The sequence below is a fragment of the Fusibacter sp. QWL-12 genome, assembly GCF_058683495.1.
Window position 1 is genome coordinate 3,802,545 of the sequence record NZ_CM178745.1, and the last position, 115,343, is coordinate 3,917,887.

A 115,343-nucleotide genomic window follows, 5' to 3' on the forward strand; every position below is an offset into this window, starting at 1 on the left:
TTGTTTTTAAGTAGAATTCCGCCTAGTTTTCCTATGGTATTTTTCATTATCTGTGTTTTTAAACCACCGACTAACGATAAAGCTACCCCTTCTGTTAGCTTAAGAATGATGTTTCCAGTAAAACCGTCTGCTACAATAACATCTACGTTACCACTAGGTACATCTCTACCTTCTACGTTGCCAACAAAGTTAAGATCGGTTTCCTTTAAAAGCTGATGCGTTTCAATATAAAGAGGTGTTCCCTTTGTCTCCTCTGCACCAATATTAACTAAAGCAACCTTTGGATTTTGAATACCAATAACTTTTTCAGCATACATACTTCCCATATAGGCAAACTCAATTAAATTTCTAGATTTACATTCTGCATTTGCACCTGCGTCAACAAGTACAGAAGCCCCGTTCATCGTCGGATAAATCGTACATAAAGCAGGACGACTAATGCCTTTGATTCTACCTACTTTAAGAAGACCACCTGCCAAAAGTGCACCTGTATTACCTGCAGATACAAAAGCATCTATCTCACCTTTTCTAAGTGCTTTTAAGCCGACCACCATCGATGAATCCCCTTTGGTCTTTATGGCTTTAACTGGTTTGTCATCATTTTCTATTACTTCTGTTGTATGGACGATTTCAATACGATTTTTATCATATTTGTATTTACTAAGTTCATTATTAAGTTTTGTTTCATCACCGTAAATCACGATAGTGCTTTGAACTATATTCAGTGCATCTATTGCACCTTTTACAGTTTCCAAAGGTCCGTGATCGCCACCCATACCATCAAAACCAATTTTCATGCTACACCTCAATATTTAAAAGAATAATTTATTTCCTTTAATGATAAATAAAAATAGTAAAAAAGGCAATAGCCTAACGACTATTGCCTTTTGCAAGAAGCTCATGCCTCTTATTATTTCGCGTCTCTGCTGTGGTAATATCCACACTCAGCACATTCTCTGTGTGATACATTTGCCGCTTTACATTTTGGACATTCGATAATGTTTGGAGCAGTCATTTTAATGTTAGATGCTCTTCTCTTATCTCTTCTCGCTTTACCTATTTTACGCTTAGGTACTGCCATATCTTAACACCTCCTTAATCTAAGTGAATAAATTCTTAAGTGCCTCAAGTCTCGGGTCAATTTTCTTTTCATCACACTCACACATACCATTGTTAAGATCTTTTCCACAATGAGGACAAAGTCCTGCACAATCTTCATTACAAAGTATTTGTAGTGGCAAATTTAAAGTTATATCTTCTTCCAATACAGGGACCAAATCTAGTTTGCCATCTTGAATCAAAATCAGATCTTCCTCTTCATCTGTCTCAAGTGACGTAGCTAAGAGTCGCTCTACTGTATTCTGAAGGTTAACATTAACGTCTTTTAAGCATCTGTGGCATTCGAAAACCAATTCTCCAGAATAAGAGAGGGTTAATTCATAGCGTTTATCCAGTTTTCTGACACTTCCTGAAAATTGAATAGCCGATGCGTTCACACACTCAATTGACTCTAAAAAAGACTTGTCAAGTTCTAAACTTGACTCAAAATCCGATTGATTCTGAAGTCCTTTAATAACCTTTGAAAGTTCAAGGATCATAATTTCACCTCTTCAATGCAACATTAACATTATAATTATATCGAAGAGGTTTGTCAAGTAAAACTACTTAACTAATTCTAAAGTATCTCTAGCAATGGTTAATTCTTCGTTTGTAGGAACAACCATAATTTTTACTTTTGAATCGTCAGTGCTTACGACAGTTTCTTTACCTCTTACTTTGTTTTTAGCAGGATCAAGAACTGCACCCATAAATTCAAGGTTCTTACAGATCTCTTCTCTACTTTCTACCCCATTTTCACCTAAACCTGCAGTAAATACGATTGCATCTACACCACCTAATACAGCAGCATATGCAGCAATGTATTTTCTAACGTTGCTATGGTAGATATCAAGTGCTAGGATAGCTCTTTCATTACCTGCAGCTGCAGCATCTTCAATATCTCTGAAGTCACTGCTTACGCCTGAAATACCAAGAACACCAGATTTTTTATTCATGATGTCATTCATTTGGTCTAATGTTAAGCCTTCTTTACCCATGATATAAGTTACGATTTGTGGATCGATATCACCACATCTTGTACCCATTACTAGACCTTCAAGTGGTGTAAAGCCCATTGATGTATCAACTGATTTACCGCCGTCGATAGCAGCAAGTGATGCACCATTACCTAAATGGCAAGTGATGATTTTTGTATCTTTAAGATCTTTGCCAAGTAATTCAGCAGTTCTTGCAGATACATATCTGTGGCTTGTTCCGTGGAAACCATATCTTCTTACGTGATCTCTTTCGTAGTATTCGTAAGGAAGGGCATATACATATGCGCTTTTTGGCATCGTTTGGTGGAATGCTGTATCGAAAACAGCAACGTTTGGAACACCTGGTAACAATTCTTCGATTGCTCTGATACCGATAATGTTTGGCGGATTGTGAAGTGGTGCAAGTTCGATACACTCTTCTAGTGCTGCCATTACTGAGTCGTTTACAACTACAGATGCACTATATTTTTCGCCAGCATGTACAACACGATGACCTACGGCATTGATTTCTTGAAGTGATGCGATAGCGCCATGCTCAGCATGTACAATTGCATCTAGCACTTGAGAAAGCGCTTCTTTGTGATCCTTCATAGAAACTTCGATTGTTTTTTTATCTTTTCCCTCTACTTCATGTTTTAATCTAGAGCCTTCAATACCTATTCTCTCTACAAGGCCTTTCGCTAAAACACTCTCATCTTTCATATCAAATAATTGATATTTAAGTGATGAGCTCCCACAGTTGATAACTAAAACATTCATTAATTGCCCTCCTTGAATATATATATCATATGATATAGTAAATATAGTGATTTCGGTCATACATATATATTATAATGTAATTGAATGAATTTTCAACACTAATAAGAATTATTCGTGAAAAAAACAAACAGCCCTTGGAGGTCATATGAAGATTGTTGGCATCGTTTCGGAATATAATCCCTTTCACAACGGTCATGCCTATCAAATAGAACACACAAAAGAATGTCTAAATGCAGATGGTGTTATTGCTATCATGAGTGGTCAGTTCGTCCAAAGAGGCGCTCCGGCAATATATGATAAGTGGACACGTGCAGAAATGGCAGTCGCATCCGGTGCTAACCTAGTATTGGAACTCCCCACCTACTATGCAACCTCTAGTGCCGAAGCATTTGCCTATGGTGCAGTGAAGCTATTAGATGCCACTGGCGTTGTGACACACATCTCTTTTGGATCTGAAAATGATGATCTTGAGCGTCTGAAAGCTATTGCAACCATCCTTACAGATGAATCAGAAGCATTAAAAGCCGAATTATCGACCTATATGGAACAGGGTAATACCTTTCCTAAGGCGCGAGAACTGGCTCTAAAGTCACTCCATCCTGATCTTCTCAAGGACTTTGATATGAATCAATCCAATGCCATCTTAGTCCTAGAATATCTTAAGGCCCTCAATCGACTTGGGTCAAGTATAAAACCCTTTGTTGTCAAAAGAAAAGGTCGTGGTTATCACGATACTGCTCTAGACGATCGTTTTGCAAGCGCAACAGGGATACGTGAAGGGGTAAAAACGGGCAAAGCTGTCGATCGATATATGCCCGACTCAGCTTATCAGATTCTTTCAGCGACAAAATACAGTCCCGTATTTATGGAACAATTAGAAATACCTTTACTTTATAAGATTAAGTCATCTTCATTAGAAGACCTCGCTCAGATTAAAGAAATGACAGAAGGGCTAGAGCACAAAATTCATAAACTTGCACCTGCTCTAACCTCTTATGAATCTCTTTTAGAAGCTCTAAAGTCCAAGCGTTATACGCATACTAAAATCAGCCGACTGCTACTTAATCTGCTTTTGGATATTAAAGCGCCTTTCCAGTTTAATGACGAGGATCATTACTTTAGAGTTTTAGCTTTTGATGAAGTAGGGCAAAAAATCATACGTCAAATCAAGAAAAATGGGTATTATCCTTTAATAACAAATATCAATACCTACAAAAGAGATAATCCTTTGCTTGAACTAGATCTTAAAGCAACCGATATTTATTATCTCTCTCAAAAAGATGTGACACATCGAAAAGGTGGACTAGATTATTTGAAAAAACCCTATATACACAGGAGGCATGATGAAGAAAATATTTAATAATGGTTATGTAAGGTTAGTCGATACCATGGGCAGCGATCTTTCTGTCGTCAACTCAGCCAGAGTTAGCTTTAATAGAGCGACAGAGACACTTAGACCAGAGGATGAAAAACTCATAACCTATCTCGCTAAGAACGATCATACTAGCCCATTTAGACACGCAACCTTACAGTTTGAAGTCTATGCCCCACTCATGGTAGCCCGTCAGTGGTGGAAATATATTATTGGCTCATCACACCAAGACCCATTTACAGCATGGAATGAATCCAGTAGACGTTACGTCACTGAGGAGATAGAATTTTATCTGCCTGAAGCGACTGACTGGCGTAGCAAACCAGAAAACTCAAAACAAGGTAGCGGACCCAATTTAGATGAAAAAATCGGCGGTGAAGCTTTGGAACGTTTACTCGCGCAGATCCAATCTGGCATGGCCAATTATGATTGGGCAATCGAATCCGGTATAGCGACTGAGCAAGCGCGTCTCTTCATCCCTAGTGCGTATGGATTAATGGTTAGATGGTATTGGACAGTTTCACTTCAAGGTGTCGCACATTTTTTAATACAAAGAACCGATGACCATGCACAATTTGAAATCAGACAGTATGCAGAAGCAGTTAAAGAACTTGCTTTGGAAAGGTTTCCAGTTTCACTTGATGCCTTACTGAAATATCTATAAAAAATTAAGGCTGTTGTAAATCCAATAAGATTTGCAACAGCCCTTTTTTGTGTGATTGATACTATTCATCTAAAAACTTATTTATACTCTTCAAGCTCTTCTATATTTTCACGTACAGTGTGAAGGATTTTAGAAAGATTGACTTCAACACGTCTCATGATGTCTTCAGCATAATCATAAGAACCGGTTCTAATACCCTCTGCCTTTTCTTCAGCATCTGTTAAAATTTCTTGTGCTTTCATTCTAGCTTGTCTTACGATTTCATGCTCATTAATCAACTCTTTAGCTCGATTGGTTGCATTGATTAAAATTTCTGTTTCTTGAGCTTTTGCAGTTTCAACTATTCTAAGCTCCTCATGGCGTGCATTATTGACGAGTTCGTCAGCAATTTGCGTCGCTTCTTCAATAATTTGCGACTTTTGTGATTTGATGAATCTAACTTGTTGATATTCATCTGGTAACATCATATTGATGTCCTTGATAATGCTTAAAAATTCTTGACGATCAACGAGAATTTTACCTGTAAGAGGCACAGTAGGCGAAGCCTCAAGCTTATCTTCAAATTCTTCGAGCAATTCTAATACTCTTAATTCTAATTCCTGAATTTTACTTGTGCTCATTTGAACCTCCCAACTTTATATTGATAGCCGCTTTAACTTCTTCATTGACGAAATTAGTGATATCGCCACCAAAGCTTGCGACTTCTTTTACGATACTAGAGCTTAAATACATGTATTCAGTTCGTGTCATGATAAATACGGTTTCTATCTCACGGCACAGCTTTTGATTAACACTTGCCATTTGGAATTCAGCTTCAAAATCTGAAATAGCTCTAAGCCCTTTTACCAACACGCGAACGTCATTGTTTCTTAAGTAATCTACTAAGAGCCCCTCATGTCGATCAATCTCTACATTGGGTAAATGCTGAGTCGATTTCTTAAGCAACTCAACGCGTTCATCTACATTAAACATAGGTTTCTTATTGCGATTATACATAACTGCAACGATTACTTTGTCAAAAATTTTACACGATCTTTCAATTATATCTATATGACCTAATGTAACTGGATCAAAACTCCCTGGATAAACTGCAACTTTCATTAGAGCCTCCTAAATACAGTAACGCCAATTTTACCATATTTTTTTTCTTTAATCACTTCAAGATTCTCATACTCTATATCTAGATCCGAATCTCCAATCGCATGTTCAACAACGACTAAGCCATTTTCACACAAAAGATTATTTATTGCGATTTTTTCAAGAGATCGCTTAACGTGACCCTTGTTGTATGGCGGGTCCATCATTATAATTTGATATTGATGGGTGGTTTCTTTATCTAAGAAGCCATATACTTCAGACAAGACAGTAACTGCATTTGTAGTTAACTTCGTCTTAGTTAAATTTTTCTCTATAATTGACATAGCGGATTTACTTTGCTCAACCAAATAAACACGACTTGCACCTCTGCTTAACAGTTCAATGCCAAGAGCCCCTGAGCCAGAAAACAAATCTAAGCAAACAGAACCATAAATATACGGCTGTAGCATGCTAAAAACGGCTTCCTTTACTCGATCAGTCGTCGGTCTAGTATCAAGGCCTTCTAAAGCATCCAAAACTATACCTCTTGCACTTCCTGAAATGACACGCATTTTTACATCCTTTAATATATAGTAACACTTCATTATAACACTTTATAGATAGGTTTCAAAACCAAAAATTTGAAATCTATCGCCTTATTTCAATAGGTATAAGGCACTAAAGTGTAAACCATTTTTCAAGATTGTTATTCTGCTTTTGGATGAGCTCTTTAAACTCAACATTTCCCATTTGATATTCATCAATAACAATTCTAATATGCTTTTGAACCTCTGATAATATGTCTTGGTGTTTGATCAAGTTCGCCAGCTTTAACTCTGGAATACCATGCTGTCTCAATCCAAAAACCTCTCCAGGACCACGCAATTCTAAATCTTTTTCAGCGACTACAAATCCATCACCAGAATTAACTAAAGTTTCAACCCGTTCCTTTGAAGTGGCAGACAACTTGTCACTCAAAAGGAAACAGTACGATTGTTCATCACCTCTACCAACGCGACCTCTGAGCTGATGTAACTGTGAAAGTCCAAATCTTTCAGTATTTAGGATTACCATCATTGTAGCATTAGAAACATGTATACCAACTTCTATAACCGTTGTTGATACTAAAGCAGCTATTTCTCCTGACTTAAACTGATGCATGATTTCATCTTTCTCTATCGCCTTCATTTTGCCATGAATTAGGCCAACCTTGTGTGGTGTAAGTTTTAACTTTAACTCCTCATATAGCTCTTCTGCGGACTTCAAATCCATTGTTTCTGAAGCTTCGATTAGTGGACAGACAAAATAAGCCTGTCTACCCTCTTTCAATTTTGCACCTATAAAATCATACATCTCTGCTTGCTTTGACTTACCAACAAAATGTGTCTTGATCGGTTTACGACCACTTGGCATTTGGGCTATAACAGACACATCCATATCCCCATATAAAATAAGTGAGAGCGTTCTTGGAATCGGTGTCGCTGACATGATCAACGCATGCGGTCTTAAAGATTTTTGTAGTGCTGATAATCTTTGTCTAATGCCAAATCGATGCTGTTCATCAGTCACGACAACACCCAGTTGTTTAAAACTCACATCTTCTTGTAAGACAGCGTGTGTACCAATAATCACACCTAATTCACCCTCAGCGATTTGTACTTTGATCCGCTTTTTTTCAGAATTTGAAATGTTGGATGTTAATAGACAACTTGGTACCTCTGGATATAGCTTGATAAAATTCTCATAGTGCTGCTCGGCAAGTAGAGTTGTTGGTGCCAACAAAATACTTTGATAACCGTTATCATGAGCGGCTAATAAGGTCAAAAATGCTATAACTGTCTTGCCAGAACCGACATCTCCTTGAACCAATCGATTCATACTATAACCGCTTTTTAAATCCTCACAGATTTCAAGCATTACTTTTTCCTGTGCTTCCGTTAATTGGAAAGGCAATCTCATTTTATAGTCATTTAGCCGGTTCAATGAAAATGAAGGCAAGTTAGGCTTATGATAATTGAGTTTTAACAACATCAAACGCAATTGCAAGAAAAATAGTTCCTCATAAATCAGTCTTTTCTTCGCTGACTTATATGTTTCTCGCGATGTTGGAAAATGAATCTCTTTGAGTGCAAATTTTAAAGAAGGCAAATTAGCAAGTTTTATTAGCCCTTCTGGCAGTGTCTCATCTAACTGATTTAAACAATATGACAACACCTGTCTGTGAATGGCTATTAACTCCGATTGAGTTATACCGTTAGTCGAATTATATACGGGTACAACACTTAAGAAATCTCTATTTGTAAGAGGTGCATATTCCGGTTGCATCATTTTAAAATTAGGTCCATTTTTCTCAATTTTTCCATAAAAAAAATAACGAGAGCCCTCTTCAAAATGGCTTAAAATATATTGCGCATTAAAAAAAACAACCTCACCCGTGTAGTAATCCGATCGCACATCTAACAGTAGCATTTCTTTTCTAGTTTTAGGGATATACTTCGTTCTTTTACGAACAACGATGCCTTCTATTACTTGAATATCACCAGAAACAACATCAGATATCTTTTTAACGGTTCTTCTGTCTACATATCTAAAGGGATAATCAAACAAGACATCACTATATGTTTCAAGTCCAAGTTTTCTAAGTCGTTGCGCTTTTTTTTCACCGACGCCTTTTAAAAGCGTTAAAGGTTGTTTAAACAAATGCCACCTCATTATTAAAAAAACAGCAAGGCTAAGCAAATAAGCTTATTTGCAAGTCTTGCTGTTTGACTCAATTACTTTATTTTCTTACTCAATTGAAAAAACATAATAGTAAACAGGTTGACCACCTGCATACATGTCCACTTCTAACTCAGGATATTTTTCTTCAATTAGTGCAACTACCTTCTCAGCATCTGCTTCAGTAACATCAGAACCATAATATACGGATAAGATTTCAGAATCTGCATTGATGGTATTACCAATCGCTTCTAATATAACATCCTCAATTGACTTGCCAACACCTTTGATATCACCATCAGAAACTGCAAGATAATCGTCTTTCTCAATCGTTAAATCGTTAAAAGTCGTATTTCTCACAGAATATGTGATTTGGATGGTTTTCACAGTGCTTAAGCTTGCCAGCATTGCCTCATAGTTTTCTTCAGCAGTAGCATCTCTATCAAAAGCTAACATAGCTGTGATACACTGTGGCATCGTCTTTGAAGGAATCACGTAAACATCTTTATCAGATAAATCTTTTGCTTGATTAGCTGCCATAATGATGTTGCTATTATTCGGGAATAAAAACACGTGATTCGAACCACATTTTTCTATTTCCTTCATAAAATCTTCAGTACTTGGATTCATCGTTTGACCACCCGTTATACTACCGTGGATACCCAAATCCTTAAAGATATTAGTAAAGCCTTCGCCCATAGCTACTGCAATAAAACCGTAATCCTCTTCATGCTCAGTATTTTGAACAGCGGCTTCTTCTTCTACCTTTATCGTTTCATCTAAAGGAGCATGTGCACCTTCAATAATTGTACTATGTTGATCCTTCATGTTTTCAATTTTCACTTTTTTAAGAGAACCATGCTTTAAGGCTTCTTCCAAAGCAACACCAGGGTTATTGGTATGCACATGAACCTTAATTAAATCGTCATCTTGTACAAAGACCATGCTGTCACCAAGTTTCTCAATTTCAGCTCTTAAAATTGAGCCATTCATTTGATCACCTTCGATTATAAACTCTGTACAATATGCAAAATGAATGTCCTCTGTAGACATAAAGTTTTGTGCTGGTTCATGAGTTGCTTCAGTCATTTTAAGTGAAGAGAAATCAGTTTCAATACCTTGCATCGCATCAAGACATCCTTTTAAAATGAATATTAAGCCTTTACCACCTGCATCAACAACGCCAGCTTGCTTTAAAACCGGCAAATATTCAGGCGTCAAATCTAAGGTTTCTTCACCTTTTTTAATTAATAGTTCCATAAGTTCGATCAAATCAAGCTCTTCATGTGAATATTCAACTGCTTTTTCTGCAATTTTTTTAATAACGGTAAGAATTGTACCTTCAACTGGCTTTAAAACCGCACTGTAGGCAGTATCCGCTGCATCTTTAAATGCTATACACAAATCAGCTGAATTTAAAGTTGTCTTACCTTTACATCCTTTTGCAAAGCCTCTGAAAATCTGCGAAAGTATAACGCCAGAGTTACCTCTAGCGCCCATTAATGAGCCTTTAGATATTGCTTTTGATACTTCTTCTACAGACTCATATGACATCTTATTTAAACTTTCAATTGCTGAATTCATTGTCAATGACATGTTTGTTCCAGTATCACCATCTGGTACTGGAAAAACATTTAAAGCATCAACCAACCCTTTATTTTTATTTAATTCTACTGTTCCTTGCTTAAACATTTTGGCAAGCAACTCGGCATTTATGGTATTAAGTTCCACTTTACTTCCTCCCTGCTACTCTTGTACTTTTACGCCTTCAATGTTTAAGTTAACCTCAATTACATTCAAGCCAGTCTGAGTTTCTACGTTGTATTTTACTTTTTCAATAATATTCTCTGCAACGACTGAGAGCTTCGTACCATATTGTACGATCACGTAAAGTTCAATTCGAATACCATCTTCTTCAATTCCAATTTCAACACCTTTAGACAAGTGCTCACCCTTAAGGATTTTTGCCAGTCCCGTCTTAGCTGATTTATATGTCATTCCGACGAGTCCATAGCATTCCATAGCAGATACAGCTGCTATTGTCGCTACGACATCACTCTTAATGGTAATTTCGCCAACTTCATTATTTATTTTTATGGACATTACTTTCCTCCTTTTTGACATAACTCAACCATGTTATACTTATTTTAATGGAATATCTACTCAATATCAAGTTAATAAGCTATGAACAGCCAACAAATTACAAAAAATACGCTTTTAAATGCATTTTTTACTTGAACTTGACGGGCTCCTCTGATACAATAAGTTTGTTATGTTGCGAGTCAATCACTCGAAGGAGGTGTAATAAATGGGAAGATCGTGTGAAATTTGTGGTAAAGGTAAAGTAGCTGGTAACAACGTGAGCCATGCTAATAACCATACTAGAAGAACTTGGTCGCCAAACTTAAGAAGCGTTAAAGCATCTGTAAACGGTGGCACTAAGAGAATTAAAGTTTGTAGCAGATGTTTACGTTCTGGTAAAGTAGAAAGAGCGGTATAATATAAAAATGATAGCTACAAAGTAGGTCATGCATCTTGCATGGCCTTTTTAATTTTTTGATATTTACAATCCTATATTACATATTTTCATCATCCTATTTTTAACTTGCTATACTCTATAACTGCTAGTAAAACGAAAAAAACCACTTCTGATGGAAACGACGGGTGCATCAGAAGTGGTTTCATTTTATGATTGAAGTTGATATTTTATTTATAACATATGATGTAACTAATTGCATTTATAAGAAGACATAAGTAAATGAATATAGAATCACTTAATCCTATTAATCAAATAAGACTCAATTTGAATCAGGCTTCAAATGCAAATAAGGAATTAATGTTGCAAAAATTATGATTCCAGCACCAATTAGCCCTTGAATACCAATTGCTTCTGAAAGAAGCCACCAGCCAAAAAAAGCACCGAAAATGGGTTCAAACACATAGAGTAATGCTGTACGTGTTGAGGAAACAATGCTTTGAGCATAGTTAGCTGCAATGTAAGCAGTACTTGTGCAACCAGCACCTAGTATCGTTAAATTTATAATCACATTTGGTGTCATATAACGCATTGTTAATGCTTCCAGAGGAGATTCTAAAAATAGCGAACAAAAAAAACTCAATAAACCGACTGTTAGAACTTGAATTGTGGCGATATTAATTGGATTCCCTACTTTAACATATCGCTCAACACTAAGAATATAAAAGGATACAATCAGTGTTCCTAAAAGAGTTAAAAAATCACCAATGTTCAAAGCACCACTTGTATCATCAAGTGTAAGCAGAGCAAGACCAATTATTGCAAGTAAAGTAGATGTCCAAACGCTCTTTACTTGCTTTTTCTTATAAATAAGGGTGAGTACAATGGGCACAAAAATAACATTGCTACCAACTATAAATGCGTTTTTAGCTACACTTGTGTACTTTAACCCGTAGGTATGGCATACAAAAGCTAAAAAAAGTAACACACCAGTAATTATGCCACCTTGTATTTGCAATTTATCTGGTTTGAATTTTTTGAAAGGAATTAAAACCACTAGCATTATAAGGCCACCATATAGAAATCTTGCAGCCATAAAGGTAAAAACACCCATAAAGTCAAGAAGGGGTTTGGTTAGAGCAAAAGATGAACCCCAAAGTGCAACAGAAAAAAGTAAAAGTAATTCACCTACAAATGATTTCATAGTAGCCTCACATTAAATAAATTTGGATTAAATGTGAAAGGAACAGAATGTTATGGATTCACTAACTATCTTTACTAAAGATCAGGTAACCTCTACCCGACTCTATTAAGATTTTTCCACAATCTTCAATCAGCTCATTGCTGATTCCTAATGTGCTAGCAAATGGAATAACCGCCTGTTCCAAAGGATATTTGAAACCCGATAAGGTAACCCCCTTAAGCTCTGTTAAAGGCACTAATGAAATATACGAATGATCTTGATGTAAAACATCATATATAAACGGCGCATTAAAACTCTTAACACAGTTCCACTCATCGATTAAGTCTACATCAGCATACTGGCTTGCCATAAAAAAGACACTTAGCATATGATCGACTCGACCACCAAACGCACCAATTATTACAATTTTATCTATTTCTAGGTCCCTTGTGAGCATAAATGCCAGTTCTGCATCTGTTTCATCCTTCTCTGAATTAAAAGTATGAATTTGAGCTTTCTGCCAAATTTGCTTAAACTCTGACAAATTACCTATGGAGTCAAAATCACCTAAAATATGCGTCGGTTCCAAATCTATCGCCTTTAACAAATGACAACCACTATCCACACCTATGATTTCATCAAAACGAAGATTTTCAGAAATACTATTAAGCTGTTGCCTCACTCGACTAGGATTCGTAAATTTTCCACCAAGAGCAATTAAAGCGGTTCTCATAAGGCTGCTCTGAAAGCTTTAACGGTATCCATGATATTGTCCGTATTAAAAATTGCCGATCCTGCTACGATGACATCCGCACCTGCATCTACTACTTCTTTAACATTTTTCAAATTGATACCACCATCAACTTCGATTTCACAACTAGGATTTCTTTCTATAATCATTTGTTTTAATCTTTTGATTTTATCGGTAGTTGCTTGAATATAAGATTGGCCACCAAAACCTGGATTTACAGACATAAGTAACACCATATCTAACTCAGGAAGTATTTCATCAAGAACATTTAATGGTGTAGCAGGATTTAATGTAACCGCTGCCTTTACACCAAATGACTTAATCAATTGTATCGTTCTATGCAAATGCGTACACGCTTCTACGTGAACATTGATTAAATCTGCACCTGCTTTAACAAAATCTTCAATATAGCGATCTGGTGTTTCAATCATCAAATGTACATCCATAAAAAGACTTGTTTTACCTTTAAGTGCATTTAAAATTGGCGCACCAAAAGAAATGTTTGGAACAAAATGTCCATCCATAACATCAACATGTAGATATTCAACCCCTGCATTTTCAACTTCATTCACATGTTCTAACAGCCTTGAAAAATCAGCTGATAAAATCGAAGGTGCTATCTTTACCATTTGTTTGTTCTCCTTTTCTGTTCTGTGATCTCTTTATAAATGTACAAATAAGCCTCGTATCGCACTGATTCTATCTGATTGCTTTCAATTGCTTCCTTAACGCCACAATCTGGCTCATTGATGTGAGAGCAGTTATCAAACCGACACGACTCTGATGGCATTCTAAACTCTGGAAAATAATCTCCTAAAACTTCTGGTTCAACATCTGATAAAGAAAGAGAAGTAAATCCAGGTGTATCTACAATAATACCACCATTCTGAATCTCAAAGAGTTCAGAATGACGTGTTGTATGTCTGCCTCTTTTAATTTTCTCACTGACCTCACCTGTCTCAACTGAAAAATCTTCGATGGCATTTAGTAGTGAAGATTTACCAACACCAGATGGCCCAGAAAATACACTGATTTTATCCTTTAATATTTCCAATAAATCATCAATACCTAGCTTTTTAATGGCACAAGTATTTACGACACGATAACCTGCCTGTCGATAAATTCTAGAAAATTTATCAAAATCATAATCCACGTCTAAATCAGATTTATTAAAACACAATATGACATCAAGACCCGCATGCTCAGCTAAAACGATCATTTTATCCAACAACATGAGATTTGGATCTGGATTTTTAATCGAAAAAACAATGATTGCCTGATCGACATTTGAAACAGCAGGTCGTATTAAGCTGTTCTTTCGATCATAGATTTCTTCGATTACACCCAGATGTTTTTCATCATCATATATGGATATACCTACATGATCACCAACCATTGGCGTGATTTTATCATTTTTAAACTTTCCTCTTGCTTTACACTCGTAAAGAATACCGGAGGATTTTACATAATAAAAACCACCGATTCCTTTAAAAATAATGCCTTGATGCATCTGCACACTCCTTAAAATTGAATGTCTTGTTGTAATTGAAGGACATCGCCATAATAAACAAGTAACTTGGCAGTACCAGTACCTTTGACCGTCGTTTGAATTAAGAATTCTGGACCTTCAGACTTTGAATGTACATTTTCATATATAGTTGTTCTTTCATTTCCCTGTAGCATTTCAATCTTGATTGTTTCAGTATCGTTAACAAACTTATCCGTTTCAATGATTACTTTTACATTTAGCTCACTTGAATAGCCTTCTGTTGTCTCTTCCGTCGCCTCAGTTGTCGTTTCATTGCCTAAGCTTACAACGATACTTACATAGGTTCCCAAATCGACTTCTGTTCCTATTTTACTATTTGATATTACTTTGTCTTTTTCTATGGTTTCACTTGCTTCGTAAGTGATTTCGCCTAACTTAAGCCCTATCGAATTTAACGTACTCTCAGCTTCTCTAATGGTCTTCGTTTCTAGTGAAGGCACGATAACGGTGTTGGTTTCTGGACCTTGACTTACAACGATATCTATCACTGTGCCCTGTGGCATTTTTATACCTGATTTTGGTGTTTGACTTAAAATCATCCCCTCAGGAAGTTCATTGAACTCATAAGTCACTTCGCCTAAAGTGAATCCTTCATTTTCTATCATTACCTTAGCCTCAGTTAAGGTTTGTTGCTTTACGTTTGGAATGATAGACTGAATACCGCCACTACTGATTACCAGTTTTACAGTATAGCCAACTTTGACTTTTTCACCTTCAATAACTGATTGAGAAATAACATGATCCACTTCAATATCATTATGAACCCTATATTCAGTTGTATCGGTTTTTAATCCAAGATCATTTAAGACCGTTACAGCTTCTGCAACAGGCATGTCTACGACATTTGGCACTTCAACGGAGTCAATTTTAAAGATATCCTGAAATTTACCAATAGCGACGACACCAAATACGATCATAGCAAGAACCAAAGCAGCAAGAATTGCAAGCGTCGTATTAACTTTCTTTTCACTTAAACCAAACCACTTCTTTTTAGAAGGTTGATTGGTTGCATTTGCATTTGTATTTGTAGTTACAGGCGCACGCTTTTTAGTCTGGTATGCCATTAACTCTTCCTCCGTTATCTTTGGTAAAACTGCTGTTTCGTGATTATCATACGTTTGAAAAGGAACAACAAAAGTTTTATCGCCTTTTAAAGTCTTCAAATCCTGAATTACCTCTTCGATATTTTGATATCTGTCATTTGGCATTTTTTCTGTCATTTTATGAACGATAGAAGCGAGTCCTTCTGAAATTTCAGGATTAATCATCATCGGGCTAGGCATCTCATCCTTAATCTGCTTAAGCGCTATCGTAACAGGTGAATCCCCTTCAAATGGCAACGTTTTTGTTGCAAGTTCATAAAGAAGAATCCCTAAAGAATAAATATCACTTCTAGCATCAACAAATCCGCCTCTCGCCTGCTCAGGTGATGCATAATGAACAGAACCGATAACTTCTTTTGTGTTGACGATCGTTGCAGTTGTAGCAGCTCTTGCAATACCAAAATCAGCAACCTTTACACTACCCTGCTCATTAATCAAAATATTTTGTGACTTAATATCTCTGTGCACAATTTCATTTTGATGTGCTTGAGCAAGTGCAGAACTTATTTGAAGCGCGATATTAATGATTGCATCTTCTTTCATAAAGCCTTGCATTTTGTTTAGGTAATCTCTCAAGGTATTACCTGTAACCAGTTCCATGACGATGTAATGTACGTCACTACTGTAACCGACATCGAACACATTGACAATATTAGGATGTGACAAGCTCGCAGCTGCTTGCGATTCCTTTTGAAACTTCTTTACAAACTCTTCATCTGCGTTAAATTCCGGTTTAAGTATTTTCACAGCAACCAATCTATTGAGTACATTGTCTCTTCCCTTATAGACGACTGCCATGCCTCCTACACCTATAATCTCTAACAACTCGTATCTATTTCCTAAATTAACACCTATCAACTGCTTCATTTATGCCTCCTTATAGTTCGATACAAATCACGGTTATGTTATCTTTTCCACCATTGTGATTTGCAAGATCTACCATCGCTTGTGGAACTGAGTTCAAATCAGTATTCTGAATAAGTTCCAGAAGTTCAAGAGACGACACCATATTGGATAGGCCATCTGAACACAACACGATATGGGTAAACTCATTTATATTATATTCTTTGATACAAATATCAAATTGTCGATCTACACCAAGAGCACTTGTTATGATATTTCTATCCGGGTGCTTCTCCGCTTCTTCAACACTTATACTACCAATCTTAACAAGCTCAGCTACTAAAGAATGATCTTCAGATAGCTGAATTATTTCATTGGCCTTAACGCCATAGCATCTACTGTCACCTACATTTACCACCCACAAGCTATCACCTTCAAAGTGAGCTAGAACCGAAGTTGTTCCCATGCCACGACATTCCGGGTGTTCTTTAACATAACTGATTATTGCATCATTTGCTTTCTCAAGTATGACTTTAAATTTTTCTTCTATGGAAGAGGCTGTTTGTACTTTGAAATTCTCTACAATATGCCTTGCAGCAATTTCAGCAGCAACTTCACCTGCTTGATAACCACCCATACCATCCGTTATCACGTATAATGCAGATTCATTACAGACAATGTAATAATCTTCATTGTTTTCTCTCATTTTGCCCACATCAGTTAATGCGACCGCTTTCATCGTTTACCTCTCTCTTAGTGTACAACTAAGACCTTCTTTTTAATCTTGCTATGAAAAAACCATCAGAACCATGTTGATTTGGAAAGAATGTTTCTGGTGTAGATTCTAATATAAATCTGTCATCATTTTTTATGAATGCCTCTACAATAGCTTCGTTTTCGCCTCTATTGAGTGTACATGTACTATAAATTAATTTTCCACCTGGTTTGACGTATCTTGATGAAACTTCAAGTATATTCGCTTGGATCAATTCTAAATCCTTTAAACTTTCAAGGGATTTATTATATTTGATGTCTGGTTTTCGTCTAATAATCCCCAGACCTGAGCAAGGTGCATCTACGACTACGGTATCGGCTTGTTCGATCAAGGTTTCATCTAAGACCGACGCATCATAGCTTTCTATTCTACCATTTGTCAGTCCAAGTCTTTCGAAGTTTTCTTTGATTAATTCAAGCTTGCTTTCTTGTAAATCTCTCGAAATGACACACCCAGTATTTTCTAACTTTTGAGCAAAGTGCGTGGATTTACCACCAGGTGCAGCACAGACATCTATGATTAAATCGCCTTTATGGACTTCAGTATAAGCAGCCACTGCCATTGAGCTTAAGTCCTGTATCATAAAATCACCTGTTTCGTAGCCATCTAACTGTTTTATACTGTTACCGTTCATATTTATTATAATAATGCCTTCTTCAATCTTTTCTGAAGCAATGGCAGTGACACCTTGATTTTCCAAATTACGAAGAACTTTCTCACGAGAAGTTTTAAAAGTGTTCACTCTAAGCGTCAATTCAGGAATTTTATGATTTGCAATTAAAAGTGCCTCAGTAAATGGTATCCCATATTGATCAATCCAAAGAGATACCAACCACTCAGGGTATGAATAGGCGATGCTAAGGTATGTGACAATATGTTTGCTCTTATTTGGCAGTTCAACTTGTTTGCCCATTCGAATAAACTGCCTCAAAATGCCATTGACAAAACCGCCATATTTGGGGGAAATTCCTTTTGCAAGTTTGACGGCTTCATTTACCGCTGCAGACTCAGGGATTTTATCCATATCACTCAATTGATACAGACCCATTCTAAGTATATTAATAATGGATTGATCTATTCTACCAAATCTCAAGGATGACAACTTGCGTATATAGTAATCCAAACGTATTTGATTTTCTAAGACCCCTAATACGATCTGTGAAATAAATCTTCGATCAATTGACTCAATCTCAAACGAATCAAAGGTTCTATTTAGTATCACATGTGAAAATTCACCAGTTTCACTGATTTCATCTAATATTCTTAAAGCCAATTTTCTTGCATTTATCTTCATTATTTATCCTCGCTTATCTGAACTATTATACCAAAGATAAGCAATTAATTTAAGTGTATCATATGATTTATCAAAATATTTTAATATCCATACATAAAAATCCTGCCTTCTAGTTGTATACTAAGATACAATTGAGGGCAGGATCATAATCAAAAATGATGTGTAATAATTACACTTACGGTTAATCTCTACCTCTATTAAGTAGAAGCAGTCTAACCAATTGGCCAATGGCCATAGCTGCCGCTGCAACATAAGTCATAGCCGCTGCTCTAAGAACACGTCTTGCATCACTATTTTCTTCAGTGCTAAGAATGCCGTAACTTTCCATCAATTTGATGGCTCTTGAACTTGCATCAAACTCTACAGGCAAAGTAAGTAGCTGGAAAACAACCGAGAACGAAAAGAACAATATGCCAATATTAATAAGCTGCGGCATAGAAAAAATCATCCCTGCAATGAACAATGGCCACAACGCTTGAGAGCCTAATTGAGCTGCAGGTAAAATAGCTGTTCTTAAAGATAAGGGTGCATAGCCATTTGCATGCTGTAATGCATGACCTACTTCATGGCATGCAACACTTACAGAAGCGATTGATGGATTATCATAGACTGGTTCCGATAATCTAACGGTTTTTGATCTTGGATCATAATGATCCGTCAAATAACCTGAAACTCTTTCGATTTTAACATCGTATAATCCGTTGTTTCTCAATATCAGATCTGCAGCCTGAGCACCTGTCAACCCCCTCATATTTCTAACTTTATGAAACTTATTGAAGGTTGATTTTACGCCCATGCTGGCAAATGATGCAACTATAAACAATACTAAAATGAGTAAATAACTTGATCCGAAATACATATTAAACCTCCTGTTGACCTAAAATCATTCCTAGTTCAATTTCGTTACCTAATAAAAATGCTTGAGTAGACATTCGTTTATTACTGCCCAACTGTAATTCAAGAATACTTAAAATGCCATCTCCTGTTTTAACCCAAATGCTTTTTTTATCAAACTGTATGATCTCACCTTCAGCGGCTTTATCATAGACATCATCTTGAATGACTTCAGCAGAAAATATTTTAAGTGTTTCATCATTGTATTTAGTATGTGCTACAGGCCATGGATTGAATCCTCTTATCTTCATTTCAATCTTACTTGCACTCTCTGTCCAATCAATTAACGCTAAATTTTTATTTAACATCTTAGCATAAGTACTGAGCGAATCATCCTGTACTTCTGGAACAATTTCATTATTAACAATTTTATCTAACGTCTCTATCAGTAGTTCCGCACCCACAGCAGCAAGCTCAGTGGTTAGTTCACCTGCATTTTTTCTTTCCACTGGCACTTCTTTTTTGAGAAGCATATCACCAGTGTCAATCCCCATAGCCATCTGCATAGTGGTTACACCGGTTATAGTTTCTCCCTCTACAATTGCCCAGTTAATCGGTGCTGCACCACGATACTTCGGCAAAAGCGATGCATGAACATTGATACATCCATATCTTGGAATATCTAAAATCTCTTGAGATAATATTTGTCCATATGCTACAACCACTATAAAATCTGGGTGAAGTGCTTTAATTGTTTCTGGCCATTTACCTAATCGTATCTTATCCGGCTGATAAACAGGTAGATCATACTTCAATGCGCACTCCTTAACTGGCGGAAATGCCATTTTCTTACCCCTGCCTTTTGGTTTGTCCGGCTGTGTAAAAACGCCAATGACTTCGTGATGCTTAACCAATTGTTCAAGTGTATCCACTGCAAAATCAGGTGTTCCCATAAAAATTACTCTCATTGGTAAGACGATCTCCTTATTCAGCTTTTTCTTCCACAATTATTTGTTTGTCGATATATAGAACACCATCTAAATGATCGATTTCATGGCAAAGTACTCTTGCCAACAGTTCTTCACCGACGATTTCATATGATTCTCCATCTAAATCTTCAAACTGCACGGTTACAGAAAGTGGTCTTTTAACAATTCCATGACGTCCTGGAAGACTTAAGCAACCTTCTTCTTCCATTTGAATGCCACTTTGATCTACGATTCTTGGATTAATTAAAGCCATTGGTCCTTCATCATCGTATAAATCAAATACAATCACTCTCTTTAAAATGCCGATTTGCGGTGCTGCAAGGCCTACCCCATCAGCATCATGCATCGTTTCGATCATATCCTCAACTAAAACTTCTAATTTTTCATCAAAAACCGTTACTTCTCTAGCTACCTTTCGAAGAACTGGATCATTATCTGTACGAATCGTTCGAATTGCCATGTTTTCCTCCTGTTAACTTATCTATAACATTATAATATATGAGTTGCATCTAAATCCATACTTAATTTGCAAGTCTTCACATCATAGAAATGTGTTTCTAGATCTTTTAGAATTTCCTTAATCACTGGTAGGATTTCAGGTTTGACTTTTAAGATGACTTGCCAACGGTATGTGTTATCTATTTTCTTTAATAATGCAGGATTTGCAGGGTAAAGTTCAATATCATTTTGTAAACCTTTTTTTAATATTTTCTTCTTAAGGTACAAATGGCTTCTTTCTGCAAACTCACCAGCCACTTGAGATTGACTCGAAGTAAATAATAAATTAATCAAATTATAATAAGGTGGATACTTCATCAGCTCTCTATAATTGATTTCATTTTGATAAAAGGATTCATAACTTTCTTGATTGAGTGCGTAATGATCGGGAGAATAGGTTTGTAAAATGACTCGACCTTCATGTTCACCTCTACCCGCTCTTCCAGCGACCTGATTAAACAACTGGTAAGCTCTCTCCGAGGCTTGAAAATTAGGTAAATTGAGCATTAGATCTGCCGATAAAATCCCTATTAAAGTAACCTTTTTAAAGTCAAGACCCTTTGCAACCATTTGCGTCCCAATTAATATATCCACGGCTTCAGCTTCAACATCAGAAATAATCTGTTCAACACTTCCCTTTTTACTAGTAGTCGTTCGATCCATTCTTGCAATTTTTGCTTTAGGGAATAAATCTGATAGCTGTTCTTCAACCTTTTCAGTACCAACGCCAAAATACTTAAAATACTGACTTTCGCACTTTGGACATTTTTTTGGCACATAAGTTTCGTAATTACAATAGTTACACTTAACTGACTTTTCACCCTTAAAATAAGTTAAAGTAACATCACAGTTAGGGCAAGCTAAAGTAAAGCCACAGCTTCTACAAGAAACAAATGTACTGTGTCCTTTTCTATTCAGAAAGATGATAATTTGTTGTTTTCTGTCTAGTGTATCCGTCATCGCTTCATATAAAGACCGACTTAAAATCGATTTGTTACCCTCCTTTAGCTCTTGACGCATATCTACAATTTCGATTTCAGGAACAGATTTCTGATTGTGGCGACTATTTAATTTAATTAAATGTCTTTTTCCATCTAAAGCTTCTTTATAACTTCCAACTGTAGGTGTTGCAGATCCAGAAACTAAAATGGCATTGGATGCCTCTGAACGATATTTTGCTACCTCATAGGTTGTATATTTCGGTCTTTTTTCCGAGCGAAATGCAGGCTCATGACATTCATCAATTATGATAATACCGATAGCGTCAAGTGGCGCAAAAATAGCAGACCTAGCGCCTATCACAATATCGAACTCACCACGTTTGATGCCCTTCCATTGATCATATCTTTCCCCTGGCGATAGCTTTGAGTGTAACAACGCTATTCGATCTGCGCCAAACCTAGATGCCAATCGTCCAACCAATTGTGACGTCAAGGTAATCTCAGGTACAACCACAATTGCTTTTTTTCCTTCTTTGATAATGGTTTCAATTAGCTCTGCATAGACTTCCGTTTTTCCACTTCCCGTGACACCGTAAAGTAAAAAATCGTTTGCTTTCTGCGATCTAAAAGTGTCCAAAATTTCATTATATGCAGTATTTTGCTCTGGATTAAGGGTAATGTTTTTCTTGCTATCTCTAACCGACATAAACTCAGGCAAACGAAGGATGTTTCTCGCCTCCAATAACAATGCACCATCATCACAAAAGCGGTCTATGACGGTCTTAGGAACTTTTAGAATTGCTTGAACATCTAAACGTTTTGCCTCTTTATGACTCAACATATACTGAGCTAATTTTTGTCTTGCAATATGATTTGAAGGTATATTTTCTAGATATGCCTTTAAGTATTCCGTTATAATAATCCAATCTTCCGTTGCATCTACAACGCTTTGTTCAAACTCATATCTTAGATCAATAGCCCCAATTGCCAACAGTCGATTGAGGGCATTACGCTTAGTGGCGATTGATGCATCCGGTAAAAGATCCTCTTCAATTATTTCAGAGCTTTGTAACTGATTGAGGATAAGACCTTCAGACTTTTTAAGTTTATGCTTTGTTGCATCAAACTCAACTCTATATGAATAAATTTTCTTTTGATTCACTTGTGTTCCAGAAGGTAAAAAAAGCTGCAAGGCTTCTGAAACGGTGCTAACCGTATCGAGGGCAATAAAGTGAGCGCAATCAATTAAAGCTTCATTTAAATGAACCCCATCAGAAAAAACATAATGAATCGATTTTATTTCAAATGCAACGGCTTCTATTTCAACGTCTAGTGCAACTATGATTCCTTCCAGATAGCCTGATCTGCCAAAAGGTACAAGAACTCTAGCACCTACAAAAACTCTATCTTGAAATAGATCAGGTACAGCATAAGTAAAAGGACGATCTAGTTGACTTGTTGTTTTAAGTATGATTATTTGTGCGTACATGAACTCCCTCAAATCAGCTGACAGACATATGTTAAAATACCCTAGTCTGCAAAGACAGTCTAGGGTATAATTTTTTACAATTTACGAATAACTTTATCAAGTATCAATTTTGCAACTTCAGATTTTTCAAGACAGTCATAAGCCTCTTTTGATCCATCCTTGTCATAAAGTGTGACGATATTTGTGTCGCCATTAAATCCAGCGCCTTCCTTTGACACATCGTTTGCAACAATAAAATCTAAGTTTTTTTCTACGAGCTTCTTTTTTGCATATGCTTCAACATTATTTGTTTCCGCTGCAAACCCTACTAATATTTGATGTGTCTTAAGCTTGCCGACTTCTTTTAAAATATCGGGATTCTTAGCTAAAGTTAACGTCATTTCATCATCGGATTTTTTTATCTTTTCTTCACTATAAGTTGCAATCTTGTAATCCGCTGGGGCTGCAGCTTTAATGACCACATCCACATCCAAATTTTTCATAACAGCATCATACATATCTGCAGTCGATTCCACAGAAATAAACTTTACACCATTTGGAGGTGTTAATCCAGTTGGACCACTTACAAGTATAACTTCTGCACCCAATTTATACGCTTCCGAGGCAATTGCATACCCCATTTTGCCACTGGATTGGTTAGTAATGTACCTTACCGGATCAATTGCTTCTCTCGTTGGTCCTGCTGTAATCAGTATTTTTTTCCCAGCGAATGGCTTAGGTGAATTAAAATAATCCAGCACCGTTTGTACAATCAATTCAGGATCGGCTAATTTACCTGCTCCAACATCACCACACGCCAGTCTACCCGCACCAGGTAAAATCATATGATAGCCAAAATGCTCAAGTCTTTTAACATTGGACTGGAAAATCGGGTTTTCATACATTTTGGTATTCATAGCCAGTGCAAAAAACACCGGAGCGACTGTGGCCATAACGGTTGTCGTTAGCATATCATCAGCGATACCATTTGCGATTTTACCTACGATGTTTGCTGTTGCAGGTACAATTAAAAATAGATCTGCTCTTTTCGCAAGTGATATGTGTTCCACGTCCCAAGTCTTTGGATCTTCGAACATATCCGTTACAACATAGTTTTGTGAGAGTGATTGAAAAGTTAACGCACTAACAAACTGTGTGCTATTTTCAGTCATAATCACATAGACATTTGCACCTTGTTTTTTCAATCGACTGACGACGTCGGCAGCTTTATAAGCTGCAATGCCTCCAGTTACACCTAACACTATATTTTTGCCGGTTAGCATAAGCTGTCCTTTCTAGATTCTATCTTGTGGTGGTTCTGGAATATTGACTTCTACTTCGCCATCCATAATTTCTTCAATCGCTAAAGATAATGGTTTTTCTACTTCAAAATCGATAGAATCATCTTCACCATCTATAATATGTCGTGCTCTCTTAGCTGCGACGATACATAGCGCATAACGATTTCCTACTTTTTCAATTAACTCATCAATCGACGGTTTTAACATTTGTCTCCTCCTTAAATCTACACACAATTTCTTCTATATCAGCATTTACGCGACACTTCTCAGCAGTTATAATCGCTTGAAGTATATCCGTTGCATGGTTAACAGTGTCATTTACAATAAAATAATCATAATTTCTAATGAGTTCAATCTCACTTACAGCACTTGAAAGTCTTGTTTTTAAACTTTCAGGTGTTTCTGATCCCCTACCTTCAATTCTCGTTTTAAGCGTTTTCATTGATGGTGGTAAAATAAATACAAACACACCCTCTGGGTATTTTTTCTTAACCTGAAGTGCACCCTGAATATCGATTTCAAGCAAAACATTTTTGCCACTTGATATCTGCTCTACTACAAAATCCTTAGGCGTACCATAGTAATTGTTATACACACAAGCATGTTCTAAAAACCCATTATTCTGGATCATGTTTTCAAAGCGGTCTCTTGTTAAAAAATGATAACTGATACCGTCCTGTTCACCATTTCTAGGTTGTCTTGTCGTCGCAGATACTGAAACGATTATCGAAGGGTCTCTTTGTAAAAGTTCCTTGCAAATCGTACCTTTTCCTGCTCCAGAAGGTCCTGAGACAATGATGAGTAATCCTTTATGATTCATAAAAGCTCCCTTATCAATTATTCGATATTTTGAATTTGCTCACGAATTTGTTCAATATCGCTCTTAAGTTCGATCACTAAATTCGAAATGTCGATATCAGGTGATTTTGAACCGATAGTATTGACTTCTCTGTTTAATTCTTGTACAAGGAAGTCTAGCTTTCTACCGACTGGCTCATTTGACGCTAATATCTTTCCGATTTGCTCTAAATGTGAATAGATCCGTACGATTTCTTCGTTTATATTGGTTTTATCTGCATAAATAGCGATTTCATTTGCCAAACGGATTTCATCAAGTTCAGCATTTAGCTCACCTAAAAGCTCTGAAATACGCTCTCTCATTTTTGCTTTATAAGCGTCTACAATTCTAGGTGCCTGTTGTTCAATTAATACTAATGTTCTTCTAATATTTTCCACTTTAGAAAGAATATCATTTTTAAGCTGTAACCCTTCTTGTGTCCGCATTTCAAGAATTCTTTCAATCGCTTGGTCAAGAGCTGGTTCTATTGATGTCCAGTACTCATCTTCACCACGTTCCTGATAAGATACGTCAATACCATCTTGTAATCTAGTTAACATAGGCAATGATACATCATCTCTTAACCCATATCTCGCTTGAATGTCTTTATAAATTTTGACATATTTATCTAATACATCATAATTTGCTGTAACTTCATAATTGTCAAAAGCTTTTTCGTCTAGATTAATATATACGTCAATTCGACCTCTTGAAAGCTGTGCCTTAATTTTATTCTTAATGCGGTCTTCAAAAACGTTTAGTTTTTTTGGCATTTTGATGATAATGTCGCAATATCTATTATTCACTGACTTAATCTCAAGTGTCACATCAAAGGCTTCATTGCTAAACTCACCTCTGCCAAACCCCGTCATGCTATATATCATGGCTACCTCCAAAATCTTTACATCATTAAATTATAGCACAGTCTAGATTGGTTATTCAAGTGGAAGTCACCTATGAAAATAAGTTAAAAACTTAATTTGAGACTTTCAGCAAGGCATCTTCCAATCCTATGTCCAATTGAAGTCTAAATCAATTAATGTTATACTTTCTAATGAAACTTACAAAGGAGGCCCATATGTCATTTGATGGTCTACTCATGCAAAAACTAACCGAAGAGTTAAAACGTTCACTTGAAGGTGGACGTATAGATAAAGTATTCCAACCTGAAAAAGATGAACTTTCATTGATGATCAGAGGAAATTTAGGAAACCAACAATTGTTTATATCTGTAGATGCATCCATGCCCTTTTTTGCATTAATAGATGATAAAAAAGAAAACCCCCAAGCACCACCTATGTTCTGTATGCTAATGCGTAAGCATCTTTCAGGTGGAAAAATACAAAGTATAAAACAGCTGGGCTATGAACGTATTTTAATTCTCGAAATAGAATCAAAAAACGAATTAGGTGATTTTGAGCTTAAAAAGCTAATTGTTGAAATCATGGGGAAACATTCGAATATTATTTTAACCAAAGCTGATTTCACGATCATTGACAGCATCAAACGAATAACACCAGATATGAGCCGAGTCAGATCTGTTTTACCTGGATTAAAGTATGAGTTCATACCCTCTGATAAAGTTGATTTTTCCGAAACTAACGATCATTTAATCGAAGCAATTCTCTCGCGTCAACCAGACCAAAAGCTTTCTAAGGCATTATATATGACGATACAAGGGTTTAGCCCTTTAATTTCAAATTATATTTGTTTGAAAATTGGCGTTGATGCTGATTTTATCGTATCAAACTTATCTGAAAATCAAAAACTTGAGCTTAAACGTCAATTTGATCAGATTAAGTCTCAGCCTTCAAATGGATATGTCTATTCTGATGAATTAGGTTTATCAAAATTAATCTACTTTTTGCCAGATATGCGTCCTGATTTAAAACAAGTTAACTACCCGACATTATCAGAGGCACTTGAACGCTTTTACTTAAGGTCAAATAGAGAACATAAAATGCATCAAAGAACGCTTATGCTTAAAAAGACACTTGCACAAAGGATTGAAAGATACCGTGCAAAGCTTGGCAAACAAGAGCTTGAAAAAAACGATGCAGAAAATGCAGATCAATATAAGATTTGTGGTGAGTTACTCTTAGCCAATCTCTACTCTCTTGAAAAAGGAATGAACAAAGCAGTTGTCCTTGATTATTATCAAGATCCACCTGAACAGAAAAGTATTGATTTGGATACACGCCTCGAACCCACTGAAAATGCGCAGGCTTACTTTAAGAAATATAACAAGCTTAAAAAAGCTGCAGTAGAACTTGAGCATCAAATTCAAGAGACAAAGCTTGATGTCAACTATCTAGAAGAAGTTCTAACTCATCTTGAAAACAGTGAAGACAACAAGATCATTGACGATATAAAATCTGAGTTGGTTGAGCAAGGCTATATTAAAGGTAGAGTTCAAAAGAAAAAAGCGAATATAAAAGTGATGTATAAAACCTTTGTGTCAAAGAGTGGCTATCAAATATTGGTTGGTAAAAGCAGCCTTCAAAATGATTATTTGACCACAAAACTTGCATCCAACAAAGATATTTGGCTCCATACAAAGGATATTCCTGGTTCTCATGTCATCATTCGGACTGAGGGAACAACACCAGATGAGCAAACCTTATTCGAAGCCGCGTTAATCGCAGCTTATTACTCAAAAGCGAAAGATTCAAGTAATGTACCTGTGGATTATACTTTGATTAAGCACGTATCAAAACCAAGTGGTGCTAAGCCTGGGATGGTTATTTACACACATCAAAAAACGATTTTTGTTACACCCTCATATGATGCAATTCAACATATTATTGATGAGACCGTAAATTAAGGAGGTCAAATGAACAAAAAGACCCTTTTATTTCTAACGATAATAATTGCAATCGTTTTTTTAGGATCCACTGTAGTCAACCTTTTTTTGATTAAGCTTAATGAAGATACTTTTGATATCGGTATCTTAGATTATGATAAAGATGAGTTTAATTTAAAGGGTACTGATTTTCCTTATGAGGTCAAGCTGGTTACTTTTATCGCAGAAGATGAATTGCTTCAAGCTTACCTCTCAAATGAAGTTGACGCAATAATGATTGATGGCTATTCTTATGTTAAAAGTTATGGTGATTTACTAGGTGGAAGGGCAATATTCACTAAACAAACGCCCTTTATCATCAAAAAATCTGAGACAAGTTCAACTCCGGACAAAATTGGCAGTGCCTACGAATGGTTATTAGTTAACTACAACACGCATGCGAGAATTGTCTACAAAAACACGACATCAGCTCTAAATGCACTTATTGAAAATCATGTGAACGAAGTGCTACTTCCAGCTGACCTGTTGGGTGATTCCATTGATGACCCTACTGTCACAGCGTTTGGAAATATTGACATGTTACTCGTCGTCAATGGCATATGGCTTCACAAAGACCAAGATGAGGAACTTGATTTGGTAAGAACTCTTGATCAAATTACCAGCGATCATTTTGTTATCCCCTCAGAAACCTCACTAAATGCCATCGTCACAAAGTTGTTTTCCACTGAGCTCATAGAAACTAGATATTACTATAAGGATCTTGTTTACACAACTGACACTAGGTAATATTCACTATTCCCTGTTCATTTGTTTATACTTTATTCATAATTATATTTTATACTCTAAATAAACAATTACTAAAGAATAGATAGAGGTTGGTGTTTTATGAAACAAACTTCGCATTTTAACGCGATACAGATCTTAGGTATAATTTTATCCGGTTTGGGATTAATCTGCGTTGCTTTTCCTACATTTGTAGGACTGTTTGCAGTTAGAGCAATTACTTTTTTATTTTTAATGCTTGGATTTTACTCATTGGTTTTTGCTCTGTTTGTAAAAAGCAAATTGACGATTTTGGTTAGTTTTTCTATTCTCGTCGTCGGTCTGTACGCCTTTGTCAATCCACAATATGTTTTATTCATGCTAGGTATAGGGTGTTTTATCCTTGGACTTAATGGCCTTTTTCTCACCTTTTCAAAATTTAGGAAACAAAGTGAGAGTACTTTAATTTCCTCTATTGCACTTATGCTCCTCGGTGTATTTGCAATGTTAAATACAAAAGCCGCATTGTCTTCAGTTATAATGATACTTGGTATCATCATCGTATTCGTAGGAATAATGCTGATCTTTGTAGGAAATACACTACCGATTGGAAATAGAACAAAGCAAAAAACTGGGCCGTTTATTTTTACTTTCAACTCCTCTTTTGCGCATCAAGAGCCAAAGAGCGAACCAAAGCCCAATAATAGAGTCATCATTAACATCGATGAAGATGATGTTGAAGAAATTGAATATAAAGACGTAGAATAGCGATGAGTTACAAAATCGACTGACATTATAAAGCGACGTATAATACGTCGCTTTCTTGATTTTTTGTACGTAACTTTCTTAGTGAATTAATAGAAAAAACATGTTAAACTATAATAAATCTGACGATTTTGAATTATCTATCAATTCATATTAAGGGGTGTAAGCTATGTTTAAAACTTTCTCATTCAAAATATTCTTAGGATTTCTTTTCTTTGCAATAGTCGCTCTAGGCCTAAACTACATTGAGCTAAATCTCCTAGTGACTGCTGGGATCTTAATCGTCTTACTTATTATGATGACGTTCCTATATCAACTGCATCTAAAAAAACAAGTTCAATACGTATCTGAATATCTTGAGCGTCTGGGTAATGGCGATGTAACTGTAAAGGTTAACAAACATCTTTCAAAGGATTTCACCGTTATCACACAAATTGTCTCATCAAGTAATAAAAATACAAAATCCATTATCGGTAAGATGTTGACCACATCAGAACAATTGTTGAATCTTATTGAAACGATCAAACGTTCTGGTGATGAAATGGAAAAGTCCTTTTCGCAAGTCACTGAAAACGTTTCAGAAATCTCGCAATCGGTGGATAACATGTCAAAAGAATCACTTGATATGCAGCACGATGCAGAAGCTATGAGAAATGATATGCGTAGCGTTTCTAACAACTCAGAAACAGCTGAAGAAATCGCAAAACTGATGAAGGCAAATCTTGATATCAATAATAAAAATACCCTTGATCTCATCAATCGAATGAAGGAAAGTGCAAATAGAAACACCCTTATTTCTGAAGAAGTTTCTTTACTTCGATCTGAAATGCATAAAATCATCGAAATCGTCAACGTGATTAGTAACATTTCTTCTCAGACAAATTTACTAGCTTTAAATGCTTCTATCGAAGCTGCTAGAGCTGGAGAAGCTGGAAAAGGCTTTGCCGTTGTTGCTGAAGAAGTCCGTAAGCTTGCTGAGCAATCCAATGAATCTTCAGAGGGCATCAGCAGAATGATTGACGACATTGTAAGAAAAACTGAAGCTATTACTTCAAAAATTTCTGATGAAGTTAAAAATGCTAATGAAAACGTAATATTTGCAGATGAATCTAATGAACTTTTAACCGTAAGCTATGAATCCGTAGATAACACGCTTTCGATAATTCGCGATATTATTCATCAAATTGATCATCAAACCAACTCAACTGAAGACGTCTATAAACTGATAAAAAATATTTCGGAGGAAAGTCAACAAGTTACTGCGAACATCGAAGAAACTGCTGCACTTACAGAAGTTCAGTTGATTAGTTTAAGCACTATCGTCTCTTCACTTGACAATCTATTAGGGATTTCAAATGCCCTTGGTTTGGTTGTAAATGAATATAAAAAGGGATTAAAAATAAACGATGATGTCAAACAAAAAATTAACGCTTCTCTAAAAATGCTTAAGGGTGAAGCCCAATCAATGGGGACAGCGGGAATACAAACGATAACCAAAGGACAATTGGCGAGTCTAAAGGCAAAATCACCAGATTATGAGTTACTTGCGCTACTCGACCGCGAAGGTATGGCTTTCGTTTTCTCTCAGGATACAGGTGCAAGTCGAATTGACGCTTCTCATCGACCTTTCTTTAAACACAGTATCAAGGGCGAAGATTATGTGTCTGAACCTTACATTTCTTCGCTAACAGAAGATTATTGCATCAGCGTTGCAACACCTATTAAAAGCAATTCTGAAATTGTTGGTGTTATCGTACTCGACGTAACCATTTAAATTTTTCAACCATTCCTTAATCACATCATTCATCACGTCTTCGTATACTATTTAAATTTGTTGCAAAATTAAAAAGGTGCAGAATCCATTTCGGATCTGCACCTTTAAATTGTGTCAAAATCTCACTTGCAGTAAAATCTATAGACTTAATGTTCAAAGATTTTTATATAACAAAGATTAATATTATAGCTTCTGATAAATACTAACTTCACTTACCTCATCCATCTCTTCAAGTTTCACCTTAACGACTTCCTTGCTAGAGGTTGGTAGATTTTTACCGACATAATCTGGACGAATTGGTAGCTCTCTATGACCACGGTCTACAAGTACTGCTAGCTGAATCATACTCGGTCTACCAAAATCGATGATTGCATCCATAGCAGCTCTTACCGTTCTCCCAGTATAGATAACATCATCCACTAGGATAACGATCTTGCCATCGATCTTAAAATCAACCTGTAAACCACGTACGTCAGGCTCATAGCTTTTCAAGGATAAGTCATCTCTGTATAGTGTAATATCTAACTCACCAACAGGTAGCGATATGCCTTCAATTTTTTCTATTTTAGAAGATAAGCGATGCGCTAAAGGTACACCTCTCGACTTAATTCCAATTAAGACGATATCCTCAATCCCTTTGTTTTTTTCGATTATTTCATGTGCAAGACGTGTTAATGAACGATCAATCATTTTATCATCTAGTAGTTTCGCTTTAAATTCCATTTTAGACCTCCATTATTTTAAAGATTGACACTTTTTAATTAACTCTTGGAAATACTCTGGAAGCTCAGATTCAAATGTCATTAACTCCCCTGTTGATGGATGAATAAAACCGAGCATTTTTGCGTGCAGCGCTTGTCCATCGTGCTTAACGCGCTCACTTTTTACACCATAGACGGGATCACCTAAAATCGGATAGCCCAGCATTGCCATGTGCACTCTTATCTGATGGGTTCTACCAGTTTCAAGTCTTAATTTAACAAGTGTATGATACTTATATCGCATTATCACTTCATAATGCGTTACAGCCTCTCTTCCACCTTGAAGGATACACATTTTTTTCCTGTCCTGTGGGTGTCTACCGATCGGCGCATTAATCGTTCCGTTGTCGTCTTTTAAAACCCCATTGACGATAGCGACATATTCTCTAAGGGAGCTTTTATCCTTAAGTTGAGCCGCTAAGGACTCATGTGCTTTATCATTTTTTGCGATCATCAGCAAGCCAGATGTATCTTTGTCAATCCGATGTACGATCCCAGGTCGTATCACACCATTGATTGAGGAAAGACGTTCTGAGAAGTACATTAACGCATTGACCAATGTACCTGAATAATTTCCAGGTGCAGGATGTACCACCATTCCCTGAGGCTTATTCACAACAATAACATCATTATCTTCATATACAATATCAAGTGGTATATTTTCAGCCTCAATTTTGAGAATTTCTGGATCTGGTATGATGATTTCAACCTCATCATCCAATTTGACGATTTGCTTTTTTATTTGGCAGATGGAACCGTTTATACTAACGCGGTCCTCTGAAATTAATTTTTGAATATAACTCCTTGATAAATCTGCCATTTCTTGACTCAGAAAAACATCTAGTCGCAAGGGCTCATTTTCATTTATCAAGGTTATTTTATTGGATAATTGTCCCATTTCCTCACCTCAACGTCCTTCTATTATAACTATTATCAAACATTTAATCAATTTATTACAATAAAAATGCATACTTCTTTTTTGTTTTTGGTATAATAAGAAAATCAGTAATAACAGTATAAACAACCTTGGAGGATCCATGGATCAACATAAAATCAAAAAAATTATACACATCGCAACACAGACGGGTAAAATCATGCTTCAAAATGGTGCTGAAACCTATCGTGTAGAAGATACCGTACAAAGAATGGCTGAATCTAGAGGCTTAACAGAAGTAAACGTTTTCGTTATACCGACAGGTATTATTATTAGTGCAGCTTATAATGATACGACAATTAGTCTTTTAGAGCGAGTCAATCCTGAGGGAATCGATCTTGAATGCATCGATAGAGCGAACGCATTTTCAAGAGAATTCACAACGAGCGAAATGAGCCTTGAAGAAGCTGAGAAAAAAATTCAAACCCTTAACGCCCCGCCTCGATTTAAAAAATGGATCAGAGTTCTTTCTAGTGGTATGGGTGGTGGCTTTTTCATTTTGATGTTTGGAGGCACTTACATCGAATTCCTAATTGGGTATCTCGCGTCAGCATTGACCGTTTTATGGATGGAAGCACTGGATAGCAAGCATCTTAACTTCTTTATTAAAAATATTTTAGGTGGATTTGCCGCAGCACTTTTTGGTGTTGTCTTTGTTATATTTCTTGGAAATTTCGGTATTAACGCCTCCATTAATACAGTTATAATTGGACCATTAATGACCTTGGTTCCTGGTGTGTCATTAACCAATGGCATTCGTGATCTGATCTCAGGTGAGCTTCTCGCTGGAAGTGCTAAAATTATGGAAGCACTCTTTATCGCAATTGCTCTTGCGTTTGGTGTGGGTATGGTACTTCAATTTAGTTTAAAATTCATCTCGTAGGAGTTTAATATGATTTATGTTGCACAGGCATTTTACTCTTTTTTAAGTGTGGTAGGATTTTCAGTCCTGTTTAATCTACCTAGACGCTTAATTTTAGCAGCGAGTTTTTCAGGAATGATTGGCTGGTTACTATATTTCTTTTTTCAATCGATTCAGTCCACCAATTTTATCTTACCTGCTTTCGCAGGCTCTATAGCAGTTGGATTAGTTGGTGAAATCCTCGCAGCTGTAAAAAAACATCCTGCTACACTATTTACAATTCCAGGAATCATTCCTTTTGTTCCAGGCTATGGGATTTACTATACGATGCTCCATATTGTAGAAAAGGATTTTGATTCTGCATTAACCACTGGTGCTGAGTCATTATTTATCGCCATCTCAATTGCATGTGGGATCGTATTGGCAACTTCATTTGTAAGAATCATTCGTCCAACCTTAGATAAGTGGTTAATAAAAAAAGCGAAGTAGATGGTTTTCATCCACTTCGCTTTATTATTAGTTTCATTCTGGTAAATTACAGGGTTACACCTTTTTGAGTATTTCGCTATTACGAATGTATTGAGTCGAAATCTACATGGTGTCTATTTTGGAGGCATTACCATTGCCTTACCATCGATAACAAGTTCACCATGTTGGTTCGTACATGTCGTTCTTAAAATCAGTCTATTCTTTTCTACTATTCTTTCGATAACTTCAACCTTAGCTTCGATTGTGTCACCAAATTTTACCGGTTTTTTAAAGCTCAACTCTTGTGATAAATAAATTGTCCCTGGACCTGGTAAATGAACACCTAAAACAGTTGAAATAAAGCTTGCAGTTAACATACCGTGAGCGATTCTCTCTTTAAACATTCCTTTTTCCGCTTCTACTGCATTGATATGCGCAGGATTAAAATCACCACTAATGCCAGCGTACATATAGACGTCGGACTCGGAAATTGTTTTAGTAAAGCTTGCTGTATCTCCAACTTGTATTGTATCTATCGTTTTAAGCATGAAAAGCCTCCTATTTTAAGCGATTATAAGCGTAAACCACCGTTTACAGATAAATTATGTCCTGTAACAAATGAAGATTCATCACTTGCTAAGAATAATACAGCATTTGCGATTTCTTGAGGTTCTCCTAATCTGCCTAACATCGTTTTAGCTCTGATTGGATCTAAAACTTTATCAGGTACAGTTTGCATCATTTCAGTATTTACATAGCCAGGAGCAACTGAGTTAACTCTAATTGCTTCGCCTTTTCTTGAGAATTCTTTTGCCCATGTTTTAGCAAGGCCAATAACGCCAGCTTTAGTTGCAGCGTAGTTTGATTGTCCAATGTTTCCGTATTCACCAACAACTGAAGCGATGTTTACGATTGAACCTTTCTTTTGCTCTAACATAACAGGTGCGATCGCTTGTGTTAAATTGAAAACGCCTTTTAAGTTAACATCGATAACAAGGTCCCACATTTCTTCAGTCATTTTATTAATCAATGCATCTCTAGTAATACCAGCATTGTTAACTAAAACGTCAATGTGTCCATATTTCTTTACAACATCCGCAACAAACTGTTCAATATCTGTACGTTTTGTTACGTTAAGTTTGTATCCTTCAACGTTTTCACAAGTGTAAGCTAAATCGGACATATCCACAGCTACTACTTGTGCGCCTTCTCTGGCAAACGTTTCACAAATACATCTACCAATGCCTTGAGCGCCGCCAGTTACAACAGCAACCTTACCTTCAAGTCTTTTCATTTCAAACCTCCTAAAATCCCATTGAAATATTGTCGGCATAGAATATTGCAATTTTTATGCCAACTCCTCTGAAGAATCGGCCATCAGAACAAAAAAAAATATGTATATCTGTCATTTTTTCCTGTTCATTTGATGGAACAAATTATACAATACTATTATAACACAACGATAATTATTTGGAGGTAAAAATGGCTAATAATATCAATAATGAGAAAATTAACGCATTTTTAGATTATTTTAACAATACAGGACGCTCATCAGTTGAATTTCTAGTGGATGGTATCGGTTGGTTAATTCTACTTAAAGAGAACATCGAAATCGTGTCTGACAACTGGTTTGCTTCAACTAAGTACAGTGCTTCAACGGTAAAAATACTCGAGCCTGAAACATCTAGCTTGATTTGCTTTACAAACATATATCAAAAGAACTTAACTTTTACTGAAAATGCAAACAACGTTAAATACAACATGCTATTCGATGAAATCTGTATTTTTGTCGATAAGATTGTCGCATTTCACTAATGGTTTCAAAATGAATATTGCATATAAAAAGCATGGTTTCAAATAAAACCATGCTTTTATTTTTTTTGACTTTATATTTGTTTTACCTACTACATCGCCATCTCTGCAATCTTAGCAAGTGGACTACGTTCAACTTGCTTCAATGTGACGTGTCCAGAGAGCTCATATGGTTTCATTTTTTCTATCGTATAGACCAAACCATTTGACTTAGCATCTACCAGAACATTATCTATTTGATTGTCACTTGGATCACCAATGAACACAAATTTTGATCCAAATCCTGCACGCGTCAACATGAGCTTAGCCAAATGTGGTGTAATTTCCTGCGCCTCATCAACGATTACTAAGGCATCTGTCAAAGTTCGCCCTCTCATGTAAGTGAAGGTTTTTGTTTCTATAACACCATATTTTCTATATTGCTCGATAAAGTCTTCTACACTAAACTCAGGTTTTTCTGAGTAGACAAGATGTCTGCCTTTTCCCAAATTTTCCTTTTGTTTTTTGATCACTTTTTGATCGACCAAATTTTCAATTGCATCATAGAAGCTACCCATCCATGGACGTAATTTTTCTTCTTCTGTTCCTGGTAAATAACCAATATCATTTCCAGCTGGCACAACAGGTCTCACAAAGACAATTTTTCTATATTGTCCTTGTTCGATTGCCTTTTGCAGTGCTACTGCAGTAGCTAAAATCGTCTTACCAGACCCAGCACCACCTGAAATAGTAACAAAATGAACATCGGGATTCATAAGTAGTTCATAAGCCATTTTTTGCTCTCTATTGATTGGTGTTAATCCCCATGAAATTTCGTTTTGATATTTAAGAGGTACTATTTTTTTTCCATCATATCGCGCCAAAATTTCATGATTTTCTCGATCCAAACTCTTTACATGTACGAACTCATTTGGAAATAAAGGCTCATCGAAAAAACCTTTTGGATCGAGTCCACCGCTGTATATTTGATCAATTTCCTTGCTAAATAAAAGCTTTTCTATATAACCCTTGTAAAGATCATCTGTATCAATCTTATCATTTTGATAATCCTGGATTTCTAAGCCTATCGCATCGCCTTTGATTGCCATATAAAGATCTTTCGTTACCAAAACGGTTTGGGTTGGTTCATAGATTCTTTGAAGTTGCTTTGCTACAGCTAATATCTTTGTATCATTTTTAGTAAAATCCAAACCATCTGGTAGATTAGAAAAGTCCATATGATTGAGTTCAATTCTCAAAGTGCCACCATTATCTAAAACGACACCCTCAGAAAGCGATCCCCTTTGGCGAATATTACTGAGCTCACGTGCAGCCCATCTTGCATGATAACCGACGATACCTTCTCTTTTTTTTAGATGATCCAACTCTTCAATGCAAATAATCGGAATAATCACATGATTGTCTTCAAACTTGTAAAAGCACTCTGGGTCATGAATCATTACGTTAGTATCTAATATAAAATTCTTAACCATATTTGCCTCCTAGATCGTGATAGTTATAATATAGCATACTTGGATTTTTACATTATTTGAAGCATATTAACTTTTTGTTAAGCCCATAAATATAGAGATAAACTCTATTAATTACGCCTTTATAATTACTTGATTAATTTCTCTACTGATTTAGCATAAATTTGTGCACATTTAATCATAGCATTCAAATCAAAATACTCATCGGTTTGATGTGCTACTTTTTCTTGACCGGGAAATGCAGGACCAAATGCCACGATATTTTTCATTGAACGTGCATAAGTCGCACCACCAGAAGCTGTTGGTTCGCCTGATAACCCAGTTTCTTCAACATAAACTTGTGTTAAAGTTTGAATCAGTTCGGAGTCCTTTTCTATATACAAAGGTGCTAAATAATCGAGTTCTTCGTAAACCAACCCGTATTTTTCAGCAACTCTTGTAATGCCATCTACGATATATTTCTTATCAACCGTTACAGGTATCCTTGCATCAATGCCTATGGTTTCACCAAAGCTTGATAAATCGATCTGATTGACTGAAAAAGTTAATTTACCCGAAGGTTCATCTTGGCAATTACCATAGATTAGCTCGCCATTAAACGTGAATGCAATCTTTTCACTTAAAAAAGCAATCATTGACGATTCAGTTCCGATTTCTTTTAAAGCCATTGCCATTCTCACAATTGCATTTATCCCAGCATTAGGTTTAGCAGAATGTGCACTTTTACCGATGACGAAAAGTTCTTCTTCTTCAAGCTCGTGATCAAATCCCATTTTCTTCAATTGTTTTTCAAGACGATAGATATGATCACCATGATAGGAGGCAGATTCAGGAACTGCGTTCATGGCAGTACCGCCTCTTACTCTAAGCTCAGATTTCTGATCTGATTTTAATCTGAACTGTAATAAGCCTTTTTCAGCGAACACAACAGGAAAGTTCGCATCTGGTGTAAAGCCAGCAACTGGGTTTTCTTCTCTTGAAGAATACCTACAGATACCTCTCCAGCCAGTTTCTTCATCAGTACCTATAATAATTCTCACTCTTTTATTAAATTGTGCTCCAGAATCGATAACCGCCTTTACACCATAAATAGCAGCCATAAGAGGTCCTTTGTCATCTATAGCACCCCTGCCATAAATTTTGCCATCTTCAATTTCACCACTATATGGGGCGTGCTTCCAGTTACTTGCATCACCTTCAGATACAACGTCAATATGACCTAGTATGGCAATCATTTCTTCACCTTCACCATACTCGGCATATCCATAGTAGCCTTCAGGATCATAATAAGTTTTAAAACCTAGCCTTTCACAGATTTCTAGAGTCTTTTTTAACGCATCATCAATTTGCTTTCCAAAAGGTCTCACTTCATCTAACTCGTCTAGTACACTTGGAATCGCTAACAATTCCACCAAAGCTGAAATCATTTCCTTTTGATTTTCAACTACCTTATTACGAACCATCATAACAACGCCCCCTTATCCTTGTGTAGCAACTAGCTGTTTTAATAATATATAACCTATCTCGTGGCGGTAAATCAACAATTTGTGTCAATAGTATAATTATTTTTAATTCCAGCCATATGAACTAAAAAAATTCGCAATATTAAATTCTTCAGACGTCGGTCCTCGGCAAAGCCTGCGGAGCGTCCTACGAATTCAATATTGCGAATTTTAAATACATATTATATCAGTTTGTTTATTTGTTAGTTAAATTTGATAGTTAAATTTAGTAGTTAAATTAAGTAGCAAAATTAATTGTCTAAATAATCAACCAAACTCAATTTTTAACATCAAATATATAATTTAAAACTAAAAATAACTTAGTTCTTAGTGACGAATACGCCAACTTCGTGTCCGTTGAGTTGGTGCATTTCGTATGGTTGATCTTGACCAGCGACTAGAGCGGTTGCCAATGTTTCTGATTTGATATACTCAGCATACGCTTCTACTGCATTTGCAAACGCTTCTGGCGCTTGGTAGTAGATTGTAATTTGATCCATCATTTCATAGTCATTTGCTTTTCTCATTTGTTGAACTCTTGAGATCAGTTCTCTTGCATAACCTTCTGCGATGAGTTCATCCGTTAATTGCGTATCTAGGATGATAAAACGGTTGTTTTCCATTTTAACGGTGAAGCCTTCCTTCGCATTGATGTTAATGAGAACGTGCTCAGCAGTGACTTCAAACGGTTTGCCTTCAAGCTCGATCGTAACACTCTCACCACCGTCGAGTTTCATCGCATAAACTTGCGGGTCGAGTTTGTTTAGCTCAGCTGTGAACGCACCCATACCTTTACCGATAATTGGTCCAAGTACTTTAAAGTTCGGTTTAAGTTGGAAATTCATATAGTTTGGAAGATTATTTGTAAACTCAACGTGTTTTACATTAAGCTCTTCCATTAAAAGTTCCACTAAATCGCCGATTAATTCTTCGTACTTACCATCTACGATAATTTCGTTGATTGGTTGTCTAACTTTAATTTTAACCGATTCACGAGCTGATCTACCTAACGTTGTTAGATCTCTTACAAGGTCCATTCTAGACTCTACGCGTAGGTCGATTAAAGACTCAACGACCTCAGGGTATTGACTAACGTGTACCGAAGCCTCTCCAGTTAAATTTCTATAGATTTCTTCAGTGATGAACGGTGCAAAAGGTGCAGCCAATTGACAGACTGTGATGAGTACTTCATTTGTCGTATTGTAAACTGATTTTTTATCCTCTGTTAATTCAGAATCCCAAAATCTTCTTCTCGATCTTCTGATGTACCAGTTTGATAAATCTTCACTTACAAACTCTTGAATCTTTCTTACTGCTTTAGTCATATCAAACACATTTACGTCTTCACGCACTGCTTTGATTAATGAGTTCAACTTAGATAAAATCCATCGGTCTAGCTCTGGACGATCTTCTGGTTTTACATAGAAGCTGTTAACATCGATTTTATCTGTATTGGCATACAATGTGAAGAAGTTATAAACGTTCTTAATTGTACCAAAGAACTTAGAATTAACTTCAATCAAACCATCTTCGTCAAATTTGGTTGGCGTCCATGCTGGTGATACATAATACAAGTACCATCTCACGACGTCTGCACCGTATTTGTTTAAGAGTTCAAAGGCATCTACACCATTGCCTCTTGATTTAGACATTTTCTTACCAAACTTATCTAAGATCAGATCGTTTACAAGAACATTTTTATATGGTGATTTGCCCATTACAAACGTACTGATTGCGATCAGTGAGTAGAACCAGCCTCTCGTTTGATCGATGCCTTCACAGATAAAATCTGCAGGATATAGCGAATCAAAAATTTCTTTATTTTCAAATGGATAGTGATGTTGTGCAAATGGCATAGAACCACTGTCGAACCAACAGTCGATAACATCTGGCACCCTGTTCATTGTGCCGCCACACTTATCACATTTTAAGTGTACATCATCCACATAAGGTCTGTGTAGCTCAATATCAGATGTAATCGTCTCAACCGCACGATCAACAAGCTCTTGTCTAGAACCAACTGAAGTGGTATGGCCACAGTCACAACGCCAAATATTAAGCGGTGTTCCCCAATATCTACTTCTTGAAATCGCCCAGTCATTTAGGTTTTCAAGCCAGTTACCAAATCTTTTTTCACCAACATAGTCAGGGTACCAATTAACTGAATTATTGTTCTCGATTAATTGATCTTTTAATTTTGTCATCTCGATATACCAGCTTGGTTTTGCATAGTATAAAAGAGGTGTACGACAACGCCAGCAGTGTGGATAGTTGTGATCCATTCTTTGACGTTTGAAAAGCTTGTTGTTCTCAGCTAGCCACGTAACGATTTCTGGGTCTGCATCGATTACAAACGTGCCTTTCCAAGGTGTTTCTGTGTATTTACCTTCTTCATCAACTGGTTGTAGCACTGGTAAATTGTATCTTACACCTGTATTATAGTCATCTTCACCAAATGCAGGTGCAGTATGAACGATACCCGTACCATCTTCTACTGTAACGTAGTCTGCGCAAGTAACAAAGAAAGCTTTTTTCTCAGTGTTAACAAACGGCATGATTTGCTCATACTCAACGTACTCTAAATCTTTACCTTTCATTTCTTCGAGAACTTCAAACTCACCTTCTAATACTTTTGGCGCAAGATTTTTCTCGATGTAATAAACTTCATCGTTGTATCTTACTTTAACATAAGTTTCATTTGGATTTACAGTTAATGCAACGTTTGATGCAAGTGTCCATGGTGTCGTTGTCCAAACAAGGAAGTACTCATCTGCATCTTTACGTTTGAATTTAACATAGACAGTAACGGTTTTGATTTCTTGGTAGCCTTGTGCAACCTCATGTGAAGCAAGACCTGTTCCGCAACGTGGACAGTAAGGTAAGATCTTGTGTCCTTCATAGATTAATCCTTCTTCGAAGAACTTGTTAAGGATCCACCATTCTGTTTCGATATAATCGTTTTCAAGTGTGATATATGGGTGATCAAGATCGATGAGATATGCCATTTTTTTCGTCATTTCTCTCCAAGCATCTTCATACTCAAAAACAGATGAACGACATTGATGGTTAAAGTTCTCAATACCATAAGCTTCAATAGCTGATTTATCATTCAATTTAAGTCTTTTTTCAACTTCAATCTCAACAGGAAGACCATGTGTATCCCATCCTGCTTTACGTTTAACTTGATAGCCTTGCATCGTTTTAACACGGCACACTGAGTCTTTAAGCGCACGTGAAATAACGTGGTGGATTCCCGGTCTACCATTTGCAGTAGGCGGTCCTTCATAAAAAATAAATGCAGGCTTACCCTCTCTGCTATCAACACTTAACTTCAATAAGTCGATGTCTTCCCAATAATCTCTGACGAGTTTTTCGTTGTCTGCCACTGCATTTTTAGCCAATTCTTTGTAGCTCATCTTAGTCATCCTTTCAATCCGTATTTCAAAAAAATAAAATCCCATAGCTTGCGCTATGGGACGAATAAACCGTGGTACCACCCAAATTTCACTCATAGGAGTGCTTCATTCATGATAACGGTATTTAACCGGTTCTCGCTACTGTGAGTTCACAAGAACAACTATGGGTGATATTCATTATAAAGCGCCATGTCAATTTTCACCAGCCATTGACTCTCTGAATGGATTTATAACTACTCGTCCCAATATTAGTTTATGTCTTATTAGTTTTTTATAATTATAGCTGAATAAAGATAAAGCGTCAACAGTAATTGTTACTCAGACATTGTATCATCAAGTGCTTTAAGCTGATTTTCAACTAACATTTTAAAGCGCATTTGGAAGGATTGTAACGCATGCTTCGCTTCTTCGTGTCTTTTAATAACGGTGAGTACTTCGTTATTTGCATCACTGATGATCGATTTCGCTTGATCATCTGCTTTTTGAATGATGAAATCCGCTTTTTCATGTGCTGACTTGATCATCTCTTCTGAAGTGCGTTGCGCAAGTATCATCGCTTCATTGATGGTTCTTTCCATCACTTGATAGCGATCAAGCTGCTTTTCCATCTCACTGATTTTAGCTGTGGTTTCAATGTTGACCTGTATTAACTCTTCCATGCTTCTAACGATCAATGCGAGGTATTCTTCCACTTCCACTTCGTTATAACCACGTAAGCTCTTTGAAAACTGTTTGTTTTGAATATCAAGTGGTGTCAACATACTTCTTCCCCCTATCGCTTATAAAGTGATAAAATCACTCTAATTCTCTCTTTTTTAGTGGTGCCCTCAATTGCATTTAAAACCATTCTTCCAAATCCGCGAACGGATATCATATCATTTTGCTCTAACTGATGATCCGTTTTCACACAGATTTGATGGTTCACTTTAACGCGCTCAGATTCAATGAGCTTTTGCGTTTCTGATCTGGATAAGTTATAGCCTGCTGCAATTACAGCGTCCAGCCTTAGGCTTTTAACTGTGGTCATCGTCTCTTTCGTATCGACATATTTCTCTGTTGCCTGTTCAATTGGTATGCGATTAATCGATATAGATGCACGACCAACCTGTTCAAGATGCATGCAAATGTAATCTTCCAGTTCTTTTGAAACCAATACTTGTGCACTTTTGTCTGTTATGACGATGTCGCCGATTTTTTCGCGTTTGATTCCAAGTGCCATGAGCGCGCCTAAAACGTCCTTGTGTTCAATTTTATTAAACTTAGTATTATAAGTTATCTCGAGCAGGCTAACGCTGTTATGAGGCAACACAGGCTCAGAATACTCAGTCCTAAAGATGAGCTTTGCCCGTTCGGCACCACTAAATCCACTAAGCTTTTCACAAATGATTTCGTCTGCATATTTAGAAGCCATTTGCTCAAAGCAAAAGATCAGATCTGGGGTCAAAAAATCGCTGATATTGGTTTCAAAATATGCTTCAGTATCGACCAGATTGTCTAAAGTTTTTAGAAACAATCCATCAGCATCGATAAATGAAGCATATTGTTTGAGTATTGCATTTTTATTTATCACAACGTTAAGGCGAACCTTGAGACCATACCCATTAGAACCTGTATTAAAATCAAAGCGACCAATGGACTAAAATCTACCATATTGCCGCCGATTTTAAGTTTAAATAACAGATTTCTAATTGGACTTAGTATAGGTTCAGTGATTTGAATTAAAAATCTCATAATCGGATTTCTCGGATCGCGAATAAACCAAGATAGTATTGCTCTACCAAAAATGAGGTATAGAACAACTTCTAAAAAATAATAGATTGCAACTACTAGCTCTTTCATACTTCCCCTTTCAATTACTCACGAAGCCAATTGTTAATTGGTGCTTCGGTTTTATTTATGACGTCTCCTGTTATGTCTACATTTTGAGGTGCTAATATGAAGATGCCCTTAGCAACTTGCTGGATATGACCATCTAATGCATATAGTGCACCAGAGCAAAAGTCAAAAATCTTACGACCTAGATCTTTATCTAAATCAGAAATATTCATGACAACTGGTCTTCTGCTCTTTAATGTATCGACGATATTAGTTGATTCTTCAAAACTCTTAGGATTAAACAGCACCACATTCATTTGTGCATTTGAGTGGATGTTTAAGATTTTATTAGACGTTTTAATCGTGTTCATCGATTTGTTCGATGCGTCTGAAATAGCATTTAAAGTCATGTTCGTTTCTTCAGTTTCAAGGTCTGTTCTCTTCATATCTTGATAGAAGTCTTCGGTTCTATCTTCAGCTTCTTCATGTGAGTCAACACCCCAGAAAAACTTAATCTTGTCAATAAAGCGATCCGCCATTTATATGCCTCCTCTTAGGATTTAATAATTTCTGTTACCATAAATTCTAGTACCCACACGAATCATGTTAGCGCCTTCTTCAATCGCTACACCAAAATCACCCGACATACCCATTGATAGATATTTTGCTGCCACATTATCGATTTTAATATCATCAAGGCGATCAAAGAGCCCTTTCATCACCTTAAAGTCACCCCTTAAAGTTTCTGGATCATCGACAAAAGGTGCGATGTTCATAAGTCCACAAACTTTGATGTTTTTAAGATTGCCAATTTCTTTTATAAGATCGATTACATTTTCAGGTGACACGCCAAACTTCTGAGTTTCATCAGCGACATTGACTTGAATCAGAACCTCTTGAACTTTTCCAATCTTTTGTGCACGAGATGATATTTCCTCAGCCAATTTGAGACTGTCTACCGAATGAATTAAATCAACCTTATCAATTATATATTTTACTTTATTTGTTTGTAAATGTCCAATCAGATGCCATTTTACACCCTTTGTCACTTGATCGTATTTTCGAGTAATCTCTTGTACCTTATTTTCACCGATATCGGTTATCCCATATGCGATAGAAGCGTTCATAACATCTGCTTCATATGTCTTTGTAACACCTATGAGTGTTATTTCATCTCTATTTCTCGAAGCTCTTTTACAAGCTTCATTAATTTCTAATTCTAGTGCTTCCAGTTGAGTTTTTAAATAACTTAACGCCACTGCTTGCCTCCACAATTATTTAATTCTATCGCCTGCCTTATATTGACTTGCGCCTCGGACAACCTCTTGATTTTGTTTGATGCTCCTAACGATTCCTTTGGTTTGATCAAAGTATTGCTCGTTATAAACGATTGCAGACTCATCGTCGTAGCCAAGTATTTTAACCGGTGTGAAAACCAGTTTTCGTTCTTTATCCACGACATATACACCAATTTGACCATCGATATTGACGATTGAATCCATCTCTATCTTCAGTCCTCTATAGTTTTCTCTTACAATACTACAGTTGATGATTCTGCGATTAAAGAAGCCATCAAAACCTTCTCTAAGTTGAATGACAGCTACCGCGTTTTGGTCGTTTGTAAAAACGTCGTAGACATCGCCTTCAAGACTTTTCCCATCGATAACAACCGTTATCTTTTGAACGTTTTTATAGGTCTCAATTTCTTCATTTGAAACGATGGCAGCAATAAAATAATTGACATTATCAACGATCTTAAACAATTTATCCTTCGGTTTTACCGAAGCATGTACCAATGAGGTTTCATTTAGTACCAAAGAACTAATCTCATCATAGTTGATGTTATACAAGTTATCAATAGTCAGAAAGTCCTCATATCCATCCGTTTTATAGGTTAAGATACCACTTGCAGGTGCGTAGATTGCTTGTTTTTGACCTTCTAATAGAATGCCTTCACCGATTGTCTTTTCAGCATATGATGCCGTTCTATTAGACAAGAACTTGTTTTCAGTTTGCAACTTTTCCAAACGATCTAGCTTCTGAATTAACTGTTGCTTTAAAACGGGAATTTCATCAAACTGTTTTGCATTCATACTAAAGATAATCTGATTTTTTAATGTAGTGATATCGTATTCAAGGGAGTTGTAATCGAACTCAATTTTTTTACGATTTTCTTCACGTTCATCGGCAGCAGCTTCTTCTGATGTTGTGCCATCATTATATATTTCAGCGATTTGATGGTTTTTAGTAACAATTTCACCCTCATTTGCAAAGTAAGTGATTTTCCCCGTTAAATTTGTATCGACAATCAGCTCATTTCTCAATACCAAAGCTGAATATTGATTCTCAATATTAAGGTTACCTACCTCTACCAAATAGGTTGATTGTTCATTATAAAACAAGTCTAAACCTAACCTTATGACAAAATAGAAAAAAATACCGACAACTGCTAGGCTTACCACTATTCTGCCATATTTTGGCCGTCGCTTTTTACGTTTCTTTATCGCCATAAATTACCTCATCAAGCGTATTATTTCCAACCGTCTAAGTTAGTAGCATAATCATCGAGTTCGTGTTTTCTCTGACGTGTCATCAGATGACCAACTGCATCTCTAGCGTTTTTACCTTCGTATAGAACACGATAAAGCTCTGTCGTAATTGGCATCTCAATATTGTAGCGTTCCTTTAAAAGATAAGCTGCCTTAATCGTAAAAGCGCCTTCCACTACCATACCGATTTCCTTTGTTGCTTCTTCAAGTGGTTTGCCTTGTCCAAGTAAAATACCACAGCGTCTATTTCTACTGTGCATACTGGTACAAGTTACGATCAAGTCTCCCACACCCGTTAAACCTTTAAAGGTCTCCATATTGGCACCCATCTCATTACCTAATGTTGCAATTTCCTTTATACCTCTTGTAATGAGTGCTGCCTTTGCATTGTCACCATATCCTAAACCATCACTTACGCCAGCACCAAGTGCAATGATGTTCTTTAGTGCACCACTGATTTCAACACCTATGACATCAGGGTTTGTATAAACGCGCATGTAGTCATTTGAAAACAAGTCTTGAACCAGCTCCGCAGCCACTCTAGACTTTGACGCTGATACCAACGCTGTCGGTAGCTTCAATGCCACTTCTTCAGCATGTGATGGACCAGATAAAACCACAAATGTAGCGCCTGGTAAAAGTCTATCAGTGATTTGTGACATTGTCTCAAGACCATCTAAATCGATCCCCTTAGAAACGTTGACTAAGATGGTGCTTTGATTGATATATTTTTCTTCAATTAAGGATTGAAGTGTTTTACCATATTGTTGTGATGGAACAGAAAATAAAACTAGTTCTGCGTCTTGAAAAGCTTCATCTTTATTATTTGTAAATGCGATTGTCTCAGGAATAATGATTTCAGGGAGATATTTCGCATTTTTATGTGTTCGATTAATTTCATCTATTTGTTCTTTATTTCTTGCCCATACTTTAACCTGGTGACCATTTTCATTTAGTACCATAGAAAGCGCTGTACCCCAGCTTCCGGCAGCAATGACAGTTACTCTCAAATTGTCCTCCTTGCGATGAATCAGTTGTTTCAATCTAACCTACATTATACCACACTATAGTGCTAATCTCCATCTTCCTCATCACTATCGTCATCATCATCATCGTCGTCTTCGTCGTCATAATCATCGTCATCTTCATCATCTTCATCAAAGATATCCCAAGGGTTTTGGCGTATGAGAGGGTTGCCCTCATCATCTTCATCTTCAATTAAATCATCATCCAAATCGTCCTCAGGTCTTGGTCCTTCATCATAAGGTAATTCCATTTTTGCCTCCAACTTTTTGTCGAATTACAATTCTAAAAAAAGGCACAGTCAAACTGCGCCTAAATTGATAAAATTACTCGCCACCTCTTGGTTTTACTTTAAATACAATAGGCGTACCTTCATAATTGAAATTTTTTCTTATTTGGTTTTCCAAATATCTCACATAAGAGAAATGTGCTAACTCTCTTTCATTAACGAAAAGTACAAAAGTTGGCGGCTTAACTGAAGCTTGTGTTGCATAATAAATTTTTAGACGTTTCCCCTTATCAGATGGCACTTGATTAAGCGCAATCGCTTCATTGATAATATCATTTAACACACCCGTCGATATACGAAGTGCATGGTTGTTATTAACATATACAGCTTGCTCAAGTAGTTGCATGAGTCTTTGGCCTGTGAGTGCAGAAACAAACGCCACAGGTGCATACGCCATAAATGGGAACTCTTCTCTAATGCGTTTTTTAAATTCGTTAAAAGTGTGATTGTCCTTCTCAATTGAATCCCATTTATTAACGACAAAGATTGAAGCTTTACCGGCTTCATGCGCATAGCCAGCAACTTTTTTATCCTGTTCTGTAATACCTTCACTGGCATCAATTAAAATAAAACAGACATCTGAACGTTCTATCGCCGCAATCGTTCTAAGTACGCTATATTTTTCAATAGACTCGTTGACCTTCGATTTTCTTCTGAGCCCAGCGGTATCGATTAAAACAAACTTTTGATCTTGATATGTGAAAGGCGTATCGATTGCATCGCGAGTCGTACCTGCTATAGGTGAAACGATAACCCTATTTTCGCCTATAATTTTATTCACCATTGATGATTTACCTACATTTGGTTTACCAATTAAAGCTATTTTAATTGTATCATCGTCCTCTTCAAGTACATCATTTGCTGGGAAAAGTGCAACAATATCGTCTAATAAGTCACCAAGTCCCATGGCATTAACCGATGAAATCATTACTGGTTCACCAAGGCCTAAAGTATAATAATCATAAAAATGATCTGGTTTTTTATATTGATCAATTTTATTCAATACTAATACAACTGGCTTTTTTGACACTCTTAACATATGTGCAATTTCTTCATCTGCCGTTGTATAAGTGTGCTTGCCATCGCAAACGAATACGATAACATCAGCTGTATCGATAGCGATTTGCGCTTGATCTCTCATTTGAGATAATATGATATCGGTTGAAGATGGCTCAATACCACCTGTATCAATCATAATAAATTTGTGTGTTAACCATTCGCAATCAGCATAAACTCTATCTCTTGTTACACCTGGGGTATCCTCAACGATGGATATCCTAGCACCTGCGATTCTATTAAAAAAAGTCGATTTTCCGACATTCGGTCGCCCAACAACAGCAACTATTGGTTTTCTATACATTTTTACCTCCGCCTGTTAAGTTGTCAATTAAAGCATAACCAGTACACTCTACCTTAATGAAAGGTAAGCCAAATGACTGTGACAACTCTTCTAATGTTACATCATCTAATAGTACTTCTTCTGAATCTCGAAACATCGCACTCGGCAGTAAAACCTGATCATAGCGATTCTGATCCAAAAGCAACTTAATTTGCTCTTTAATGTCTTTACCAGTCAGCAGTCCAGCAACCGTGATTCTTTCACCAAAAAACCGGTTGACTATAGTAGCGACATCGACCTTTAGCTCTGGTACATGGTTCATAATTTTTGTACAAAGGGCTTCCACAAAAGGTCCAGCTGCTGTGCCAGTTACAATTAGCGATTTAGGATATGACTTTATTTTAAACTGACTACCAGCTAAAACCTCAGTCACCTCAGTCGTTAATTTTCTTATCATACCGATACCATCCTCAAGCTGGATATAAGACTCATATGCAGCATCTTCAGGGAATGGTTGCTCAGCTAATATATAAAATTCATCTGCTAAAAAAGCAAATCTAGTATCTAATTGATTGAGTGCATGTATTTGAAAACGATGCACGCGTTCGATGGTATCTAATGCGCTTACCTTGTCAAAGCCCCTCATTTCTATAAGGCCCTCTCTAAACTGCGTTAAACCTATAGGTACGATTGCGACGCTATTAAGATTAGGATGAAACACCATTAAATCATTTAAGGTTCGATCTAGTGCGGCTTGATCATTATAGCCAGGACAAAGTACAATTTGTGCATTGACGATGATACCATTATCGATTAATTTTTTCAAACGTTCCATAATATGCCCTGCAAAGCGATTATTGAGCATCACCTTTCTGAGCTCAGGATCTGTCGTATGAACAGAAACATTTATTGGACTGATTCTATATCGAATGATACGATCGATGTCTTCGTCTTTTAGATTGGTAAGTGTCACGAAATTGCCTTGTAAAAATGACAACCTTGAATCGTCATCTTTAAAGTATAAGGATTCTCTCATTCCTTTAGGGAGTTGATCGATAAAGCAAAAAACACAGTTGTTGGTACAGCTACGTGCATGATCAATAATTGGATTATCAAACTCTACACCAAGTGTTTCGTCAAAATCCTTATCGACTTCAATTTCCCAAATTTCACCGTCTTTTTTTTCAATTTCTAATACAACAGACTCATCATTGATTAAAAACATATAATCGATAATGTCGTTTATTGGGTTGCCATTAATAGCAATTAAACGATCGCCAACCTCTATTTCCAACTCTTCAGCAAGAGAATTCGCCTCAACTGATTTTATAAAACTCATTTTTCTACCTTTCTAAAAAACACAGTACAACCAATATTCTATTTTAATATACCGCCCTATGAATTACAACTTTTATTTTTTTGATATAAAAGAACTAAGTGAGCCTCTTGGATAACCAGTCCTTCTATGTGAATGATACAGCTCCGACATACAAATAGTACAATCTTCTATCGTTTCAATATTTGAATTATCTACACCATCAGCAACTAAGATCAAACGATTCGCAAGTTTAAGGTCAAGATCGTATTTATCATCACGCGGATTTAAAAATATTTGTGATAGCTGCTCCTGGCTGTATTTCAATGTAAATCCATCATATACTCTTTGATCTACTTCATAGCAACAAACAGCTGCACACTGACCAATCCCTACATTGATTTTTTCCTTAGGGTAGCCATACTGATGCAACTGATCAATGATTTCAAGTGCCATTAAGTTTGAGGTTCCCTTCCAACCACTGTGAACACTTCCAATCCATTTATGATCATATGATTCATAGACAAGAGGAACGCAATCGGCATAAAAAGTCATCAACACGACATCATCTCGACACGTTAACAAGCCATCTGTTTCTGAGGCTACGTATAACTTATATGAGTCGAGTGCTGATCCTGTGGTATCCATCTTAATTAGGTTATCAAAATCGAAATCATGTGTAATTTCCAAAATGTTATTCGAATGCACCTGTTGCGTCGCAATGATTGTCTTATTTTCAATTTTCAGGTCCGACAACACGCGATATATGTTTTCATAAACTGATATTTTATCATCGTCACCAAAAAAACTAGTATTCAAAGTGCTATAAGGACCTTGACTGACACCGCCAAGACGCGTTGTAATTCCGTTCTTGCTTTTTATAATGTCAAATTGCTTATAGCGGTTTGTGATGTCCTTCATCAGTGACTCCTTTCTAAAAATACATCGAAACAAAATCATAAAAAAAAGCAGTATTCACTGCTTTTAGTATATCGTTTATCAAAATCAAAATGACTCTGAAATGCTTCAACTCTTTGCTTTTTCATGAAGTAATTTGGTTAATTCATTTATAAATGTATTGATATCCTTAAATTGGCGATAAACCGAAGCAAATCTTACATATGCGACTTCATCCAAATCCTTAAGCCCCGACATAACGAGTTCACCAATTAATTCTGACTGAATTTCCTTCTCCATCGAAGTATGCATACGCGTCTCTATTTGGTCGATTAATCTCTCCATTTGCTCCATTGATACAGGTCTTTTTTCGCAAGCTCTGATAATGCCATTTAGCACTTTCATCCTGTTGTATGATTCACGGGTGCCATCTTTTTTGACAATGATAATTGGGATTTCTTCAATTTTTTCATAAGTTGTAAATCTTTGAGCGCAATTGATACATTCTCTTCTACGTCTTATCACATGACCGTCATCTGTGGGCCTTGAATCGATGACTTTGGATTCTAAACTGCTACAATATGGACACTTCATCACTTCACCTCTTTTTCAATGGTTTTTTGATTAAACGATTACGCCATCGGTTTTAAAAAAAAACCTTGCTAGAAGCAAGGTTATCTTTTCTTTCTTAAAAATGTCGGAATGTCAAATGTGTCATCCTCATCAGGGTCAGCTTCTGTAGGTTGAACCCTAACAGTTTCAGTTTTAACTTGTGGCTTATTAACTTTAACTTCCTGTCTTGTTTCAACTTTAGGTAAATCAAAGCCTGTTGCGATTACTGTAACTGTGATTTCATCTTTTAATGACTCATCAATTACAGCACCCATAATGATATTTGCTTCAGGATCAGCTTCTTGGTATACCAAATCAGCAGCTTGTTGAATTTCCATCATTCCAAGCGATTTGCCACCACGAATATTTAAAAGTATGCCTTTAGAACCTTTAATTGAAGTTTCTAATAAAGGACTGTGTATTGCTTGGTTCGTCGCTTCTATAGCGCGATCTTCGCCACTTGAAGATCCAATACCCATATGTGCCAAGCCTTGCTCAAACATAATTGTTTTAACATCGGCAAAGTCCACGTTAATAAGGCCGGTTTCAGTAATTGTATTAGAAATACCTTGAACCCCTTGACGTAAAACATCATCAGCGATGGTAAACGCATCAAGGATTGAAGTTCTTTTTTCTACGATTTCAAGTAAACGATCATTTGGAATTGTAATCAACGTATCAACACGTTTTTTCAACTCTTCGATGCCTTCTTCCGCATGCTTCATTCTTCTCTTACCTTCGAATGAAAACGGCTTTGTAACGACACCAACCGTTAAAATACCCATTTCTTTTGCAATTTCAGCAACGATAGGTGCAGCTCCTGTACCAGTACCACCGCCCATACCAGCTGTGATAAACACCATATCGGCACCTTGAAGTGCTTGAAAAATATCATCGCGACTTTCTTCAGCAGCCTTCTTACCCACTTCTGGGTTTGCGCCTGCGCCAAGTCCTCTTGTTAATTTTTCACCAATTTGCAATTTATATTCAGCTGCCGAGCTGTAAAGGGCTTGTTTATCTGTATTGATTGCGATAAATTGTACGCCTTTTAAATTAGACTTAATCATTCTGTTAACAGCGTTATTACCACCGCCACCAACACCAATTACTTTAAGCTGGGCAAATTCTTCAACAGCAACATCAAATTCTAACATGAAAATCCTCCTTATCCCGCAAAGTAACAATTCTCAGGTGTTTATAATCTCTATCTATTAAAAACAATATACTTTAACTTTTATCTTATTAATTGTCCTTATAAAACGTCCCTGACTCGTAAAAATCTATGAGTGTTTCGCAATATGTATTGCTTAAAATACCTAGATTTCCACTACATATAGTATATACTCTTTTTATATTTTTTGGAATATTTTTTTTTATAAAATCGTGTGATTTAGTCATTTGTACATCAATTTAGGACTTAATGCCTAAAAATTGACATGTATTTCACATACAATAGACTATTTCCCCCTATATCGATCAATGGTATATCGTCTGATACTACCGATATTGTTAAATAAACGCGTTCCAAATACAAAGATCGCTGCATAGTAAATTGGAACGCCTAGTTTATCTCCTAAGAAAGATAACAGGATTGCCATAATAGCATTTACGAAAAAACCAGTGATAAATATGACACCATCAAACTTATTTTCTAAGCTTGCACGGAGTGCACCAATAATTGAATCAATTGCCGCTAAAATACCGACTGAGATATACAGAGATGAAATTGTTGAAAATTCAAATGGTATATAAAGTCCTAGTAAAATACCTAATAAAATACCTACAATAGCTATTAACATATCCATACCTCTCTAATTCAAGTATTCATAGCTTACAAAACCTTCATACGCAGGTATCGTAACGCTTATGGATGTATTTACTTCCACAAATACACCCCAGCTTCTCAAACTTTCGCTAAAGCTGCCAGGTGCATTAATTGCCGATTCTAAAAATTTACGATCGCCAATGGCTTCAATCACATACGGCGGCGCAAATACTTGATCGTTAATTTTAATCGTTGGACCAGTACACTGAATATTAGACTTGTTAAATACAACCCGTTGACCATTGATTGCGATCGCCTCTGCGCCTGCATTTCTCAAATCATCAACCATCGCTCTAATATCAATATCATGTACCAGCACCATGTTGGGATCCTCATTCTCAATTAACTCTCTCGTACCATCAGTTACGATGATTACAACACCTGGTCCTTCTACACGTGTTAGTCCAGCCGTTTCCTTTGTCAATTCGATTTCGGATTTTAGAAAACCTTCATAGTCAATGTCGGTATCATCCTTTGCAGTTTGATAAGCTTCGATTTGGGCTCTAAGTTCTTCAACCTTACTATTCAATTGTATTAACTCAGACTTTTGACTTTCCAGCTCTATACTTTGTGCATACATCTCTTTAATCGAGAGGTATTTAATCCCACTATCTAACGCTTTTATTTGTAGCGCAATCATGAGACCTAAAAGAACTGAAAGCAATAGAAATCTCTGCTTTTTACTCATCTATTTCACCGTTGTTGCATACCTAAATTTTATACTGCCGTTAAAAGCTGGGATTTCCAAGCTTTCAACCTGCTTAACTTCAACATAATATCCAGATTCCTGAAGGTTTTGAACCACGCCAAATCTGATATTAATTGCACTATCCAAAGTTTCTGAACTACCGATTGCCTTGATGACAAACGGTGGCGAAATTGGTATCGTATTGACATTAACCTGACTGCCTGCAAGACGTACCTCAGTACTATTGACCATTCTTTGATCATTAATTGAGATTGCTTCCGCTCCTGCTGAGTTAAGCTCATTGATTAAGTCTAAAAGCATTTTATAGTCAAGCGCAATATTCTTTTCTAAACCCACATTCAAGTCTTTAGGCGGATTATCGATCGTCACTAATATGCCCGTCCCAGAAACCTTTGTCATGCCTGAAAACGCCTTATATCGATTGAGTTCCTCTGTTAAGCTCTTTACAATTGCATTTTCCTCAGAGGCAGAATTCTGAATTTTATCAAGTTGGTCTTCCAACCTTTCAACTTCCTCTACGAGTCTTTCCTTTTCAGCTTTTACTGCAGAAAGCTCATTGAGAATCTCTGTTGTCTTCTGAGTTGGACTTTGCCCATTTAAATATGTGCCCTGAACAAACTTCATTTGAAAAGCGATGAAAACACCTAATACGATACACGCTATTCCAATCCAAATATTATCTTTCTTAAACATATTTACTCTCCAAATGGTCGATACACTGGTAAGCCATCACTGCTTACATCAATCGTTCCAGTAGTCACTTCATCCTGCTTTAAAGAAGCATATATATTGATAAAAGCATTAAACTTGCTTTCAATATTCTCACCAACGCCAAACTTTACCTTTAACTGACCTAAACTTAATATGATATTACGATCTTTAAAGACAATCAGTGGATCACATTCCAGTTCGCTTTCATCTATGAGTTTTAACAAATCCACTATGTTTTCAAGGACGTAAAGCTGTTGAACATCGATTACCTTACCAGCCGAATAACTATCAAAAGCAAAGCCTTCAATAGTGAATCCCTCATTTTCTTTAGCCAAAACCTCTAGAACATGAAGCTGATCGTCTAATGAAAGAACGATATCAGAATATCTAATATTAAAAAAATGCTTTCTATACACGATCTCGAAAGTCACCGCATTGGGAAACTGCTTTGTCGCTGTAGCATATCGTACATATGGATGGGTCATCAACTTCTTAGCGGCCTCATCCGTATTGATTTCAAAATAGGGTGTCCCCTTTTGAATCCCTGAATATCTTAATATATCGTATTCATCCATGTGTTCATTTGGATTGAAATAGACCTCATGAATTCTTAGCAAGTCTGTATTGAAATAAAGATAAACACCACCCGCAATCACTCCGATAATTACTAATGCGATTAAAATTCTCTTTATTGCCTTTAGCAAATTAGCCTCCGTTTAATCACTTACTTTTCTAATTACAGCTGCAATTGCATCCATTGTTTTGGATAAATCAATCTTATTACAATTGGCTCTCATTATTTCCAGCTTAGCTCGATCTTTATAAAAATCAATAATGGTATGACCAATTAATGATTCGTTCATATCTTCTTCTCTCATGACGACACCCATGCCGTATTTATCCATTAGCTGTGCGTTTAACAATTGATGATTATTGGCTACGTTTGGAGAAGGAATAATGACAGACGGTGCTTTGGACGCAATAATTTCATTAATAGTCGATGCTCCTGCTCTAGATATAACCAAATCTGCAGCACTTAAATAAACTGCCATATCCTTAAGATAAGGTAACAAAGTGACATTCTCACCAACCTCATATATCCCTTTTTCTATATCTTCAAGTACATAAGGATAATATCTAGTTCCAGTTTGATGGATAAACTTGATATCCGAAAAATCCTTAAACTGTGCATAGCTTGATAACATAATATGGTTGAGCTTCATTGCACCATTACTACCACCCACTGTAAGAACCATCATCATATCTTTTGGTAAACCGAGCTTCATTCTAGCTTGATCTCTCGGCGTTGTAAAAAACACATCTTGAATTGGCATACCTGTATAGACCGTTTTCTCTGGATGATGAAAGTGCTGTTTACACTCTTCAAAAGATAACATAACAACGTCCACAAAACGACTTAACAATCTATTGGTTAAACCAGGATATGCGTTTTGCTCATGAATAATCGTTGGAACGCCCTTTATAGCACCGACAAACACGGTTGCACCAGCGACGTATCCACCTGTACCTATTATCAGATCCGGTTTAAACCGTTTGATAATGCCGCTTGCTTGCCACATGCCTTTAAATAAAGTACCAATCGATTTGATGGTCTTAAAAGAAAACTTTTTATTAAGTGGTGCAACGTCTATACCGACATAGTTAAATCCTTTTTTAGTAACAATTTCTTTTTCCATGCCGTTTTTTGACCCTATATACATAATTTCAAGAGGTCGAAACTCTTTTTTCATTTTTTCTGCAATTGCGATTGCTGGATAGATGTGTCCACCTGTACCGCCGCCTGTAATTAAAACTCTCATAAAATTCTCCGAATTCTTATTCTTCTTCGTTCTTATCCTGTCGCCGTACAGCATGCTTTGATATGTTCAACATAATGCCGATCGAACCGAGCAGAATGGAAATACTTGTCCCTCCATAGCTAATAAAAGGAAGCGTTACACCCGTTGCAGGCATCGAAGAAGTCGCTACCGCATAATTCATAAGAATCTGCAAACCTAGCATACTTGTAATGCCAGTCGCGATTAACATAGAGAAAATATCCGGCGCATTCATAGCAATTTTAACACAACGATACATCAATATCAAAAATAATATTAACAGTCCAACTGTACCGATTAAGCCAAGTTCTTCACCAACAGTTGCTAGAATAAAGTCATTTTGAGGTTCTGGAATATACAGCTTGTTCTGAGTACTCATCCCGAGTCCAACACCAAAAATACCACCTGTACCAAGAGCGTATAGAGATTGAACAACTTGATAGGATTCATCTTTATCGTATTGAAATGGGTTTAAAAATGCAATTAGCCGATCCCATCGATAGGGAGAAATTTTTACGAAAATCCAACCGATAATCCCTGCTATACTGGTAAATCCAATCACGTAAAACCATCTTAGCCCGGATACAAATAACATGATTGCCATTACCCCTGCAAGTATAACAGCAGTACTCATGTTGGGTTGCTTCATTACCAGCATAAAAACCGTTCCAATGATGATGAGATAGATCAATAAAACCTTAAACTTATTAAGCGATTTATAATTGAGCTCCAAACTAAATGCAAAGAAGATAATCATACCAATTTTGGCGATTTCAGCAGGCTGAAATCGCTGTCCCATTATAGAAATCCATCTTTGTGCATTATTGACAGTGACCCCATTCACAAGTACGTAAACCAGTAAAAAGAGGCTCAACACAAACAAAGGAATTGCAAATTTCCTATAAATCTTATAATCGACAAATGAAGCAATAATCATTGCAACGATGCCTAAAATTATCCAGCCTAAATCGGATGTAAAAAAATGCATTTTATTTTGCATCTTATCGATTGCATAATAATAACTTGAACTAAATACCATTAGAAGTCCAAATGATACGAGTATTAAAGTTATTACCAACAATGGATAATCCATTTTATTTTGCTTCATAATTGCCTCTCATTCAAAGTTACTTTAAATCCAATACACACTTTTTAAAATGATCACCACGTTGTTCGAAATTATCATACATGTCCCAACTTGCACAAGCTGGTGATAACAGAACAACTTCACCACTTCGTGCATGCTCATGTGCAAAGGCAACTGCTTCTTCCATAGAATTAACACTTGTTATTTGCTCAAACCCGTGCTTAATTGCTTCCTGTTTAAGTATGTCTTTGGTTGCTCCAAGTAATATTAGATGCTTAATGGTTGCACCAAACACTTCAAACATTGGGCCAAAGTCACTTTTTTTATCATAACCGCCAGCAATTAAGTAAGTATTAGATGGCATTGCTTGAATGGCTTTAATCGTAGAATCTGGATTCGTTCCCTTTGAATCATTATAATATTTTACGCCATCAATTTCCGCAGTGAACTCAATTCGATGTTCAACACCTGCAAAGGTTCTCAGGCCCATAGCAATAGTTGCAACGTCAATCCCAGCTAAAAAGCATATTAAACTGGCAGCAAGTGCATTCTCTTCGTTGTGACTGCCAAATATCTTCATTTCCTTGATCGCACAGACATCAGTAACAGTGCCATTAAACTTTATTTTAAGCCAACCAGCTTCAATAAATGCACCTTCAATGTCTTGATTCATTCTTGAAAAATATAGTTTTTTACCTTTTGAATTACTTCCCATAGCACGGGTTTCAATATCATCATAATTCAAAACCAGAAAATCATCTGCTGTTTGATTTTCATATATTCTCATTTTTGCTTCACTATATCCTGCCATCGTCTTATGTCTGTTAAGGTGATCAGGTGTAAGATTTAAAATTGCAGCGATATGCGCTCTAAACTCTACTATGGTCTCAAGCTGAAAGCTGCTTAGTTCAGTGACAAAAGTCGTTTGTTCATCTGACTCGAGCGCTCTTGAAGCAACTGGAACGCCAATATTTCCAACTGTAAAAGACTTCTTTCCTGACAGTTCAAAAATCAAACCCGTTAAAGCAGTCGTTGTCGTTTTGCCATTTGTACCTGTGATGCCAACAAACTGACCTTTGCTATAACGATATGCAAGTTCAACTTCTCCAATAATTGGAACATTGTTTTCTTTTAAATTATTGACAAACGGAATATCCAAAGGAACACCTGGACTGATCACAGCTAGATCGAATTTTGAAACCTGCTCTGGATGATACCCATAAAAAGCGTCTGAAACAAACGGCTTTACCTCTTCTACTAATTCGCCTAATTTCTCTTCACTTTTTATATCGGTACAAGTCACAATGGCACCTAATTGATGTAATAACGTAATAGCCGAAACCCCAGATTTTGCTAGTCCTACTACGATTACCTTCTTATCTTTTAGCATATATACTCCTCTATTCCAATTTTATATTAAGAAATCATATAACTGATAAAACATGCAATTGCAGTCGCTACTGAAAATCGAGTTACAATTTTCACTTCACTCCAGCCCATCATTTCATAATGATGATGGATGGGTGCCATTTTAAATACACGCTTCTTTGTCTTTTTATAAACGCCAACTTGAATCATTACAGAAAGGGTTTCAATAAAATATATCAAACCAAATATCGGAATAAATAATGGCATTTTTAATAATACCGCCATCGCTCCTACGTATCCGCCTAAGGCAAGTGATCCAGTATCGCCCATAAAAACTTTTGCTGGATACCAATTGTATTTTAGGTATCCAATTAAACCACCAAGCATTGCAGATGCCAATAATACGACCACCCACTCGTCTTTAATAACACCCATCGCGATGAAAAACACAGAAACAACTGCAGTAACTGTTGAAGCAAGTCCATCTAAGCCATCCGTTAAGTTTACTGCATTATCGGTCGCTAAAAACATAACGAATATTAAGGGTAAATAAAACATTCCAAGAGAGACATAGGTGCGAAGTAGCGGGATATAGGTTTCAGTTCCCCACATCAAAGAGTAGGCTGCAAATGCAATTGATAAAATACTTTGAAGTGCAAATTTATGTTTCGCTCTTAGGCCTAAATTATGTTTCTTCACGACTTTTAAATAGTCATCTAAAAAGCCTACTGAACCGAAACCTAATATTGCAAGCGCTACAAATGCTACCTTCTCTAGCTCAAATGTAAGTGTCAATGCTACAGGTATTAGAAAAGCTATTATAAATATTAGACCACCAATCGTTGGCGTTCCACCCTTTTGAAGATGTGACTGTGGACCTTCTTCTCTAATGGCTTGGCCAAACTTCATGGCATGTAATCTAGGAATTACAATCGGTCCAAGTGCTAAACTTGCAATCAAACTCAAAACAAAAAACATAACAGCATTTAAAGTCATATTATCAAATAAATTCATGTTTACTCCTGTTTATAGCCATTCAGGCTAGTTAAATATTTTATTAAATGGCATAGATTTATATTTACTCATGTCTTATAGATTAATTTCAAATTAAGGATTAACCTCATCAACAGAAATAATTACCATGCTATCTGAATCCACCTTTGTTCCAGCGATCGGATATTGATTGGTTACTGGAAGTGAATGATCTTCGACACCAATAGGCGATATAGAGTAGGCAAGGCCAAGTGCGTCGATCTTTGCTTCAGCCGCTTCTAAGGTCAACCCTATAAGATTTGGAATTTCAATGTTTTGTTTTACTTCAACATCCGGAACGATATTTTTATATCTCAGGATGTCTTGTAAAATGTCCTTTACTACTGGTGCAGCTACTAAACTGCCTAAGAACATATCCTTTGGTTCGTCTACGACGACGAGTACCACATACTGAGGATCATCAATTGGCGCAATCCCAACAAACGAAAGCGTTACCACATCTGCAACATAGCCATTTTCAGTAAACTTTTCGCTGGTTCCTGATTTACCACCTACACGAATTCCCTCGATATAGGCCTTTTTACCACCACCGCTTTGAACTGCCTTTTCAAGTAATATGCGCATATTATCAGAGGTTTCTTCAGATATAACGCGTCTGATAACCTTTGGTTCAAAGGTTTCAACGACACTACCATCGGCGTTTTCTATTGACTTCACTATCATCGGTTCAAGAAGATTTCCACCATTTACGACTGCAGAAATACTTCTTATTAATTGTAGCATGGTAATATTGATGCCGTGACCGTAAGACATAGTTGCTAACTCAACAGGACCAATATTGGATTCAGGTTGATAGATTGAACCACCTTCAGCAGGTAAACTGATATCAGTCTTATCAAATAAACCGTATTTCTCAAGATACGCATACATAGTGCTTAACCCAATTTTTTGACCAATCTCTATGAACGCTGGGTTACAGGAATTTACAAATGCTTGGGTCAATGTTTGTAGCCCGTGACCCACTGGATAACTCACGCATTTTAACAAAGTACCATTTACGAGCTTCGAACCCGTACAATAAAACGTCGTATTGAAATCAATCAATTTTTCTTCTAGTGCGATAGATGCAATTATCGCCTTAAAAGTAGATCCAGGTTCGTAAGTATCACTAATGATTTTATTGCGCCAAATACTGTTCCAATAGTTGTTTTTCTCTTCATCAGTCATTGAATTCCAAGTTGCATCGTCTATGCTATCGTCTGGTTTTCTAGGATCATTCAAGTTGAAATCCGGCTTTGAGGCCATGGCAATAATCTCTCCAGTATTTGGATCCATTACGATTGCAGAGACCGATTTGGCATTGTGTGTTTCCATTGCTGCTTCTATACGGTCTTCAACAAAGAACTGAATGCTGTCATCCAGCGTCAGTCGAACCGTTTTTCCATCCACAGGAGCGTCAAGATTGTCTTCACCATATGCAAGCTGACGACCATAAACATCTGTTGTCACATGAAACAATCCCGGTTCTCCTTTAAGGATACTATTAAAAGCCAACTCAAGCCCTGTAAAGCCGTCGCCGTCTGCATAAACATTTCCAATAACATGCGAAGCAAGTGAGCTATATGGATAAAGCCTCTGTGTATCCTCCGTGATAGAGATACCTCGAATTCCTTTTCCCTTTAAGAGTTCTTCTTCACTTTTAGATATATTACTTACAACTTTAACAAAAGTCGTTTGAGCACCAACGAGTTTATCGATAATCGGAGTTGCATCCATCTCAAGTGTGTCTGCTATCAGTTGAGCAGTTTCAGTAGGTTTAGTAATAATCGACTTCTGGGCCCAAACTGAATAAGTTTTCACGCTAAAGGCTAACTTATCACCATTTCTATCCACTATATTGCCTCTGACAGCAGGGATAACAATGTTTTTATTCTGCTGTGCTTTAGCCATTTCCGTCAGTTCATCACTCCAATACACCTGTATATAAATCAGACGACCAATTAGAGCTAACATTAAGATACTGACGATAAAAAATAAGAAAAAAACCCGCCTTCTAAAGGTTCCCATTTATTGCCTCCATTTAATCGCTAATACTATTATAGCGTAATCAACTAATTAATCAATTTGAACTATTTCTAGAAATTCTTACATTTTATCTATTAATAAATGAAAGAGCCCTAGACTATGGCTAATAGCTAAGACTAGGGCTCATTACTTCTTATTATGATCAAGGATTAAACAGCATGCCTAGAATTTCTTCAAAGAATGGCTTTTGTTCCGTCACGATAACTGGTTCAACTAAAATCTCACCGCTTTCATCCTTGAGTGTAAAATATTGGCTGCCATCAATGTATACCATTTGCTCAGCCGATGGATAAACCATGTTGAGTTCTTCCATTGCAATTTTCTCAATGTTTTTAAGTTCGGTTTGATTTTCAATATCTGCATTCAATTCTTCAATTTGAGCATTTAGTGATTTAATCTCTGCTTTGAGATTGAAAATATCATATTTCGCTTCATTCACCAATGAACTCTTATAGATATAAGTCGACATCAACGTAGCGATAAAGACCACTATCGCAATTGTACTAAGCATGGTTAAGAAGTTATGCTTTGCTTTCTTTTTCGCATTTTCTTTCTCCAAACGCTTTTTACGAATGCTGACGATCTTCGCATTTTGTGTTGAGTTGAATTGTTCATATTCGTGATCATACATTTCAACCATTGCCGACATCTGTTACCCCCGCACATTGTCTTATTTTTTCTCTACGACTCTTAATTTTGCACTTCTTGCTCTAGGATTGCCTTCTATTTCTTCATCAGAAGGTAAAATTGGTTTTCTAGAAATCAATTTTACTTTTGGTTTTCCCCCACAAACACACACTGGAAATTCAGGTGGGCATGTACAACCTTGAGCAAGTCTTCTAAATGCATTTTTTACAATTCTATCTTCTAAAGAATGGAAAGTGATTATCGCTATTCTTCCACCCTTATTCATTCTCTCTACTGCCTGTTCTATAGTTTGTTCTATTATTTTAAGCTCGTTGTTAACCTCGATGCGAATCGCTTGGAAAGTTCTTTTAGCAGGATGTGGTCCATCCTTTCTCGCACCAGCTGGTATCGCTTTCTTGATGACTTCAACGAGTTCAAATGTAGTCTCTATAGGCTTTTCACTTCTCTCAGCGACGATAAACTTTGCAATTCTATTCGCCCAGTTTTCTTCGCCATACTCAGAAATGATTTGAGTTAATTGTGCTTCACTGTAGGTGTTTACGATCTCATAGGCTGTGAATGTATCCGATTGATTCATCCTCATATCGAGTTTGCCATCGTTCATGTAAGAGAAGCCTCTTTCTGCCTCATCTAACTGATAACTGGAAACACCCAAATCTAACAGCAGACCATCAATCTTTTCAACACCCAGTTCATCTAAGACATATGTCAATTTAGAAAAATTACTATGGAAAGGAACAAATCGATCTTCAAAGATTTTAAGACGTCCTGAAGCAGCATTAAGTGCATCTGTGTCCTGATCAATTCCGATTAGCTTGCCACTATCTAGGAGTTGTAAAATTTTAAAAGAATGTCCGCCTCCACCTAAGGTGCCATCTACATAGATGCCATTTGGTTTTACATTTAAAGCTTCGATACATTCTCCAAGCAATACACTAACATGATTAAAACTCATAAAAACTCCTTTAGAATCGTATTCCTAGCGCTTCCATATCTTCGGCTAAATCGTCCATGTTCGCCGTCATGAAGTCATTGTAAGATTCCCAAGTTGCCGCATCCCAAATTTCTATTCGGGAGCCAGCGCCGTTAACATATACCTCTTTATCAATATTTGCATGTGCTCTAAGTGTTTGTGGTACAAGAATTCTACCTTGTTTATCTAACTCGCACTCAGTTGCACCAGCAAAGAACGACCTTGCAAATGCTCTTGCATTTTTGTTCGAAAGTGGTAGTTGTTTTAGCTTTTCTTCGAAAATTTGCCACTCTTCGAGTGAAAAGACGAACAAACAATGGTCAAGACCTTTCGTTATGTAGAAGCTATCGCCCAGCTTCTCACGAAACTTTGATGGGATGCTTAATCTATTTTTTGCGTCGACTGAGTGTTTAAATTCTCCAGTAAACATATTCGCTCCATCAATTGACATTATTTTTTAGAAATTCATGGTCTTTCTACCCACTTTGTGACACTTTCTACCACTAATTAATCTAATTTTAAACTTTTTTAATAAAAATAGCAATAAAAAAAAGCGACTTTTTTTGATAAAAGTCGCTTTTTTCAACATTTTAGTGCCTCAGTCCTACTGTTTATTTTCCTCTTGTATTTCATCATTTTGAGAAACACTATTTGTAGTAGTTTTTGAAGACTCAGTCTCTATTTTCCACCAGCCTTTTTTTCTTGCTACCGCTATAAATATGACGCCACACACGATAAATACGAGGCTGATTAACTGCGCCATACGAATTGGCCCCAACATTAAGCTATCTGTTCTAAGGCCTTCAACGAAAAATCTACCGATTGAATATAAAATCAGATACTTAGCAAAATGCTCACCATAGAATTTTCTCTTTTTAAATGTAAATACCAGTACGGCAAACACAAGAAGGTTCCAGATGGATTCATATAAAAAGGTCGGATGTACTTTCACACCATCCACCATAATGCCCCATGGTAAATCTGTCGGTCCTCCATGTGCTTCCTGGTTTACAAAGTTTCCCCAGCGTCCTATGGCTTGACCTAATATCAATGGCATTGCAACCATGTCCGCCAAATCAGGAAAGTTGAGTTTTTTTACTTTACATACGATATAACCACCTAATAAACCACCGATTATACCACCGTGAATCGCTAACCCACCTTCTCTAAAAGCGAGTATATGACTTGGATTTTGAGCGTAATAATCCCATTCAAATACCACATAATAAAGTCTAGCAAACACAATCGCCATCGGCAAAATCACAAGTACAAGGTCCAACATATCATCTTCCTTGTATCCGTATCTTTTTCCAACCTTCATTAAAATTAAAGAACCAATCAACATAGCACTCGCAATAATAATACCGTACCACGCGATGCCTATACCGAAAATTTCAAATGCGTAACGATCCATAATATCTCCTTGTTTGTCGTATAATGTCTTTTACTAAAGCTTATTCAAGTAGCCTATCGTATAATTGTCCAGATCCATAAAATCATTTATTAATGAAATTGCACATTCAGTGGTTACCAACTGATAAGCTTCTAGTTGAGCAAAGATGTCCACTTGTCGCATCACTGAATGTGTAAAATTATTTGCTATCGACTGTAATGAGTTAAATGAAACGATAGAACGCCCATGCATTTTTCTCTTAAGTCTAGTAAAGCCTTCTTCATCAAAAGTATCTTTCTTTAATCGTCTTAGTTCATTAAAAATCTCATCTTTTAAACAAATGACGTCTTCACTTTCATTACTAATTGCAAAATAAGCGAATCCGTTGCCAATCTGAATATCAAAATCAAAATACTCAGTAACCACACCTAAATCATACATGCGTTTAAAAAAGCTACTACTTCTTCCGAAGTACTGATCCATAATCAATCTAAGTGCAGCCAATTTAACTTCTCTATCCTTCTCAAAGAATTTAGGATCACCTTTAAATCCCACTGTAACAGATGGTCTTGTAACATCCTTTTTCACTTCTACTTCATGACTTACCACTTTATAAGGCTCTTCAGGCACAAAGATTTCTGGTTTAAAGGTACGAGATTTAAACTCCTCTGTCAATGCACTTTCGATAATAGGCAAAACTGCCTCCATCTCTATATCGCCGTACAAAAACACCTTCATGTTTTTAGGTGAATAAAAATGCTTATAGCAAGAAAGGATAATTTCAGGCGTAATCTGCATAATCGATTCTACACTGCCTGCAATTTCATCCTTAACAGGATGATTGTGATAGAAGGCGTTAAAGAAGGTATTATAGAGTTCCCAAGTTGGCTCATCCATGTACATTCTTATTTCCTGCTCAATAATGGATTTTTCCTTCGCAACCGATTTTTCACTAATATCCGTCTTTTGCACCATCTCAAGCAAATTCTTTAAACAAATATCGAAATTATCTATGGTTTCAAAATAATAGACCGTCGATTCAGAGCTTGTATAGGCATTGACATTTGCGCCCAACTTCTCAAACTTCTCGAAAGTACTCTTATCTTGATCTTCAAAGATTTGATGTTCTAGAAAATGTGCCGCACCATGTGGTATGTTATAAGTCTTACCATCTAAAACATAATCATTGTACATACCGCCATACTGTGTTGCAAAAAAAGCGTATTTCTTTGCGAAGTCTTGCTTGCGAAACAAGAATACCTCCAAGCCACAATCTAGCTTCGTATTTAAAACCTCGTCACCCATATATTCAAAACGACTAATTTCCATCTTCTGCCTCCCCTACAAGTCTTGCGATTGTGTCTAACTGAATGCCTTTGAACGCTTCAATAACTGACTCTCTAGAGACAAGCATAGCTTCTTCTATTCTTTTTTCAATATCAAAATCACCCGTCGTTTGTAAAATACCGTAATAATAGTTAATAAACGAATTTGGATAATCAGAAATTGAACGCAGATTAGAAATCAGCGTCGTTCTTGCCGTTTCAAACTCTACATCTGAAAAATTGCCATTTTTAATATCATTAACCTCATTCATAATTAACGCTTCTGCTTCATCGAATCGATTCATATCTATACCTGCATAAATCATCAAAAGAGATTTGAATTTCTCTACGCGTGAGTAGATAGAATAGCACATGCCTGCTTTCTCTCTTATATTTCTAAAGAGTTTTGAGCTGCCACCGCCACCTAACATGATGTTCCCAATCATAAGCGACTGATAAAGCGGTGAATCAAAAGACAGATTCGTTCTTAATCCCAAACAGAGTTTTCCCTGAGTAATATTGTGCTTTTCAACAACTGTTTTAACCGATTCAGGGTTGAAATAGATTTCTTCCCTTGGTACAACAGTCACTTCTCTTCTATTAAACTTAAGATTATTTTTAATTAATTCCGCCATCGGTTCAATTTCAAAGTCACCAATAACACAGATATCGATTTCAGAGGTTGCCACAATTTTTTCAAGATGCGCTGTTAAATCGGCTGCAGTAATTTTCTTTACATCCTCTACATAACCAAACTCATGAATTTTAAAAGGTTCTTCACTACACATATTTTCTACGCACGTGGTGATTACCCATTCATCTTTATGATCTCTTCTCGCTTGAATTTCCGCGATGAGCGCATCTTTTTCAAGGGCGATAATTTCTTCATCAAAAGCACCGTTGATCAATTTTGGACGCGTCAAAAAATCGCCAATCAGTTGAAGGGCAGATTGATAAAGGTCATCCGAATTAACATACTTTTCACTTGGTGTTTGCATTTTAATCTGAAGCATCTGTCTTTCGCCATACTTGTGCACATCTGTTACGATCACACTTCCGTACATCATATCAAGCTCTTTGCTAATTTCTTGCGTATCGTTAAACTTATATGTTGCTTGATCGATGACTCTCGACAACATCGCATTTAAAGATACCTCTTCCCGAACTAAAGGGCGTTTCATGTAAATCCCAAAGAGCACAGTTTTAAATTTGTTCGACTTCACAAGGTGTAATTCAACGCCTGGATATAGCGTCAAATCTTGTATCTGATTAATCATAAGTCACATCCTATTCTTTGATTCATATATGGAATTTTTATTTTCGGCGTCATAAAGACATTATAGCTTATTTACATCTTATTGTTAATACGCTATAATATTTTGATGTGATTGAAATACGGAATTAACAAATGATATAAAGGATGGGTTAATATGAAATTAGGTATAGTAGGTTTACCAAACGTTGGAAAAAGCACGTTGTTCAACGCAATTACAAAAGCAGGTGCTGAAAGTGCAAATTATCCATTTTGTACCATCGAACCAAACGTTGGTGTCGTATCGGTACCGGATAAAAGATTAGATGTCCTAAGAGATATGTACGATTCTAAAAAAATCGTTCATACAGCTATAGAATTTTATGATATTGCAGGTCTTGTAAGAGGCGCATCTAAAGGCGAAGGTCTCGGCAACCAATTCTTAAGCCATATTAGAGAAGTTGCTGCTATCGTACACGTTGTTAGATGTTTTGAAGATGAAAACGTCATTCACGTTGAAGGTAAAATCGGACCATTAAGCGATATCGAAACCATTAATTTAGAACTGATTCTTTCTGACGCAGAAATCTTAGAAAGAAGAATAGCTAAAACGACCAAACAAGCTAAAGGCGATAAAACTTTAGGTGCAGAGCTTGAAATGCTAAATAAAGTAAAAGCAGTATTAGATGAAGGTTTATCAGTAAGAACAATGGATTTAACTGACGATGAAAAAGAATTTGTAAAGTCACTTAATCTTTTATCCTTCAAACCGATTATCTACTGTGCAAACGTTTCTGAAGAGGACGTTGTCGGTGGCGTTGAAAACGATCACGTGAAGGCAGTACGTGCATTCGCTGAAACAGAAAATGCTGAAGTAGTTGTCATTTGCGGAAAAGTTGAACAAGAAGTCGCTGAACTTGACGATGAAGATCGCGCTGCATTCTTAGAAGAGTTAGGACTCAAAGAATCTGGTCTTGATCAGTTAATCCGTTCAAGCTATCACCTACTCGACCTAATCAGCTTCTTAACTGCAGGCCCACAAGAAGTTCGTGCATGGGACATCCGCAGAGGCACAAAAGCACCACAAGCAGGTGGTAAAATCCACTCTGATATCGAAAGAGGCTTTATCCGTGCTGAGACGATTGCTTTTGAAGATTTAAGAGCTTACGGATCAATGGCATCAGCTAAAGAATCCGGCAAGGTAAGACTTGAAGGAAAAGAATACGTGATCAATGATGGCGATGTGATTTTGTTTAGATTCAACGTGTAAATAATCCGTAATAACATAATCAAACTCACCATAAAACAATAAGATAATAAAGCCCAGAGTAAACACTCTGGGCTTTTAGTTTAATTCTCATATTTGCCATTTATATTTCAATATCAAACTCATCTATTATATAAGAAAAATTAAAAGTAATCTTTTTATTTGAAATCATAAAAATAGGATTTCTCTACCCTATTCTCTGAAACAAATCTTACCCCTTCTCTTTTTAAAAGCAGAATCTGCTCCATTTCACCAGAACCACTAAGCGCTATTTCACCCTTAACATTGACGATTCTATGCCAAGGTAGGCCTTCCTTTTTCGATAAAGTATGAAGGACCCTCACCACTAATCTTGCACCCCTTGGATGTCCTGCTGCTGCAGCCACAGCGCCGTAGCTTGCGACCTTGCCACTTGGAACCCTTCTTATGGCTGCAAGAATATCTATTGTAAGTTGACTGTATTCTGTTTCCATTCAGACCTCCAACTGTCACACGTTATCGCTTGATTATCTGATGCGCTTAGCTTCAATTGATGATTAATCTTGACTTATATCAACTTCCACCGACTTGAATAGGCTCAGGAACTTCGACCTCGACAATGCTATGATACACCACTGCACAAACGACGATAACACCGCCAACTAGCGCCAAGATCCCCGGTTTTTCTCCAGTACCAAAGAACACCCAAAGTGGATTTAATAATGGCTCTAAAACTGGAATCAAAATGCCTTCTAGTACAGAAACATGTTCAATTCCCTTAGTGAAAAAGATGTAAGAAAAGCCAAGCTGAAAAATACCTAAAAGTAAAATGCCAATCACATTCGTTCCTGTAAAGCTTAATCCGCCATAAAATGGGATACCTGCAACAAACATCATTGCATTTCCCCAAATAACGATTTCTATTGGTTTACGATTTTGTATTCTCTTGAGACTGATGATCATCAGTGCCATAGAGATCCCAGATAAAACCGCTAAGATATTCCCTAAAATGCCACCGCCATCGATGTCGCCGATAAAAAATAAAATCATACCAACAAATACGATTGCAACGGTTGTATAGTCTTTCTTGCCAAACTTTTCCTTAAGAAAGATACCGCCGATAACCAACGCCCATATCGGTGAGGTAAACTGAAGTAAGATTGCATTGGCTGAAGTCGTTAGCTTATTTGCAGAAACAAATAGCATAACCAAGATCATATAATTAAACGCTGCAAGCCATACAAACTTGTCTGGCTTTTTAGGAAAACGTTTATATACGATTCTGAAAAACAATAGCATTACCAATGCTGAAATGCCACTTCTCATCCCTGAAATTGCCAGCGGATGCCACGATACCATCTTAATCAAAAGACCGCCTGTACTCCATAAAAGAGACGCGGTAACCACAAATAAAATCGCCACAATTCGCTGGTTTTTTAGCATACGACTACTCTCCTGTATGATCCCTGAAATTATTGTTGATACGTTTAAGCAAGCTAAGGAACAATTCTCTCTCTTCGTTTGAAAGTCCTTCGTAAGCAGTTGCAATTACTTTTTTAGAGATATTTCTGTATTTTTGTTCTATCGATCGGCCTCTTTCAGTTAGTCCAATCAGCGAGACCCGCTTGTCATCTGGGTTGATCTTCTTTTCTATATAGCCTTGACTTAACAAGTGATTGATTAAAACCGTTACCGTAGACTTATCCTTACCTATCTTTTCAGCAATCACTTTCATCGTCACAGGTGTTTTAGATTCATATAGAACCGTTAGAATACTCCCATGTGAGGGTATTATATCCGATAGTCCTTCTTTTTTAAGTGCTTCCTCGATGAAGCGATGCATATTTTGTCTGGTTTTACTAATAAAATAAACGATAAATTGTTCTTTCATTTCTTCTACCATTACCTTTCTAGACTCATTATAATCAATACGCACTAGACTGGCAATGAAAATAAATCAACGATTAAATTAGTTTGACATAAAACTAATTTGGTTTTATAATCACCCATATACAGGAGGTAATATTATGAAATTTAAAGCATTAAGAATTTATTTAGATCCAGAGCTAAGTCGTTCTGTAGAAACCATTGATGAAACCTATTTGCCTGATAACGAAGTTTTGATCGAAGTCCATTACTCATCACTTAATTATAAAGATGCCCTTTCTGCTAGCGGCAATAAAGGCGTTTCAAAAAATTACCCGCACACCCCTGGCATTGATGCAGCTGGCATCGTCGTTGAAAGTAAAAATCCAAAATGGCAAGCAGGAGATCGTGTCATCGTCACTGGCTACGATCTAGGGATGAATACTTTTGGTGGCTTTTCTGAATATATTAAAGTACCAAGTGAATGGATTGTTAAATGTCCAGAGAACCTAGAGCTTCGTGATGCAATGTGCTATGGAACTGCTGGATTTACTGCAGCACTCTCTGTAGAGCAAATCGTCTCCAACGTCTCTCCAGATGCTGGAGAAATACTAGTTACAGGTGCAACGGGCGGTGTAGGCAGTGTCGCTATCGCTATTTTGTCAAAGTTAGGCTATAAAGTAGTTGGTGCTTCTGGCAAACCTCAATACGTAGGCTTTTTAAAAGGGATTGGTGCTGAGAGAATGATTTTAAGAGATGAAATTGACGATCACTCTGGCAAACCGCTCCTTAGATCAAGCTGGGCGGGAGTCATCGATACCGTAGGCGGTAACATTCTAGCAACCGCACTAAAATCAACCGGTTATAAAGGTCATGTGACCTGTTGTGGCAATGTTGCCAACCATGAATTTACAACCTCTGTATATCCGTTTATATTAAAGGGCATCACCCTTCATGGTATCGACTCCGTTATGTGCGATGCTGAGAAAAGAGAGAAAATTTGGGGATTAATTTCAAATGAATGGTACATCGAAGGATTTTCAAATGCTGTTTTAGAAATTGGACTCGACGATACATTAGAGCAAATAGAATTGATATTAACAGGAAAGCACTTAGGTAGAACCATCGTCAATCCTAGAAAATAATAAAAAGCCCTTCTAAGCTTGTTTTAAGACAAACTGAGAAGGGCTTTATAATTATTTTAAGAACTTGCACCTGCGGCTGCACCAGCACTTGCTGCAGTTGTTGCCGCAATAATGGCTGCCGTTTGTGCGGCTATTAAAGCATCAATAGAGATACTAATCGCGAGCTTTGTTGCTTCTGATTTTAAAGTTTCATCAATCCATTGACTTGAAACTAATGAAGAAGCAAGCATAACATTCATGCCTTTACCTAACCATTTGAACTTTTTAAGGGTAGACAGATACTTCGCAAGTTCAATCCAGTCATTTACGATAGATTCATCCTCGAAATAGATCAGAGCAATAATCCCCAAGGTTGCATAATAGGTTGTCGGTATATTTAACTTGGCTTCTTTTAGCTGCCACTTCATATTAAAACAAATCTCAACCAACTCATCTATACTTCTATTTGATAGTGCCAATATATGAGAAAGTCTTTGAAGTTCATTTCCTTTATAAAAACCTTTTATATTGAGTTTTTGGTATGCTTCTTCTATACGTTCTAATTCAACCTCTGATGCAGCCAAAAGCACACTCATCGAGTAATCGTCGCCACTCGTTAAAAATGGATGATTTGACTTCATTTGCTTATAAATCAACTGCGCTTTTTGAGCAAGAAGATTAGGCGATTGATCTTTTGAAGTCTTATATAAAGCATAGCTTGCTAGCGGTAGATACATGCCTGACTTAAAGCCATTATCTTTTAAAGCAGTTTCACAGCTTCTGATTTGATGGAATACGCCTTCTGTAGAATCGCTTTCCATATGCATCAATCCTGCGAGCATAAATCGATTTGAACTTCTAAAATTCGAGAAAATTCCCGTCTCTTTATTGATCATATCTAATGTTAATTTAAAAGTATCTTTACTGTATCGTTTATCATGCTCTGTATATAAGAGTGCAACGAAATGTTTGGTTAAATTGTGCTCCCACATAAAATCCTTTTCGATGGTTTTATATAGTTCTAGCATTTGATCTGCTTTGTATTTAAGTTCTGATCTCATATAATCCTCCAATCTACTAATCAGAGCATAACAACCCAACCTTCTATTTTTCTAAAAGAATTATTAAAAAAGTATTATTTCATCTATTTTAACGCTCTTATTTTACTTTTATCGATATCACTCAGCGTTGCACAGCCCGTCATTAACATAACGTTTTCAAGCTCAGACTGTAAAAGATCTACATAAGTCTTAACCCCTTCACGATCGCCGCCATAAACTGCTGTTACAAATGGTCTCGCTATTAAAACCGCATCCGCACCTAAAGCGATCGCTTTAAATACGTCCGTGCCTGAACGAACACCACCGTCTATAAAGATTTTCATTTTCCCTTTTACTGCGTTTGCAATTTCAGGTAAAACATCTAGACTTGCAGGTGTCTCGTCGAGTACACGACCGCCATGATTGGAAACGATAATGCCGTAAGCACCAGCATCTAGCGCTGCAAGAGCCCCCTTCACAGTCATAATACCTTTAACAATAAAAGGTTTATCTGTCGCATCCACAATCGCTTTAAGGGTTTCTGAAGTCATAGGAAATACCGGCTTGCCTTGAGCACCTAGGATTGACAACCCTGCTGCATCAACATCCATTGCAATGGCAACTGCATTTGCAGCTTCAGCAATTCTGATTTTTTCAATCACTTCATCTTTTCGCCACGGTTTGATCGTTGGGATACCAAATCCATCTTGCGCTTTTATAGCAACAGCAGTCCCCTCAAAAACCTCAGATTTTACGCCATCTCCTGTGAATGCAATCGTACCGGCTTGTTTGCAACCCTCTATAAGTGCTGTCGAATAACTTAGATCATCATACAAATCACTATAGTGCATTTGAACGGCACCAACAGGTGCTGCAAATACAGGTAGCTTGAAGGTTTTACCAAAAAAAGAACACTCTGTCGTAGGCTTAGTTACGCCATGAAGCGTATCCATTTCAACGCCATATTTTCTAAATGCATTATAATTTCTAATAAAACCGATACCACTACCTTTACCTCCCGGTCCAGGAATGACACCTTTACATACTATACCGTTGCAGTTTGGACAAACCTTACAATGTGGTCCAATCGTTTCCTTCGCTTTTTTTACGATTTCTTGATAAGTCATTGCATACCCCTCTATTTCTTTATTCTTACTACATTATAAGCAAATCTGCCATCTATGGCAACCTTGTTAAACTTCTATAATCTAGTGGACGAATCACGCAGTTCAAGGTAAAATAGGTTTAGCTAAAAGCATACAAAATACTATTATGGAGTTACTCATGAAAAAAAGCAGAATTGTATTATCTATCGCACTTATTTTAATCGTTTGCCTTGGTGCGTTTTACATTTATAAAATCAATGTATTCGAATCTTCTAACCTAAAATCTGTTGATATTCGTACTGGTAATTTTGATACACCAAGCGTCTATGAACCCGATACAAAGAGCACAACTTTACTCTTTAACAGCATTACAAGTCTCGATGAAACTGAGCTCCTAACCACCGATCTCGATATTAGAATGAAGTTTCAAATGATCTTATTGAACAGCTGGAATTTAGCGAGAACTTATCATGTTTATTTTGATGAATCAGATGAAGTCTTCATAACCATAGATAATAGTAAGACCGTTTATCGCGTAACTGATCCCGCCTTTTTCTATGGCTATGAAGGATTTGACGCGCTTTATACGGCACAATTGCCACCAGAATTATCTTTGACTCTCAATCAGTCTGAACTTTCTTTTGATCAAAATAAAATCAATTGGAAATATAAAAAACTGAATGACGAATGGTATACCTATTCTGTAGATGAAAAAAGCGTTCAAGTTGAAGGCGCTGATATACCAACCATCACATCTAGTGATGATCTACTTGGAGTCAATTTGCCGAAACTACCTACAGAAGCACAACTTCGTATCTTAGATACGACAGATAACAGCTTGGCTTTTGAAGGCATCGTCAATGTGAGACAGCTTCCTTTCCCAGAATACGATGGTGAGTTTAAGTATGAATTAAAGCTGGGTTGGGAAAATTCAGCTCAAGGATTTAGTGGTGATACGGCACTTTCTTTTATTGTTAACATCGATCTTCCTGACGTATTTACAGTTTCTAAGGAAATCGTCAAGCAAGGTGATTTATTAGTTGTTACGGCATATCATGTTAATGATATCGAGAAGATACAAGTGAATCAAAATTTAATGGAAAACTTCACTTGGTTTAAAACTGGTCATACCTATAGAGGTTACTTTCCAACAAACTACTACACAAACTTGATGAACTATACTTTAACCTTCACTGATACAGAATCAGGCGATATTGTCGCTGTTGATATCGAAGTCGTTGGTCGAGATTTTAAAGTTCAAAATTTGACGGTTGATACAAATGTTGAATCAAGTACACGAAATGATGAAGCTTATGCTGAATACCGTAATGTATTTAATCCTTCTAGAGATAATAGTGCTCCAGAAAGATACTACTCAGAATCCTTTGTGCTGCCAGTCAATGGAAGATTAAATACTGAGTTTGGTGAAACTAGAAACGTCAATGGTTCTCCTACGACGTATCGTCACGGCGGTATAGATATTGGTGCACCAAGAGGTAGTGATGTCGTCGCTACCAATACTGGCAAGGTTGTACTCGCACAGCTTTTGATTTTAACAGGCAACACAGTAATCATAGATCACGGCGAAGGCTTGTTCAGTATATACGAGCATTTGGATTCTCTTTCTGTTAATCAAGGTGATATCGTTGAAAGAAGTCAAGTTGTTGGTCAAGTTGGCTCAACTGGCTTTTCTACTGGACCACATTTACACTTTTCTATGTCCTTCTATAGAACTGATTTAGAGCCTGGTTACTTCTTATATGGTGAACCTCTTACAAAAGAAAACTATACAACGATTATGAAATAAAATAAAAAAAGGATCAATTACACTTCTCATTAAGAGAAAGTAATTGATCCTTTTTATTTTAAACATATGGTTTTATCGCTTCTAGAATTTGATTTTTCACTTCTTCCTTAACATTACCATTCTCATCTATTGCAGAATCATTTAAATCAAATCTCACCTTTGGACAAAGGTTAAAATTTTCAAACCAAAGCTCATAATTGCGTCTTAAATCTTCCATATAGTCTCTTGGAATTAGATCCCCTTCAGTTGATCTTGCTCTTCTGTTGATGCGTTCCATGGCCGTATCCACTGAAACATCGATGTATACTAAAACTTGAGGCGGTTTGATATGCGCAAGCATATTGTGAAGCAAATCTCTATAGATGGTAAACTCATCTTTGGTCATTTGCCCTCTTTCGTGAATCGTCTTGGCAAAAATCTCATCACCATAAATAGAACGATCCAGAATCGCGTAATTGCCTTCACTTTCAATTCTCTTCAAATCTTTAAAACGATCATTTAAAAACATAACTTGTATAATAGCACTCCATCTCGTCTGATCAGCATAGAAGAGATCTAGCATTCTTTGTGCCAGTGAATCCTTCCCATCATCCTTTAACTCCTCATATAATGGGATGTTCAAACACTCACTTAAAAAAGTTCCAACTGTACTTTTACCAGCACCTATTATGCCATCTATTACTATAGCCATGTTTCTACTTGCTCCTTTATCATAATAATTTTCAACGTCTGTACAGGTATATGCTATTGCCATTGTCTCTCCTACTATTTTCTTATGATTGTTCCGCCACCTATTAATAATTCACCATTATAGAAGACAACTGCTTGACCAGGTGTGACTGCTCTTTGTGGCTCATCAAAAACGACTTCTACAAGCTCACCATGTCTCGTAATTGTACATGATGCTGGCTTTGCACTGTATCTGATCTTTGCTTCACATTTGAAAGGTGCATCTATATCCTCAAATGGGATAAAATTAATATCTTTAGCCCAGAGTGTCGCTTTAAATACTGCATCCCCTTCGCCTAAAACTACTTTGTTAAAATCAGGATCGATGTCTACAACATACATCGGCTTACCAAAGGTTAAACCAAGTCCTTTTCTCTGACCCACCGTATAATTGACAATTCCTTGATGTTTGCCAAGTGAGTTCCCCTCAGTATCGACAAAATCACCTGGAACGATATCAAAATCGCCATTTCTCTTAAGAAAACCAACATAGTCTTGATCTGGTACAAAACAGATTTCTTGACTGTCTGATTTTCTAGACATTTGAACATCAAACTGCGCTGCGATGGCTCTAACGTCTTCTTTTGAGTTAAACTCAGATAGTGGCATAAGAATATGTTTTAACTGCTCTTGCGTAAGGTTGTAGAGTGCATAGGTTTGATCTTTTGCAACCGCGCTTGCTTTTTCTACGATATATCGATCAAGGCTTTCATCATAACTGATCTTAGCATAATGACCTGTCGCCACATAATACGCGCCTAATTGATGTGCCTTTTCTAAAAGCGCTTCAAACTTCACGTACTTATTACAAGCGATACACGGATTTGGGGTTTCACCATTTTGATATGCATCGATAAAATAATCGACAACGGTTTCTTTAAATACCCCTTTAAAATCTAATGCATAAAAAGGTATGCCAATCTGCTCACATACACGTCTTGCGTCTTCTACAGATGACAAACTACAACAGCCACCATCATTTAAAAGATGTGCATCTTCCAAAAAATCATCCTGCCATAGTCTCATATTTACGCCAATTACTTCATAGCCCATTTGTTTGAGTTGATAAGCTGCAACCGTACTATCTACACCACCACTCATACCAACAACGACTCTATTTTTATTTAACATTTATCTATCCTTTCAACATTGCCTGTGTTTGTTCAATTACATAATCGATGTCTGATTCTGTGGTCAGATCACCAATTGAAAACCGAATGCACTTTTTTGCATCATTTTCACTTAATCCTATCGCTTTAACAACATGTGATGCATTTAATGCGCCAGAGCTACATGCAGAACCACTTGAAATCGCTATACCTTTAAAATCGTAATTAATAACCAAGCTATCGCCATCCATCATTGGAAAGTAAACATTTACAATGCCTGGATGAGAACAATCTAATCTTGGCTCGCCCAACACTTTTAAGCCTAAATCCAAAGCTTCAAGTCCATCGATTAATTTTTCTTTTAATGCTTTTCTGTGAGCCCTACTCGCACTTAAATTAACTGTTGAAAGCTCAAGTGCTTTCTCAAATCCTTTTAGATACGGTAAATTAACGCATCCTGAGCTAAGTAAATCATCATACCAGTCTGCTTCCTTAACATATAATGCACCAATTCCCTTTGGCGCATAAATCTTATGAGCTGAAAAAGAAGCTGCATCCACGCCAAGTAGATTGAGATCGATCTCTGTACTCCCTAACGCCTGAACCGCATCTACATGAAATATAGTCTGTTTACCACTTAATTTCTCTGCGATCTGCTCTATGGGTTGTCGGGTTCCAATTTCATTATTGATCATCATGATACTAACTAACGCAGTATCTGGGGTATAAATCGCATCAAATGCTTCCAAATCTATAATGCCATTGCTTAACACTGGTACAAGATGCACTTCAAACCCTTCTGATGCCAAACGCTCTAAAGTTTTATAAACTGCAGCATGCTCAATTGTGGAAGAAATTATTTTATTGCTCACGCCTCTTGATCTTTGATAATAAGCGGCCTGCATGATAAAGTCGCAGTCGGAAGTCGTTCCACCGCCATTAAAAAAAACACGTCCTTTAGGCGCGTTCAAGACTTTTAGAAAATGTGATTCAGTTTGTTCTATTTGCGTTCGCTCCGGTACCTCATTAAAATAAGGTAGCATCGCTTCGACGACTTCACTTTTGACAGGAGTCGTCGCTGCATAATCCAAATATATCCGTTTCATTTGTTTCTCTTTCCTTTAAAAATTACAGCCTTAAAATACAATTTCTATTATAACATAAACCCCTATTTTTAGACAGAAAAAATGGATGCTGGCGATGCATCCATTTCTTTAGAGGTATTCAATAAAGTTTACGTTTTGGGGTACCTACTACTTTTAAGGGTAATAAGAAGTTAAGGTGTTACGAGTATAAGGAGTTTTTATTGATAATGATTATCAATTTCATGTACTTAATATACCATGCTTTTTTATATCTGTAAATACTTTTTTAAAAAAAATTTTTTTCTTTTTTAGATTATGTTACTATAGAATAAATATAAGTCGTATTTATATCTGGAGAATGCATGAACGAACTCATTTTGACGTTAAAAGCATATATTATATTGTCCTTTCAAGACTTAGTAAGAATCAAGTCTAATATTCAAAATAAATACGCACAACTGGATACAAAAGAGCGTGCAGAAATACTCTCTTTGGCAGTGCATACATTACTTGAAAAACACCTAGAAGGTGTAGATGAAACAAGTCGAGAACTTATTAAAATCAAGATTCTCTCAAACACTTTGGCGAATCATATTTATGATATTTCCAGACATGATATTTTTGAATCAATTTTACAGCTTGATATCGATGCATCTAAACGCATCGATTTGGCGGAAAGTTGGCTGCATGAATCTGTAAAAATTCCCGTTCCAAGATGGGCAATTGCAGATTACCTTATTGATCATTATCATTTTACATCTGACGAAGAGTCAACTGACCGCTTTGAAAATAGTTATGCGTCACCTCTCGAAAAGACTATGAATACGAATTATTCAGAGTTGGAGCTGAAATGGCATGAAAATATTAAGGAGAATATCAAATACAAGTTTAATTACGAAACATTAAACCGCTTTATTGCAAAACACATAGCCCTTTTATTTATTATCCTTCTTTTCACTGTATCGGGTACGATAATTGCCTTATTCCTCAATAGACCACAAGAGCTCGAAACACAGATTCAGATTACTGGTCAAATGGATTACCTAATTTATCATGGCATTTCCTCTTTAGGAGAAGTTTATCTGATTAGCGAATATGACGGCGTCAGTAAAATCCAAACGGATAGCAGTCAAAAACGCAAACTTTTAGAATTAAGTGTTTCAAGAACAGCACTTCCCTTTGGACTGATAACACAACGTCAGTTATTTCAGTACCAAAGAATTAACATATTTGAAGTTAAAAGCTATATCCAAAACTCAAGAAACGGGTTAATCGGTGAGCCTGAGTATTTTAACACCATCATGCGAAAGGCCTATCAAAATAACATTGACCCCCTACTACTTCTTGCAATTATCGGTCAAGAGCAATCCTTCATCCCAACTTCACACGATGCAAAAATGGCGATTATCAACAATCCATTTAACGTTTTTCATAGTTGGACCGAGTATAACACCTCACTTGAGGACAGTACCCAAATCGCTATTAATACAATTATCAATCGCTTGTCTAAAGCATCAAAACAAGTACAACCATTTGAATGGCTAAATCTAACTTATGCTGAAGATACCAATTGGTCCAACGGAGTTCGTTTAATCTATATTCATTTATCTGAACTAGGAAAACTCGAATCCACTGAATAATTTTAATATTATGGGGTATTATATCGACACGCGTTTGAATTAAAAGGAGTGTGATATTTATGCCTTATAGGGGAACGAATTCTAAGAGAAACGTCGTGCATGACAAAGCCCGCAGTACTATTAAAAGTAGTTCTCGAACCCACTACCTTCACGAAAGAAAAGAACATGATCATGAGTTAGAAAATGCTAGACAACAAATCGTTAAACTGCATAACGATGGCTATCGATTTTCTGAAAGAGAGGAAAGAAATCATTCGATTTACGTCACTTTTACAAGAGAGATGGATCATAAGTCTTGTGAAATGGAATTTAAATTCCCAGACAATTTTGACAGACTCAAAGAAGAGTTTGTTTCGGATAGGATGTAGTCATCTTATAGACGCATATTGAATCTAAAAAAAGGTTGCAAGTTATACTTGCAACCTTTTATATTTCTAATCCTCTTGATATAAACTATCAAATCCTATGCCCTCTCCCCATACAGCATTAACTGGAAGAACAGAGACAAACGCCTTTGGATCATTAATTGAAATAAAATCCCGAATTAAAATAGATTCACGCGGTGAACATAAAGTGATGAGTTTGACTCTCTCAAGATTCGTATATCCACCAACGATTTGATATTTTGAAATACCGCGTTTCATCGTTCTAAGAATATAATTTTCTATTTCTTGCTCTTTTTCACTTATAATTTCTAGCTTGACAACTTTAGACGAAAATCCGTATAAAACAACCTCAATGGCTTTCATAGCAACAACTTGAGTTAACAAACCATAAAGTGCAACTCTTGAGTCAAACACAAAAGCCGCTAAAAAGATAATGCCCATATCTAAAAAGGCTATAATCAAAGAAATACTCATAAATCTAAACATTTTAATATTGATGATTTTGGCAATTGTATCTGTTCCACCAGATGAAAATCCACCTTTCAGAATCAAACCTACAGCCCCACCAGCTAAAACCCCATAAAATACAGAACCTAAAAACAAGTCATTTTGAGTGATGTCAAAATTAAACTGACTAAAGACAATTAATACAACTGGAAACAATACTGAAAATACAACGATTTTACCCGCTTCTCGTTTACCGAGTGTCACTCGTGTAAGAACGAGTACGCCTAAGGAGAGCGCATAATACATAATTCTATAATCTATATTAAAAACTCTCTCAAGCACCAGCGAAAATCCTGTTATACCACCTGTAATCATACCGTTAGGTTTTAGTATAGAAGTGATTGCTATCGCTAATATAATTGAACCTAATATAACGTAAAATAAATCTGTTACTTTAATTTTTTTATCCTTTTTCATTTCTACCCTCTTATATTCTTAAGGCTGAAGCCTTGTATTTACTTTAATAACAACGATTATTATAGCACACTTAATTTGGAAAACAAGTGGTGTAACGTTCACAGATTCACGATTTTTATTAAACTTTCGTATCATTCGATTTACACTCTTATTAATTACGTGAATTTCACTTGACATGTCTCTTCTGCGTCTTATAATGACAGAGGAAGACAGTTATTAAACGTCCCGTTGAAAGGTAGAAAATAATGCGTACAGAAAACAAAACAGTTCAAGAAAATGACACTCTAGAGAATGACATTCCATTACAACAGTCAAAGTTAAAAGGTTTTTGGAAATTTATAATGATCATTTGTCTAATCGGTATCGTTGCCTTTGTTGGTGTGGCTATGATGACAAAAGATCGAATCAACATCCTTGTCATGGGAGTTGAAGGTACACGTACTGATACCATGATTTTTATGTCGATAGATCCTGACCGAAACAAGGTTGATGCTATCTCTATTCCAAGAGATACTTATTTTCCAACTGAGGGTAAAAATGGTGCCGGTCAAGCTAAATTGAATGCGATTTATGGCTTTAAAGAAATTGGTGGCGCTGAAGGCGTTAAAAATGCAGTATCTAAGATACTTGGAACTGATATTGATTACTATGTAACGGTTCGATATGATGCAGTTAAAGAAATCGTTGATCTTATCGGTGGCGTCGAGGTCGATGTCCCTTTCAGAATGAAATACGACGATCCATATTCTGACCCACCTCTCCATATAGATTTTCAGCCTGGTGTTCAAGTCATCGATGGCGATCAAGCGATGGCTTACTTGAGATTTAGAAAAAATAATGATGGTTCACACAGTGGTGGGGATATTAAAAGAATGGAGAGACAACAGGATTTCTTGAAATCAGCTGCCAAGTCTGCCATACAGATTAAACTACCTTATATCGCTCTCAGAAGTTTATCCTATGTTGATACAGATATGCCAATGAGCAAAGCACTCCTCATCGCAACGTCAATGATTGGAACAAATATGGATGACATTATCCTACAGACGATTCCTTCAAATGGTACTGGTACTGGAAAAGATGGACTAAGTTACTTCTATTATGATCCTGATGGTACAAAAGCATTGATGGATCTCATCAATAGTGGTCAAACACAAATTGAAACAGAATCCACGGAAGAATAAAAATAAGAGATGTTGCATATCCTAATTCAGATATGTAACATCTCTTTTTCATTAATGCATCATAATCCCTTGCTCAAGTTGTGTTAACTCCGCTGCAATCTCATCTTGATCAAATCCATAAAAAGTCATTTCGTAAAGACACATTGCAATTAGCTCTTCAAGCTTAATGTCTAAGTTTTCTTCCATTACCATAGTGGCATTTGCCCATTCTTCCCATCTGGAAAAACCAAGTGCAAAATGAATATCTTCCTTTTCAGAATAACCAGCAATGCTTAAATAAGCTTCTTCATCAATATCCTCTTCAAAATCCTCATCTTCAGATGGATCTATTAAAGATATTGTAATGATAAAATCTGTAAAAGGGACTTCAGGTGTGTTTTCTATGAAGTTTAATACCTGTTCGTATGCATACTTGTCAGCCAAGCACTCTGGGTATGATAAAAGCAGCTCAGTGATAACTGCCTCTTTGGTAGTCGTTGCTAACATTTTTTTCAGCGTCATATCTTCATCCTCGCAATTTTGTTATTCATTCAAATATATTATAGTATTTACCTTATTATTTCAATTGAAATTATGTTAAAATGATGACATGAATTCAATTTCAGGAGGAATTATGACTAAAACTATTGGTTTTCTAGGTGGAGGCAATATGGCATCGGCACTGATCGGTGGCATAATCAACAATGAACTTTATCAACCAGAAAATATTTATACAAGTGTCGCAACAAAAAAGTCAGTGGATCGATTGACAAAACAATTTGGAATAAAGGCTTCATTGGATAGCCATCAAGTAATAAAAAGTAGCGACATAGTGGTAATCGCGGTAAAACCTTATATGGTTAATGAACTCTTAACTGAGCTAAAAAATGACTTCAGACCTGGACAGGTAATCGTGTCTATCGCCTCTGGTATAACACTAGATCAATTAAAAGCACTATTGCCTGAGCAAAAAATCTATCGTGCTATGCCTAACACACCTGCAGCAGTTGGCAAAGGAATGACGTCATTAACTACAACGCTATCTGAATCTGAAAGCTCTAGAGAGTCCGTTACTGAGCTCTTTAAAGCAGTTGGTGAAGTTGCATGGATTTCAGAGAAATTAATGCACGCTGCAATAGCGGTTCACGGTTCTTCTCCTGCATATGTTTTTATGATGATTGAAGCTATGGCAGATGGCGCAGTACTTGAAGGTATGCCACGGGATAAAGCTTATTTGATGGCGGCACAAAGCTTAATCGGTGCGGCAACGATGGTGCTTGAAAGCGGCTTACATCCTGGCGCTTTAAAAGATCAAGTTACTTCTCCAGGTGGCAATACCATCGCAGCAATATCGGTTCTTGAAGCAACTGGTTTCAGATCGAGTATCATCAGTGCGATTCATGCTGCCGCAGAAAAATCCAGAGAAATGGAAGCTGGTAAGCTTTAATTCCACAAAGTATAAATCTTCAGGCATCGAACCCACAGATTCTACCTCAAGTGAGATAGTCACTTAATAAAAGCCATATATGAGAGAAATCATATATGGCTTATTTAATTCTTATTAATTATATAATTTCTATTTTGTTGCCGATTCACTTTGACTATTTACTTAGCCAATTTAACTTTAATGTCGTAAAACCATTCTCTATCAATTCCATCTAGCCCTAAGGTGGATAATAAATAATCTATCGTCCAACCGACCAGATCACCATTAATTGCAAATTCACTTGAAGCACCTTCAAAATACGCTTTACCATCTAAATTAATTAAGCGATCGTACAGCATTTGTATTGCTTCAGCATCAAGTGTTGCATCCGGTTGATAAGATTCACAAAATGGAATCGTACGATTTACTCTATCGAGATCTAGCAATACACCCTCGTTTACTGCCAATGACTTTGCATACTTTAAATTTTGAATTTTAATTTGCTTTATATTGGCATCATAGGTCGCACGATCCGGCGTTCCAAACAAACGGCATGGTAAAGGACGTGCATCATAAATCAAACAACGTTTATCATCACCTAGGAAAGGACAGTAATTGGTCGTCCCTAGCTCAGATAAATAAAACTTGAAAATTCTATTTACAGTTGCATTATAGTTCGCTTCTGTCAGTTGCAACAATCCATTTATGATAACATTAGCAAACTCAACGTTGGTTAGGTTTACCGATTCAGTACAACAGTTCGCACAGCCTTTACAGGTGCCATTTGGTATCTCTTTATAGACACTATTTAATTGTTCAAAATATGGTTTTAACTTATTTGCTTCTTCTAACTTCATATTACGCCTCTATTCGATCAGATAAACCAATCTTTGTAAAAATATACGGTGCTACAAAAGCAACACTAAACACAGTTAAGAAATATCGGATTCCAATAAATAAGTTTTCATCTGGTAAAATAACCTTTAACCCAATGAAAACACTAGCAGTTATACTCATTCCTAAGATGACTTTTAATAATTGTTTGATATGAGTGGTTTTCGTACTAAAGCCAACCCATTTTTCTTCCATCATCTGACCGATAATAAAAGCTGAAAATGCGGCAACTGCTTTAACATAATTTTCAGATGTAAAGAAAACAAGGCTCACAACAGATACTACTACTAGAAAAAGCGTTAATAGCTGAACTTTCTTTTTATTGTCATTTTTTAGAATCCATGTAACGATTAAAACAGATATAATCCCAATGATCCAACCACCAAGCACATCCTTAGGCCAGTGAACCCCTAAGTAAACTCTAGAAACACCGACTAAAAATGGGATGATAATCCCAACTCCCCAAAGCCATTTCTTCTTAAATAGGCTTGCAACCGCCACATAAAATGCAGTTACGGTCTGAGTATGCCCACTTGGAAACGATGTTCCAGTAGCGGTTTCAATCCTCAGCGCACGTATATCAAGCACTTGAAAAGGTCTTAGTTCATTAAACATCTCTTTTAATGCACTGTTAATCACACTTGAAAAGGTTAAACAGTAAACGATAAACACGGTATGCTTTTTACTAACACACCAATATGTGATCCCTAAGACGAGAATATAAAAATACTCTTCTCCTAATAAAGTAATCAAGATAAATAACTGATCTAAAAGTGGGGTTTGTATGCTTTGAAACCAATTTATAATTGAAGTCTCCATTTTAACTCCTTTGTGATTAAGTTATGGTTTTAGGCGTCGTATCATGATATCCTATACAGAAGTAGCTTTACTAAAAAGGAGTCATAATATGAAAAATCCAATAGAATATTATAAGACTGCGAGTTTATATAAAAAAGCAAGTGATCTATTATTCGCAGTTGCGATACTAATTAGTCTTTACACACTGATCAGCACACAATACTTGAGAAATCAATTGCCACCTGGTGTTTGCCCAATTGACAATCGGTCAGAGCTTTATATGACCTCAATTGTCCTTTTAATAATCTCATTTATCGTATCATTATTTGATCGAAAAAAAAAGAAGCAAGATTAAGGTTAAACAACGAAAGGTGCTAAAGTTATCTCCAATGAGATACATTAGCACCTTTATTATTTGACTCTAAGATCAATTATATGTGTTTGCTTAAAGCAGTTGCAAGCTGTGATGGACAAGAAGTGTTCTTTCCGCCACATTTAACGTCTTTCAGTTTAGAAATAACCGTTTCAACTGATTCGCCAATAATCATGTTACTTAGGCCGATCGCATTACCAGGACAACCACCTATGAATTCTAGTTGTGTGATTTTGCCTGCCTCTATTTCAAACACGATTTCACTTGCACATACGCCAGATGTTTTAACTCTTACCATATACCCCTCCAAAGCTTACTTTTACGTCAAAATCAATTATAAAGCTTTTCGAGGATAAAACAAGTTTTTTTAACAATACTTAAAGATTAATTCTCTTTTCTAGTAAATATCCAGTTCCCATATACATAATTACGGATGAAATTAAGGTTGCAACGATTGCGATATTAAGTGTCGTATCAACTCCCATAAAGTTTAAATAGTCAGCTGATAAATGAATCGTATCAAATGTTTTGTTCATTAAAGTGGACGCCAGATCTGCAACCTTTCCTTTAAGGATATTAATCACAATAAAAATACCAAATGTAATAAGCCCTTTGAATCTATTGTTACTAAATAAGCTTTTAAATAATGCAAATGATAAATAGATCGTAAGTGCAAATTCAATGATCATGAACACCATTAATAAAAGGATTTTAGCAATAATAAAAATTTCAGAAGTACTTAAGTCTAATATCGATAAATTAAAAGTTGCGATATCCATTAATTTTAAATTCATAAACAGGATACCAAGGTATAGGCCAGCAATTACAACCCCTTCTATCAATGCAAAAATCAATTTTCCGCCAAGTAATTTATAGCCACTATTTGGCGTCATAAATAGCATATAACCCTCTTGTTTAAACAAATCATTTCTAAAAAGAAAAATCAAATCGATGAGATAAAGCAAACTCAATCCAACCGCTAATATACCAATGAAAATACCAAAGATTTCTTCGCTGAAATTATCTCGAATCACTTCATCTATACTAAAAAACTTGTAGAGTGCATAAATTTGTCCTAATACGATTAAAGCGCCTGCTAATAAGAAAGTCATTCGCTTTCTTAAAAACTCAAATTTGATAAGCTTAAGCATGTTTGTATACCTCCCTATATATTTCCTCTAAAGATTGCCCTCTCTTCATTCTCATCTCTTCAGTTTCCCCTTGAAGGACAACCTCACCTTTATCTAGGAATATGACCTCGTCTAATATTTGTTCTATTTCATCCACTAAATGCGTTGAAATAACCATTGTACTGCCTTCATCGAACTGATCGATGATACACTCTTTGATTTTAGCTCTAGAAATTGGGTCAAGTCCATTAAGTGGTTCATCGAGCATGTAAATTTTAACCTTTCTAGAGATGGTCAATGTGATTTTAAGTCTCGCTCTCTGTCCAGTTGAAAGACTGCCAACCTTCTGATTTAGATCAATATCCATAAACTCTAAAAGCTCTAAAGCCTTCTTCATATCGAAATCGAGATACATATCTCTGTAGAAATTAACCGCTTCTTTAACCTTCATCCAGCTGTATACAAAGTTTTCAGTTGGCATATAAGCAACCAAAGCTTTCGTTTTGTGTGATGGCATCTCATCACAGATAGTAATCTCCCCGCCAGTTTGCTTATGTAGATCTGCGATTACTTTCATCAGAGTCGTCTTACCACTACCATTTGGCCCAAGTAAGCCATATATTTTGCCTTCTTGAAATTTTAAGTTAATATTGATTAAAGCTCTCTTTTTCAAATAGTTCTTTTGAAGATTAATACAATTAATTAAATAGTTCATTGACTTGCCTCCTCGTAGAATTTAATCTTCTTGATAATGTCATCAACATTAAGGTTCAAAGATTTCATCGCTTCGATGAACATCTTAATTTTCTCATCCGCTAAGCTTTCTTTAAGTTCACCTATCTTAGCTTCATCTTCAGTAACAAAAGTGCCCATGCCTCTCTTAGTAAAGCAAACCTCTTCTTGCTCAAGTTCTCTGTAAACGCGTTGCACCGTATTCGGATTCACTTTAAGTGAAATTGCCAAATCTCTAGTAGACATCATTTTTTCCCCCTTCTGAAGCTTTCCAGTTACGATATCGGTTTTTATCAGCTCCATAATCTGAATATAAATAGGAACGTCCGTTGTAAAATCCATTGAGTCACCTCCTGTAAAAGTGCACACAGTGTTTTCATAACTACAATTAAAAATATCTTTTGAAACAGTGTGTTAGTGTACTATCTGTATAGTACACTAATGCAATATGACTGTCAACCCCTTTTTAAAAAAAAATTCTGCCCATAAAACACAGTCACTATGCTTTAAGGCAGAACACATTCATTAATCTACATCATATACAACGCCAATCCTACGTCTTATTTCATCCATCTTCTCTGCGAGTTTTAAAGTAACCGAGTGCGACGCTATCTCAGATTCATTCCGCTTCTCTCCTATACAACGATTGACATGGTCTATCTCATAATGATAACCCCATAAGCCCTCTGTAGGTTCATTATATAGATCCGTTGTTTCAGTGTTAAGTGAAAACGTCGTCGCCTCCCAGAAATTTGGTATTACACATTTACCCTTATCGCCTAATAGTACTAAAGTGTTCTCTAGATCCTCTAAAATAGAAGCCTTAAGATTGACCTTGACGCCACTCTTTGGTAGATGTCCAGTAATCACCACATGTCCATCTACACCTGTTTCAGTTAAAATGCCATCCACGGTTTCTAACTCAGGTAACTCCCCAAAATAATGCCAGCACATCAGCAAAGTATAAATACCCACATCTAGCAGTGCACCTCCGCCCAGCTTAGGATCCATAAGTCGACTGTCTGAACTAGCATGGCTTTTAAAGCCAAATGAACACGACAAAGTATGCACCTTTCCTATTGCACCTGATTTGATTTTCTCCTTTGTTATATTTAAAGCAGGTAGAAACAAGCTCCATAAGCCTTCCATTAAAAAGAGATTACTACGCCTTGCGTGGTCAATTGCCTCAAGTGCCGTCAGATGATTCAGTGCAAATGGCTTTTCGCAAACCACAGTTTTTCCAGAATCAAGCGCTTTTTTTACCACACCAACATGAAGCGCATGAGGCACCGCCACATAAATGACATCGATCTCCTTATCATTAAAAAAAGCGGATTCAACTGTATAGGCTTTCGCGATACCATACTTATGGCAAAATTCATTTACCTTTTCATTATTTCGACCATAAGCAGCAATTACTTCACCTGATTGGACCGCTTTAAAATCATTCGCAAGCTTATTGGCGATTGTACCAATACCATAAAATCCCCATCTAATCATCTTTACCACCCCACTATCTGTTTAATCTCATCAAACGTATTGAATATCCAATCATAATGTTCACTAGGAATCTGCTCATGCAAACGATCGTAACCATGCCCTATAAATAGTGCGGTCTTCACTTTTGCATTTCTCCCAGCTAAAAGGTCGATTTCACGATCGCCTATCATGATGGTCGTTTCAGGAATCAACGCATGACGTTTCACTAAACTCAATATGGCTTCTGGATTCGGCTTTCGTTCATAACCCATTGAATGGTCTATACTTTCTATCAGTAAGTCATCAAAGCCAAATTTCTCTAAATAAATCTGCGTTGATGTTCCTCGGTGCGTCCAAACGAAATTCTTTCCACCCCTTTCAACGATCCACCTACAAATTTCAAGCGCACCCTCAAACGGTATCAAAGTATCCGCCTCTAATGACAGTCTATTTTCTCGATAGGCATGATTAAACTATTCCGTAGTAATCCCTTTTTCATCTAGCTGTGGTTTTATCCCGTCTATTGCAGTCCCCATAGAAATGCGCATGTCTTTGAATACGCTATGCTCATTTGACGGGATTCCGTATTGCTCAAGTGTATAACAGAAGGACTTCACCATCACTGGATATGAATCAAATAAAGTTCCATCAAAATCCCATATAACATTATAGGCCATCTTGCACCTCTCTATTTTTTTCAATATTATATCACACACTGACCTGCTTTAAAAAAAACTGAACCATTATAAATGTTAGTACTATATGATAAAATTAAAAAAAGAGATAGAACATTGTGGTAATACGCGAATGTCTTGCCAACTTACTCGCACTGCTAAAGCGTGATATGTAGCCTTTATGCGTCACCAGTTTTCGATTGTGACAATATTAATGCCAGGCATAGTATCCAACTTGTAGTCCCGTTGACCTAAAAGTTTACAAGACACTTTTTAAGGTCCTACTTGTACGCACATGAAAATTTAAGAATTTTTCATGCAGGTCTTGCAGGGGTAACCTCTATCTGTATAGATGTTGTTGTTTCGCTAGGCACTGGGTAGCCCGCCAACATATGACTTAATTTGTAAGTAATTTTTCTTTGATTTCCGAAATAAATTCATCCAAATTCTTATATCGTTTATTGTTGAGCGAAACACTATTGCCTTCATATTTGATTACATACAAGATAGAGCCTGTTACTTTACTCATTGCATTTATTTCTGAGATTTTGATTATGTCATTAATATGAATCTTATCCTCTCTTAACAACTTGTGAAAGGTAATTTGTTCATCCTTAAGTGTCAACCCAACCGGAAATCTATCATAGTATTTAGCCATAATAACTCCCGATAGTATAACACTTAAAATGAATGGTAGAACAATTGACATTACTGATATTTCATCATTATTTATATTCATGAAAAATCCAAGAACTGTCGTCATCATTAATGTCATGAAAATATGAATCATTGAATCAATAAATGTACTATATAAATTTCTTTTTATCTCCATTTCCCTATCAACACCTCCGATTCTATTTAATACTGAACTCCCAATTTTTAAAGTCAAACTCTATTAAATAATTTAGTCCAAATATACTTCCGTGATGCTCCCCTTCTAAATCCTTATAATTAAACCTTGTTAACATTTCATTTTCTAACATTCCACCATGAACCTCCGCAGGAGAAATACCCATATTCATATTTAATCCTAAAGAATGAGATGTTACTTCTCCAGTTCCTACAGATATTGAATATTCATAGTTACCCCCTGGTGAGATACCTGGTAAATCACCACCTGCACCACTGACAACAGACCGACCGTTCATCTGTCTTACATCATTAGCGTTAAAGCTTACCTCTACAGTAATTCCTCCAGAAAGCTCCAAATCTGTTGTCGCTGTCAATGATGTAGATTGCATTATTGCGATATTTTCATTCCTATCAAAATACATTGTCTTACCAGAAGTACCTCCACCCATAAGATGTGCAGAACCAGATAAACCTATACCAAGTACACCGTTCTTATTGTCTTCAACATCTTCAGTTTCTACATTCCCCTCAGTAGACAAACTGTTGTTAGTATTGTAACATTATTTTCCATGTGCTGATGACCGAATAATGAGTCTGTAGAGAGTTTTACTTATCCATAACGGAAGAAAGCGATGGAATGACTACAACTTGTCTTTCCACCGCATCTTCTGCTGATTTTTGCTATTTGCATCTTTTATCTTATGCAGCTACTTAATGTTCTCCTTTTTTTCACCTTTGAGTTTTAGTAACTGAACAAAAAATATTTCCCAAAGTTTTAGCCCTAGATGTCCCACAATGGTAATTCCCACAATGCTAGCGAGGTAAAATCCAAAACTATATTCCTCACCGATCATAACGATGTTTACTAATGCAACCACTACTAACATTATATGCATTCCAATTACAATAGGTTTCATGAACTGCTTATATTTCATAAGATCAAATATTTTCTGATGTATTCTTTTAATCAAAATATCACTCCCAATAAAAATCAAGATTTAGTTTTAATCCACCAAAGTACTCTAATACACCCTCGGCATTGAACAAATGTTTTCTACCATCTGAATCATTATAATTTATTCCACCTTTTAGGTATGCTCCATCTCCGCCACCTAAAACATAGCCTCTACCTTTGATACCAAGCTTTCCAATTTTTATCTCAGGAATAACACCACCCTCAAAGTAGGTAGCATAGCCACCACCAGCAGCTTCAAAACCGAGATTATTAATTTCTGCTCCTGCACCACCTTCTGCAACTAGATATTGAGTATCTACACCTACATCAACTTGTATGAAGTCGTTGAACAACTCAAAATCGATGATCTTTAATGTGGATTGTTGACCAGTTGCACGACCTATAGCTCCCAAGTCATACAATGTCGCTGTTGTTTTTCCAACATTCATCGTTAGAAAATCATCATCGTTTTCTGGGTTCATATATGTCCCCAATCCAGTCAACTCTATTGTTTGACTAGTGTCTCGAATCTGTTCTTTTAGATAATCAGCAACTTTATTCTGACCAGGTTGACCCTCCCCCTCAGTAGACAAACTGTTGTTAGTATTGTAACATTATTTTCCATATACTGATGGCAGAATTATTATTCTGCAGTCAGTTTTGTAGGTTCAAAAACGGAATAAAACGATGGAAGAACTTTGTTTTATCTTTCCACCGCTATAATTCAGATTTATGCAATTAGTTTATTCAAAGTTATGCAGCCAGTATTTGCTTAACCGTTCCTTAAATACACGCTATCCGCTAATCGCTTTCTTATTAATTACTATGGTTTTTGAAACTATATCACCTAGTCTCCTGCCTTGACAGTCGAAGAATATTGTCAAACTCCCTATTGCTAGAATTTGATCCGTAATCCTAAAGACGTTCCTAACTATTATTTGCACCAATGATGGTTTTTCATTTGCTACATTAACTACTCTAAGTCCCACTAGTTTCTTTCCAATTGTCTTACTAAAAATTCCTTCTGATATTATGAAATATAACTCTAGGTTTACTAGGAAAGCGTAACTTCTCATTTTATTTGACAGTGTCAAATATTTATATCCAAGTTCACTATTTAGTCCAAACTTCAGGGTCAACAATACAATGGCAACATCTAAAAATCCAATTAGAAGCATATCGATACTTACTGCAATTATTCTCTTAAAAATCAATTTACCTTTCATACTTCATGATCTCCTCATTGACGATGTCCCTTACTTTCACTGGTTGAACTTCAAAGTCGCTCATATTTGCTAGCATTTCTGCTGAGAATCCATATTTCTCTAGTTTGAACGCACCAAAATACGCATCCTTATCTATCTTACCATCACTAACATGATTCGGGAGTATTTGCGTACATAAGCGCCTCCCTCAACAATGTCAATCATTTCAGGAATGCCTCAAGCACCTTCTAGATTTGCTTCACGAAAAACTGCGTAATTCTCTCCACCTTGGAAGTCACCGTTGAAAGTTATCAGCTTAGCAGTAGCTTCTCCAGATGCAACAGCTAAATTTCCTTTAGCACCAAGACCAACTCCAAACTCCCAGTGTATTTCAAGGGCTTCTTCATTGATTCTTGCACCAACACTCTGAACTATAGAGTCAATCTCTTCTGGTGTAAATTGTGATGTACTTTTTCCCTCCCAAACAGTAGACAAACTGTTGTTAGTTATTCAAAACTGGTAGTAACAGTTTTTTCCTGTTACTACCATTCTATCATGTGTGTTCTGTTGTTCCTATACTTCTTCTCTTGAGTTTTTGACCATGTAGATGAGAAACGCTACTGACACTGCTGTCACGCTTGAAGTCCACAACCATTTCTGTCATGATCTTCTTCTCGATTAGGAGTCTGTCGTAGCTTGCGAAGCTGTTGATCTTCTTGTTGATTGTGGTTGGTTCATAGTCTGATTCAAGAAGCATGGTTCTATAGCTGTTTGTTGCAAAACGGTTGAGAACACCACCTAGTTCTATGTCAATTCATGCAGAGAAGCTTCCAGACCTCTGAGGTTTCCTATGTAGCTTTCTATCGTCTTTTCGCTTTTTCAATCTTCTCTGAGATGTTCTTCGAAGTCTTTGATTGTTGACATTGTTTTTTCTCCTTTCAAAAACGACAAAAAGACAAAAGAGGTGTTGTCCTATGGTCTCCTTGCACGCTGTTTCCTGTTGTATTCGATTTTTTTGCTCGATGTTCTGGGGTTCTTCCTAAAATTCAATTTGAGCCTGTCTACGGTGTTTCTGCTTGTGATTTAGTGCTGATTTTGTGTGATTCATGGCAGAATTATTATTCTGCTGTGAGTTTTGCTTGTCCAAAAAAGAAAGAAAGCGACGGAAGGACTTTGTTTTGTCTTTCCACCGCTACTTCTTTAGTTTTAAGTTGCTAGTTTATTCAGTTTTATGTAGTCGCTTACATGATGAACTTCACATAGAAAAGCGAAACTACAATCACAATAATCAAAATCCTTTCAAAAGCATTCCCATCTATGAAGTCTTTTACCAATGGGATTCCAGCGAATTTTATTGCATATATTAGCAGAGCTATGAGAGGTGTCATGATAGCACTACCTACAAGCAGAACTTTGATGTACTCGATTGATTCCATTTGCGATGCTGTTTTCATATTGATTACAATTCCTGCAATCAAAGACAAAAGGAATCCTGTTATTAGATTTTTCATTTTGCACCCCTTTAGTGAAATAAATTTCCAAAGAACTCTTCTATATTATCTTTTGCGTTATTATACATAGAATTCAAATTATTTATTACATCTGCTCCTGCAAATATCTTGGCAAGTATAGTCGGTTTAGGATTCTTAGTCATTGTGTTTCCAATCACATTCGTTGCAAAAGAGACATACTTATCATATTTAGTAGCCATTTTCACAACTCCATCCTTTACACCATTTGCACTTACATTCATATCAGCACCATCTACAACTAATCCTGCTCCATTTGTCCAATTATCAATTGTAGTTTGATCATCACTTACTATGTCTATTGCCCATTCAGTCACATCCTGTATTTCGTCTTTTAGAGGATTTACTTCACCTACTTTTTCAAAATCTCCAAATGTTGCATTCCAGATATCACTTAGTCCTCCTCCAACTGAATTAGCTCCAAAAGTTGTAGTTACAGCCATTGGTCCTGTAAGACTTCCTACTGATTCTATCTCTAAAATATCTGAACCAATCACGGTTAGTGTGCCGAAGCCAACTTTTACAACACCTTCGCCAACTCCTTTGATGCGATCCCAGGCTGAAGGTTCAGGTTGACTCTCCCCCTCAGTAGACAAACTGTTGTTAGTATTGTAACATTATTTTCCATATACTGCTGGCAGAATTATTATTCTGCAGTGAGTTTTGTTGGTTCAAAAATTGAAGAAAGCGATGGAAGGACTTTGTTTTGTCTTTCCACCGCTTTTATTCAGCACTTATGTTGTCAGTTCTTCATTTATTATGCAGTGACTATTTTCAACTTGTTACGTGCAGAGATTTTTTATCAACTACATTTGTACTTGCTACTCGATCACCTAGTCGTTTCTTTGTATCTCCAATGAAAAGAAATACACTTCCGACTAGTAGGAACTGATCTGAAATCCTAAATACGTTTCTCAACAAAATTGCTCCAAATGTTGGTTTATTACCAAGATCATCTACAACCTTAAGCCCAAAGAGCTTTTTACCAATTGTTGTATTGAACAGCCCCTCAAGTATGACATAGTAAATTATCACTAATGAGAAATAGATTATTGAGTGAATATTTTTAGGCAACATGATTATTTTAGGAAAAAGCTCACTGACGTATCCGAATCGTAATATGAGTATCAGCAACCCTGTTTGAGCAAATGATGCAATCATCCAATCAATTGTCATAGCCGCAACTCGTTTTCCCAATATTTTATCTTTCATAGTTCATGTACTCCTCTTGTAAAATTTGTACTGTCTTACCAGGATTGATTCCGCCTCTAACTCCAAAACCAATAAATAAATATACTTCTGCTCCACCATCTATTTCTACACTATTCAGCACATTTGTCAAGATATCCTGTTCCTCTGTACTTAATGCTTCAACTGCTCCCATATCAAAACCACCATGCTTTGACATTGCCTTTTCCAATAGTGTAAGTCTAAACAAATCAGTGTCTTTTTCAACATATCCATCGCTAACATGATTTGGTAGTATATTTCTAATGTAGCCGCCTACTTTCACAACTTCACCAACTCCCGGCACATCAACAGCACCATACAAGCTACCTTCACCGAGAACTGCGTAGTTTTCTCCACCTTGGAAGTCGCCATTAAACGTTAGTAATTTTACACCTACATCGACATTACCAATTGGTGTATCAACAGCTCCAGCTATACCGACACCAAATTCCCAATGCGTGGTGATTGCCTCTTCATTTACCCTAGTAACAACTCGTTCTGTGATAATCGCATAATCTTCAGCAGTTAGTTCAGGTTGACTCTCCCCCTTACCAATTCCCCCATTCTTTCCTACAGAATCAGCGACAGCCGAATTAACTTTCTCAACATCTCCATCATTACCATAGATAACACCATTTTTATTTAGGATACCACTCTCAACTACATAAGATTCACCTTTTTTTATTTTCGTTGTAACTATCTTAGGTTTATTCCATGCTGGATTTGCATTGCCTATATCGGATTCTATTGTTGCTTGATTCCTTGATGATACCTGTGATGCAGATTCAACTTGTGTCATCTGTTCATAAACATATGTTGGCTCATATTTTGTTCCATAGTAATTTTCATAGATTGCTGTATTTGTTGTTGTTCTGGTATAATAATATTCAATCCTATCTGAAAACACTTGGTGATCCAACGGATTCCATGAGGTATAAGAAACTGTAGTTTCCTTATAAACATACACATATCCTGCCAAAGCCTCTCTTATGTTATCTGCATTGGCATGTGCCTGTTCTTGCTGTAATGTCCATTGACCTGTTTCCTCAAATATTTCGTAATCTTCCCACCAATAATCTCCCATTGCACTCAATTCACTGTTTAGTGATGCCTCTGATAACCCGCGGTAATAAGATAAAGAATGTACTGGTATATTCCCCGTTGGATCTACATAATTATAAGGATTGTTGAGAACATAAGCGTATTGGTTCAGCGATTGTGATGAGACTGTTTCACCTCTATAAGTGTCTTTGGACATGAATCGACCCACACTTGGATTATACCATCTAGCATTCATAAACACGAGTGAGGATTTGTCATCGTACAGTTGTCCAGTATAACCTTTTATGTTATAGGGTGAGGTTATCCCAGTTTGTAGGTTTCCGAATGCATCATAGCGATAATCTTCTATCATATCACCATGGCGATTTCTTAGTGCAGTTACAGAGCGAAGACCATCGTATTCGTAGTACATAAGCCCACCATTTGTATTGATGGTCTCTTCTTTTGCTGGACTAATTCTGCCTTTGTTACCAAACATCTTTTGTGCGATGACTTCTTTTCCTGCTTGATAGTATTCATTCATTGGAGAGCCATTTTCACTATAGATTTTATGCAGCGATGTGCTTTGACCAATATAATCATAGTTTTCTACTTCAATATTGAGTTTTGGTAGCTCTTGCCCTTCTGCTATTCTCTTATAAACACCGTAGGCTTTAGCATTTTCATTACCGATCAAGCCTTTAGATAAATTGGTCTTGTCATTCCCTTTTCCGTTATTTGAATTGTTAGATGAAGAGCTTTTGCTATTGCCTTTGTTAGTTTTGTCTGATGTATTTCCAGTTGAAATATTAGCGTTTGCTTTTTCATTAAAAACCTTTATGTCTTCTGGAGAATAATCACCAACTTCTTTACTAAGCATACGACTAAGCGCATCATAACTGTATGCCGCGTAAGTGCCATCATAAGTAAAAGCTCTTTCCCCTGCTTGAAGCATTTGATTTGCAGCATCATAACTATATTCTGTAAGAATCCCATCTGATGTCATTGATAAGCGATTTCCAGATGCGTCATAGGTGTAGGTGACTGTATTATATAGGTTGGACAGATAGTTAGGTGAATGTTCCCTTAAAAGAGCAATTGGTGTGTCAAACATCTCAGATAACGCATCTATAATACTGCTGCTTTTTTTCGCTTGTCCAGGAGGAACAGTGTCTTTTTTATTACCATTATTATTTGAATTGCCATTGTTTTCCTTATCTTTGTCATTTTTATCTGCACCTAATGGAGTTGGTGCATCTAATATGACCACTTCTGAGCTTGGATCTAGATTCATAATCTTATTTACAGGATAGGTGACTTGTAGGATTCTGCCTAATGCATCATATGACATACTTGTTGTTGAGCCGTCTTCTTCTTGTATTTTTGTTTTGTTACCGTTGGCATCATATGTGTAGGCTTGGCTACTAACAACCTGTCCACCTTTATAATTTGATAAGCTATTAAGACTGCCATCTACATTAAAGGTTCTCGTTTCACTCATACCGTTTGGCAGAAATTTTTCCACTTGGCGGTTAAGTGCATCGTACTTAAATGTAGTCATCTGATCGTCTGGATCGATGAAGGTTTTCAAGTTGCCACATTCATCATACGTATAGGTGAAGCTTCGCCCTTCATCATTAACAAGGCTTGTAAGATTAAATTATAATGAAGTTCTGCGTACTTTTATACTTAAGAAATAAAAAAAGTCAACCGATTCAGTTGACTTTATCTTTCGTTCAATATCTAGTTGTATTAAGCAATCATATAATTTTCGATCACCTGAGCGACGCCATCGCGTTCGTTGGTATCTGTGATATGATTCGCTGCATCCTTAAGCGCTTCAATTGCATTGCCCATGGCAACACCTAATCCTGCATAAGTGACCATGGCCATATCATTATCCGCATCGCCGACGCAGATGACGTTTTCTCTATTGATTTTCTTTAGATCAGCAACCGCCGCAACACCCACACCTTTATTAACCGATGGATGTAAAAACTCTAAAAAGATTGGCGCACTTCTAACTATGGTATACTTTTCCTTCACCCAGTCTGGTAACTGATGTAACACGCGATCCAACTTCTCAGGCGCATCAACCATCATCACTTTAATTAGGGTTTCAAACTTTGGAACCTCATGAACTGGACAGACATCCAATTTGATGCCGTTTAAACTCGCTTCTATCTCTGTATACGGATTATAAACTGGCGTGGTCACATAAGATTCTGTGAGCGCTTGAATATGAACATCTAGTACCAAGCTGAGTCGATAAAGCTCTGCATAATCTTCATGCGTAACGTGGCTCTTTAAAATTGCCTCTCCTGTTTTTACATTTTGAACGAGGGCACCGTTAAATGCGATTACAAAATCGTTCTCTGAAGTCATTTCCAGCTCTTCAAGCATATGTCGAATGCCAGCCAGTGGTCTTCCTGTTGCGATAACCACTTGTTTCCCTTGTTCTCTTGCTTTTAGGATCGCTGATTTGTTACGGTCAGAGATTTGTTTCTTCTCATTGAGCAAAGTACCATCCAAATCCAAAGCGATTAATTGATAACTCATAACATTTCCTCATTTCAGTTAACATAATACAAAATAAAATAACACAACTGCACCATAAAATCAATGCAAATTGTGTTAATTTAACAAGTACTCTTTTAATGCCTTCTAAACACGCACTTTCAAGCTATTAAAATAATGATATATTTAGATCATCCGCTCATATATTTCATTTATTTCATTTACTTTATTTACTTTATTTACTTTATTTACTTTATTTACTTTATTTACTTTATTTACTTTATTTACTTTATTTTCTTTATTTTCTTTATTTACTTTATCTACTTTATTTGCCTTTCCACCAATATCGACTCTAAGAGTCCTTTGCAGCCTTTCAAAACATCCTCGTAGGTCAAATCAAAATCTCCAGTGTACCAAGGATCTGCAATATCCGCATCGCTTCCTGCATACTCAAGCAGCAGCTTCACCTTACCCTCCGGATCCTCACCAATGATGCGCATGAGATTTCTAACGTTCTGATGATCCATGCAGACGATGTAATCGTATAACTCATAGTCAGATGCCTTAAACTGAACGGACTGTTTACCCTCAGAAACGATGCCATGCTCTAAAAGCTTCTTTTTAGTCCCTCTATGGACTGGATTACCAATCTCTTCACGACTTGTCGCACTTGAAGCGATAAAAAACAAATCACTCAAGTGTTTTTTATCAACCATATCCTTGAACACAAACTCTGCCATAGGGCTACGACAAATATTGCCATGGCAGACGAACATTACATTAATCATATAAACGCTCTATCCTTTCATAAAAATAACCAACTTCTTCATACTTTACATCTAAAAGCGTAAACTGTTTGGTAAAACGTGCTTCGCCGCCCAGCTTCTCATAAAACCCTCTGTACGGGTTGCGCTCCAGCGCCCATATCAGTAAGGATGCATCTCCCTCTAGTCGCTTCAGCTTTTCAGCTGAATATGAGACGAGTCCTCTTCCTAAACCATAGCCTTGATAGTCATCATAGATATAGAGCGCATAAATTTCACCTACATTTGATAAGCCATATACTTCAACTTCTCTACACGCACCATAGCTGGCATATCCGACTATAGTGCCATTGACTTCAGCCACTACCTTACGTTCGATGCGACCTTCAACCATACGCGTTCCAAAATCTGCGATGGTCGCTTGAATCCGGTCTTGCTTTCGATCTGGTAATGCCTCTAAAAAAGCATCTGGAAAAATGCCCTTGTATGCACTTTGCCAGGTTCTTATGTTGATCTCAACGATTGCAGGAACATCTTCTATTTTTGCATCTCTAAAGACGATATAACGCGCATCTGGTTTCATACTGCCTCCATTGGTGTAAATTCTATTTTAATTAGATTACTGCTCTGCATCAAAACAACTGAAAAAATCCACTTCAAGCATGATTTCTATCGCATAGCCATCCCTTCGATGCTCCAAAACCTTTTTAACTTTTGTTCCATAATTACCATATGCCCAAAGCGGACTTCCGTAAGCACCGACGACTAAATAATCCAGCTGTCGCGTTATATTGGAAACGATCTGACCACCCCTTGCGAGTATAAACAATTCAACATCCGTTTTTTGACCATACTTAAAATCACCTGTTAAGCAAAAAGTTCTCCCCTTCACTTGAACGGTATCGGTTGTAGACTTTAAAGTAATCTTTTCATGCGTCACTTGGTTTGATGGTTTATTGTAGTACTGCCTTTGCTCTGTTAAAGATAACTCCGATCGTCCTCTTAAATGGGGTTTGTAAAAACTATGCGCCCACTGATCCGTATACCCAAAATGTTCGACGATATGATAAAAGATGCCTTGACACCCCTTTGCATCAGAAAGTGCATCGTGATGCCTTTCAAGTAGTACGCCCAGAGTGGCACAGAGATAATCCAAACTGTTACGTCTATAATTTAAAAATCGCTTTGCTAACACTACGGTGCAAATATATTGAAACTCTGGAATTTCAAGACCATAATGTCCCAACACCATGGTTAATACACCTAAATCAAAGGTTGCATTATGGGCGACGATGATCCCTTCTTCAAAATAGTGCTTAATATTGGGCCAAAGCTGATCAAAGGTCGGTGCATCCTTTACCATATAAGGCGTAATTCCTGTTAACTGTATATTAAATGCGTCAAACCTAGTTTCTGGATTGACGAGATAGTTTACCTCGAGTACAGTAACACCATCCTCTACGACGACGATACCTGCAGAGCTGATGCGATCATTAAATCGATTGGGCGTTTCTACATCAAAAAAGACAAACCTTGTCATATTAACTCCTATCTACTTTTGGTACAAACTGTTAATCTCTTTATTATAGCATATGTAATTCGTAATGAAAAAGCCTGCATTCATAGCCTATTATGATAGAGGGATTAAAGCAGGCGTTTGTGCATAACACTGTATTTGTCTTTTATCCATATGCAGAAAACCCGACGATTAAGTCGGGTCTTCTAAGGAACTATTAATAGGGTAAGTCCATAATGCCTATTTCAGTACATCACAGATTGGGCTAATAACATATTAGTTAAGTTAACTATTTTTATACTAATTATAGGTTAACTATTTTTACTCTAATTATTGGTTAAATATTTCAATTTTAATTAAATGTCAACTACAACACTTAATAATGCTTAATTCTCTGCTGTGCAAGCTCTACAGTGACCACACCCTCTTTGACAACAAGTAATCTTGATGGAATATCTAATATGGCGTTTTCATAGGCTTTTGTATCCAGTACCACAACCGTACCTTTGCAGCCCACTTCCATACCGTATTTTCTCAATTTTAATGCCTTTGCTGGCGATGTCGTAATCATTGGTAAAACCGTGTGAATATCATCTGCACCACCAAGGTGTGCGACTGGAATTGCAAGCATTGCAACTTGTAGTAGATCGCCATTGCCATAAGGCGTAAATGGATTTCTAATGTTGTTGGTTGCTAAGCAAACATTGACCCCACCGTCTCTTAGTTTTCTAACAGGGGTTACCGCACGTCTAACGTTGTATTCATCGTTTCTACCACCTAGGTGTAAATCCGTCATTGGTAGACACATTACATTGATTTGAGCCTCTGCCATTTTCGCGATAATCGGCTGTAAAAGTGCATCTGGCATTGCGCCTAAGGTCGTCAAATGTCCGACAGAAACACGCCCTTGATAGCCCTCCGCGATGGTTTTTTCACACAGATATTCGATGGATTGTCCCTCATAGTCGTCTTTAAAGTCTTGGTGCAGGTCGATGTCTCGATCGTATTTCTTTGCGATTTTAAAAACTAAGTCGATGTGCTCCTTTGCATCGAGGTCGTTGTAAGGGATACCACCCACCACATCAGCCCCTAGATCCATCGCCTTATACATCATTTCTTCTGTACCGGGTGATTTGTAGATGCCTTCCTGTGGAAAAGCAACCACCTCGATATCGATCACGTCTTTGTATTTTTCTTTTAAAGCCATGATGGTTTCAAAGCCATGGAAACCACCCAGTGGATCAAATTCAGCATGGGTTCTAACATATGTCGTTCCATTTTTAATCAGCATTTCAATCGCTTCAGAAGCACGTGTTAAAACATCTTCCTTTGTGAAAGTCGATTTTAACTTACCGGTTACTTCTATCGCTTCTTTTAATGTCCCACTTTTATTGGGTAGACGATTGGCAATTAGCGCTTTATCTAAGTGAAGATGAGATTCGACCAATCCCGGAATTACCACTCTACCCCCACAATCGTAAACGCGGTCAGCTTTACCGATAATATTTGGTTCGATTTTTTGAATGATGCCTTTGTCGATGGCGATATCAACGATTTGATTCGACGCATCGACGATAGCGTTTTTTAATATAAGTTCCATAATAGCCTCCTTTTACGACTACGCAAAGAATGATATACCCAATAATACCACTAATGCACCTAGAATCCATTTTGTATTACCTTTTACAACTTGTAAAATAGGAATTTGGAATCCAGAAGATTGTGCCTGCATGGTGATGTTAACAAAACTCATTTGACTACCAAGACCAACGCCCATTGCGATAAATCCAATAGCTTGAAGTGGTAATCCCAAAGTAATCGCAACTGGTAATACAAGTGTTAAGATTGTACCGACGTACGCGCCAGCTGGAACACCGATCGCATAGCCTGCAAGTACGGCAACTGGTACGACTAAGAATTCAGGTGCGCTTTGTGCAACGCTTACGATGGCACTAAATGCACCCGTTTCACCGATGATGTTAATGAAGGTGATGAAGATACCGACTTGGAACAAACGCGTTAAGATGTAAGTTGAACCGTCAATTAAAGCGTCTGCAGATTCTTTAAGGGTGAACTTAGTACAAAGTGCAATTAAGCCAACAGTGATTACCATGTACATTAAAGGTCCAAGGATTGGTAAGCCAACTGCTTTGTTCACATATGGTCCGATTAAAACAGCTGTTAATAAGAAGATGGCTGGCAATGTATTCATCCAAAGCTCGCCAGTTGATTTATTTTTGATTTCCTCTGATTCTTCACTTTGGAAAAGTGTTTTTCTCTTTTTAGCGCCGATGAATCCGATGACAATTGCAATTGCAACAAAGATTAACCAGTAAGGTCTCATGGTTGCAACATATTCTGTAACAGGTGAACCGGTTAATTTAGAAACGATGCCTGATTCAAGCGATGCTGGTGATGTTGTAAATGATACTGCCGCAGCCAAACACATTGCTGCAATCAGTTCAGGAATTGCGCCTACAGCAGCAAAAGCAAGTGGTGCTAATACCATCGCCGTACCGCCACCGATACCTGACATATAAGTTGCAGCCGCCATAAGAAGAACGATAAATGCTGCAAAATACTCTACTTTATCTTTTATACCACGTCTAACCAAAGCCAAAGCAGATGAGTATCCACCTGATTTAAATACCGCCGTAGCGATGGCAGAGTTGATGATTGGTACAGTGATTGATAACATACCCGGTACTGATTCTAAGAAGAGCTTATTCGCCGTAGCGATACTGATGCCCCCGATGAGCATCGCCATAACGCCACCGATTAAGCCTGCAACTAGCATATTGACCTTTTTAAATAATAAAATTAAGATAACTGCAAGTGGAATAACCGTTAATATTGCGTGAAAACCCGTTGGTGTTGCTTTTACTGCTTCTGTTGCCGTATCAGCAAAGCTTGCTGTACCACTCAAAACACCTATAAACATAACGAGTGCCATGAGTCCAATTTGATTAAATCGCTTCATAGATTTAATACGCTCCATAATAATGTCTCCTCCAATTCATATTTCTAAATGCTTCAAAATCCCTCATTTGTCTCAAACCGATCCACTAAAAGTGCGGTGAAGACATCTGATGTGACGTTTAAAATGGTTCTGAGCATCCCGACGAACCATTCCACACCAGCAAAGATGGCGATACTTTCAATTGGTAATCCCAGCTGCGGAATTATAATCGCAAGAGATACCAATCCAGCCCCCGGTACAACTGCATTTGCCAATGAGACAAGCGTTGCGACGATAGCGATAAAAAAGAGTTGCTCTGGTGCATAAATAAGACCATATATTTGTGATACCGTGACGACAGTAATCGCCATATGCATCGAAGAGCCATTGCTGTTGAGCGTCATCCCTAAAGGTAAAACAAATTTCGTTACTTTCTCCTTGATGCCCAATCGAGTTCTTGCTTCCTGCATGGCTAAAGGCAAAGTAATCGCTGAAGAGGTTGTCGCAAGTGCCATCATGGACATTGGTATAAACTGTCCTATGAGCTTCAGTGGGTTGCGCTTACAGGTTAAGCTCACAACCAAGATCCATAACAGCAAGAAAGTTAGCGTTGCGAGTCCATAAACCAAAAGGTACTTGAGTAACGGTAATATTACTGAAACGCCCATTTGACCTATGATTGACGCCACAAGGGCAAATATACCAATTGGTGCTAGCTTCATTACAAGCGTTATCAACCCTAGAATAATTTCATTAAACTCGACTAACATCGGTAAGAGCACCGATTTCATTTCACCTTTTCTATAGAGACTGAACGCCATACCAAACAGGATTGAAAATACAATAATCTGCATGATGTTTCCCGAAGAAAGCGCCTGCATGAAATTTGTAGGCACAAAGCTTCTTATGGTGTCCATCATACTGATGGACTGTGCGCCAATTTCAACGTTCATCGGGTTATCGATTAATACCTGATGTCCCGGTACAAATATAAGGGCAAACATGATTCCCCATACGGATGCTGCAAGGGATGAAACCACAAAGATCAAAACTGTTTTTCTTCCCATAGAGCCTATGTCTTCAGGATTGAGCTTAGCGACAGCTTCGACGATTTGACCGAAGACCAAGAGTGGAATTGACATTTGAATCAACCTTAAGAACAGGTCGCCCACAATTTTTATCTGTGTTGCGCCTTCTTTAAAGAAGACACCAAAGGCAATGCCCAGTCCCATAGCGATCATAATTTTACTGACAAAGCTTATGGATTTCACCTTCATTACAGCACCTCCTTTTAATCTCTATAAACGATTGTACCTACGCCATTTTTCATATGTGCCATGCTCTCAAGTGATGTGATGACCGCTTCCTTGCCTTTACCTGACTTGACAAATGCAAGCGCTGCTTCAACTTTTGGTAACATACTTCCTGGAGCAAAATGACCTTCTTCTACAAGTGCTTCAAGCTCTGATATAGAGACGCGCTCTAATTTTTTCTGATTCGGCTGATTGTAGTTGATATAGACATTTTCTACGCCTGTTAAGATGACCAATTGATCCGCTTCAACCAGTTCTGCAAGCTTAGCAGATGCAAAATCCTTATCGATGACCGCTTCAACCCCTACATAGCCTTCTCTATCACGAATGACCGGAATGCCACCACCGCCTGCACAAACGGTTAGGAAGCTCGCGTCAATCATCGCCTTTACCGCTTCTGCTTCAACGATGTCTATCGGCTTTGGCGATGGCACCACTTTTCTGTAGCCTCTACCGGCATCCTCAACATAAATCCCTTCACCTGACATCTGCTTCTGTTTTGCATCCGCTTCACTGTAAAATGGACCGATTGGTTTCGTTGGTGCTTTAAAAGCAGGATCATCCGACGCCACTACGACTGTGGTCAGCAAGCTTGCAACCTTTACTCCCAACCGATTATTTTTAGATGCATTTGTAAGGGCTTGAGATAACCAATAGCCGATACTGCCTTGTGTCATCGCCACACATGAATCAAGTGGCATCGCTGGATTTTTATCGCTATGACCCGCTTGCTGTTGAAGGAGCAGATTGCCTACTTGTGGTCCGTTTCCATGTGTTACAATTAGCTGATAGCCTTGTGTCGTTAATGATAAGAGCTGCTCAGCTGTCTTTGATAACGCAAGTTGTTGTGCTTTGGCACTTGCATCATCTGTTAAAATTGCATTGCCGCCTAATGCGACGACGATTTTCTTCACTACATTCTCTCCCTTCAGTCATTGGTCTGTGCCTTTAACCATTTCAGTCCGATATAGATGCCATATAGAGTATCTATGCCTGACGTATGACCATAATTTAGTATCTGTGAGACGCAGTCCTGTATGCCTGCGTCATTATTCTGATGCACCTCAGTGAATAAATTGACCATGATGTTACTTACTCTTTGATCAAATAGTGCCTTGTAATAAGCGGTACTGATATCTGTGGTCTGCTCGTATATCATTTGTTCCAGTTGTCTTAGCCAAAGCTTGCCTTTGCCGACTGAGGTAAGACACATGGTAAATCCCATTAACAAATCATCTCCACCAGGCGTTAATCCAAGACCTCTACCCACAAAGTGCCTAATCGCCTCTTGATTCATTTCATAGTCCGATAGTGCACCACTGGATAAATACTGGATGACTTTTTTCGATTTTGGAGAAGGCGGTATGCCGACTTTATCCTCAAATTGCAGCGCTTCTAATATTGTCATTAGACTAGAGCTAAGCAAATTTTCCACACTGCCAATCGGTAAATTTAGACGAACCACTTTAAACTGTCTTGGTAAGAGAACGATTTCTCGCCCTCTCCCATATAGCCATAACTCTCCATTTTTTACCGTTACGCGCGAATTGACCTCACAATAGGTTTTGATCTCTTCAAAGACGGCTTCAGGGACTTGCATGCCAAAGCTTGAAAGAAAATCCGGATTGGAGGTAATGTTGATCAACTGATCAGAAATTACAAGATTGATGCTAGATGAAAAAAGACTGTGCACCCATCCGAATCTTCTATCCTCAAAACGATCAACAATGTAATCGCTGATATTGTAACGTTCGTTAGACTGTGAGACCCAACGACTTAGCATATGCTTCTAGCGCTTTTTCGAAACAAGCCAGAGGCGCTCTTACTGTCCCTGCACCAACTTGTCCAACGCCAGCCTCTCTATGTGCAATTCCCGTATTGATCAACGGTGTGATCCCTGTCTCAACGACTTTTCTAATATCAATCCCTAAACAAGCGCCTTTAAAATCCCAAGTAGGAATACTGAAGTTAGGATTGTTCGAGATACAAATTTGATTCATTTCTTCAGAGATAGCGAGCGCATCTTCAAAGCCACCCGCCCCGACAAATCGAGTCACACCAGGTGCCGCAATCATTGCCATACCACCCACACCGACCGTTTCAGTGATGGCACTATCGCCGATATCCGGGTTGCCATCTGCTTCTGTGTATCCTGTAAAATAAAGACCCTTAGGTGTGTTAACGGGTGCGGTGAACCACTCATCGCCCAAGCCACTGACCCTTACGCCAAAGAGCTTGCCATTCCGAGTCATGGTTGTCACTACAGTCCCTTTTTGATGTTTTCTAGCGACGTCAACCATGGATTTGCTCGTTGCCATCATGATATTTAGGAAGAATTGATCGGTATCCGCTAAAAACTTCGTAACCGCTTGCTTGTCAGTCTCTGACCGATTTAATGAAACGATATATGGTGCAACTTCTTTTAAGAAAATTAAAGAGGCTGCGATATTTCTTTGATGGAACTCATCGCCCATTGTGATAGCTTTAGCGATGAGAACATTGAGATTTAAGCCATTTGGCATTGCCTTTAATACGTCTGACAAAGTCGGTCCAAGAACGTCTTTCATCCATAAAAGACGATCGACAACTTCTTTAGAATAAGCACCAAATCTTAGCACTTTACCAATGCCTTCATTTAAGGTGCAATATGCCTTAGTTCCATCTAACTTGTTTTCTACAACAACGACAGGCATATTCCCTGATGTGATGCCGCCCATTGGTCCAACCGCACCAACGTGATGACAAGGGATGAATCTGATTTCGCCATTTCTTAAAAGCTTAAGTGCTTCAGTTTCATCATTCGCCCAACCTTCAAATAGAGTTGCACCGATACACGATCCTTGCATTGGTCCAGTCATCTCACCAAATTCGATCGGTGGTCCGGCATGAAGCAAGGTTTTTGTTGCCTCATTTAGTTCAGGAATAACTGTTTTTGCGGGTACAACATCCACTAAAAAAGGCTGTGCCATTCTAAGTTTTTCAATAACAATTTGATTATTTTCATCGATCTCAGACTCATAAGCTTCAATTGCATCTAACAATTGAATCATTCTCTTATTACCGCCTGCTCTTGGACGCCAATTGTATTGAACCGATTCGCCACCATAATCCTTTATAGACTGATTAAAACTCTCAAGTCCAATGTTGATGACCTTTGGTTTTTCATTGATGAGTTTCATTATCGCATCACTTGGTACAGTTAAGTTAACCGGTTGAACCTCAACTTCTACATGTGTCTTTTCAGGTTCGTTGATCGTAACGCCTTTTAACGCAAGTGCAAGTTCAACTGCTTTTGCATTACTTTTTGCAACTAAAACACCAGCTGATTCCAGCTTTTCTACTGCAGCATGATAGTCTTGAGGATCGTGCTCAGTTCCCACAACGGTTGCTACGAAGAAAACAGAACTGCCACGACTTGCTTTAACCGCTTCTATCGCTGGAAGTAAAGCACCAACCATATCTGGATGACAGCCATATCCTAAAACCACATCAAAGAGGATGACACCTGTTTCATCTTGCTCTGCCATTTTCTTGATATAATTGATTCGAACTTCTGGATCGATCATTGGATGCGGCTTACCTTGCGTATAAAGATCATCACCTAGGTCAATAACTTCATAACCGTTTGTTTTTAGTAGGTAGCCTTCAGATTTGATTACACCACCAAGTTCTAAAGCTTCTGATATCATCATTGCGGCTTCCGACCCAAGGGTACCGCCTGAATATAAGCCTTTAACTGTCTTGTCTTTTGAAAGCTTTCCAAATGCATCTGTTTGAACCGGTTCTTGATATCGGTTAGCAACGGCTTGATTGTTGGCTAAATCGACTGCAATTCTCGCCGTTTCTTCAAGTGTATGCGCAAAGTAGACGTTGCCCTCGTAAGCCGTTGGTTTTTCGCCTAAGAAAATTGCCACAACAGGTTTTGAAAGATTTTGCAAGAGATTCACGATTTCATCTCTAACCGATTTTGATGGTGGCTTAGAGATAACCGCGATGACATCAGTTGCATCGTGATGCTCAAGCGCCAATATTGCATCGCGCATGGTAATCCCGCCAACGGCTTCATAAAGGTCTCTTCCACCTGTACCAATCGCATGAACACAGCCGCCACCGAGTCGATCGATGATGGTAGACACCTCTTGTATCCCAGTTCCCGACGCACCGACGATACCGATGTTCCCTGGCCTTACCACGTTGGTAAATGCGATGGGAATACTGGAAATGATCCCTGTTCCACAATCTGGTCCCATCATTAAAAGACCTTTTTCATTTGCTAATTTTTTAAGTCTAACTTCATCCGCTACGGAAATATTGTCTGTAAAGGAAAAGACGTGTAAGCCTTTTTTAAGTGCTTTCTCCATTTCAGAAGCACCGTATTCGCCAGGAATTGAAAAAAGTGCTAGATTGGCATCAGGTAATAGTTCAAGTCCCATTTCAAGTGAGGTTGCAGATTGAATCGCTTGTGCATCCTTCTTAACAGAAAGATCACTTAAAAATTGATTGACCTTCTCAACTACCTTTTCAACGATCGATGCATCCATCGATTCAATAGCGATAATCATATCACTAGGTGCCGCATCTTTAGCCTCATCGGATAATAGCCCTGCACCGTTCATAATGTCCTTATTCGCCTCAGTTCCCATCATAATTTGACTTTTTGTTACACCTTCTAAAGTATTTATCTCATTTGTTAACAACATCAAATTAATCGAATCCTGGTAATTATTCTTTTTAATTACCGTAAATAGCATTTATTTGACCTCCCTTTTCTGATATAATCACCTTAATTCTTAACCGGCCCAGATGTGATCTCGGTCGGTATGACTATCAATTTAAAAAGAGTATAAGCAATTTTTGTCCGCTCTACATTGGACAGAATTCTAAACTTAATCCAGTTTATTATCCTCACAGGATAAAAAAGAGGTATATATGGAGCTTAAGAAATTACTTTCTCAGCCGCCTTTTGACGTGGCAAAACTAATCTATGGACATAACCTTTTAGATCGAAAAATCACATCCGCAATGGTGCTTGAAGCGGTGGATATCGAGAACTGGGGCGAACCCAATCAAATGATTTTAACCAGCTATTTTGCGCTAGAATCTTTAAGTGACGATGAACTTGACTACTTTTTTTCAAAAATGTGCACCATCGGCATAGGAGCTTTGGTTTTGAAGCTGGAGCGTTTGCTTTTTGATGTACCTGAAATTCTTATTAGGCTCAGTGAAAAGTATCAACTTCCCCTACTGACCATTCCGAAAACCATTCGATATGAAACCGTCTTATTTGCCGTTTTAAGACCTGTGATAAACCACAATGCCAACTTACTCGAAACCTATTATCAAACGCGGCAAGTGCTCAATAAAATGGCACAAAAAATCCCAACCATCGAAGAAATGTTAAACAATTTCAAGCAACTGTTGGGATTGGATTTTCAATTTACGATGCCTTTAAAACAAAAGACCATTACCACCAACCAGAGTCTCTCTGGATATAAAATTGTTCATACAACGCCTATTTTAACTGAGAACTTTATGACCTTTAGTTATACGCGCTATGAGCTTCGTTATTCCGATGATTCAAGACATTTGGAGCATTCCTCTGAACTTGCTCAGAGCTTTCCAAAGTCTGCGATATGTGTGGATGTTCCCAATCTTGAGAATCAAAAATACCTCCTTGTAATCTTTGAACAAAGAGGCGAACTAGGCGAATTGGATTATATGGTTTTAGAAAATGCGGTCGAATTTTTACAAGCCGAGCTACTTAAAAATTATACAATTAAGCACAGTCAGTTCTTAAAAAAGAACGATCTGATGGTGGATCTTTTAAACAACCGATATTACAGTACCATCGAACAAGACGAACTTTTGTCACTTGTCGGTCTTAATTTATTTGAAAACTATCAAGGTGCTATGGTCTCACTTTATGACAACCATTTACACGATGATGACAGTATTGCACCTATGATTCAAACCATAACCGCACAAATTAGGGAAAGCTACTCCCCGATTGCGTATTATATTAAAGGGAATCGCGTCATTTTCATTAGAAACCTTAAAGAAGGTCAGAATGGATTTAATAAGACTGAACTACAAACCATCGTAGAAAGGTGCTTAAACTCAGAGGCGGCTTTTGAACTTACAAAAGATCAAATATTTGCTCATGTGGCGATCAGTAACATACACAATAAAAATAGCCTAAAAGACATCAACAAAGAGTGTCTCGACACTGCGAAAATGATGCATCACTTTTATCATGGGACACACACGCTCTATTATGATAATCTGGGGGTCTTCAAGTATTTTCTCGAAACCGATGCACTTGGTGAGCTTGAAAAGTTTATCCCTACAGATTTGGCAAAACTGAAATCTGAAGCCCCAGATTTATTTAAAACCCTAAAGGTTTTTTTAATGGAAAATCAAAACTATGTCACCACAGCCAATCGTCTGTTCATTCATCATAAAACCGTTCGATATCGAATTGATAAAATTAGAGCCTTACTTGAGATCGACTTTGCTGATTCTGAGCAAATCCTACTCTATCAAATTGCAATTCGCTTATATGAACTCATGTAAATAAGGAGCAATTATGTCAAAAGCACATTTAAGTAATGAACCAATAAATAATGCACCTAAAAACGAAAAACCTTATGCAATTCAGTCTGTAGACTTTAAAACCATTCAAGTGCCCAAACACCCTGAGCTTTGGTTACATGGTACATTGCATTATCTAGACGATAAACGCTCTGATTATCTAGACGATGAATGCTCTGTTAATTTAGACAATAAAAACTCTGATTATTTAAAAGGTATACCTAAAAAATCAGCCAATAGACCCCTTCTTATCTATTTGCACGGGGGTGGTTTGATTTTTGGTTCGCGTAAAGATTTACCTCAATTTCATATTCAGAATTTTGTATCACAGGGGTATCAAGTGCTGTGTCTCGATTATCCGCTTGCGCCAGAAGCTAGCTTGGATCTTATTTTACAAACGATACAGGCTTATATCGGATGGATTTCTAACCAGCCTGAAGTCCTCTTTCCGTTTGAATACTACGACATATTTGGTAGATCGGCTGGCGCGTATCTCGCTTTAAAGTGGGCTGAATTATGTATAAAAAACAATAGTTTAAAAAATCAAAGTTCAAATGAGAAAAGTGTAAACGCACCGAGAAAACTTATCGCCTTTTATGGCTATCCCACCTTTAATCACGAAGCCTTTAAATCTGCACAAAAAGAAAAGCAGTATCTTTATATTGATAAAGAAGCTGCTGTGTCTGTACTTTCAGATCAAATCGTTACGGATGATCCCTTATTTAGTCGTGGCATCTATTATTTTTATTTGCGTCAAGAAGGTTTATGGACAGATACTGTAACCGGTGGTCAAGTGACGCAGTATGACCTTGATCCCAGTGTCTTATCTAAGTTTCCAAAAACATTTATGACCGCTAGCATCGACGATAAAGATGTGCCTTTTTCTTTAGGCAAACGGTTGAGTCGACAGTTGCCTCATTCTGTATTTCATCAAGTTTATGGCATGCCCCATGACTTTGATCGAGAGGTTGACCATCCAGACGTGATTCAAATCTTTAATCGACTTGCCTCCTGGCTATCTGAATAAAAGTCTTCAGGCGTTGATTCATCAAGCATTGAACCTTCAGGCATCAAGTCTTCACATTTAGTCGCATTCTAGTTTGTAGGGTTAAAATTATTTTCTTACTCATACGAATAGGAGAAGTCTACTGTATAACCCTGATTTGAAAGTGTTTGGTCTGTAAGCAAAATCAAGTCAATTTTATGGATTTTTTGATCAGTATTTCCGATAGTGAAT

Annotated in this window: 119 protein-coding genes, 1 pseudogene and 1 other annotated feature (2 of these 121 cut by a window edge); of the genes and pseudogenes, 20 read left to right on the plus strand and 100 right to left on the minus strand. The window is 37.1% G+C overall.

Features of this window, described 5'->3' with window-relative positions; genetic code table 11:
- From plsX to AC4PID_RS18195, 4 genes are all read right to left on the minus strand, one after another.
- Positions 1–797, minus strand: the 5' portion of a protein-coding gene (gene plsX / locus AC4PID_RS18180; RefSeq protein WP_492133408.1) for a phosphate acyltransferase PlsX. It extends 229 nt beyond the left edge of the window; the window shows 797 of its 1,026 coding nt (coding positions 1–797); its start codon is at positions 795–797; the stop codon falls past the left edge of the window.
- 113 nt (positions 798–910) lie between these two features.
- Positions 911–1,081 (minus strand): 50S ribosomal protein L32, encoded by a 171-nt coding sequence (rpmF, locus tag AC4PID_RS18185; protein WP_492133409.1) that lies wholly within the window; start codon positions 1,079–1,081, stop codon positions 911–913.
- 19 nt (positions 1,082–1,100) lie between these two features.
- Positions 1,101–1,598, minus strand: a complete 498-nt coding sequence (locus AC4PID_RS18190) for a YceD family protein (RefSeq protein ID WP_492133410.1) — start codon at positions 1,596–1,598, stop codon at positions 1,101–1,103.
- A gap of 63 nt (positions 1,599–1,661) precedes the next feature.
- On the minus strand, positions 1,662–2,855 hold the full coding sequence (locus tag AC4PID_RS18195) for an acetate/propionate family kinase (protein ID WP_492133411.1): 1,194 nt from the start codon (positions 2,853–2,855) through the stop codon (positions 1,662–1,664).
- A gap of 145 nt (positions 2,856–3,000) precedes the next feature.
- On the opposite strand from AC4PID_RS18195, the gene AC4PID_RS18200 reads away from it, so the two are divergent.
- Both AC4PID_RS18200 and thyX read left to right on the plus strand, forming a co-directional pair.
- Positions 3,001–4,215 (plus strand): nucleotidyltransferase, encoded by a 1,215-nt coding sequence (locus tag AC4PID_RS18200; protein WP_492133412.1) that lies wholly within the window; start codon positions 3,001–3,003, stop codon positions 4,213–4,215.
- The gene (thyX, locus tag AC4PID_RS18205) at positions 4,199–4,891 is read left to right on the plus strand and encodes an FAD-dependent thymidylate synthase (RefSeq protein WP_492133413.1); all 693 of its coding nucleotides are present in this window, start codon (positions 4,199–4,201) and stop codon (positions 4,889–4,891) included. The genes AC4PID_RS18200 and thyX overlap by 17 nt, the downstream gene beginning before the upstream one ends.
- Positions 4,892–4,968: 77 nt before the next feature.
- On the opposite strand, the gene AC4PID_RS18210 is transcribed toward thyX, so the two are convergent.
- From AC4PID_RS18210 to AC4PID_RS18235, 6 genes are all read right to left on the minus strand, one after another.
- Complete coding sequence (locus AC4PID_RS18210; RefSeq protein ID WP_492133414.1) at positions 4,969–5,511, minus strand: hypothetical protein; 543 nt, start codon at positions 5,509–5,511, stop codon at positions 4,969–4,971.
- The gene (coaD, locus tag AC4PID_RS18215) at positions 5,498–5,992 is read right to left on the minus strand and encodes a pantetheine-phosphate adenylyltransferase (RefSeq protein WP_492133415.1); all 495 of its coding nucleotides are present in this window, start codon (positions 5,990–5,992) and stop codon (positions 5,498–5,500) included. Before coaD ends, AC4PID_RS18210 begins: the two co-directional genes overlap by 14 nt.
- Positions 5,992–6,540 carry a 16S rRNA (guanine(966)-N(2))-methyltransferase RsmD gene (gene rsmD, locus AC4PID_RS18220; protein ID WP_492133416.1) on the minus strand — a complete coding sequence of 183 codons (549 nt, stop codon included), beginning with the start codon at positions 6,538–6,540 and terminating at the stop codon, positions 5,992–5,994. The genes coaD and rsmD overlap by 1 nt, the downstream gene beginning before the upstream one ends.
- 106 nt (positions 6,541–6,646) lie before the next feature.
- Positions 6,647–8,668 carry an ATP-dependent DNA helicase RecG gene (recG, locus tag AC4PID_RS18225; protein ID WP_492133417.1) on the minus strand — a complete coding sequence of 674 codons (2,022 nt, stop codon included), beginning with the start codon at positions 8,666–8,668 and terminating at the stop codon, positions 6,647–6,649.
- An 87-nt stretch (positions 8,669–8,755) separates the two neighbouring features.
- A complete protein-coding gene (locus tag AC4PID_RS18230) occupies positions 8,756–10,417 on the minus strand; it encodes a DAK2 domain-containing protein (protein WP_492133418.1) in 1,662 nt (553 codons plus the stop codon).
- 15 nt (positions 10,418–10,432) lie between these two features.
- Positions 10,433–10,789, minus strand: coding sequence for an Asp23/Gls24 family envelope stress response protein (locus tag AC4PID_RS18235; RefSeq protein WP_492133419.1), 357 nt, complete (start codon positions 10,787–10,789; stop codon positions 10,433–10,435).
- Between the two features lie 205 nt (positions 10,790–10,994).
- Between AC4PID_RS18235 and rpmB the strand changes: the two genes are divergently transcribed.
- A complete protein-coding gene (gene rpmB / locus AC4PID_RS18240) occupies positions 10,995–11,186 on the plus strand; it encodes a 50S ribosomal protein L28 (RefSeq protein WP_492133420.1) in 192 nt (63 codons plus the stop codon).
- Positions 11,187–11,484: 298 nt separating this feature from the next.
- On the opposite strand, the gene AC4PID_RS18245 is transcribed toward rpmB, so the two are convergent.
- The 15 genes from AC4PID_RS18245 to AC4PID_RS18315 all read right to left on the minus strand — a co-directional run bounded on the left by AC4PID_RS18245 (position 11,485) and on the right by AC4PID_RS18315 (position 26,413).
- Positions 11,485–12,366 carry a DMT family transporter gene (locus tag AC4PID_RS18245; RefSeq protein ID WP_492133421.1) on the minus strand — a complete coding sequence of 294 codons (882 nt, stop codon included), beginning with the start codon at positions 12,364–12,366 and terminating at the stop codon, positions 11,485–11,487.
- A 61-nt stretch (positions 12,367–12,427) separates the two neighbouring features.
- Positions 12,428–13,078: a thiamine diphosphokinase gene (locus AC4PID_RS18250; protein ID WP_492133422.1), complete on the minus strand. Its 651-nt coding sequence runs from the start codon at positions 13,076–13,078 to the stop codon at positions 12,428–12,430.
- Positions 13,075–13,725 carry a ribulose-phosphate 3-epimerase gene (gene rpe, locus AC4PID_RS18255; RefSeq protein WP_492133423.1) on the minus strand — a complete coding sequence of 217 codons (651 nt, stop codon included), beginning with the start codon at positions 13,723–13,725 and terminating at the stop codon, positions 13,075–13,077. The genes AC4PID_RS18250 and rpe overlap by 4 nt, the downstream gene beginning before the upstream one ends.
- Positions 13,719–14,606 (minus strand): ribosome small subunit-dependent GTPase A, encoded by an 888-nt coding sequence (gene rsgA, locus AC4PID_RS18260; RefSeq protein WP_492133424.1) that lies wholly within the window; start codon positions 14,604–14,606, stop codon positions 13,719–13,721. The genes rpe and rsgA overlap by 7 nt, the downstream gene beginning before the upstream one ends.
- A gap of 11 nt (positions 14,607–14,617) precedes the next feature.
- Positions 14,618–16,615, minus strand: coding sequence for a Stk1 family PASTA domain-containing Ser/Thr kinase (gene pknB / locus AC4PID_RS18265; RefSeq protein ID WP_492133425.1), 1,998 nt, complete (start codon positions 16,613–16,615; stop codon positions 14,618–14,620).
- Positions 16,616–16,625: 10 nt separating this feature from the next.
- A complete protein-coding gene (locus AC4PID_RS18270) occupies positions 16,626–17,330 on the minus strand; it encodes a Stp1/IreP family PP2C-type Ser/Thr phosphatase (RefSeq protein WP_492133426.1) in 705 nt (234 codons plus the stop codon).
- Between the two features lie 25 nt (positions 17,331–17,355).
- Positions 17,356–18,660, minus strand: a complete 1,305-nt coding sequence (gene rsmB / locus AC4PID_RS18275) for a 16S rRNA (cytosine(967)-C(5))-methyltransferase RsmB (protein ID WP_492133427.1) — start codon at positions 18,658–18,660, stop codon at positions 17,356–17,358.
- A 181-nt stretch (positions 18,661–18,841) separates the two neighbouring features.
- Positions 18,842–19,519 (minus strand): zinc metallopeptidase, encoded by a 678-nt coding sequence (locus AC4PID_RS18280; RefSeq protein ID WP_492133428.1) that lies wholly within the window; start codon positions 19,517–19,519, stop codon positions 18,842–18,844.
- A 1-nt stretch (position 19,520) separates the two neighbouring features.
- A complete protein-coding gene (fmt, locus tag AC4PID_RS18285; RefSeq protein ID WP_492133429.1) occupies positions 19,521–20,462 on the minus strand; it encodes a methionyl-tRNA formyltransferase in 942 nt (313 codons plus the stop codon).
- Between the two features lie 16 nt (positions 20,463–20,478).
- Positions 20,479–20,943, minus strand: a complete 465-nt coding sequence (gene def / locus AC4PID_RS18290; RefSeq protein WP_492133430.1) for a peptide deformylase — start codon at positions 20,941–20,943, stop codon at positions 20,479–20,481.
- A gap of 29 nt (positions 20,944–20,972) precedes the next feature.
- The gene (priA, locus tag AC4PID_RS18295) at positions 20,973–23,411 is read right to left on the minus strand and encodes a replication restart helicase PriA (protein ID WP_492133431.1); all 2,439 of its coding nucleotides are present in this window, start codon (positions 23,409–23,411) and stop codon (positions 20,973–20,975) included.
- 74 nt (positions 23,412–23,485) lie between these two features.
- Positions 23,486–24,673, minus strand: coding sequence for a bifunctional phosphopantothenoylcysteine decarboxylase/phosphopantothenate--cysteine ligase CoaBC (gene coaBC / locus AC4PID_RS18300; protein WP_492133432.1), 1,188 nt, complete (start codon positions 24,671–24,673; stop codon positions 23,486–23,488).
- A gap of 12 nt (positions 24,674–24,685) precedes the next feature.
- On the minus strand, positions 24,686–24,898 hold the full coding sequence (rpoZ, locus tag AC4PID_RS18305) for a DNA-directed RNA polymerase subunit omega (protein WP_492133433.1): 213 nt from the start codon (positions 24,896–24,898) through the stop codon (positions 24,686–24,688).
- Complete coding sequence (gmk, locus tag AC4PID_RS18310) at positions 24,879–25,511, minus strand: guanylate kinase (RefSeq protein ID WP_492133434.1); 633 nt, start codon at positions 25,509–25,511, stop codon at positions 24,879–24,881. Before gmk ends, rpoZ begins: the two co-directional genes overlap by 20 nt.
- Positions 25,512–25,528: 17 nt before the next feature.
- Positions 25,529–26,413, minus strand: coding sequence for a YicC/YloC family endoribonuclease (locus AC4PID_RS18315; RefSeq protein ID WP_492133435.1), 885 nt, complete (start codon positions 26,411–26,413; stop codon positions 25,529–25,531).
- Positions 26,414–26,607: 194 nt separating this feature from the next.
- On the opposite strand from AC4PID_RS18315, the gene AC4PID_RS18320 reads away from it, so the two are divergent.
- The 4 genes from AC4PID_RS18320 to AC4PID_RS18335 all read left to right on the plus strand — a co-directional run bounded on the left by AC4PID_RS18320 (position 26,608) and on the right by AC4PID_RS18335 (position 31,633).
- Complete coding sequence (locus AC4PID_RS18320; RefSeq protein ID WP_492133436.1) at positions 26,608–28,353, plus strand: Rqc2 family fibronectin-binding protein; 1,746 nt, start codon at positions 26,608–26,610, stop codon at positions 28,351–28,353.
- Between the two features lie 9 nt (positions 28,354–28,362).
- Positions 28,363–29,118 carry a hypothetical protein gene (locus AC4PID_RS18325; protein WP_492133437.1) on the plus strand — a complete coding sequence of 252 codons (756 nt, stop codon included), beginning with the start codon at positions 28,363–28,365 and terminating at the stop codon, positions 29,116–29,118.
- A gap of 99 nt (positions 29,119–29,217) precedes the next feature.
- A complete protein-coding gene (locus AC4PID_RS18330; protein WP_492133438.1) occupies positions 29,218–29,862 on the plus strand; it encodes an HdeD family acid-resistance protein in 645 nt (214 codons plus the stop codon).
- 166 nt (positions 29,863–30,028) lie between these two features.
- Positions 30,029–31,633, plus strand: coding sequence for a methyl-accepting chemotaxis protein (locus AC4PID_RS18335; protein ID WP_492133439.1), 1,605 nt, complete (start codon positions 30,029–30,031; stop codon positions 31,631–31,633).
- Positions 31,634–31,816: 183 nt separating this feature from the next.
- Here the strand turns inward: AC4PID_RS18335 and pyrR are convergent, their stop codons facing one another.
- Entirely contained in the window at positions 31,817–32,356 is a 540-nt protein-coding gene (gene pyrR / locus AC4PID_RS18340; RefSeq protein ID WP_492133440.1) for a bifunctional pyr operon transcriptional regulator/uracil phosphoribosyltransferase PyrR, read from the minus strand.
- A gap of 12 nt (positions 32,357–32,368) precedes the next feature.
- Complete coding sequence (locus tag AC4PID_RS18345; RefSeq protein WP_492133441.1) at positions 32,369–33,292, minus strand: RluA family pseudouridine synthase; 924 nt, start codon at positions 33,290–33,292, stop codon at positions 32,369–32,371.
- Between the two features lie 139 nt (positions 33,293–33,431).
- On the opposite strand from AC4PID_RS18345, the gene AC4PID_RS18350 reads away from it, so the two are divergent.
- Together AC4PID_RS18350 and AC4PID_RS18355 are read left to right on the plus strand one after the other, a co-directional pair.
- Positions 33,432–34,211, plus strand: coding sequence for a threonine/serine exporter family protein (locus AC4PID_RS18350; RefSeq protein ID WP_492133442.1), 780 nt, complete (start codon positions 33,432–33,434; stop codon positions 34,209–34,211).
- Positions 34,212–34,220: 9 nt separating this feature from the next.
- The gene (locus tag AC4PID_RS18355) at positions 34,221–34,679 is read left to right on the plus strand and encodes a threonine/serine exporter family protein (RefSeq protein WP_492133443.1); all 459 of its coding nucleotides are present in this window, start codon (positions 34,221–34,223) and stop codon (positions 34,677–34,679) included.
- Between the two features lie 113 nt (positions 34,680–34,792).
- Here AC4PID_RS18355 and AC4PID_RS18360 read toward each other — a convergent pair whose 3' ends face one another.
- Together AC4PID_RS18360 and AC4PID_RS18365 are read right to left on the minus strand one after the other, a co-directional pair.
- A complete protein-coding gene (locus AC4PID_RS18360; protein WP_492133444.1) occupies positions 34,793–35,206 on the minus strand; it encodes a MaoC family dehydratase in 414 nt (137 codons plus the stop codon).
- Positions 35,207–35,229: 23 nt separating this feature from the next.
- Entirely contained in the window at positions 35,230–35,952 is a 723-nt protein-coding gene (locus AC4PID_RS18365) for a beta-ketoacyl-ACP reductase (RefSeq protein WP_492133445.1), read from the minus strand.
- A 188-nt stretch (positions 35,953–36,140) separates the two neighbouring features.
- On the opposite strand from AC4PID_RS18365, the gene AC4PID_RS18370 reads away from it, so the two are divergent.
- Positions 36,141–36,473, plus strand: coding sequence for a hypothetical protein (locus AC4PID_RS18370; RefSeq protein ID WP_492133446.1), 333 nt, complete (start codon positions 36,141–36,143; stop codon positions 36,471–36,473).
- Between the two features lie 89 nt (positions 36,474–36,562).
- Here the strand turns inward: AC4PID_RS18370 and AC4PID_RS18375 are convergent, their stop codons facing one another.
- The 31 genes from AC4PID_RS18375 to yfmF all read right to left on the minus strand — a co-directional run bounded on the left by AC4PID_RS18375 (position 36,563) and on the right by yfmF (position 68,928).
- Positions 36,563–37,942, minus strand: coding sequence for a PhoH family protein (locus AC4PID_RS18375; RefSeq protein WP_492133447.1), 1,380 nt, complete (start codon positions 37,940–37,942; stop codon positions 36,563–36,565).
- Positions 37,943–38,067: 125 nt separating this feature from the next.
- Positions 38,068–39,405 carry a Sapep family Mn(2+)-dependent dipeptidase gene (locus AC4PID_RS18380; protein WP_492133448.1) on the minus strand — a complete coding sequence of 446 codons (1,338 nt, stop codon included), beginning with the start codon at positions 39,403–39,405 and terminating at the stop codon, positions 38,068–38,070.
- A gap of 356 nt (positions 39,406–39,761) precedes the next feature.
- Positions 39,762–42,857 carry an isoleucine--tRNA ligase gene (gene ileS, locus AC4PID_RS18385; RefSeq protein WP_492133449.1) on the minus strand — a complete coding sequence of 1,032 codons (3,096 nt, stop codon included), beginning with the start codon at positions 42,855–42,857 and terminating at the stop codon, positions 39,762–39,764.
- Between the two features lie 53 nt (positions 42,858–42,910).
- Positions 42,911–43,116: a binding site (T-box leader), on the minus strand.
- Between the two features lie 55 nt (positions 43,117–43,171).
- Positions 43,172–43,618 carry a DivIVA domain-containing protein gene (locus tag AC4PID_RS18390; protein WP_492133450.1) on the minus strand — a complete coding sequence of 149 codons (447 nt, stop codon included), beginning with the start codon at positions 43,616–43,618 and terminating at the stop codon, positions 43,172–43,174.
- A gap of 11 nt (positions 43,619–43,629) precedes the next feature.
- Positions 43,630–44,427: a YlmH family RNA-binding protein gene (locus AC4PID_RS18395; protein WP_492133451.1), complete on the minus strand. Its 798-nt coding sequence runs from the start codon at positions 44,425–44,427 to the stop codon at positions 43,630–43,632.
- Entirely contained in the window at positions 44,424–44,696 is a 273-nt protein-coding gene (locus AC4PID_RS18400) for a YggT family protein (protein WP_492133452.1), read from the minus strand. The genes AC4PID_RS18395 and AC4PID_RS18400 overlap by 4 nt, the downstream gene beginning before the upstream one ends.
- 14 nt (positions 44,697–44,710) lie before the next feature.
- Positions 44,711–45,211 carry a cell division protein SepF gene (locus AC4PID_RS18405; RefSeq protein ID WP_492133453.1) on the minus strand — a complete coding sequence of 167 codons (501 nt, stop codon included), beginning with the start codon at positions 45,209–45,211 and terminating at the stop codon, positions 44,711–44,713.
- A gap of 21 nt (positions 45,212–45,232) precedes the next feature.
- Entirely contained in the window at positions 45,233–45,931 is a 699-nt protein-coding gene (locus tag AC4PID_RS18410) for a YggS family pyridoxal phosphate-dependent enzyme (protein WP_492133454.1), read from the minus strand.
- Between the two features lie 15 nt (positions 45,932–45,946).
- On the minus strand, positions 45,947–47,182 hold the full coding sequence (locus AC4PID_RS18415; protein WP_492133455.1) for a biotin/lipoyl attachment domain-containing protein: 1,236 nt from the start codon (positions 47,180–47,182) through the stop codon (positions 45,947–45,949).
- 20 nt (positions 47,183–47,202) lie between these two features.
- Positions 47,203–48,231 carry an NAD(P)H-dependent glycerol-3-phosphate dehydrogenase gene (locus AC4PID_RS18420; RefSeq protein WP_492133456.1) on the minus strand — a complete coding sequence of 343 codons (1,029 nt, stop codon included), beginning with the start codon at positions 48,229–48,231 and terminating at the stop codon, positions 47,203–47,205.
- Positions 48,232–48,293: 62 nt separating this feature from the next.
- Entirely contained in the window at positions 48,294–48,497 is a 204-nt protein-coding gene (locus AC4PID_RS18425) for a hypothetical protein (protein ID WP_492133457.1), read from the minus strand.
- Positions 48,498–48,570: 73 nt separating this feature from the next.
- Positions 48,571–49,893: a ribosome biogenesis GTPase Der gene (der, locus tag AC4PID_RS18430; protein WP_492133458.1), complete on the minus strand. Its 1,323-nt coding sequence runs from the start codon at positions 49,891–49,893 to the stop codon at positions 48,571–48,573.
- The gene (locus tag AC4PID_RS18435) at positions 49,886–51,211 is read right to left on the minus strand and encodes a DUF512 domain-containing protein (protein ID WP_492133459.1); all 1,326 of its coding nucleotides are present in this window, start codon (positions 51,209–51,211) and stop codon (positions 49,886–49,888) included. Before AC4PID_RS18435 ends, der begins: the two co-directional genes overlap by 8 nt.
- Before the next feature lie 72 nt (positions 51,212–51,283).
- Positions 51,284–52,108, minus strand: a complete 825-nt coding sequence (locus tag AC4PID_RS18440) for a purine nucleoside phosphorylase YfiH/LACC1 family protein (protein ID WP_492133460.1) — start codon at positions 52,106–52,108, stop codon at positions 51,284–51,286.
- Between the two features lie 105 nt (positions 52,109–52,213).
- Positions 52,214–52,678 (minus strand): transcriptional regulator NrdR, encoded by a 465-nt coding sequence (gene nrdR, locus AC4PID_RS18445; RefSeq protein ID WP_492133461.1) that lies wholly within the window; start codon positions 52,676–52,678, stop codon positions 52,214–52,216.
- A gap of 80 nt (positions 52,679–52,758) precedes the next feature.
- A complete protein-coding gene (gene ftsZ / locus AC4PID_RS18450; RefSeq protein ID WP_492133462.1) occupies positions 52,759–53,850 on the minus strand; it encodes a cell division protein FtsZ in 1,092 nt (363 codons plus the stop codon).
- Between the two features lie 303 nt (positions 53,851–54,153).
- Positions 54,154–54,495, minus strand: coding sequence for a small basic family protein (locus AC4PID_RS18455; protein ID WP_492133463.1), 342 nt, complete (start codon positions 54,493–54,495; stop codon positions 54,154–54,156).
- Between the two features lie 12 nt (positions 54,496–54,507).
- Complete coding sequence (locus AC4PID_RS18460) at positions 54,508–55,209, minus strand: DUF881 domain-containing protein (protein ID WP_492133464.1); 702 nt, start codon at positions 55,207–55,209, stop codon at positions 54,508–54,510.
- Positions 55,210–55,923, minus strand: a complete 714-nt coding sequence (locus AC4PID_RS18465) for a DUF881 domain-containing protein (RefSeq protein ID WP_492133465.1) — start codon at positions 55,921–55,923, stop codon at positions 55,210–55,212.
- A gap of 2 nt (positions 55,924–55,925) precedes the next feature.
- On the minus strand, positions 55,926–56,645 hold the full coding sequence (locus AC4PID_RS18470; protein WP_492133466.1) for a cell division protein FtsQ/DivIB: 720 nt from the start codon (positions 56,643–56,645) through the stop codon (positions 55,926–55,928).
- A gap of 12 nt (positions 56,646–56,657) precedes the next feature.
- The gene (gene murG / locus AC4PID_RS18475) at positions 56,658–57,761 is read right to left on the minus strand and encodes an undecaprenyldiphospho-muramoylpentapeptide beta-N-acetylglucosaminyltransferase (protein WP_492133467.1); all 1,104 of its coding nucleotides are present in this window, start codon (positions 57,759–57,761) and stop codon (positions 56,658–56,660) included.
- A gap of 16 nt (positions 57,762–57,777) precedes the next feature.
- On the minus strand, positions 57,778–58,887 hold the full coding sequence (gene ftsW, locus AC4PID_RS18480) for a putative lipid II flippase FtsW (RefSeq protein WP_492133468.1): 1,110 nt from the start codon (positions 58,885–58,887) through the stop codon (positions 57,778–57,780).
- Between the two features lie 19 nt (positions 58,888–58,906).
- On the minus strand, positions 58,907–60,256 hold the full coding sequence (murD, locus tag AC4PID_RS18485; RefSeq protein WP_492133469.1) for a UDP-N-acetylmuramoyl-L-alanine--D-glutamate ligase: 1,350 nt from the start codon (positions 60,254–60,256) through the stop codon (positions 58,907–58,909).
- 26 nt (positions 60,257–60,282) lie between these two features.
- Positions 60,283–61,248, minus strand: a complete 966-nt coding sequence (gene mraY, locus AC4PID_RS18490) for a phospho-N-acetylmuramoyl-pentapeptide-transferase (protein WP_492133470.1) — start codon at positions 61,246–61,248, stop codon at positions 60,283–60,285.
- A 93-nt stretch (positions 61,249–61,341) separates the two neighbouring features.
- Positions 61,342–63,294, minus strand: coding sequence for a penicillin-binding transpeptidase domain-containing protein (locus AC4PID_RS18495; RefSeq protein WP_492133471.1), 1,953 nt, complete (start codon positions 63,292–63,294; stop codon positions 61,342–61,344).
- A gap of 160 nt (positions 63,295–63,454) precedes the next feature.
- Positions 63,455–63,943, minus strand: coding sequence for a hypothetical protein (locus AC4PID_RS18500; RefSeq protein ID WP_492133472.1), 489 nt, complete (start codon positions 63,941–63,943; stop codon positions 63,455–63,457).
- A 39-nt stretch (positions 63,944–63,982) separates the two neighbouring features.
- On the minus strand, positions 63,983–64,915 hold the full coding sequence (rsmH, locus tag AC4PID_RS18505; protein ID WP_492133473.1) for a 16S rRNA (cytosine(1402)-N(4))-methyltransferase RsmH: 933 nt from the start codon (positions 64,913–64,915) through the stop codon (positions 63,983–63,985).
- A gap of 10 nt (positions 64,916–64,925) precedes the next feature.
- On the minus strand, positions 64,926–65,363 hold the full coding sequence (gene mraZ / locus AC4PID_RS18510) for a division/cell wall cluster transcriptional repressor MraZ (protein WP_492133474.1): 438 nt from the start codon (positions 65,361–65,363) through the stop codon (positions 64,926–64,928).
- Between the two features lie 174 nt (positions 65,364–65,537).
- Complete coding sequence (gene lgt / locus AC4PID_RS18515) at positions 65,538–66,347, minus strand: prolipoprotein diacylglyceryl transferase (protein ID WP_492133475.1); 810 nt, start codon at positions 66,345–66,347, stop codon at positions 65,538–65,540.
- Positions 66,348–66,380: 33 nt separating this feature from the next.
- Complete coding sequence (yfmH, locus tag AC4PID_RS18520) at positions 66,381–67,655, minus strand: EF-P 5-aminopentanol modification-associated protein YfmH (RefSeq protein WP_492133476.1); 1,275 nt, start codon at positions 67,653–67,655, stop codon at positions 66,381–66,383.
- Positions 67,645–68,928 (minus strand): EF-P 5-aminopentanol modification-associated protein YfmF, encoded by a 1,284-nt coding sequence (gene yfmF / locus AC4PID_RS18525; protein WP_492133477.1) that lies wholly within the window; start codon positions 68,926–68,928, stop codon positions 67,645–67,647. Before yfmF ends, yfmH begins: the two co-directional genes overlap by 11 nt.
- 153 nt (positions 68,929–69,081) lie before the next feature.
- Here yfmF and ychF point away from each other — a divergent pair, with 153 nt between their 5' ends.
- Positions 69,082–70,173, plus strand: coding sequence for a redox-regulated ATPase YchF (gene ychF, locus AC4PID_RS18530; protein WP_492133478.1), 1,092 nt, complete (start codon positions 69,082–69,084; stop codon positions 70,171–70,173).
- Positions 70,174–70,328: 155 nt separating this feature from the next.
- Here the strand turns inward: ychF and AC4PID_RS18535 are convergent, their stop codons facing one another.
- The 3 genes from AC4PID_RS18535 to AC4PID_RS18545 form a co-directional block, all read right to left on the minus strand.
- A complete protein-coding gene (locus tag AC4PID_RS18535; protein WP_492133479.1) occupies positions 70,329–70,643 on the minus strand; it encodes an MGMT family protein in 315 nt (104 codons plus the stop codon).
- 79 nt (positions 70,644–70,722) lie between these two features.
- A complete protein-coding gene (locus tag AC4PID_RS18540) occupies positions 70,723–71,592 on the minus strand; it encodes a DMT family transporter (protein WP_492133480.1) in 870 nt (289 codons plus the stop codon).
- A gap of 4 nt (positions 71,593–71,596) precedes the next feature.
- The gene (locus tag AC4PID_RS18545; protein ID WP_492133481.1) at positions 71,597–72,085 is read right to left on the minus strand and encodes a MarR family winged helix-turn-helix transcriptional regulator; all 489 of its coding nucleotides are present in this window, start codon (positions 72,083–72,085) and stop codon (positions 71,597–71,599) included.
- 91 nt (positions 72,086–72,176) lie between these two features.
- Between AC4PID_RS18545 and AC4PID_RS18550 the strand changes: the two genes are divergently transcribed.
- Positions 72,177–73,160 carry a YhdH/YhfP family quinone oxidoreductase gene (locus AC4PID_RS18550; RefSeq protein ID WP_492133482.1) on the plus strand — a complete coding sequence of 328 codons (984 nt, stop codon included), beginning with the start codon at positions 72,177–72,179 and terminating at the stop codon, positions 73,158–73,160.
- Positions 73,161–73,216: 56 nt separating this feature from the next.
- Here AC4PID_RS18550 and AC4PID_RS18555 read toward each other — a convergent pair whose 3' ends face one another.
- Positions 73,217–74,200 carry a DUF4003 family protein gene (locus AC4PID_RS18555; protein ID WP_492133483.1) on the minus strand — a complete coding sequence of 328 codons (984 nt, stop codon included), beginning with the start codon at positions 74,198–74,200 and terminating at the stop codon, positions 73,217–73,219.
- Positions 74,201–74,283: 83 nt separating this feature from the next.
- Positions 74,284–75,306, minus strand: a complete 1,023-nt coding sequence (locus AC4PID_RS18560) for an alpha-hydroxy-acid oxidizing protein (protein ID WP_492133484.1) — start codon at positions 75,304–75,306, stop codon at positions 74,284–74,286.
- A 157-nt stretch (positions 75,307–75,463) separates the two neighbouring features.
- Here AC4PID_RS18560 and AC4PID_RS18565 point away from each other — a divergent pair, with 157 nt between their 5' ends.
- The gene (locus AC4PID_RS18565) at positions 75,464–77,092 is read left to right on the plus strand and encodes a M23 family metallopeptidase (protein ID WP_492133485.1); all 1,629 of its coding nucleotides are present in this window, start codon (positions 75,464–75,466) and stop codon (positions 77,090–77,092) included.
- 58 nt (positions 77,093–77,150) lie between these two features.
- Here AC4PID_RS18565 and AC4PID_RS18570 read toward each other — a convergent pair whose 3' ends face one another.
- Genes AC4PID_RS18570 through AC4PID_RS18580 form a run of 3 tightly spaced genes read right to left on the minus strand, consistent with a single transcriptional unit; the run spans position 77,151 to position 80,036 of the window.
- Entirely contained in the window at positions 77,151–77,846 is a 696-nt protein-coding gene (locus AC4PID_RS18570; RefSeq protein WP_492133486.1) for a deoxynucleoside kinase, read from the minus strand.
- An 11-nt stretch (positions 77,847–77,857) separates the two neighbouring features.
- Positions 77,858–78,952 carry a tRNA 2-thiouridine(34) synthase MnmA gene (gene mnmA / locus AC4PID_RS18575; protein WP_492133487.1) on the minus strand — a complete coding sequence of 365 codons (1,095 nt, stop codon included), beginning with the start codon at positions 78,950–78,952 and terminating at the stop codon, positions 77,858–77,860.
- A 4-nt stretch (positions 78,953–78,956) separates the two neighbouring features.
- Entirely contained in the window at positions 78,957–80,036 is a 1,080-nt protein-coding gene (locus AC4PID_RS18580; RefSeq protein WP_492133488.1) for a cysteine desulfurase family protein, read from the minus strand.
- 341 nt (positions 80,037–80,377) lie between these two features.
- Between AC4PID_RS18580 and AC4PID_RS18585 the strand changes: the two genes are divergently transcribed.
- Both AC4PID_RS18585 and AC4PID_RS18590 read left to right on the plus strand, forming a co-directional pair.
- The gene (locus AC4PID_RS18585) at positions 80,378–81,655 is read left to right on the plus strand and encodes a hypothetical protein (protein WP_492133489.1); all 1,278 of its coding nucleotides are present in this window, start codon (positions 80,378–80,380) and stop codon (positions 81,653–81,655) included.
- Positions 81,656–81,714: 59 nt separating this feature from the next.
- The gene (locus AC4PID_RS18590) at positions 81,715–82,023 is read left to right on the plus strand and encodes a hypothetical protein (RefSeq protein WP_492133490.1); all 309 of its coding nucleotides are present in this window, start codon (positions 81,715–81,717) and stop codon (positions 82,021–82,023) included.
- A 66-nt stretch (positions 82,024–82,089) separates the two neighbouring features.
- Here AC4PID_RS18590 and AC4PID_RS18595 read toward each other — a convergent pair whose 3' ends face one another.
- Positions 82,090–82,965 carry a YitT family protein gene (locus AC4PID_RS18595; protein ID WP_492133491.1) on the minus strand — a complete coding sequence of 292 codons (876 nt, stop codon included), beginning with the start codon at positions 82,963–82,965 and terminating at the stop codon, positions 82,090–82,092.
- A gap of 245 nt (positions 82,966–83,210) precedes the next feature.
- Between AC4PID_RS18595 and AC4PID_RS18600 the strand changes: the two genes are divergently transcribed.
- A complete protein-coding gene (locus tag AC4PID_RS18600) occupies positions 83,211–84,149 on the plus strand; it encodes an LCP family protein (protein ID WP_492133492.1) in 939 nt (312 codons plus the stop codon).
- 51 nt (positions 84,150–84,200) lie between these two features.
- Here the strand turns inward: AC4PID_RS18600 and AC4PID_RS18605 are convergent, their stop codons facing one another.
- Positions 84,201–84,650: a DUF6557 family protein gene (locus AC4PID_RS18605; RefSeq protein ID WP_492133493.1), complete on the minus strand. Its 450-nt coding sequence runs from the start codon at positions 84,648–84,650 to the stop codon at positions 84,201–84,203.
- Positions 84,651–84,762: 112 nt separating this feature from the next.
- Here AC4PID_RS18605 and proC point away from each other — a divergent pair, with 112 nt between their 5' ends.
- Positions 84,763–85,575 (plus strand): pyrroline-5-carboxylate reductase, encoded by an 813-nt coding sequence (gene proC, locus AC4PID_RS18610; protein WP_492133494.1) that lies wholly within the window; start codon positions 84,763–84,765, stop codon positions 85,573–85,575.
- Between the two features lie 158 nt (positions 85,576–85,733).
- On the opposite strand, the gene AC4PID_RS18615 is transcribed toward proC, so the two are convergent.
- Positions 85,734–86,411 (minus strand): YkgJ family cysteine cluster protein, encoded by a 678-nt coding sequence (locus tag AC4PID_RS18615; RefSeq protein ID WP_492133495.1) that lies wholly within the window; start codon positions 86,409–86,411, stop codon positions 85,734–85,736.
- Between the two features lies 1 nt (position 86,412).
- Positions 86,413–87,267, minus strand: a complete 855-nt coding sequence (locus AC4PID_RS18620; protein WP_492133496.1) for a phosphatase PAP2 family protein — start codon at positions 87,265–87,267, stop codon at positions 86,413–86,415.
- Between the two features lie 88 nt (positions 87,268–87,355).
- Here AC4PID_RS18620 and AC4PID_RS18625 point away from each other — a divergent pair, with 88 nt between their 5' ends.
- On the plus strand, positions 87,356–87,601 hold the full coding sequence (locus AC4PID_RS18625) for a hypothetical protein (protein ID WP_492133497.1): 246 nt from the start codon (positions 87,356–87,358) through the stop codon (positions 87,599–87,601).
- 76 nt (positions 87,602–87,677) lie between these two features.
- Here the strand turns inward: AC4PID_RS18625 and AC4PID_RS18630 are convergent, their stop codons facing one another.
- The 27 genes and pseudogenes from AC4PID_RS18630 to AC4PID_RS18760 form a co-directional block, all read right to left on the minus strand.
- Entirely contained in the window at positions 87,678–87,917 is a 240-nt protein-coding gene (locus AC4PID_RS18630; RefSeq protein WP_492133498.1) for a TIGR03905 family TSCPD domain-containing protein, read from the minus strand.
- A gap of 79 nt (positions 87,918–87,996) precedes the next feature.
- Complete coding sequence (locus AC4PID_RS18635) at positions 87,997–88,770, minus strand: hypothetical protein (protein ID WP_492133499.1); 774 nt, start codon at positions 88,768–88,770, stop codon at positions 87,997–87,999.
- Entirely contained in the window at positions 88,763–89,464 is a 702-nt protein-coding gene (locus AC4PID_RS18640; RefSeq protein WP_492133500.1) for an ABC transporter ATP-binding protein, read from the minus strand. The genes AC4PID_RS18635 and AC4PID_RS18640 overlap by 8 nt, the downstream gene beginning before the upstream one ends.
- Positions 89,461–89,823, minus strand: a complete 363-nt coding sequence (locus tag AC4PID_RS18645; RefSeq protein ID WP_492133501.1) for a GntR family transcriptional regulator — start codon at positions 89,821–89,823, stop codon at positions 89,461–89,463. Before AC4PID_RS18645 ends, AC4PID_RS18640 begins: the two co-directional genes overlap by 4 nt.
- 183 nt (positions 89,824–90,006) lie before the next feature.
- On the minus strand, positions 90,007–90,981 hold the full coding sequence (locus tag AC4PID_RS18650; RefSeq protein WP_492133502.1) for a Gfo/Idh/MocA family protein: 975 nt from the start codon (positions 90,979–90,981) through the stop codon (positions 90,007–90,009).
- Positions 90,982–90,983: 2 nt separating this feature from the next.
- Positions 90,984–91,637 (minus strand): annotated as a pseudogene (locus AC4PID_RS18655) (HAD hydrolase-like protein).
- Positions 91,638–92,031: 394 nt separating this feature from the next.
- Positions 92,032–92,292: a hypothetical protein gene (locus AC4PID_RS18660; protein ID WP_492133503.1), complete on the minus strand. Its 261-nt coding sequence runs from the start codon at positions 92,290–92,292 to the stop codon at positions 92,032–92,034.
- Positions 92,293–92,488: 196 nt separating this feature from the next.
- Positions 92,489–93,025: a hypothetical protein gene (locus tag AC4PID_RS18665; protein ID WP_492133504.1), complete on the minus strand. Its 537-nt coding sequence runs from the start codon at positions 93,023–93,025 to the stop codon at positions 92,489–92,491.
- 168 nt (positions 93,026–93,193) lie between these two features.
- The gene (locus tag AC4PID_RS18670) at positions 93,194–93,457 is read right to left on the minus strand and encodes a hypothetical protein (protein ID WP_492133505.1); all 264 of its coding nucleotides are present in this window, start codon (positions 93,455–93,457) and stop codon (positions 93,194–93,196) included.
- A 4-nt stretch (positions 93,458–93,461) separates the two neighbouring features.
- Complete coding sequence (locus AC4PID_RS18675) at positions 93,462–94,034, minus strand: hypothetical protein (RefSeq protein ID WP_492133506.1); 573 nt, start codon at positions 94,032–94,034, stop codon at positions 93,462–93,464.
- Between the two features lie 201 nt (positions 94,035–94,235).
- Entirely contained in the window at positions 94,236–94,667 is a 432-nt protein-coding gene (locus AC4PID_RS18680; RefSeq protein WP_492133507.1) for an RDD family protein, read from the minus strand.
- Positions 94,668–94,883: 216 nt separating this feature from the next.
- Positions 94,884–95,141 carry a hypothetical protein gene (locus AC4PID_RS18685; protein WP_492133508.1) on the minus strand — a complete coding sequence of 86 codons (258 nt, stop codon included), beginning with the start codon at positions 95,139–95,141 and terminating at the stop codon, positions 94,884–94,886.
- A 58-nt stretch (positions 95,142–95,199) separates the two neighbouring features.
- Positions 95,200–95,403, minus strand: a complete 204-nt coding sequence (locus AC4PID_RS18690) for a hypothetical protein (protein ID WP_492133509.1) — start codon at positions 95,401–95,403, stop codon at positions 95,200–95,202.
- 484 nt (positions 95,404–95,887) lie between these two features.
- The gene (locus tag AC4PID_RS18695; RefSeq protein WP_492133510.1) at positions 95,888–96,157 is read right to left on the minus strand and encodes a hypothetical protein; all 270 of its coding nucleotides are present in this window, start codon (positions 96,155–96,157) and stop codon (positions 95,888–95,890) included.
- Between the two features lie 11 nt (positions 96,158–96,168).
- A complete protein-coding gene (locus AC4PID_RS18700) occupies positions 96,169–96,771 on the minus strand; it encodes a hypothetical protein (RefSeq protein ID WP_492133511.1) in 603 nt (200 codons plus the stop codon).
- A 178-nt stretch (positions 96,772–96,949) separates the two neighbouring features.
- Positions 96,950–97,387, minus strand: a complete 438-nt coding sequence (locus AC4PID_RS18705) for an RDD family protein (RefSeq protein WP_492133512.1) — start codon at positions 97,385–97,387, stop codon at positions 96,950–96,952.
- Positions 97,377–100,037: an RHS repeat-associated core domain-containing protein gene (locus AC4PID_RS18710; protein ID WP_492133513.1), complete on the minus strand. Its 2,661-nt coding sequence runs from the start codon at positions 100,035–100,037 to the stop codon at positions 97,377–97,379. Before AC4PID_RS18710 ends, AC4PID_RS18705 begins: the two co-directional genes overlap by 11 nt.
- Positions 100,038–100,198: 161 nt before the next feature.
- Entirely contained in the window at positions 100,199–101,005 is an 807-nt protein-coding gene (yidA, locus tag AC4PID_RS18715; protein WP_492133514.1) for a sugar-phosphatase, read from the minus strand.
- A gap of 278 nt (positions 101,006–101,283) precedes the next feature.
- Positions 101,284–101,751 (minus strand): low molecular weight protein-tyrosine-phosphatase, encoded by a 468-nt coding sequence (locus AC4PID_RS18720; RefSeq protein WP_492133515.1) that lies wholly within the window; start codon positions 101,749–101,751, stop codon positions 101,284–101,286.
- Positions 101,744–102,310, minus strand: coding sequence for a GNAT family N-acetyltransferase (locus AC4PID_RS18725; protein WP_492133516.1), 567 nt, complete (start codon positions 102,308–102,310; stop codon positions 101,744–101,746). The genes AC4PID_RS18720 and AC4PID_RS18725 overlap by 8 nt, the downstream gene beginning before the upstream one ends.
- Before the next feature lie 36 nt (positions 102,311–102,346).
- Positions 102,347–103,267 (minus strand): exonuclease domain-containing protein, encoded by a 921-nt coding sequence (locus tag AC4PID_RS18730; RefSeq protein ID WP_492133517.1) that lies wholly within the window; start codon positions 103,265–103,267, stop codon positions 102,347–102,349.
- 352 nt (positions 103,268–103,619) lie between these two features.
- Positions 103,620–104,843, minus strand: coding sequence for an amidohydrolase family protein (locus AC4PID_RS18735; RefSeq protein ID WP_492133518.1), 1,224 nt, complete (start codon positions 104,841–104,843; stop codon positions 103,620–103,622).
- An 18-nt stretch (positions 104,844–104,861) separates the two neighbouring features.
- Positions 104,862–106,241: a hypothetical protein gene (locus AC4PID_RS18740; RefSeq protein WP_492133519.1), complete on the minus strand. Its 1,380-nt coding sequence runs from the start codon at positions 106,239–106,241 to the stop codon at positions 104,862–104,864.
- A 35-nt stretch (positions 106,242–106,276) separates the two neighbouring features.
- Positions 106,277–107,479: a dicarboxylate/amino acid:cation symporter gene (locus tag AC4PID_RS18745; protein ID WP_492133520.1), complete on the minus strand. Its 1,203-nt coding sequence runs from the start codon at positions 107,477–107,479 to the stop codon at positions 106,277–106,279.
- Positions 107,480–107,493: 14 nt separating this feature from the next.
- Positions 107,494–108,429 carry a carbamate kinase gene (arcC, locus tag AC4PID_RS18750; protein ID WP_492133521.1) on the minus strand — a complete coding sequence of 312 codons (936 nt, stop codon included), beginning with the start codon at positions 108,427–108,429 and terminating at the stop codon, positions 107,494–107,496.
- Between the two features lie 14 nt (positions 108,430–108,443).
- Entirely contained in the window at positions 108,444–109,298 is an 855-nt protein-coding gene (locus tag AC4PID_RS18755) for an oxamate carbamoyltransferase subunit AllH family protein (RefSeq protein ID WP_492133522.1), read from the minus strand.
- Positions 109,270–112,266, minus strand: a complete 2,997-nt coding sequence (locus AC4PID_RS18760; protein WP_492133523.1) for a bifunctional FdrA/YlbE family protein — start codon at positions 112,264–112,266, stop codon at positions 109,270–109,272. Before AC4PID_RS18760 ends, AC4PID_RS18755 begins: the two co-directional genes overlap by 29 nt.
- 178 nt (positions 112,267–112,444) lie before the next feature.
- Between AC4PID_RS18760 and AC4PID_RS18765 the strand changes: the two genes are divergently transcribed.
- A complete protein-coding gene (locus tag AC4PID_RS18765) occupies positions 112,445–114,088 on the plus strand; it encodes a PucR family transcriptional regulator (protein WP_492133524.1) in 1,644 nt (547 codons plus the stop codon).
- Between the two features lie 13 nt (positions 114,089–114,101).
- A complete protein-coding gene (locus AC4PID_RS18770; protein WP_492133525.1) occupies positions 114,102–115,133 on the plus strand; it encodes an alpha/beta hydrolase in 1,032 nt (343 codons plus the stop codon).
- Positions 115,134–115,228: 95 nt separating this feature from the next.
- On the opposite strand, the gene AC4PID_RS18775 is transcribed toward AC4PID_RS18770, so the two are convergent.
- A protein-coding gene (locus AC4PID_RS18775; RefSeq protein WP_492133526.1) for a hypothetical protein crosses the window boundary here: on the minus strand, positions 115,229–115,343 show its 3' portion. 1,547 nt of this gene lie beyond the right edge of the window; 115 of the gene's 1,662 nt are visible here — the last part of the coding sequence; its start codon lies beyond the right edge, outside the window; its stop codon occupies positions 115,229–115,231.

Excerpts from the sequence above, each read along its gene's own strand:
- AC4PID_RS18620 (WP_492133496.1), bottom strand. The coding sequence starts at position 87,267 with ATGGAGACTTCAATTATAAATTGGTTTCAAAGCATACAAACCCCACTT.
- ileS (WP_492133449.1), bottom strand. The coding sequence starts at position 42,857 with ATGAGCTACAAAGAATTGGCTAAAAATGCAGTGGCAGACAACGAAAAA.
- AC4PID_RS18190 (WP_492133410.1), bottom strand. The coding sequence starts at position 1,598 with ATGATCCTTGAACTTTCAAAGGTTATTAAAGGACTTCAGAATCAATCG.
- mraZ (WP_492133474.1), bottom strand. The coding sequence starts at position 65,363 with ATGTTTACTGGAGAATTTAAACACTCAGTCGACGCAAAAAATAGATTA.
- AC4PID_RS18440 (WP_492133460.1), bottom strand. The coding sequence starts at position 52,108 with ATGAAGGACATCACAAACCGCTATAAGCAATTTGACATTATAAAAAGC.
- proC (WP_492133494.1), top strand. The coding sequence starts at position 84,763 with ATGACTAAAACTATTGGTTTTCTAGGTGGAGGCAATATGGCATCGGCA.
- lgt (WP_492133475.1), bottom strand. The coding sequence starts at position 66,347 with ATGGATCGTTACGCATTTGAAATTTTCGGTATAGGCATCGCGTGGTAC.
- AC4PID_RS18615 (WP_492133495.1), bottom strand. The coding sequence starts at position 86,411 with ATGAAGTTAGAAGAAGCAAATAAGTTAAAACCATATTTTGAACAATTA.
- AC4PID_RS18725 (WP_492133516.1), bottom strand. The coding sequence starts at position 102,310 with ATGAAACCAGATGCGCGTTATATCGTCTTTAGAGATGCAAAAATAGAA.
- AC4PID_RS18345 (WP_492133441.1), bottom strand. The coding sequence starts at position 33,292 with ATGGGACAATTATCCAATAAAATAACCTTGATAAATGAAAATGAGCCC.
- thyX (WP_492133413.1), top strand. The coding sequence starts at position 4,199 with ATGAAGAAAATATTTAATAATGGTTATGTAAGGTTAGTCGATACCATG.
- AC4PID_RS18770 (WP_492133525.1), top strand. The coding sequence starts at position 114,102 with ATGTCAAAAGCACATTTAAGTAATGAACCAATAAATAATGCACCTAAA.
- murG (WP_492133467.1), bottom strand. The coding sequence starts at position 57,761 with ATGAGAGTTTTAATTACAGGCGGCGGTACAGGTGGACACATCTATCCA.
- rpmF (WP_492133409.1), bottom strand. The coding sequence starts at position 1,081 with ATGGCAGTACCTAAGCGTAAAATAGGTAAAGCGAGAAGAGATAAGAGA.
- AC4PID_RS18320 (WP_492133436.1), top strand. The coding sequence starts at position 26,608 with ATGTCATTTGATGGTCTACTCATGCAAAAACTAACCGAAGAGTTAAAA.
- der (WP_492133458.1), bottom strand. The coding sequence starts at position 49,893 with ATGTATAGAAAACCAATAGTTGCTGTTGTTGGGCGACCGAATGTCGGA.
- yidA (WP_492133514.1), bottom strand. The coding sequence starts at position 101,005 with ATGAGTTATCAATTAATCGCTTTGGATTTGGATGGTACTTTGCTCAAT.
- AC4PID_RS18325 (WP_492133437.1), top strand. The coding sequence starts at position 28,363 with ATGAACAAAAAGACCCTTTTATTTCTAACGATAATAATTGCAATCGTT.
- AC4PID_RS18680 (WP_492133507.1), bottom strand. The coding sequence starts at position 94,667 with ATGAAAGGTAAATTGATTTTTAAGAGAATAATTGCAGTAAGTATCGAT.
- pknB (WP_492133425.1), bottom strand. The coding sequence starts at position 16,615 with ATGAAGCAGTTGATAGGTGTTAATTTAGGAAATAGATACGAGTTGTTA.
- pyrR (WP_492133440.1), bottom strand. The coding sequence starts at position 32,356 with ATGGAATTTAAAGCGAAACTACTAGATGATAAAATGATTGATCGTTCA.
- rpe (WP_492133423.1), bottom strand. The coding sequence starts at position 13,725 with ATGGTAAAGATAGCACCTTCGATTTTATCAGCTGATTTTTCAAGGCTG.
- AC4PID_RS18400 (WP_492133452.1), bottom strand. The coding sequence starts at position 44,696 with ATGAAAGAGCTAGTAGTTGCAATCTATTATTTTTTAGAAGTTGTTCTA.
- AC4PID_RS18695 (WP_492133510.1), bottom strand. The coding sequence starts at position 96,157 with ATGAAAAATCTAATAACAGGATTCCTTTTGTCTTTGATTGCAGGAATT.
- AC4PID_RS18210 (WP_492133414.1), bottom strand. The coding sequence starts at position 5,511 with ATGAGCACAAGTAAAATTCAGGAATTAGAATTAAGAGTATTAGAATTG.
- AC4PID_RS18195 (WP_492133411.1), bottom strand. The coding sequence starts at position 2,855 with ATGAATGTTTTAGTTATCAACTGTGGGAGCTCATCACTTAAATATCAA.
- AC4PID_RS18435 (WP_492133459.1), bottom strand. The coding sequence starts at position 51,211 with ATGAGTTTTATAAAATCAGTTGAGGCGAATTCTCTTGCTGAAGAGTTG.
- AC4PID_RS18650 (WP_492133502.1), bottom strand. The coding sequence starts at position 90,981 with ATGATTAGATGGGGATTTTATGGTATTGGTACAATCGCCAATAAGCTT.
- AC4PID_RS18570 (WP_492133486.1), bottom strand. The coding sequence starts at position 77,846 with ATGGCAATAGCATATACCTGTACAGACGTTGAAAATTATTATGATAAA.
- murD (WP_492133469.1), bottom strand. The coding sequence starts at position 60,256 with ATGCTAAAAGATAAGAAGGTAATCGTAGTAGGACTAGCAAAATCTGGG.
- gmk (WP_492133434.1), bottom strand. The coding sequence starts at position 25,511 with ATGAATCATAAAGGATTACTCATCATTGTCTCAGGACCTTCTGGAGCA.
- AC4PID_RS18455 (WP_492133463.1), bottom strand. The coding sequence starts at position 54,495 with ATGTTAATAGCTATTGTAGGTATTTTATTAGGTATTTTACTAGGACTT.
- AC4PID_RS18200 (WP_492133412.1), top strand. The coding sequence starts at position 3,001 with ATGAAGATTGTTGGCATCGTTTCGGAATATAATCCCTTTCACAACGGT.
- coaBC (WP_492133432.1), bottom strand. The coding sequence starts at position 24,673 with ATGCTAACCGGCAAAAATATAGTGTTAGGTGTAACTGGAGGCATTGCA.
- AC4PID_RS18635 (WP_492133499.1), bottom strand. The coding sequence starts at position 88,770 with ATGCTTAAGCTTATCAAATTTGAGTTTTTAAGAAAGCGAATGACTTTC.
- AC4PID_RS18460 (WP_492133464.1), bottom strand. The coding sequence starts at position 55,209 with ATGAGTAAAAAGCAGAGATTTCTATTGCTTTCAGTTCTTTTAGGTCTC.
- AC4PID_RS18335 (WP_492133439.1), top strand. The coding sequence starts at position 30,029 with ATGTTTAAAACTTTCTCATTCAAAATATTCTTAGGATTTCTTTTCTTT.
- mraY (WP_492133470.1), bottom strand. The coding sequence starts at position 61,248 with ATGAATTTATTTGATAATATGACTTTAAATGCTGTTATGTTTTTTGTT.
- ftsW (WP_492133468.1), bottom strand. The coding sequence starts at position 58,887 with ATGAAGCAAAATAAAATGGATTATCCATTGTTGGTAATAACTTTAATA.
- AC4PID_RS18465 (WP_492133465.1), bottom strand. The coding sequence starts at position 55,923 with ATGTTTAAGAAAGATAATATTTGGATTGGAATAGCGTGTATCGTATTA.
- rpoZ (WP_492133433.1), bottom strand. The coding sequence starts at position 24,898 with ATGTTAAAACCGTCGATTGATGAGTTAATTGAAAAAGTAGGAAATCGT.
- AC4PID_RS18540 (WP_492133480.1), bottom strand. The coding sequence starts at position 71,592 with ATGCTAAAAAACCAGCGAATTGTGGCGATTTTATTTGTGGTTACCGCG.
- rsmD (WP_492133416.1), bottom strand. The coding sequence starts at position 6,540 with ATGCGTGTCATTTCAGGAAGTGCAAGAGGTATAGTTTTGGATGCTTTA.
- AC4PID_RS18590 (WP_492133490.1), top strand. The coding sequence starts at position 81,715 with ATGCCTTATAGGGGAACGAATTCTAAGAGAAACGTCGTGCATGACAAA.
- AC4PID_RS18765 (WP_492133524.1), top strand. The coding sequence starts at position 112,445 with ATGGAGCTTAAGAAATTACTTTCTCAGCCGCCTTTTGACGTGGCAAAA.
- AC4PID_RS18495 (WP_492133471.1), bottom strand. The coding sequence starts at position 63,294 with ATGGGAACCTTTAGAAGGCGGGTTTTTTTCTTATTTTTTATCGTCAGT.
- AC4PID_RS18720 (WP_492133515.1), bottom strand. The coding sequence starts at position 101,751 with ATGATTAATGTAATGTTCGTCTGCCATGGCAATATTTGTCGTAGCCCT.
- AC4PID_RS18690 (WP_492133509.1), bottom strand. The coding sequence starts at position 95,403 with ATGCTTCTTGAATCAGACTATGAACCAACCACAATCAACAAGAAGATC.
- AC4PID_RS18555 (WP_492133483.1), bottom strand. The coding sequence starts at position 74,200 with ATGAGATCAGAACTTAAATACAAAGCAGATCAAATGCTAGAACTATAT.
- rsmH (WP_492133473.1), bottom strand. The coding sequence starts at position 64,915 with ATGAGTTTTAATCATGTTAGTGTATTGCTTGGAGAATGTATCGAAGCT.
- rsmB (WP_492133427.1), bottom strand. The coding sequence starts at position 18,660 with ATGAAGATAAATGCAAGAAAATTGGCTTTAAGAATATTAGATGAAATC.
- fmt (WP_492133429.1), bottom strand. The coding sequence starts at position 20,462 with ATGAGAGTAATTTTTATGGGAACACCTGATTTTGCAGTGGATACACTT.
- AC4PID_RS18330 (WP_492133438.1), top strand. The coding sequence starts at position 29,218 with ATGAAACAAACTTCGCATTTTAACGCGATACAGATCTTAGGTATAATT.
- priA (WP_492133431.1), bottom strand. The coding sequence starts at position 23,411 with ATGTACGCACAAATAATCATACTTAAAACAACAAGTCAACTAGATCGT.
- AC4PID_RS18630 (WP_492133498.1), bottom strand. The coding sequence starts at position 87,917 with ATGGTAAGAGTTAAAACATCTGGCGTATGTGCAAGTGAAATCGTGTTT.
- AC4PID_RS18645 (WP_492133501.1), bottom strand. The coding sequence starts at position 89,823 with ATGGATTTTACAACGGACGTTCCTATTTATATTCAGATTATGGAGCTG.
- AC4PID_RS18370 (WP_492133446.1), top strand. The coding sequence starts at position 36,141 with ATGGCTAATAATATCAATAATGAGAAAATTAACGCATTTTTAGATTAT.
- AC4PID_RS18660 (WP_492133503.1), bottom strand. The coding sequence starts at position 92,292 with ATGGCTAAATACTATGATAGATTTCCGGTTGGGTTGACACTTAAGGAT.
- rsgA (WP_492133424.1), bottom strand. The coding sequence starts at position 14,606 with ATGCATCAAGGCATTATTTTTAAAGGAATCGGTGGTTTTTATTATGTA.
- AC4PID_RS18595 (WP_492133491.1), bottom strand. The coding sequence starts at position 82,965 with ATGAAAAAGGATAAAAAAATTAAAGTAACAGATTTATTTTACGTTATA.
- AC4PID_RS18605 (WP_492133493.1), bottom strand. The coding sequence starts at position 84,650 with ATGACGCTGAAAAAAATGTTAGCAACGACTACCAAAGAGGCAGTTATC.
- AC4PID_RS18625 (WP_492133497.1), top strand. The coding sequence starts at position 87,356 with ATGAAAAATCCAATAGAATATTATAAGACTGCGAGTTTATATAAAAAA.
- AC4PID_RS18280 (WP_492133428.1), bottom strand. The coding sequence starts at position 19,519 with ATGTATTTCGGATCAAGTTATTTACTCATTTTAGTATTGTTTATAGTT.
- AC4PID_RS18730 (WP_492133517.1), bottom strand. The coding sequence starts at position 103,267 with ATGACAAGGTTTGTCTTTTTTGATGTAGAAACGCCCAATCGATTTAAT.
- AC4PID_RS18270 (WP_492133426.1), bottom strand. The coding sequence starts at position 17,330 with ATGAAAGCGGTCGCATTAACTGATGTGGGCAAAATGAGAGAAAACAAT.
- AC4PID_RS18415 (WP_492133455.1), bottom strand. The coding sequence starts at position 47,182 with ATGGCGATAAAGAAACGTAAAAAGCGACGGCCAAAATATGGCAGAATA.
- AC4PID_RS18375 (WP_492133447.1), bottom strand. The coding sequence starts at position 37,942 with ATGGTTAAGAATTTTATATTAGATACTAACGTAATGATTCATGACCCA.
- AC4PID_RS18250 (WP_492133422.1), bottom strand. The coding sequence starts at position 13,078 with ATGAGAACCGCTTTAATTGCTCTTGGTGGAAAATTTACGAATCCTAGT.
- ftsZ (WP_492133462.1), bottom strand. The coding sequence starts at position 53,850 with ATGTTAGAATTTGATGTTGCTGTTGAAGAATTTGCCCAGCTTAAAGTA.
- ychF (WP_492133478.1), top strand. The coding sequence starts at position 69,082 with ATGAAATTAGGTATAGTAGGTTTACCAAACGTTGGAAAAAGCACGTTG.
- rpmB (WP_492133420.1), top strand. The coding sequence starts at position 10,995 with ATGGGAAGATCGTGTGAAATTTGTGGTAAAGGTAAAGTAGCTGGTAAC.
- yfmH (WP_492133476.1), bottom strand. The coding sequence starts at position 67,655 with ATGGAAATTAGTCGTTTTGAATATATGGGTGACGAGGTTTTAAATACG.
- AC4PID_RS18235 (WP_492133419.1), bottom strand. The coding sequence starts at position 10,789 with ATGTCCATAAAAATAAATAATGAAGTTGGCGAAATTACCATTAAGAGT.
- mnmA (WP_492133487.1), bottom strand. The coding sequence starts at position 78,952 with ATGTTAAATAAAAATAGAGTCGTTGTTGGTATGAGTGGTGGTGTAGAT.
- coaD (WP_492133415.1), bottom strand. The coding sequence starts at position 5,992 with ATGAAAGTTGCAGTTTATCCAGGGAGTTTTGATCCAGTTACATTAGGT.
- AC4PID_RS18565 (WP_492133485.1), top strand. The coding sequence starts at position 75,464 with ATGAAAAAAAGCAGAATTGTATTATCTATCGCACTTATTTTAATCGTT.
- AC4PID_RS18740 (WP_492133519.1), bottom strand. The coding sequence starts at position 106,241 with ATGGAGCGTATTAAATCTATGAAGCGATTTAATCAAATTGGACTCATG.
- nrdR (WP_492133461.1), bottom strand. The coding sequence starts at position 52,678 with ATGAAGTGTCCATATTGTAGCAGTTTAGAATCCAAAGTCATCGATTCA.
- AC4PID_RS18640 (WP_492133500.1), bottom strand. The coding sequence starts at position 89,464 with ATGAACTATTTAATTAATTGTATTAATCTTCAAAAGAACTATTTGAAA.
- AC4PID_RS18585 (WP_492133489.1), top strand. The coding sequence starts at position 80,378 with ATGAACGAACTCATTTTGACGTTAAAAGCATATATTATATTGTCCTTT.
- AC4PID_RS18535 (WP_492133479.1), bottom strand. The coding sequence starts at position 70,643 with ATGGAAACAGAATACAGTCAACTTACAATAGATATTCTTGCAGCCATA.
- AC4PID_RS18745 (WP_492133520.1), bottom strand. The coding sequence starts at position 107,479 with ATGAAGGTGAAATCCATAAGCTTTGTCAGTAAAATTATGATCGCTATG.
- AC4PID_RS18425 (WP_492133457.1), bottom strand. The coding sequence starts at position 48,497 with ATGGAATTACCTTATGATGAAGGACCAAGACCTGAGGACGATTTGGAT.
- AC4PID_RS18355 (WP_492133443.1), top strand. The coding sequence starts at position 34,221 with ATGATTTATGTTGCACAGGCATTTTACTCTTTTTTAAGTGTGGTAGGA.
- AC4PID_RS18560 (WP_492133484.1), bottom strand. The coding sequence starts at position 75,306 with ATGACTTATCAAGAAATCGTAAAAAAAGCGAAGGAAACGATTGGACCA.
- AC4PID_RS18760 (WP_492133523.1), bottom strand. The coding sequence starts at position 112,266 with ATGCTATTTACGGTAATTAAAAAGAATAATTACCAGGATTCGATTAAT.
- AC4PID_RS18580 (WP_492133488.1), bottom strand. The coding sequence starts at position 80,036 with ATGAAACGGATATATTTGGATTATGCAGCGACGACTCCTGTCAAAAGT.
- AC4PID_RS18500 (WP_492133472.1), bottom strand. The coding sequence starts at position 63,943 with ATGTATGATCACGAATATGAACAATTCAACTCAACACAAAATGCGAAG.
- AC4PID_RS18550 (WP_492133482.1), top strand. The coding sequence starts at position 72,177 with ATGAAATTTAAAGCATTAAGAATTTATTTAGATCCAGAGCTAAGTCGT.
- AC4PID_RS18405 (WP_492133453.1), bottom strand. The coding sequence starts at position 45,211 with ATGGCGGATCGCTTTATTGACAAGATTAAGTTTTTCTGGGGTGTTGAC.
- AC4PID_RS18705 (WP_492133512.1), bottom strand. The coding sequence starts at position 97,387 with ATGAAAGATAAAATATTGGGAAAACGAGTTGCGGCTATGACAATTGAT.
- AC4PID_RS18390 (WP_492133450.1), bottom strand. The coding sequence starts at position 43,618 with ATGTTGACACCACTTGATATTCAAAACAAACAGTTTTCAAAGAGCTTA.
- AC4PID_RS18600 (WP_492133492.1), top strand. The coding sequence starts at position 83,211 with ATGCGTACAGAAAACAAAACAGTTCAAGAAAATGACACTCTAGAGAAT.
- AC4PID_RS18245 (WP_492133421.1), bottom strand. The coding sequence starts at position 12,366 with ATGAAATCATTTGTAGGTGAATTACTTTTACTTTTTTCTGTTGCACTT.
- AC4PID_RS18315 (WP_492133435.1), bottom strand. The coding sequence starts at position 26,413 with ATGATATATAGCATGACGGGGTTTGGCAGAGGTGAGTTTAGCAATGAA.
- AC4PID_RS18365 (WP_492133445.1), bottom strand. The coding sequence starts at position 35,952 with ATGAAAAGACTTGAAGGTAAGGTTGCTGTTGTAACTGGCGGCGCTCAA.
- def (WP_492133430.1), bottom strand. The coding sequence starts at position 20,943 with ATGGCAATTCGAACGATTCGTACAGATAATGATCCAGTTCTTCGAAAG.
- yfmF (WP_492133477.1), bottom strand. The coding sequence starts at position 68,928 with ATGATTAATCAGATACAAGATTTGACGCTATATCCAGGCGTTGAATTA.
- AC4PID_RS18755 (WP_492133522.1), bottom strand. The coding sequence starts at position 109,298 with ATGCTAAGTCGTTGGGTCTCACAGTCTAACGAACGTTACAATATCAGC.
- AC4PID_RS18380 (WP_492133448.1), bottom strand. The coding sequence starts at position 39,405 with ATGATGGTTCGTAATAAGGTAGTTGAAAATCAAAAGGAAATGATTTCA.
- AC4PID_RS18360 (WP_492133444.1), bottom strand. The coding sequence starts at position 35,206 with ATGCTTAAAACGATAGATACAATACAAGTTGGAGATACAGCAAGCTTT.
- AC4PID_RS18735 (WP_492133518.1), bottom strand. The coding sequence starts at position 104,843 with ATGGAACTTATATTAAAAAACGCTATCGTCGATGCGTCGAATCAAATC.
- AC4PID_RS18350 (WP_492133442.1), top strand. The coding sequence starts at position 33,432 with ATGGATCAACATAAAATCAAAAAAATTATACACATCGCAACACAGACG.